The organism is Neorhizobium tomejilense (genome assembly GCF_964254135.1).
GTDB lineage: Bacteria > Pseudomonadota > Alphaproteobacteria > Rhizobiales > Rhizobiaceae > Neorhizobium > Neorhizobium tomejilense.
The window spans coordinates 2443369-2553985 of sequence record NZ_CAXUSO020000001.1 but is presented as its reverse complement, the minus strand read 5'-3'; the positions used below and the strand labels follow the sequence as shown (position 1 = coordinate 2553985).

The window sequence follows — 110617 nt, the reverse complement described above, 5'->3', positions numbered from 1 at the left end:
GCAGACGACCGTCAACCGGGTCTCGGCGTCGGCGTCGATCACGACATGGCCGGCGGGCCTGTCCGGCCAGGCCTCGATCAGCGCCTGCCGTTCCGCATCGATCTCCGGCCAGCGGGCGAGCGCCCGGTCGATCTCGTCGCGCTGCATCGGGTAAAGCTCGAACGAGGTGAAATGAAGCTTCGCGCCTGCGGGGCGGACAAGCTTCCACTGCCGCCAGGTCTCGCAGAAGTTCAGCCCGGTACCGAAGCCCAGTTCTCCGATCCGGAAAGTCCGGTGCCTTTCCCAGCGCTCCGGCAGGCCCCAGCGCTCCGGCAGGCCATTGCCGGCCAGAAACGTGTGGCCGCATTCCAGCCGACCGTCGGTGCGGCAATAAAAGTGATCGCCAAACTTTTGCGAATAGGGCATATCGCCGTCATGCCAGTCCAGGGGCTGGCTTTCGGTCACACGAATTTCAGGATCACGGTCGCTCATGGGACATGCGGATAATCCTGCCGGCTCCGGCGGTCAATCTCATGTCCTGCCGCCATCCGCCGATCTCGTCATCCTTGGCGGCGGCATCATGGGCCTCTGGGCGGCGGTCAAGGCGGAGCGGCTCGGTATCAATACCCTACTTGTCGATGCTGGCCCGCTGGGGCAGGGGGCGAGCGGCGGGCTGCTCGGCGCCCTGATGCCGCACATGCCGGACAAGTGGAACGACAAGAAACAGTTCCAGTTCGACGCGCTTCTGTCGCTGGAAGACGAGATCAGCGAGCTCGAAGCCGAGACCGGCGTCGTCTGCGGCTACCGCCGCTCCGGCCGACTGATCCCGCTGCCGAAGCCGCATTTACGGAAGATCGCGCTCGGGCACTCGGCCGATGCGGACGCCTGCTGGCGGCGCGGCGACCGTCGTTTCCATTGGCATGTGCTCGACCGTCCCCCGCAAAAAGGGTGGCCGGATGCCTCATTCGCGGCTGCCGGACTGGTGCATGACACGTTTGCCGCCCGGGTTTCGCCGCGTGGCCTCGTCTCGGCGCTCGTCGCTTATCTGCGGACGGCGGGCAACGTTCGGATCGTCGAAGGCCTGGAGGCGGAGGCGATCGACGCCGCAGGGAATAGGATTATATTCCGTAGTAGCGAAACCGTCGCCTTCGGCCACTGTATCGTCTCGGCAGGCCATGGATCTTTTTCGCTACTCCATGGCATTTCAGCGCCGCTGAAGCGCCCGATCGGCCAGGCGGTCAAGGGGCAGGCAGCGCTCCTCAAGGCCGATATCGACCCCGCCTTGCCGGTGATCTTCCTGAACGGCCTTTATGTGGTCGCCCATGAGGGCGGTCACGTCGCGGTCGGCAGCACCAGCGAGGATGTATTCGGCGACCCGTCCTCGACCGATTCCCAGCTGGACGAGCTGATCGCGCGCGCCCGGGCGCTGGTGCCGGCCTTGGCCCAGGCCCCGGTCGTTGAACGCTGGGCGGGATTGCGGCCGAAGGCGATCGACCGCGATCCAATGGTCGGCGCGCATCCCGATCACGCCCGAGTGATCGCGCTCACAGGTGGCTTCAAGGTGAGCTTCGGTATCGCGCACAGGTTGGCCGATGCTGCCCTCAACGCCCTGAACGGCCGGGAAATGCGGCTTCCGGCGTCGTTCACGCTCGCCAATCACCTTGCCGTCGCTTCGCGTTAAACGCGAACTTTCGCTCCTTCGCGTCGTTATTCTGTCACGCAAATCACTTAACCCCCACGGCAGGGATTGTTGAGCAATGCGTAAAACACGGGGTTGCTGAAAAGGACGTTCAGAAGGTGACGCATGCGCTATGCCATTCATTTCACGCCTCCGGCGCATGATCCGCTGACGCTTGCCGCGGCTCAGTGGCTCGGTCGCAATGCCTTTTCGGGCGAGGCGATGGAGCCGCCGGCCATCCGCGGCATCGGCATCCACGACATTGCCTTCAATACCGCGCTGCCGCGTCGCTACGGTTTCCATGCGACGCTGAAGGCGCCGTTCCGGCTGGCGCCCGACGTCACCGAACCGATGCTGCTGCGCCACCTGATGCGTTTTGCCGGTACCCACAGCCCGTTCGAACTGCCGAAGCTCGAAGTCGTCCGGCTCGGCAATTTCTTCGGCCTTGCGCCGGTCGTCCCGTGCGATACCGCCCGGTTCCTGGCCGCTTCCGTCGTCCAGGAGTTTGACAATTTCCGCACGCCGCTGTCGGAAGCCGAGCTGGAGCGCAGCGATTCAGGCGATCTCTCGGCGCCGCAATTCGCCAACCTGTATCGCTGGGGCCATCCTTACGTGATGGACGAGTTTCGTTTCCACATGACGCTGACCGGCCCGCTGTCGCCGGTCGAGATGCCGCGTTTCGAAGCTGCGCTGCGCGATTATTTCGAGCCCTATCTGAAAAAGCCGGTCGAGATCGCCAACCTGGCGCTGTTCATCGAGGAGGAGCCGGGCGCGCCTTTCCTAGTGCATTCGCTGCACCCGATGGGACGAGTGGCGGCGCGCAAGATCGCCTGAGATTTTGGGTGCCGGCGGCGCACTTTTGTTCAAGAGCAACCGCGCTGTCATCTGCTATATTCTCCCCATGGAGAATATCTCGCAGGAACAGGCCACCGACCACATGCCGCTGATGCCGGCAGAGGTGACCCGTTTCTGGCGCGACGATCGCTTTGGCGGCATGGAATGCCTGCGCGCGACGTTTCTCACCCACGAATTTGCGCCGCATGCGCATGATACGTTCAGCATCGGTGCGATCGAGCAGGGCATGCAGGTCTGCACCATCAAGGGCAGCCGCGAAAGCGCCGGGCCGGGCGGGCTCTACCTGATCAATCCGGGCGAGACACATGACGGTGCGCCGCGGGGCGGCGGTTATCGCTACCGGATGATCTATCCGGATGTCGCACTGCTGCGCGAGATACTCGAAGACGTCACCGGCAAACCCTTCCGGGGCACGCCCGCCTTCGGCATCCAGCTCCTCCACGACCAGGCGCTCGCCGACGCTTTCCACGAGGCGCACCGGACGCTGGAGGAGGGCTCCGGCGCGCTCGAAGCCAGCCAGGCGATGTTCCTGGTGCTCGACGCAATGTTCCGTCGCCACGGCAGCTCGATCATCGTGCCGGCCGATTCGACCGAGCGCACCGCCGTGCGCCAGGCCCGCGACTACCTCACCGAGCATTTTGCGTCCGACGTCGGGCTGGAGGAACTCGCGACCGTCGCAGGTCTTAGCCGCGCCCACCTCATCCGCGCGTTCCGCAAGGAATTCCACATCACCCCGCATTCCTTCCTTACCGATATCCGCATCCGTGCGGCCCGCAAGCGGTTGAGGGAAGGCGGCCAGCCGGCCGAGATCGCGCTCGAATGCGGTTTTGCCGACCAGGCCCATTTCACCCGCCACTTCAAGGCTCGCACCGGACTGACGCCGGGGCAATACCGGGCTCGCTGATCACTTTCGTTCAAGACGGTAGATGCTGCGCGCTCTAAGCCTCCCCCTCATCCGCCTGCCGGCACCTTCTCCCCGAGGGGAGAAGAGACCGGCCGGGCCTTTGCTATTCCCTCCTCTCCCCTCGGGGAGAGGGTGGCCGAGCGAAACGGAGGCCGGGTGAGGGAGCGACGTGCTCTGACGTCAGATCAAGGTTATTGGATGAACAACGATACGAAACTGCAAGACTTCCTCAGCGGCATGCGGGCGATCTCGCCGCTGATCGCCGCGGTCATCCCGATCGGCCTTGTTTTCGGGGCGGTGGCGGCGACAAAAGGCCTGTCGCCGGCCGAGGCGGGGCTGATGAGCGCGCTCGTCTTTGCGGGCGGCTCGCAATTCGTGGCGATGGATATCTGGACCCATCCCGCTTCCTGGACAGGCGTCGGTTTTGCAGCCCTTCTGGTCAACATTCGTCACGTGCTGATGAGCGCCTCGCTCGGCACAAGGATGGAGGCTTTCAGCCAGCCGGCGCGCTATCTCTCGATGCTGTTCCTCGCCGACGAAATCTGGGCCATGGCGGAGTTCCGGGCCAAGGTGGCGCGGCTGACGCCCGCCTGGTTCGCCGGCCTCGTCGCGCCGTTCTATCTCGCCTGGGTGTTTTCAGGCCTTGCGGGTGCAACCCTCGGTGCCTTTCTCGGCGACCCGGTGGTGCTCGGGCTCGACTTTGCCTTCCCGGCCGTCTTCATCGTGCTGGTCATGGGCTTCTGGAAGGGACCGGAAACCGGGGCCGTGCTGCTGGCGAGCGGGGCTGCTGCCGTTGCCACCCAACATTTCGTGCCGGGCGTCTGGTATATCGCCGCCGGCGCCGTCGCCGGCCTTGCCGCCGCCCTGGTAACCGGCAAAACCCGGGACGTCGAGGTGACGCCATGACTGTCGATGTCGCCACGCTTATCGCCATCCTCGCCATGGCGGCTGCGACAGCGCTCACCCGGTTGAGCGGCCTCGTGCTCATCCGCCACATTTCCCTTGAAGGCAGCCGCCGCAAGGCGATCGAATCGATTCCGCCCGCCGTGCTGATGGCGGTCGTCGCGCCGACTGCGTTTGCTACCGGCATTGCTGAAACCTTGGCCTGTGCGGTGACTGCTTTTGCGGCACTTCGCCTGCCGATGCTCGTTTCCGTGGCACTCGGGGTCGCCTCGGTCGCGATCCTTCGGGCGCTCGGCCTCTAAGCGTCGTTTCCATCTCGACATGGCCGGAAGGGGTGCGCTACCGTCAGGCCTCATTCGTCGAAGGTGACCCATGCAGGCAAAAGACTATCCGCGCGAGCTCGTCGGCTATGGCCGTTCCACCCCAGATCCGAAATGGCCGGGCGGCGCCCATGTCGCCGTGCAGTTCGTGATCAATTACGAGGAGGGCGGCGAGAGCTCGATCATGGACGGCGATCCGGCCTCGGAGAACCTGCTGTCGGAAATCGTCGGCGCCGCGCCTTGGCCGGGCCAGCGCAACCTCAACATGGAATCGATCTACGAATACGGCTCGCGCGCCGGCTTCTGGCGGCTCTTTCGGATGTTTACCGAACTCAACGTCCAGACCACCGTCTACGGCGTGACGCTCGCCATGGCTCGCAATCCGGAAGCCGTCGCCGCCATGAAGGAAGCCGGTTGGGAAATCGCCAGCCACGGCTACCGCTGGCTGGAATACAAGGATTTCCCGGAGGCAAAGGAGCGCGAACACATCCTAGAAGCCGTGCGCCTGCATACCGAACTCGTCGGCGAGCGGCCCTACGGCATGTACCAGGGCAAGCCCTCCGACAACACGCTGAAACTGGTCATGGAAGAGGGCGGTTTTCTCTATTCTTCCGACAGCTACGCGGACGATCTACCCTATTGGGTACCCGGCCTCGACCGGCAACCGTTCCTGATCATCCCCTATACGCTGGAGACCAACGACATGCGGTTTGCGACACCGCAGGGGTTCAATACCGGCGACCAGTTCTTCACCTACCTCAAGGATGCCTTCGACGTGCTTTACCAGGAGGGCAGGGAAGGCACGCCGAAGATGATGTCGGTCGGCCTCCACTGCCGCCTCGTCGGCCGCCCCGGCCGCGCCGCCGCCTTGAAGCGTTTCATCGAATATGTGCTTAGCCACGACAAGGTCTGGATCCCGCAGCGCATCGAGATCGCCAGACACTGGCACGCGCACCACAAGCCGGTGGTCGCACTATGACCGCCCGCGGCGACTTCATCGAGATGTTCGGCGGCGTGTTCGAACATTCTCCCTTCATCGCCGAGCGCGCCTACGACGCCGGCCTGATGCTGGTTCCGCTGACGTCCAAGAGCGTGCATGACGCGCTCACCTCGATCTTCCGCCGGGCAAGCCGCGAGGAACGCCTCGGCGTGCTGCGCGCCCATCCCGACCTTGCGGGCAAGCTGGCGATCGCCGGCGAACTGACCGAGGACAGCAAAAAGGAGCAGGCCGGCGCCGGGCTCGATCGGTTGAGCGCAGCGGAACACGCCCGCTTTACCGAGCTCAACGCCGCCTACGTGGAAAAATTCGGTTTCCCCTTCATCATCGCGGTCAAGGGTCTCACCAAGGATGACATCCTGGCCGCCTTCGAGAAACGCATCCACAACTCGGCGGACGAGGAGCTCGACACCGCCACCGCCCAGGTGGAAAAGATCGCGCTCCTGCGTCTGCAATCGCTGCTTCCGGGACATTGAGGTCTCGGGCGCTGCTTTCCTCCGCCCCTTCCGTCGCATATATTGGCGATATCAGGAGTGACGCCGCCATGAGACCGTCGGAAGTGCTGGAGAAGAACCGGGATATCATCCGGGAGATCGTTGCCCGCCGGCAGGTCTCCAATCCTCGCGTCTATGGTTCAGTGCTGCGCGGCGAAGACCGGCCCGACAGCGATCTCGATATCCTGGTCGATCCGTCGCCGACCACGTCGCTGTTCACGCTCGGCGGGCTTCAGGGAGATCTCGAAGAAGCGCTGGGCGTCCCGGTGGATGTCAAGGTCCCCGGGGATTTCCCGCCCAAGATCCGCGAACGCATCGTCGCGGAAGCGTTGGCGATATGAGTGCAGAGCGTCTCGAAGCCTATCTCGACCGGATGATCGTCACGGGAGGCAAGGCCGCCCGATATGTCTCGGGCCTGGATCGTGAGGCGTTTCGGCTTGATGAGATCAAGCAGGATGCGGTAATCGCCAACATCATGGCGATCGGCGAATGCGCGACCAAGATCATGGAGCGTTTTCCGGATTTCGTCGTCGAGCACCCGGAGATTCCCTGGAAAGACATCCGCGACATGCGCAACCGTATTGCGCATCAATATTTTCACCTGGATATCGATACGGTCTGGCTGACCGTCGATCGGATGATCCCGGAACTTCTGTCCCAACTCGATTCCCTGCGCAACTGGCGTGCCCAGGGCGAATGACGAAGCCGAATGATCGAAGGCGAATAAATTGACCGAATATCTTGAAATCCTGCCCCTCACGAAGGAAGCCTTCGCGCGCTTTGGCGATGTCATCGAGGCCGATCCGGCGACCATGCGGCTGATCAACGGCGGCACGACCGAGCGTTATCATGCGCTCGCCGAGCCGGTGGTGATCGGCGAGCCGGAGCGGCTGATCTTCAGCATCTTCCGCAGCAAGCCGCGGCAGTTCCCCTACGCGATCACCATGATGGAGCGGCATCCTTTCGCCAGCCAGAGCTTTTCGCCGATCTCCGGCCAGCCTTTCCTGATCGCCGTTTCGGATGACGAAGGCGGACGGCCGGGCAAACCGCAGGTCTTCCTCGTGCAGCCGCATCAGGGCGTCAATTATTTCCCCAATTCGTGGCACCATCCGCTGATGGCGATCGGGGTCGTCAGCGATTTCCTGGTCGTCGATCGCGACAACACATCCGCAAATTACGAGGAAGCCTTTTTTGAGACCCCGTATCTCATTGCGGAGCCAAGCCTATGACGGGCCTCACCACCCATGTCCTCGACACCGCCAGCGGTACGCCTGCGGAGGGGCTTTCGATCGACCTCTACCGGCTGAACGGTGAGACCCGCGAAAAACTCAAGACCATCGTCACCAACAGCGACGGCCGCGTCGATGGCGGGCCGATCCTGATTGGCGAGACCTTTCTTGCCGGCGAATACGAGCTGGTTTTCCACGCCGGCGCCTACCTTCGAGCCCGCGGCGTCGCACTTGCCGAGCCGGCCTTTCTCGACGTGATCCCGATCCGGTTCGGCATTTCCGACACGACGGCGCACTATCATGTGCCGCTGCTGCTCTCGCCCTACGGTTATTCCACCTATCGGGGGAGCTGATGCGTTTTGCCGCGATCGCCGACATCCACGGGAATTGCGCAGCGCTCGAAGCGGTGCTCGCCGATATCCATGCACAGGGCATCACCGAAATCGTCAATCTTGGCGATTGCCTGAGCGGACCGCTTGAAGCCGGGCGCACCGCCGACCTGCTGCTCCTTCTCGATACGATGGCGACGCTGACGGTGCGCGGCAATCACGATCGGTACCTGATCGAAAATCCGGCGGACGCCATGCCCTCCTGGGAAGTGCACGCCTTTTCGCAGCTGGCACCGCGACATCTGCAATGGCTGCGCAAGCTGCCGTTCAGCGCCGTTTATCGGGACGAGGCCTATTTTTGCCACGCCACACCGCAGTCGGACAACGTTTACTGGCTGGAGCAGGTATCGAGCGAAGGCCATGTCTTCCTGAAGCCGCTGGAGGAGATCGAGGCGCTGGCGGACGGCATCGAACAGCCGCTGATCCTCTGCGGCCACAGCCATATTCCGCGGGCGGTGCAACTGTCCGACGGCCGGCTGATCGTCAATCCCGGCAGCGTCGGCTGCCCCGCCTATGACGACGACACGCCGCATTTCCACAAGGTGGAAACCGGCCACGCCAAGGCGTCCTACGCGATCCTCGAAAAGACCTCCTCCGGCTGGACACCGCAATTCCGCAACGTGACCTACGATCACCTGGCGATGTCGCGGCTCGCCGCCGAAAATGGCCGCGCCGACTGGGCGGTGGCGCTGGCGACCGGCCGGGCGGGTTAGTTCAAATTGACTTCGGTTGGTACTTGTACTATTTATTGTACAAGTAATTGAGGAGCCATTCATGCGCACCGTCATGTTTTCCCAAGCCCGACAAGAACTGGCCAGCCTCCTCGACGAGGTCTCGAACGACCGCGCGCCGATCGAGATCATGCGCCGCGACAAGCCATCGGCCATTCTGATCGACAAGGATGAATACGAGGGTATGCTGGAGACGCTGCATCTGATGTCGACGCCCGCCAATGCGACGCGGCTGATGGAGGCGATCGCCAATGTCAACGACGGCTCCAAGCTGATAGCGCACGACCTTATCGAGTCTGAAGACTATATCCCCAATAAGAAAGCGGATTGATGCCTCCGGCGAAAGCCTTCCTGCTTGTCTGGGAGCCGGAGGCTTGGCGGGAGTATATTTTCTGGCAGGAGACCGATCCCAAAATGGTCGGTCGGATCAACGAGCTGATCAAGGACACATTGCGTCATCCGTTCGAGGGCATCGGCAAGCCCGAGCCTTTGCGCAATCAGCTCAAAGGGCATTGGTCACGCCGGATAACTCAGGAACACCGGCTTGTTTACCGAGTGGAGAGCAGTACTGACCAGCCGCGGCTGATCATCCTCCAATGCCGTTTCCACTACTGACCGGTGCTCCTGAAACCTTTCGGCAATCCTTCCCCCCGATACTTCTTTCCGATTCGACAGGAGAGATGGTCATGGCTCAAACGCGCGGCAAATCCGGTTCTCGGCGCAAGAGTTCGCCGAGGCGGTCGTCGGGCTCCGGTTCGTCGCTCTGGCCCTGGCTCGGGGCGCTGGCGCTGGTGGCGGGCGGTATCGCACTTTATGAGAATTCCGCGGAGGCCCGGCGTTTCGTCAAAGGCCTGACGTCCGGCAACCAGGTTCAGGTTGCCGCAAAACCGGTGCCTGCGAAGCCTGTACAGGCAAGTTCCGGGCCGTCGCACCGCCCTGTGGCACCGAAGCCGGCAACCGCTCCAGATCAGAGCCACACCGCCGCGATCATCCCGCCTGCGCCTGTCGGCAAGCCTGTGATCGAGGAAATGCAGAAGGCCGCCGAGCAGCCAAAGAGCAGCGAGAGCCTCGCCGGCGCCTATCAGGCGAAATTCTATCTGTGCGGTTCGGCCAAGCAGGACGACTGCGTCGTGGCTGCGGACCGTTTCGTGTTCCACGGCCAGAAGATCCGGCTGGTCGGCATCGAGGTGCCCGACATCAAGAAGCCGCGCTGCGAGGCGGAGCGGATCAAGGCAAGCGATGCGGAGTTGCGGGTGCGCGCCTTCCTGGATTCCGGTCCGTTCGAACTCGTCACCTGGCAGGGCAACGAGGACGAGGTCGAAGGCCACAAGCTGCGCGAAGTGACGCGCAACGGCCGCTCGCTCGCCGATGTCCTCGTCAACGAAGGCCTGGCCAGACGGCCGGGCGCCGGCAAGGGCGGCTGGTGCTGATCGCAGCACCGACCGCTCGCGGCGACCGTCGTCAGAACGGCATGTTGGCAAGGATGTTGCGGTCGATATGCTGGATATCGCGCTTTCCGCAGAGCGCCATGGTGATGTCGAGTTCCTTGCGGATGATCTCGAGTGTCGTGGTGACGCCTTCCTTGCCCATGGCGCCGAGGCCGTAGAGGAAGGGCCGGCCGATATAGGTGCCGCGGGCGCCGAGCGCCACCGCCTTCAGCACGTCCTGGCCGGAGCGGATGCCGCCGTCCAGATGCACTTCGATCCGGTCGCCGACCGCCTCGACGATTTTCGGCAGCATGCTGATCGATGAGGGGGCACCGTCGAGCTGGCGGCCGCCGTGGTTGGAGACGATGATCGCATCTGCGCCGGTGTCGGCAGCGGCGCGCGCATCCTCTTCGTCGAGAATGCCCTTGATGATCATCTTGCCGCCCCAGAGGTCCTTGATCCAGCGGATATCATCCCAGGAAAGCCGTGGATCGAACTGTTCCGCCGTCCAGGCGCCGAGCGAGGAGAGGTCCGAAACATTGCTCGCATGGCCGACGATATTGCCGAAACCGCGGCGCTTCGTCCCGAGCATTTCCAGGCACCATCTCGGGCGCGTCACGAGCTGCAGGGCGGCGTTGAGCGTCGGCTTCGGCGGAGCTGCAAGGCCGTTGCGCAGATCTTTGTGCCGCTGGCCGAGGATCTGCAGATCGGCGGTGACGACGAGCGCCGAGCATTTCGCCGCCTTGGCGCGGCCGATCAGCCGTTCGACGAAACCGCGGTCCTTCATCACGTAGAGCTGGAACCAGAAGGGTTTGGTGGTCACCGAGGCGACGTCCTCGATCGAGCAGATGCTCATGGTCGACAGCGTGAAAGGCACGCCGAATTCTTCCGCCGCCTTGGCGGCCAGCATTTCACCGTCGGCATGCTGCATGCCGGCCATGCCGGTCGGTGCCAGCGCCACCGGCATCGCCGCTTTTTCGCCGATCATCGTGGTTTCGAGCGTGCGGTTGGTCATGTCGACCAGGACGCGCTGGCGCAGCTTGATCCTCGAATAGTCTTCCTCGTTCGCCCGATAAGTTCCCTCGGTCCAGGCGCCGCTGTCGGCATAGTCGAAGAACATTTTTGGCACTCGACGGCGGGCAAGTTTTTTGAGGTCTGCGATGGTCAGCGGTTTGGACATCGGTCGAATTGCTTTCGAAGGCGGGGAGACAAGACGGTCAAGGAACTAGCATAAATTCTCGGCGCTGGTCACCGAAAATGATCAGGTTTCCCGCGGTCTACGCGGCCATTCGTCGGGCAGCGGCCGGCGACATATGGAGGGCGGCACAGCTGTGTTCCATGCAGCAGGCTTTTAGGCCGCCTGTTCGACGATCTTCGAGTGAGAAGCGCTCTCTTGGAGCAGCCTGATGGCATTGATCGCATCGGATTTCGTATCGAACGTCTCCGAATGAAGGATAATTTTGCCCTCTCCCGCCAAAAGGCGAAATGCAAAGCGGCCCGCTTTATCTTTGAATACCTGAAAGACAAGCTGATTTTCGAGCGACGCTGCCAAAGCTTCTTGCTGCTCCTTTTCGAAAGCTGCCAGTGCTTCGGGACCGGGAGCATCCATCGGAAAATGCTCCTTTTCATACGCGTCAATCAACGTCGCGAGAATATCGAGCTGGTCGCCCTCCGGCGTTCCGCTGGCTGCTCCCCAGAGCTGGGAGAGGGTTCGCAGAGCGCCTTCATAGTCCTCTTCCGAACGGATGGGCCGAATCTCAATCATATTCCACCTTTGCCGCGTCGATGTGATCGTATTCCCTGTGTGTGCCGATCCATTTTATCCAGATAATCGACTTATCGAAATCGATAGCGACTACCAGTCTATAGTCGTTTCCCTTGATATTGAAAACGATGCGCTCGGCATTGACGATGCTCGCCGTGGCGAAAGTTTGCCGAACGTCGGCAGAATTCCTCCATTGAGCCTTGCTGGCACGATCATGCCAGACGTCAATCGCGTCCTTGACAGCAGGATGATCCCGCCGACCTGCAAGGCTCTCCACAAATCTAGTTAGAGTCCGGCGGGCAATGATCCTCACGGCAGAGACGGTTTCATATCACACCTGCCAGCTCGCCCTTCATCGCCTTGCCCGCCACATAGGTCTCAACCACGGCGCGGTCGTCGCCCATGGTCTGCAGCAGGAAGAGTTCTTCGGCCAGCGTCTTCACCGTTTCCATCCGCAGCCGCATGGCCGGCGTCGAGGCGCCGTTCAGCACCACGAGGTCGGCATCGGTGCCGGGCTCCAGCGTGCCGATATGTGCCGCCATCGAAAGCGCCTCGGCATTGCCCCTTGTCATCAGGTAAAAACTTTCGAGCGGGTTCAGGCGCTCGCCGAGGAGCTGCTGGATCTTGTAGGCCTCGTCCATGGTGCGCAGCATCGAATAGCTCGAACCGCCGCCGATGTCGGTTGCGACCGCCACCCTGACCGGCTTTTGCCGCCGCATCAGCGATTTCATCGGGAACAGGCCGGAGCCGAGGAAGAGGTTGGAGGTCGGGCAGTGGACGGCGACGGCGCCGGTCTCGGACAACACGTCGGCTTCGCGGTCGGATAGATGGATCGCGTGGCCGAGCAGGGTCTTGGGTCCGAGAAGGCCGTAATGGGCGTAGATGTCGGTATAGTCCCTGGCGTCCGGATAGAGCTCGCCCGTGTAGCGGATCTCCTCGTGGTTTTCGGAGAGATGCGTCTGGATATGCAGGTCGGGAAATTCCAGCGCCAGCGCCTGCGCGGCCTTCATCTGGGCGGGCGTCGAGGTGATCGCGAAGCGCGGCGTGATTGCGACGTGGCAGCGGCCCTTGCCGTGCCAGTCGGCGATCACGGCTCTCGTTTCGTCATAACCCATCTGCGGCGTGTCGAGCAGGCCCTGCGGCGCGTTGCGGTCCATCATCACCTTGCCGCCGACCATGCACATGCCGCGCTTCAAGGCTTCCGCAAAGAAGGCGTCGGCCGAGGTCTTGTGAACGGAGCAATAAGCGACCGCCGTCGTGGTGCCGTGGCGCAGCAACTCGTCATAGAAATGTGTGGCGATGCGCGCCGCGTGCTCGCTCTCGACGAACCGGCATTCCTCCGGAAAGGTGTAGGTGTTCAGCCACTCGAGCAGGTTGGCGGCATAGGAGGCGATCACCTGCATCTGCGGAAAATGCAGGTGCATGTCGATGAAGCCGGGCAGGATCAGATGCGGCCGGTGGTCGATCTCCTCGATGCCCTCGGGCGCGATCGCCTTCACCGTTCCGTAGCTGCCGGCAACCGAGATCTTGTCCCCGTCGATCAGCAGCGCGCCGTCGCTCTCATAGGCGTAACTGTCCGTGTCGGTCAGGGAGTGCGGAGCGCGCTTGAAGGAAAGCAGCCGTCCGCGGATCAGCATCTGGGTCATCGGGATATCGTGCTTTCGTACCAGGCCACCAGCAGCCGGCGTTCTTCCGGCGAGATGGCGGTGACATTGCCAGGCGGCATCGCGTGACTGCGGCCCGCCTGGATATAGATCTCCCGCGCGTGGGCGGCAATCTCCGCGTCCGTCTCCAGCTTGACAGATTTAGGGGTGAAACTGACACCCTCGTAAACAGGTTCCGCCGCATGGCACATGGAACAGCGCGCCTGCACGACGTCCCTCGCTGCACCGAAATGGGCGTTGGCGGCGAATTGCTGGGCGGCGGGGGTCATCGAGGTCTCGGTCTCGCCGGTCAGCACCTTCGGAACGGTCGAGAGCCACATGATGACGATGAAGAGCAGCACCGTCACCAGCCAGGTCCAGGTCGGTTTGCCCTTGCGGGCATGGGTGGTGTTGAACCAGTGCCTGATCGTCACGCCCATCAGGAAGACCAGGGCGGCGATCACCCAGTTGAAATGGGTCGCGAACGCCAGCGGATAGTGGTTCGACAGCATGAAGAAGATGACGGGCAGCGTCAGGTAGTTATTGTGCAGCGAGCGCTGCTTGGCGATGGCGCCGTATTTCGGGTCCGGGGTGCGCCCCGCGATCAAGTCGGCGACGACGATCTTCTGGTTGGGAATGATGATGAAGAAGACGTTGGCCGACATGATCGTCGCGGTAAACGCACCGAGATGCAGGAAGGCGGCGCGGCCGGAGAATACCTGCGTATACCCCCAGGCCATGACGATCAGCACCAGGAAGAGCAGGCTCATCAGCCCCCAGGTATTTTTCCCCAGCGGCGACTTGCAGAGCAGGTCGTAGATGATCCAGCCGACAGACAGCGATGCGAGCGACAGGCCGATCGCCTGCCAGGGCGCGAGATCCATCACGGTGCGGTCGATCAGGAACAGGTCGGCGCCGCCGTAATAGACGATGCAGAGCATCAGGAAGCCGGAAATCCAGGTGAAATAGCTCTCGTATTTGAACCAGGTCAGGTGCTCGGGCATCTGTGCCGGCGCCACCAGGTATTTCTGGACGTGGTAGAAGCCGCCGCCATGCACCTGCCATTCCTCGCCATAGACGCCGGCGGGCATGTTCGGGCGCTTCGTCAGCCCCAGATCAAGCGCGATGAAATAGAACGACGAGCCGATCCAGGCGATCGCCGTGATGACGTGGAACCAGCGGGCGGCGAAACTCAGCCATTCCCAGGCGACGGCATATTCATACATTCAGACTTCCCCTTTTTGCCCCCCGACTCGTCACTTTGGGGAAAAAACCCGGCCAAGGGAAGGGGGCGCTGCCGGGAACACTTTTTGTTCCGCAACGGAACCGGGGCTGGCAGCTTCGAGTTCCTTTCGCGCGATCCCCATGATTGGCAATAGTAGAGTGTTCTTAATTGTGCATCGCGATAAGTAAGGGTTAATTGGTCAGATCGACTCACGTATTGTGACAGTTGCAAGTCAGCCGGCGAAAGCTTGGTAATGCGTGCGGTTCGAGCCGGTGATGGGGGCATTCATCAACGGAGACTAAGCTCATGCGTGGTATTCTGACAGGTGTGATGATTGCGTACGCGTCCTGCATCCAGATCGGTTCGGCCAGTGCCCACGAGGCACACAGCGCGACCGGCGTGACCTGGAAATATGACGGCTTCTGTTGCAATGGCGACAACCATACCGGCGATTGCCAGATGATCTCGACCAAGAACGTCAAGATCATCGACGGCGGCTACGAGATCATTTTGGGTCCGGGCGATCATCGGCTGATCACCCGCCCGCATGATTTCAAGCTGCCGCAGAGCCAGGCGAGGAGAAGCCAGGACGAGGAATATCATCTCTGCCTCTATCCGACCGAAGATACGCTGCGCTGCTTCTACGCGCCGGATATGAGCTATTAGAGGCCGTCAGCGGCCAGAAGTAACATGTCCAGCCGGTTTTCCGTCCAGCAAAGCGGCGGATAGAAAACCGACTGCAGGGTCCCGACCCTAGTCCCGGAATGTCGGCATGGTTTTTCGCATGAAGTCGCGGAAGGCACGGATTTTCTTGGAGTTCCTGCGGGCTTCCGGGTAGACGAGCCAATAGTCGCTGCCGTCATAGCCGAGAATATCGAAAGGCTGGATCAGCCGTCCGAGTGCGATATCGTCGGCATAAAATTCCGGCTGCAGGATCCCGACCCCCTGGCCGGCGATCGCGGCGGCGGCCTCGAAGGCCTGCGCCCCGTACCTGCTCACCGGCCGGCCGGTGAGATCGACATCCGGCAGGCCGGCTGCGGCAAACCAGGAAGGCCACCATGGATCGCCCGGATCGATGATCCTGAGCTTCAGGATGTCTTCCGGCGTCTTCACACCCCCGATCGTGGCGGCGAAATCCGGGCTCAGCATCGGCGTGAAATGATTGCGCATCAGAAAATGCCCGCGCAGGCCCGGCCATTCACCCTTGCCGCTGCGGATTGCGATATCCGCCTGCGCCCGCGAAAAATCGATCATCTCCTGCGATGTCTCCAGCCTGACGGCAATGCCCGGATTTTCGAGCTGGAATGTGCCCAGATGGCGCGCCAGCCAGCGCGAGGCGAAGGTCGCCGTCGAATGGATGATCAGCGTGCCCTCCGATGCGTCGTGCAGGGTGGAGAGCGCATCGCCCATGATCGCGAAAGCCTCGGTGATCCTCGGCGCCAGCCGCTCCCCTGCTTCCGTCAGCGAGACCTGCCGCGGCCGGCGCAGGAAAAGCTGCTCGCCGAGCGTGTCCTCCAGAAGCTTGATCTGGTAGCTCACCGCCGTCTGGGTGAGCCCGAGTTCCTCGCCGGCCCGGGTGAAACTCATCAAGCGGGCGGCAGCTTCGAACACCCGAAGCGCATTCAGCGGAAACTGTTTCGACATCTTCATAGATAAGGTGTCTTGATCCATGCAGACGGTAATTCGATTGGATTACCGAGATTCTCCGGCGCAAATTACCTCCATATCGATCAAATGAAAACGGGGTATCCCCGTTGGAGGCAAGAGATGTTTTCCATCCTCAACCGGCCGTTCGAGCAGTTTCTCCCGAAGCTCGGCATTGCCGCCGCGATAGGCCGCCGTCTGGCTGTCCGCCGCAACACCCTCGATCTGGAAGAAATGCCGCAATCCTGGCAACGGGACCTCGGCCTGCTCAATGGCCGCGACAAGCGCGACCCCCGGGACGAAGGCGCCTTCCGTGCAGCGAGGCTTCTCTATTCGCATCGGAACCTTTGAAGTGCGCAGCGGATGGCGGGCAGGTCTGCTCGACGATCAGCCTGCCCGGCCTTTAAGCGACCGTCCCGATCCGGTTTTTGCCTATGGCCGCGAGGTCATCGGCAAGGGCCGACTGAATCCACGCCGTGAATGCCTTGATCTTGGCGGTGTTCCGCCGCGCCGGCTGATAACCGAGCCAGTAGGCCTTGCCGTCGCCGAGGCAGAGGTCGAAGGGCTGGACCAGCCGCCCCGATGCAAGGTCGTCCCGGAAGAAAAACGGGCTCAGCATCGCCACACCGTCGCCGGCAATCGCGGCCTTGGCTTCCAGGTCGAGCGCGCCAAGTGCGTTGAGACCCGTGTGCCGGATCGTGCCCGGGTCGACGCCGGCGGCGTCGAACCATTCGCGCCACCAACCCCTCGTATCGGAAATCCAGGGCAGCTTCAGAAGGTCCGTCAGCTGTCTGATGCCGCCGACGGTCTCGGCAAGATGCGGCGCCAGCATCGGCGAATAATCCAGTCGCAGAAGCGGGTGGCAGACCAGCCCCTCCAGCGGTTCCGCGCCGATGTGGATGGTGATGTCGGGCCATGCGCGCTGCTGGCCGCCGACATCCATCTGGCGCAACAGGCGCACCGCGATCTGCGGATATTCGGCCTGGAAGGTCCCGAGGCGCGGCGAGAGCCATTGGGCCGCGAAGGTGGGCGGCGAATGGATCTCCAGCGTTTCCTCGACACCGTGCCGCGTCGATTGAACAGCCTCGGTCAGCAGGGTGAAAGCCTCCGCCACCTTCGGAAGCAGCTTTTCACCCGTTCCGGTGAGTTTCAGCGCCCGTGGGCGGCGCAGGAAAATGGTGTCGCCGAGAAAATCTTCCAAGAGCTTGATCTGGTAGGTCACCGCCGTCTGGGTCATGCCGAGTTCTTCCGCGGCACGGGTGAAGTTTTCCAGGCGCGCGACGGCCTCGAAGACCCGAAGTGCATTCAGCGGAAACCGGCGTGATAATTTCATCGATAAGTTCTCTTGATCGCGACCGACTGTATTTGAATTGGAATTCTCCGGCAATCGGCTCCATTGATGGTTGCAACCAAATAATCCTTTCCTGTCGATGTGGAGCAACCATGCTGTCCGCGGACGCCTATCCGTTGCCTTTGAAATCCTCCCGCCCGGTGTCCGCCTGGCGGCAGCTCGGCCGGTTTTTCCGCAGGCTCCTGCAGCCCGCGGGTCCAAGCATCCCGGCATTGCCGGACGAGCTGCGCGGCGATGTCGCGCTCCCGGAAGCCGGGCCGCAAAGCCGCGAGGCGGCATTCTGGGACGGGAAACGGCGCTCAGGTGGTCGGGATCTGCCGCTTTGAGGTCTGCGCCTGCCGCGCGGCGTAGGTTTCCAGCAGCTCGGCGGCGACAAGTGCTGCGATCACGGCCGGCCGCTTGTCCCTGACCGCCATGCCCCCGATCGGCAGCACGAGACGGGAGAGCGTTTCATAGCCTCCGCCTTCGCGCTTCAGCCAGTTGGCGAAGGTGGCGCGTTTGGTCCGCGAGCCGATCATGCCGACATAGGCAAGGTCGGTGCGTGCCAGTGCCTTTTGGGCAATCAGGAAATCCAGCGCATGGTCGTGGGTGAGGATGATCGCGGCGCCGCCGGCGGGGATCTTTTCGACAAAGGCTTCCGGCATCGCGGTCAGGTGTTTTTCCGTTTCGGCCGGCAGGTCGTCCAGCGCTTCGGCGCGGGTCTCTATGACGGTCACCGCAAAGGGCAGGGGGACCAGCGCCCTTGCGAGTGCCTGGCCGACATGACCCGATCCGAACAGGGTCACCGCCGGCCGGTCGTCCTCCTCGTCGCGCAGGCGCTTTTCCAGCGTCTCCGCCAGCTCCGGCGTCAACGGCTGGAAGGCAAGCCGGGTATGGCCGCCGCAGCACTGGCCGATCTCCGGCCCGAGCGGAATGTCCATCACCGCCTCGCCGCCGCCCGCCAGCATCGCCCGGGCATTGTCGATCGCCATATATTCGAACTGCCCCCCGCCGATCGTCCCCCAGATCGCGGTCTCCGCGACCAGCATGAACGTGCCGGCTTCGCGGGGCGTGGAGCCCTTTGCTTGGGTGATTTCGACGAGGATAGCGTGCGGATGGGTGGTGATGAAGGAGGGGAAGGAGAGGTCGCGCACTAGGCACCCCCCTCTGTCCTGCCGGACATCTCCCCCTCAAGGGGGGAGATCGGCAAGACGTGGTGTCTTGCCCGGTCCTCAGCCTCATCTGTGACGTGAGCCCGCCTCACCGAGAGGGAGTGGGGCCTCGCCACATCCGATCTCCCCCCTTGAGGGGGAGATGCCCGGCAGGGCAGAGGGGGGTAGCAACATCTACTCAAAGCGGTCGATCCCGATAATTCGCAGGAGGTGCATGCACACGTCGTCGATATGGCCGTGCACCTCGTCATTGGTGAACCTTACCACCTGCCAGCCAAGCGAGGCCAGTTGCTGATCTCTCGTTAAATCCCGCCTGATGTTCTGGTCGTAGGAATGGCTCACACCGTCAATTTCGATGATCAATTTATGCTCCGGGCAGGCAAAATCCACGATGTAGCCGGCGATCGGCATCTGCCGCCGGAAGCCAATTCCCATGAGGCGATGAGCGCGGACCGCGTTCCAGAATTTCAGCTCCGCTTCGGTCAGCGCCCGGCGCATGTTCCTGGCGTTTTTCCGATTGGCGTCGCGGACATGGAAATGCGGCATGCGCGCTCCATCACATCGCCTTCAGCCGTTCCACCGCCATCAGCACGCGTTCCGGCGTCGCCGGCGCGTCGAGCCTCGGGCAGGCGGAGTAATCCGCCACGCTTGCCACTGCCATCGACAGCGCTTCGAGCACCGAGATTGCCAGCATGAAGGGCGGCTCGCCGACGGCCTTGGAGCGGCCGATGGTGGGCTCGGCGTTTTCGGCCCATTCGGCGAGTTGCACGTTGAAGATTTTCGGCCGGTCGGAGGCGAGGGGGATCTTATAGGTCGAGGGCGCGTGGGTGCGCAGCCGCCCCTTGTCGTCCCACCACAGTTCCTCGGTGGTCAGCCAGCCCATCCCTTGAACGAACGCGCCCTCAACCTGGCCGATATCGATCGCCGGATTGAGCGACTTGCCGACGTCGTGGAGGATGTCGGTGCGCTCCACCATGTATTCGCCGGTCAGAGTGTCGATCGAGACTTCCGAAACCGCTGCGCCGTAAGCGAAGTAGTAGAACGGCCGGCCGCGGCCCGCCTTGCGGTCCCAGTGGATGCGCGGCGTCTTGTAGAAGCCGGCGGCCGACAGCTGCACGCGGTCGTAATAGGCGGCCCGGATGAACGTGTCGAAGGGCACGATCTCGCCGCCGATCCGCAACCGGTTCGGCAGGAACTCGATCTTGTCGCGGCCGACCTTCCATTGCCGCATGGCGAAATCGATCAGCCGTTCCTTGATCTGGCGGGCGGCGTCATAGGCGGCCATGCCGTTGAGGTCGGTGCCGGAAGAGGCGGCGGTGGCGGAGGTGTTGGGCACCTTGCCGGTCGTCGTCGCTGTGATCTTCACCCGGTCGATATCGACCTGGAACGTATCGGCCACCACCTGCGCCACCTTGGTATAGAGGCCCTGGCCCATCTCGGTGCCGCCGTGGTTCAGGTGGATCGAACCGTCATTGTAGATATGCACCAGCGCGCCCGCCTGGTTGTAGGCGGTCATCGTAAACGAGATGCCGAATTTCACCGGCGTCAGGGCGATGCCCTTGCGGATCACCGGGCTGTGCGAGTTGAACTCGAGGATCGCCTGCCGGCGGGCCTGGTATTCGGACGAGGTTTCCAGCTCGTCGACAACCCTCGCGATGATGTTGTCCTCGACGTCCTGGTGGTAGGGCGTCATCGTCCGGTCCGAACCGCGCTGGCCATAGAAGTTCAGCTTGCGGATTTCGAGCGGATCCTTGCCGACCGCATAGGCGATCTCCTCGATGATCCGCTCACCGCCGAGCATGCCCTGCGGCCCGCCGAAACCGCGGAACGCGGTGTTGGAGACGGTATGGGTCTTCAGCGGCTGCGAGGTCAGGCGCACATGCGGGTAGAAATAGCTGGAATCGGCATGGAAGAGGGCGCGGTCGGTAACCGGGCCGGAAAGGTCGGCAGAAAAACCGCAGCGCGCCGCATAGATCGCATCGACCGCGTGGATGCGGCCTTCCTCGTCGAAGGCGACGTCGTAGTCGACGCGGAAATCGTGCCGCTTGCCGGTGATCGACATATCCTCGTCGCGGTCGGGGCGGAACTTTACCGCCCGCTTGAGCTTCTTGGCAGCAATTGCCGCGAGCGCCGCGAACTGGTTGCCCTGCGTTTCCTTGCCGCCGAAACCGCCGCCCATGCGGCGGGTCTGGACCGTTACCGCATTGTTGGCGACGCCCAGCACATGCGCCACCATGTGCTGCACCTCGCTCGGATGCTGGGTGGAGGACCAGACAATCACCTCGTCATCCTCGCCGGGGACGGCGAGCGCGATATGGCTTTCCAGGTAAAAATGCTCCTGGCCGCCGATATACATGTGGTTCTGGACCCGCAGGGGCGCGTTTTCGATCTCCGTTTCCGGCTCGCCGCGCTTCAGCGTCATCGGTTCGATCACGTAAGGCGCGTCGTTTTCGCGGGCGCTGTCGATATCGGTCCAGTGCGGCAGGTCGCGGTATTCGATCCTTGCGAGCTTTGCTGCCCTGCGGGCCTGGTCGCGGGTCTCGGCAATGACGGCGAAGATGATCTGTCCATGGAACTGGACGTTGGTGGTGGCAAGCAGCGGCTCGTCGTGCTGCCCGGTCGAGGCGACGTCGTTGAAGCCCGGAATGTCCTCCGCGGTGATCACCCAGACGACGCCGGGTGCGCTCTTCACAGCCGAAAGATCGACCGAGACGATTTCCGCATGCGCCCGGTCGGCAAGCCCGAGGCCGCCGTGCAGGGTACCCGAGGGTTCCGGAATATCGTCGATATATTCGGCGGTTCCGGTGACGTGCTTATGTGCTGAATCATGTTTCAGCGACACGTGCATGCGGCCGTTGATGATCGGTTTGGTATCGAACGTGGTCTTGTCCATCACGCCTCCTCCAGCTCGAACCGGCGGAGTTCCGCCGGCGCTCCGGCGGTTTCGAGGAAAAAGCGGGTGAGCAGGTTGCGGGCGGTGAGGCTGCGGTATTCCGCGCTCGCCCGCCAGTCGGTGAGGGGCTGGTAGTCCTGCTCGAACGCGTCGCGCACGGCCGAGACGGCACCCCAGCTCCAGACCTCGCCGAGGAGCGCGTTCTCGACGTGTTTCGCCCGTTTCGGGGTTGCCGCCATGCCGCCGAAGGCGATGCGGATGGTCTCGACCTTGCCGTCGGCATCGAGCACGAGATGGAAGGCGCCGCAGAGCGCCGAGATATCCTCGTCGCGGCGCTTGGAGATCTTGTAGACCGCAAAATGGCTGCCCTCTGCCGGGCGCGGCACGAAAACCTTCTCGACGAATTCGGTCGGCAGCCGGTCCTGCTTGCCGTAGCTCAGGAAATAGTCCTCGAGGGCGATGGTGCGGCGGCCGGAATGGGAGCGCAGCGTCAGTTCGGCGCCGAGCACGATCAAAGGCGGCGGAGTGTCGCCGATCGGGGAACCGTTGGCGATATTGCCGCCGATCGTCCCCATGTTGCGCACTTGGCAACCGCCGATCCGGTCGATCAGCCGGCCGAAGGCGGGGATCTCGTCGGAGAGCACGTCGAAGGCCTGGGTATAGCTGACGCCGGCGCCGATGGTGATGCCGGTCTCGTCCGATGTGATCGACTGCAGCTCGGTCAGGTGGTTGATGAAGATCACCGGATTGAGGAGCCGCATCTGCTTCGTCACCCACAGGCCGACATCGGTCGCCCCGGCGACGATCGTCGCCTCGGGTTCGTCGGCAAGGATATCGGCAAAGGCGGCGACGGATGCCGGCACGATCGAGCGGGCGCCATCCTTGGTGATGATGGTCGTGTCGTTACCAGAATGGATGCCCCAGAGTTTCGCCATGATCTGGATGCGGTCGCGCTCCAGCGGATCGAAGAGCGAGCTCGGCCGGTTGACGGAGATATGCTCGGCCGCCTTGACGATCGGCTCATAGCCGGTGCAGCGACAGAGATTGCCCTGCAGCGCGCTTTCGATATCGGCGCGCGTCGGCGTGCCGTTCGAAAGCCACAGGCCATAAAGCGACATCACGAAGCCGGGGGTGCAGAAACCGCATTGCGAGCCGTGGAAATCGACCATCGCCTGCTGCACCGGATGCAGCGCGCCGTCGCGGCCGGCCAGGTGCTCGACGGTCACCACATGGGTGCCGTGCAGGGAGCCCAAGAACCGGATGCAGGCGTTGACGCTTTCGTAGCGCAGGCCGTGTTCCGTCAACCGCCCGATCAGCACCGTGCAGGCGCCGCAGTCGCCTTCCGCACAGCCTTCCTTGGTACCCGTCAGCCGCCGCCTCAGGCGAAGATAATCGAGAAGGGTTTCCGTCGGACCGAAATCTCCAAGGGTGACCTCTTCTCCATTCACGATGAAGCGGATGGCTTCGCTCATTTCTCTCCTTCGTCCGCCGTTGCCGGCTTTTGTGTTCCGTTACTGGCCCATCCCGTCATTGGCCAGTTACTGTTCAATTACTGGGCGGTCCAGCCGCCGTCGATCGAGATATGCGTGCCGGTAATGCTCCTCGCCGCATCGCTTGCGAGATAGATTGCGGCCTGCGCGACCTCGTCGATCGCCACGAATTCCTTGGTCGCCTGCAGCTTCAGCATTACCTCGGTCTTCACCTGTTCCTCGGTGATGCCGCGCTCGCGGGCGGTATCGGGGATCTGCTTCTCGACCAGCGGGGTCAGCACGTAGCCCGGGCATATCGCATTCACGGTAATCCCGAATTCCGCAAGTTCCAAGGCCGCCGTTTTGGTTAGTCCTAAAATACCATGTTTGGCAGCCACATAGGCGGATTTGAACGGCGAGGCGACCAGTGCATGGGCGGACGCCACGTTGATGATGCGGCCTTTCCCCGTCGCCTTCATCAGCGGGATCGTATGGCGCATGGTGTGGAAGGCCGATGTCAGCAGGATGGCGATCAGCTGATCCCATTTTTCCGGCGGGAATTCCTCGATCTTCGCCACGTGCTGAATGCCGGCATTGTTGACCAGCACGTCGACCTTGCCGAAGGTCTTCGCGGCGGTCGCGATGAGGTCCTCGATCTCGGCGGGCCTGGTCATGTCGGCGCCATGATAAAGCACCGTGCCGGTCCCAAGCGCATCGAGTTCGCGGCGGGCCGCCTCGATCGCATCGGCCGGCCCGAAACCGTTGATGACGACATTGGCGCCCTCGGCGGCGAACGCTTTCGCAACACCGAGCCCGATGCCGCTCGTGGAGCCGGTGACGACGACGGTTCTGCTCATGCCCAAATCTCCCTGCGATCCAGCCTTCCTGGGCGGCGTTCTTTTGCGCCGCAACGATCACGGCAGGTTATGCGCAAATTCCGCGGGATGGCAATTCCTCTCTTTCTTGCCTTTTATTGAGATTGTGCATATATATGCACGTCATGAGGGGCGCCGAATGGAAACCAATACTGCCAAAATAAAGCGCCGCCTTGAAAAGGATGGCTGGTGTCTGGACCGGCATGGCGCCGGCCATGATATCTACCGACACCCGAAGATCGAGGGCATCATCACGGTGCCGCGCCATACCCAAGTGTCGCCGATGGTCGCGCGCTCGATCGTAAGAAGGGCCGGATGGCGGATTGATGTGAAAGGAAATCCTATGGACCGCTACCCCGCCCTGATCGATGGAGAAGCTGGCGCCTATGGTGTCACGTTTCCGGATATCGATGGCATCGTGGCCATGGGTGAGACCTTAGACGAGGCGATGCTCAATGCCGAGGAGGCGCTGCGCGACTACGCAATCGAGACCGAAAAGGACAAGGTTGCCTTGGTCCAACCAAGCGCGCTGGAAGAAGTCGAGGTTCCGGAAGGATGCACGCTGATCAGCGTGCCCTTGATACGGCTCAGTGGCCGCGCGGTGCGCGCGAACATGATGCTGGACGAGGATGTTCTCGCTTTTATCGACCAGGAGGCGCGCCGCCGCTCGATGACGCGCACATCCTATGTCGCCTGGATGACCCGACGTATCGCCCAGATGGGGGGGTGACTCTCCATTTCCGTTTGACACTCCTTCGTTCCTTCTGCTCAAACCGTCCGGGCGCATTGCATGGACTGGGAGGAGCGGCATGGCGGGTTATGTTCTGGCGATCGATCAAGGGACGACTTCGACGCGGGCGATCGTGTTCGACGGCGACATGCGGATCGCCGGCATCGGCCAGAAGGAGTTCACCCAGATCTTCCCGAAATCCGGCTGGGTCGAGCATGATCCGGAAGAGATCTGGGAGACCGTGCTCTGGGCGATCAAGCAGGCTCTGAAGGAGGCCAAGCTCGAGGCGTCCGAGATTGCCGCGATCGGCATCACCAATCAGCGCGAGACGGTCGTCGTCTGGGAACGCGAGAGCGGCAAGCCGATCCACAACGCCATAGTCTGGCAGGACCGCCGCACCGCCAGCTATTGCGAGAAGCTGAAACGGCAGGACCTCGAAAAACTGTTTACCCGCCGCACCGGGCTTTTGCTCGATCCGTATTTTTCCGGCACCAAGCTTTCCTGGATGCTCGCCAACGTGAAGGGTGCGCGGGCGAGGGCGGCCAAGGGCGAGCTCTGCTTCGGCACGATCGACACCTTCCTGATCTGGCGCCTGACCGGCGGAAAAAGCTTCGTCACCGATGCGACCAATGCCTCGCGCACCCTCATCTACAACATCGCCGATAACCGCTGGGACGAGGACCTTCTCGAAATCCTGCGCATCCCCGCCGCCATGCTGCCGGAGGTCAAGGATTGCGCCGACGAATTCGGCATCACCGACGAAAGCCTGTTCGGTGCGGCGATCCCGATCCTCGGCGTTGCCGGCGACCAGCAGGCGGCGGTGATCGGCCAGGCGTGTTTCGAACCGGGCATGATGAAATCCACCTACGGCACCGGCTGCTTCGCGGTGCTCAATACCGGCGCCGACATGGTCCGCTCCAAGAACCGGCTGCTTACCACCATCGCCTACCGCCTGAACGGCGAGACGACCTATGCGCTGGAAGGCTCCATCTTCATCGCCGGCGCCGCCGTGCAATGGCTGCGCGACGGGCTTGGCATCATCGAAAGGGCTTCCCAAACCGGCGAGTTGGCGGAGGAAGCCGATCCTCAGCAGGAGGTCTACCTGGTCCCCGCTTTCACAGGGCTTGGGGCACCCTACTGGGATGCGGAGGCACGCGGTGCCATGTTCGGCCTGACGCGTGCGACCGGGCCTGCGGAAATCTCCCGCGCCGCGCTGGAGGCCGTCTGCTACCAGACCCGCGACCTCTACGACGCGATGCAGAAGGACTGGCGCAATGCCAACGGCAGCACGGTGCTGCGTGTCGATGGCGGCATGGTCGCCTCCGACTGGACGATGCAGCGGCTCTCGGATCTGATCGACGCTCCTGTCGACCGGCCAACCATCCTCGAGACGACGGCGCTCGGGGCGGCCTGGCTCGCCGGCTCGAAGGCGGGCGTCTGGCCCGACCAGAAGGCGTTCGCGAAAAGCTGGGCGCGGCAGCGGCGATTCGAGCCGCAGATGGACGAAAAGACCCGTGCCTCCAAGATTCGCGGCTGGAAGGATGCTGTCAGGAGGACGCTGACAAATGCCTAAGTCCTTATTTTCAATTAACCATCTTGTTAAAATTAGATTTAAATCTGCAATGCGTCATTTTCGCACCATGTTCGTTGCCATATGTTCGCCGGCGACTTAGAGAGGGCGGGCATGTTTCGAATTCAGCAGATTTTGGCTTTCCTTTTGGTGCTTGGCGCCTCTCTGGCGGTCAGCCGTACGGCCGAGGCCGGCTACGCCCATTTCATCTATGATGTGAAGAGCGGCAAGGTTCTCGCGTCGGAAAACGCCGACGAGATCAACCATCCTGCGTCGCTGACCAAGATGATGACCCTCTACATGACCTTCGAGGCGCTGCGCGAGGGTCGCCTCAAATGGGATCAGGACATCCCCTTGACGCCAAATGCCGCGTCCAAGATCCCCTCCAAGCTCGGTGTGCCCGCCGGCCGGACAATTACCGTGCGAGAGGCCGTCAACGGCATGATCGTGCGCTCGGCCAACGACGCGGCTGCGACGATGGGCGATTATCTCGGCGGCTCGGAAGACCGTTTCGGGGAGATGATGACCAGGAAGGCCCGCGCGCTCGGCATGAGTCGCACCGTGTTCCGCAATGCGTCAGGCCTGCCGGACGACTCCCAGGTGACCACTGCACGGGACATGGCCCAGCTGGCTCTCGCGCTCATTCGCGACTTTCCCAGGGAATACCAGCTGTTTTCAGCCAGGAACATGGAGTTCCGCGGCAAGCGCCTGCGCGGCCACAACAACCTCATGTACCGCTATCCCGGCATGGATGGCGTCAAGACCGGCTTTACCAACGCTTCCGGTTACAATATCGCCAGCGCCGTCACCATCGACGGCCGGCGGGTGATCGGCGTGGTGATGGGCGGCAAGAGCGCCCGCAAGCGCGACGACCAGATGGCGGCGCTTCTCGACCGGTACGTGCCCGGCAACAATGCGGCGTCCGGCGGCCTGGTGGCATTCGAGACCCAGAAACGGCCGGCCCAAGACACGCTGCCGCTCGCCTTTGCGACGCCTTCGCCACGCAAGGAGATCACGCTCGGCGTAACGCCCAAGACCGCGATCGCCAACCTTTACGCAACGCCCCGGGCCACTGTTCCGAACGCTGCATCATCCCCGACCGCGTCGTCTCAGGCAACGACGTCCCCGCAGCCGGTGGGCTCGGCCTGGCGCATCCAGATCGCCGCAGCCGCCAGCCGAGATCAGGCATCCGCGCTGCTCGAAAAGGCAGTGCCGCTGCTCGCCCAGGGGTATGGCCGTGTCACGCCGAGCGTCGAAAGTTCTGCCGACGGCGGCAAGCAGATCTACCGCGCCCGTTTCGTCGGTTTTGCGGATGGCGATTCAGCCACGCGGGCCTGTTCGGTCCTGCAGGCAAAGGCGATCAGCTGCTTCGTAGTGCGATAGGCCGATAGAACCCGCCGCCGGATCACCGGCGGCGTGCCGATTTTCGTGGAAGAGGTCAGCCCTTCACCGGCGCGTTCATCGCCCAGGCGACGCCGAAGGGGTCGCGGACCTGGCCGTAGCGGTCGCCCCAGAACATCACCTGCAACTCCGTTTCCACCGTCATGCCGGCATCGACGGCGCGTTTCCACCAGAAATCGATGTCGTCGACCGGCAGCATCATGGTGAAGGCCTGCGGTTTTTCGAGGGGGTGGCCGTAGTCCGGATAGGGATCGCAGAGCATCACCGAGCTGCCGTTGATATAGAGATGGATGTGCATCGTGCGGCCCTGGTCATCCACCGGATGAAAGGACTCGATCTCGGCGCCGAGGGCCTTTTTGTAATACTCGGCAGCCTTCATCGCGCCGTCGAGCTGAAGATAGGCGACCACGCCGCCGCGGACAGGCGATTGCGCCTGCTTGTCGTTCGTCTGGGCATTCGTATCCATGATTTTCCCTCCTTGTTCGGATCGTTCTCGTCCATGCCGGACAATACAAGGACGAACGGGAGAAGGAGATGCCGACAGTCGGGTAGGGAAAAATCAATCCCGTCCTGCAAATTCCTTCGCCAGGCCCTCATAGGCTTCCATCGGCGGAAAGGTCTCGTAGGAATGCACGGCCGGCGTCGTCGCCCAGGGCAGTTTTTCGGACGTATATGTCTCGATGAAGGGCGCGAACCATTGCGCGTCGTCGAGCATGGTCGGACGCAGGTTGACGAACCAGTCCATGCCGACCGGCCTGGTGAACATCCAGCTCTTGCAGCGCGGGCAGTGGTAGTGGTGGGCGTCGCTGCCATGCAGGCCGCCGATCACCGGCTCGCCTTGCGTCACCTCGAACCCTTCAGAGGGGATCGCGGCGGAGAGCGAGAAGGCGCTGGCGCTCATCTTCTGGCAGCCGGTGCAGTGGCAGGCCATGGTCAGGATCGGCGGGGCGCTGATTTTTAGCCGCACCTGTCCGCAGCGGCATCCGCCTTCCATGGGAAGAGTGGGTTTGGGCATGTTCTTACCTCCATCCGCCGATCAACCAGGACCGCTGCGGCGTTCGATCAGGCCGGACGTTTCGGGATATCCAGGCCCCGTTGGACGGCAGGCCTTGCCAGCGCGCGCTCCAGCCATTCCGGCACGCGCTTCAGCCGGTCGTATTCGACGAATTCGCCGGCGCCGTAGAAGCCGATCAGGTTGCGCACCCAGCCGAGCATGGAAATGTCGGCGATCGAATATTCGTTGCCCATGATCCAGTCGCGGCCTTCGAGCCGGGTTTCGATGACGCGGATGATGCGGTGCGATTCCTTGGCGTAGCGGTCGCGCGGGCGCTTGTCCTCGATGTCCTTGCCGGCAAACTTGTGGAAGAAGCCGAGCTGGCCGAACATCGGCCCGACGCCCGCCATCTGGAACATGACCCACTGGATCGTCTCATAGCGACTGGCCGGATCCGCAGACATCAGCTTGCCGGTCTTTTCCGCCAGGTAGACGAGGATTGCGCCACTCTCGAACAGCGCCAACGGCTTGTCCCCGGGACCGTGCGGATCGAGGATCGCCGGGATCTTGCCGTTCGGGTTGAGCGACAGATATTCCGGACCCCAGGTCTCGTCGGCGCCGATATTGATGAAATGCGGCTCGTAGGGCAGGCCGATTTCCTCCAGCATGATCGAAACCTTGACGCCGTTCGGCGTCGGTGTCGAATAGAGCTGCAGAACGTCCGGGTTCTGGGCGGGCCATCTGGAGGTGATCGGGAAGGCGGATAGGTCGGCCATATCGGGGTTCCTTGGGAGGCAGAGTTTTTGTTCCCGCGGAATATAGCCACCGGCGCGCGATGCGCCAGTGGCGATCTCATCGAAGTCAGCGGGCGCTGGCCGGGAAAGCCGGCAGCTTGCCGACGTCGTCTGCGTCGTGCTGGATGATCAGCTTTGCGTTCAGCTGCTTGGCGATCCCGTTCATGCGTTCCATCGAGGCCAGGCTTTCGGCCCGGTCGATGTTGAAGGGCGGCACGCCGTTATTGGCGATCTGCTCTTCGAAATGCACGACGTCGCCGGAGAGCAGAACCGGCCCGCTCTGCGGCAGTTTGACGAGCAGTGCGGTCTCGCCCTTGGTGTGGCCGGGCATGGACAGCATCATCACCGAACCGTCGCCGAACACGTCGCGGTCGCCCGAGACCGGGTCGACCTTCGCCTTGCCGTCCATCCAGGGCTGGACGAGCGCCGGCATGACCCCGAAGGGCAGGGGATTTTCGTGCAGGCTTTCCCAGTCGGCGGCGCCGATCATCAGCGTTGCCTTCGCAAACGTCGAGGCCTGGCCCATATGGTCGAAGTGGTTGTGGCTGATGCCGACGATGCCGATCTGGTCCGGCTTGATGCCGATCTTTGCGAGTTGGGTCGGGATGTCGACGCTCAGCGACGGAGCGAGCGGCTGCGAGAGGTCCGGCGTCTTGCCGATCAGGGCGGCCGGCAGACCGGTATCCCAGAGCAGGTAATCGGCGCCGTGACGGATGAGGTAGCAGCTGTCGGTCAGGGTGCGGCTTTCGCCTCTATAAGCGAACGTATCGGAAAAGCTCGACAGGTCCTTGACCACGACCGAGCCGCAATCGAGCCGCCACAGTTCGAGATCGGCTGCGGCCTGGGCGGAGCCGGACAGGGCGAGGAGGCCGACGCCTGCGGCCAGAATGGAAGCGCCAAGGGTGGAAAGAGTGGCTAAGGTCTTCATCAAAAGTCTCCTGCGTTGAAGCCGCCGCCTTCTGCCTGCTTTCGACATCCCGTCAGGGCCGGATTTTTGCTGACTTGAGCCCGAAACGCTCGGCTGAGGTATTTTTCGACGGGTATCCTCCGCTATAGTGCGGCGATGAACCTGATCGTCACCCAGCGCCTGCCCGATCTTTCCCGCCGCCTGCTCGACCGCCTGCGCCCGATGGTGGCGGGGCGGCTGAAGCCCGGCATGAACGCCTATGCGGAGCAGCTGTTCATCTATTGCTGTTTCGACCGGGAAAAGGTGAAGGCGCTCGAGCTCGAAGATCCGATGATCGGCATCGTGCTCTACGGCCAGAAGGAAATCTGGCTCGGCGACCGGACGCATGTCTTCCCGCCGGGCTCCGTCTTCGTGCTGCCGGGCAAGGTGCCGATGGATGTCGTCAACGTTCCCGACGAGACGACCGGGTTCTACGTCGCGCTGCGCCTCGACGTTCCCTCGCTGCCGGAGGGGATTGCTCCGCTTTCGGCAACGGAGCGACTGGAAGGCGGCGAGGCGGGTTCGTTCGGCATCCCGCTCGGCGAAGATCTCGTGGAAGCGCTCTGCCATGCGGCGGCGGCGGTCACCGACGGGGCCGTAAGCGAAACGATCAAGCGCCTGAGGCTGACCGAGGTCCTGGCGCTGCTCAGGCCTCTGCCGGAGGCGCGGGCGCTGTTTCGCCAGAGCCTTTCGGAAGAGGTCGCATGGCTGATCGCCACCGCACCCTCGGAGCCCTGGAGCGTGTCTGACATGGCGGGAGAGCTCGGTATCGGCGCCTCGACGCTGCGCCGTCATCTCACGGCGGAAGGCACGTCCTTTCGCGCCATCCTGCGCCGCGAGCGCCTTAAGGCGGCCCACAGTGCAATTGCCTCGGGCGCGTCCAGCATCGCGGCGGCGGAGGCGGCGGGTTACGCCTCGCGGTCGCATTTCTCCCGCCGTTTCCGCGAGTCGTTCGGCACCAGTCCGACCGGACGGCGCTGATCCAACAAAAAATTGCTGCGCACTGTCGGCACCCGCGCTAATCCTTCGTCTTCATTAGGAGAAGGAGCTACGCATGCTTTACGCCATCCTTTGCTACGCCCATGAGGAAACCGTCTTCGCCTGGTCCAAGGAAGAAGAGGATGCCGTCATGGCGAAGCTCATCGAGGTGCAGACGCCCTACGCACAGGCCGGCAAGCTCGGTCCGGTCGGACGGCTGATGCCGACGACAGCCGCCACCACCGTGCGAAAAGGCAAGGAGGAGCCGCTGGTGCTCGACGGGCCGTTTGCGGAAACCAAGGAAGTGCTGCTCGGTTTCTACACGCTCGAGGTCGAGACGCTGGAAGAAGCGGTTGCCTTCTCGAAGGAGCTTTCGGCCGTCAATCCCGGCTCCAGCTCCTATGAAATCCGGCCCTTCTACGTCTTCCATCCCGGCGAGATCAAAAATAGCGAGACCAAGACATGACAGATATTGCATGGATCGATCTTGCGCTGACGGCGGCCCGGCCGCAGGCGCTCGGCGCGCTCCTTCGTTACTTCCGCGATCTCGATACCGCGGAAGAAGCCTTCCAGGAGGCGTGCCTGCGCGCCATCAAGACCTGGCCGGACAAGGGGCCGCCGCGCGATCCTACTGCCTGGCTGATCTTCGTCGGCCGCAACAGCGGCATCGACGTCGTCCGCAAGCGCTCCAAGAACGATCCATTGCCGGAGGAGGAAGCCTTCTCCGATCTGTCCGATGCCGAGGGCGACATGGCCGACCGGCTCGACAATTCCCATTACCGCGACGATATCCTGCGGCTGATGTTCATCTGCTGTCATCCGGACCTGCCGGCGACCCAGCAGATCGCGCTGGCGCTCAGGATCGTCTCGGGCCTCAGCGTTGCGCAGATCTCCCGGGCCTTCCTCGTCGGCGACAGCGCCATGGAACAGCGCATCACCCGCGCCAAGGCGCGCGTCGCCAAGGCCGGCGTGCCGTTCGAGACGCCGGGGCCTTCGGAACGGGCAGAACGGCTCGGCATCGTCTCATCGATGATCTATCTGGTCTTCAACGAGGGGTATTCCGCCGGCATCACCAATCCCGACAGCGCTGCATTCTGCGACGAGGCGATCCGGCTTGCCCGACTGCTGCTGCGGATCTTTCCCGCCGAGCCGGAGATCATGGGCCTGTTGGCGCTGATGCTGCTGCAACACTCGCGTGCCAGAACGCGCATCGACAAGGACGGCCAGATCGTGCTGCTCGAGGACCAGGACCGCGGCCGCTGGGACAGCAAGCTGATCAACGAGGCCCTGGCGCTGCTCGACAAGGCGATCCGGCACCGCAAGCCCGGCCCCTACCAGGTGCAGGCGGCGATCTCGGCGCTACATGCCCGCGCCGCGACGCCCAAGGATACGGACTGGAAGGAGATCACCATGCTTTACGGCCTGCTGGAACGGATCCAGCCATCGCCGGTGGTGACGCTCAACAAGGCCGTCGCGGTCTCGAAGCTCGAAGGGCCGGAGGCGGCGCTCGACATGATCGCACCGCTTGCCGACAAGCTCGACGGCTATTTCTATTTCCACGGGGTCAAGGGCGGGCTGATGATGCAGGCCGGCCAACGGCGTGAAGCCCGCGAGGCCTTCGACCGGGCGATCGCGCTTGCCAACTCCGCCGCCGAATGCGCCCACATCCGCCAGCAGATCGACAAGCTCGGCGCGGTGACGCCGCTAGCGGAGTAGGGCGGGCAATCGCAGGCAGGGCTGCCCCTCATCCGGCTGCCGCCACCTTCTCCCCGCGCGCGGGGAGAAGGACGCAAGACGCGCCGGCCTGCCTCGATCATCGGCGACGAATGGGGCAAGTCCCCTCTCCCCGTTTTTACGGGGAGAGGGTTAGGGTGAGGGGCAACCGCAGATACAATGCCCCCGCTACCGCCTCGGCTGCCGTAGCGTCATCTCCACGGCAATCGTGTCGCCTGCGGTAATTCCGGTCTTTTTCCGCACCGCGTCCTTCAATGGCAGCAGATAGGTTTCGTCCTTCGGGAAGAGCGACGTGTAGAAGGAGACGCCGCTGATCTTGGCGTCGACCGGGATCACGCCCCAGCCGTAGCTCACGAGCTTCGACAGCCGCCTGATCTCCTCGGCATGGTTCATCGGGAGCGGCGCGAAAAAGAAGGGGGACGGGCCGCGCCAGTGGATGACCGTCGCCTCGAATGTGAACTGGACCACCGATCCCCTCCTACCGCCTGTCATTTAGTTCCGAAGATATTTGCCGCATGGCTTGAAAAAATTCCATGACACTTGTCGGATATCGTGCTCGTCAAACGTCCTAAGTCCAGCATCGGATGAGATGTTTTGTAAAACTCAAGGGAGACAGACAATGACCGCCAATACCGCCAAGCACGCCCTGCAGATCGTCCGCGAAATGAACGTTCCGGCCGACAAGCTCTACAAGGCCTGGACCACGCCCGAACGGATGGGCGAATGGTTCTGCCCGCAGCCGTGGAAGGTGACGGAGGCCCGGGTGGACGTCCGTGCCGGCGGCTCGAGCTTCATCCTGATGGAAGGGCCGAACGGCGAAAAGATTCCCAATTACGGGATCTACCTGGAAGTCGTGCCGAACAAGAAGCTGGTCTTCACCGACGCCTATACGAGCGCCTGGGTGCCGTCGGAAAAGCCGTTCATGACCGCGGTCGTCGAATTCGAAGATCTCGGCAACGGCCGCACGAAATACACGGCAACTGCTTTTCACTGGACCGAGGAAGACAAGCAGGTCCACGAACAGATGGGTTTCACGGTCGGCTGGGGCATCGTCGCCGACCAGCTCGAACAGGTCGCCAAGACCTTCTGAAACAGGGAGCTGCCGCCCGGGCCCAAGCTCGGGCGGCTTTACCTCAAGGCGCCTTCGAGATCGATTCAAAAGGCTGCCGTAAGTCTTTGAAAATGGATTCGAACTTCGTTTGGCAAGTCACCGGGTGCCGGGGCGCCGGGTCACTCGGGTACGGGGTTCTTCCGGTTCCTGCGGCTGGGGGATCAGCGCTTCCGGTATCGTCAGGCTCGAATAGACGCGGTTGCGGCCGTTCTTTTTCGCCATGTAGAGAAGCTGGTCGGCGGCGTTGAGCTGGTTTCCGAAGGTCTCGCGCTCCTCCATTTCCATGACGCCGATGGAGATGGTCACCGATATGTCCTTGTCCTGCACCGGGATGCTGGTGGCCTGGACGCGCGTGCGTACCTGCTCGCAGAAGGAATGGGCCTGGAAGGCGTTGGTATCCTTCATGTAGATTGCGAACTCTTCGCCGCCGAGGCGGGCGGCGAGGTATCGCTTGTCGATGGTCATCTCCCTGAGGGTGCTGGCAAGACGCTTGAGCACCTGGTCCCCGGCCTCGTGGCCGTAGGTGTCGTTGACCGATTTGAAATGGTCGATGTCGAGAATGGCAACCGCGTCGTTTGCCGGTGCAGGCTCCAGGGGCGGGTTCTTTTCGAAGAAGAAGCGGCGGTTTGCGAGGCCCGTCAGATGATCTCGCTCCGCCAGGTAACGCAGCCGCTTCAGCTGGGTCAGTGTTTCGACATTGTTGTCGATGCGGCATTGCAGCTCTTCCGGGACGAAGGGACGGTAGATGAAATCCGACGCGCCGGCCTTCAGGAAGCTTGCGGAAAGGCCGCGGTCGGACGAGGACGAAACGCCGATGATGCGCAGTTCGTCCGAAGGCCGGGTTGCGCGAATGCGCCTCGTCAGCTCGTGTCCGTCCATGTCGGGCATGTTGTAGTCGGTGATGACCAGTTCGATCGATGGGTTGTCGGCAAGCATGTCCAGGGCCTCCTTGCCGGAAAGGGCTTCGAGGACACGGAAGTTCTGCCGCTGCATGATCTCGACCAGACCGGAGCGGGCCCATCTCGCGTCATCGACGACGAGAACGGAAAAGGCGCCGTTGGTCAGGATGCGGTTCACCGTCTTGACGACTGTATCCACAGTCGTGTTGTCGCTCTTGACGATGTAGTCGATGATTTTCCGCTCGGTGTAGCGGACCGTGGTTTCCGTCTCGGAGGTTGCCGTGAAGACGATTGTCGGAACCGCGTATTCGGCAAGCAGAGCAAGGATCTCGCCGTTGGGCGCGTCAGGCAGGTTGAGGCCGGTCAGGGCCAGGGTGAATTTCTGCCCCGCCAGCAGCATGCGGGCTTGCTCAAGGCTCGCACAGCAAAAGGTTCTGCCGGCAGTCTCCCGCTCGAGCCGATGCCGCAGCAAGGCCGAAAGGGCGGCGGAATCCTCGACGATAAGAATATCATTCGATGATTGCAGGTTCGGAACGTCTAAGTCTGGCCGATTTTCGGTGCCGTCATCCATTCGACTTGCCCAAACTATTGTTCCTGTTGGCCGGGAAGAATATGCCGGATGGGTTACCATTTTCTTAGAATCTGAACCTATATTTGTGTCGAATATCTCGTAGTCGCGTGCAGGTTGCCAAGTCGGGGCGCAGGCGACGACCGTCGCACCCGCACCCATCCATTCCATCGAACATTCCCTTCGAAAGAATAGCATTTGCGCCAAACGCGCCCGATAACTATCTGACGGCATCAACGAATGGATTTTTGCAAGATGGAACTCGGGCTTCATACTTTTGGCGATGTCGATGCCGCGGCGCTGGACAAGGGCGCGGAAGGCGCAAGGCGGATCAAGGATCTGCTGGAGGAGATCGCGCTTGCCGATCAGGTGGGGCTCGACGTGTTCGGGCTCGGCGAACACCACCGCCCCGACTATGTGGTCTCGTCGCCCTCCACCGTGCTTGCCGCGGCTGCCGCGATCACCAAAAACATCCGGCTGACCAGCGCCGTCTCGGTGCTCTCGTCCGACGATCCGGTGCGGGTTTTCCAGCAGTTCTCGACCGTCGATCTCATTTCGAATGGGAGAGCGGAGATCATGGCAGGCCGCGGTTCGTTCATCGAATCCTATCCGCTGTTCGGCTACGACCTCGGCGACTACGACGAACTGTTCACCGAAAAGCTCGACCTGCTGCTCGCCATCCGCGACGAGGAGATCGTTACCTGGCAGGGCCAGAAGCGCGCGCCGATCAATGGCCGCGGCGTCTATCCGCGCCCGCTGCAGAGGCAACTGCCGATCTGGATCGCCGTCGGCGGCACGCCGCAATCGGTGGCACGGGCAGGGGCCATGGGCCTGCCGCTCGCGGTCGCCATCATCGGCGGCGAATATCCGCGCTTCGCCCCCTTCTTCAACCTCTACCGCGAGGCCGCCCGCCGCGCCGGCCAGGATCCGGCCAAGCTGAAGACCAGCATCAACGTGCATGGTTTCATCGCCGATACGACGCAGGCGGCAGCCGACCAGTTCTACGGCCCGCAGGCGGAGGTGATGAACCGCATCGGCCGCGAGCGCGGCTGGGGCCCGACCAACCGGGCGCATTTCGACGAGGCGCGGTCGGCGCTCGGCAATCTCTTCCTCGGCGAGCCGGAACTGGTGGCCGAAAAGATCATCGCCGCGCACAAGGTGTTCGGCATGGACCGGTTCCTGCTGCAGATGGCGATCGGCCCGATGCCCCACGCCCAGGTCATGCGCGGCATCGAGCTCTACGGCACGAAAGTCGCGCCGCTGGTCAGAAAAGAACTGGGGTCGTCAGAAAAGAATTGACGGGCTCGGCCGATGGCGCGAAACCGGCGCCTGATCGAGACAGGACGCGTTAGGACGTTAGGCAGACCATGGTTATCTCCACCGAAGACGAACTGGCCAAGCTGAAGGAGATCGGCAGGCTTTGCGCGCAGGCGATGGAGACCATGGCAAAGGCACTGGAACCGGGGATCACCACCCGCGAGCTCGACGCGATCGGCCGCAAGTTCCTGGAGGACAACGGCGCCCAATCGGCACCGGAGACCTGCTACCAGTTTCCGGGCGCCACCTGCATCAGCGTCAACGAGGAAGTCGCCCACGGCATTCCGGGCGACCGGGTGATCCAGGCGGGCGATCTCGTCAACATCGACGTGTCGGCGGTCAAGGACGGTTTCTTCGGCGATACGGGCTCCTCCTACGCCGTGCCGCCGGTGAAGCGCGAGATCGAAAAACTCTGCCGCGACGGCCGCCGCGCACTCTGGACCGGTCTGCAGCAGGTCAAGGCCGGCAAGCCGCTTTCCGGCATCGGCAATGCGATCGGGACCTTCGCCAAGAAGAACCGCTATACGCTGATCACCAATCTTTCGAGCCACGGCATCGGCCTGACACTGCATGACGAGCCGAAGGAAATCCCGACCTGGCCGGACCGCCATGAGACGCGTTCGATGGAAGACGGGCTGGTCTTCACCGTCGAGCCGTTCCTGTCGCTCGGCGCCAACTGGGCCGAGGACGGCGGTAATGGCGATCCCTGGACGCTCTACAGCGATCCCAAGGCACCTACCGTGCAATACGAGCACACGATCGTCGCGACCCGCAACGGGCCGCTGATCCTGACCCTCGCCGATTGAGCAAGACTTCTGCCGTTACGGAAAAATGCTGCCGTTACGGCAGATCGGTCAGTTGTGTTTGTTGCCGGCAGACACGGCATCGACACGACGATAGAAGGCGTCGGTACGCTCTGTCTGAAGGTTTCCAAGCATCTGGCGCGTATGGACGCGGGCGGCGCTCTGCAGCAATTGTGCAAAAGCGGCGTAACCGACGGAGTCGGCCTGGCGAAGCTGGGTGATCAACGGATCGACGAGTACTTCGGATAGGGTCAGGTCATGTTCCATGCGCATGCCTCCGCGCCCCGATGGCGATGGGTGAGAGATTGGCTGGCTTTCATGTCAGCAGCAAGACGATTTCCGTCATGCACTGCACCAAATCGTCGCGGCACATGCACGATCGCTTGTATACCGATCCATCATTCCGGTGCATCGCTGCAATGAAAATTCCTTATTTGCCGCGGCCGGGCGCGGCTGCGATAACCGTTCCATGCTGCAGATCAATACGAGTTATTCGCACCGCCCCCTGCTGATCGGCTTTGCCGGCTCGATCGCCATGGCGGCGGCGATGGGTTTCGGGCGCTTCTTCTACACGCCGATCCTGCCCGGGATGATGACGGGCATCCCGCTTTCGGCGGCCGACGCGGGGTATATCGCCGCGGGTAATTTCGCCGGCTACCTCGCCGGCGCCATCCTGTCGGCCTATGGCTGGGCGGCCGGGCGCGAGCGCAAGGTGGCGCTCGGCGGGCTTCTGGCGACCGCGATCCTGCTTGCTGCCATGGCTGCGACGAACTCCGTCGTCGCCTTCACCGTCATCCGGTTTCTGGCAGGGCTTGCGAGCGCGCTTGCGATGATCTTCACCTCGTCGATCGTGCTGCCCTATGCGGTCGGCCGCGACAATGTGAACGTGCTTCATTTCGGCGGCGTCGGGCTTGGCATCGCGCTCTCCTCGGCGCTGGTCTTCGTCGTCAACGCGATGGCCGGCGATGGCGCACATGGATGGCGCATGAACTGGCTTGCCGGTGCGGCAATCGTGCTCGTCGTGCTCGCCGCAGTCGCCTGGATCCTGCCGAAACAGGCGATCGGCACCGGCTCAGTGGTCGAGCCGCCGCTTGAATGGCGCAGGCCGCTGGTGCTGCTCACCGCCTCCTACGGCCTGTTCGGCTTCGGCTACGTGATCACCGCGACCTTCCTCGTCACCATCGCGCGGATCGGCAATGCAGGTCCGATCGTCGAATTCCTGGCCTGGTTCCTGACCGGTTCGGCCGCCGCCGTCTCGCTGATCCTGTGGCGGCCGGTGCTCAATCGCTTCGGGCTCGCCAAGGCCTATACCGCAGCACTCGGGCTGCAGATGGTCGGGGTGCTCGGTTCGGTCATGCTGCCGCCGACCGTCGGGGCGCTCGTCGGAGGGCTGTTGCTCGGCGTCACCTTCATGGTGATCACCGCCTATGGGCTGCAGATCGGCCGGAAACTCTCGCCGGAAAGCCCGCGCCGGGCGCTCGCCTCCGCCACTGCCGCCTTCGGCACTGGCCAGATCATCGGCCCGCTTGTGGCCGGCTGGATCGCTGAAGCAAGCGGCGGCAGTTTTGTCGCCCCGACGCTGATTGCGGCGGCGGCGCTTGTCGTCTGCGTCCTGCTCGCACTCCCGGTTGCGCGCAGCGCCTCCGAATAATCCCACGGTTACAATTACGTAACCACGGAACGCGGCCATTGCCGCTCCCTTGGAACTGCCTTAGTTTCCGGCTCAATAGTCGTTCCGACATCCCGTCGACTCGAACTCAGGAAAGCCCAAGCTCCGTGTTCCACTCATTCTTTCCCCGACCTAAACTGTTCTTTACGTCCGGCGCGATCTGGGCTGCGATCTGCATTATTGTCTGGTATTCGGTCGGACCGCAGATGGGAGCGGCTGTCGGCTTGCCGCCGCTTGCCGAAGGAGAAAAACCGCCGATCGGCCTCGGTTACTTCTTCACGCCGGACAATCTCTGGTTCTATCTCTACTTCACGATCTTCGTGGGGATCTTCGGCGGCGTCTGGAAGGTGATCGCCAGGGACCATCCCTGGGCCAACTGGTCGATCTGGGGGTCGGCCTTCATCATCTTCATCGCCTATTTCGCGGTGCAGGCGTCCGTCGCGATCAACAACTGGCGCGGCCCGTTCTTCGACCTTCTGCAGGCAGCGCTTGCCAAGCAGCCTGGGATCACCGCCTGGCAGTTCTACGAGCTGCAGATCCACTTTCTGGAAATCGGTTTCGTCGGCGTCGCGCTGAATGTCATCACCGCCTTCTTCACCAACCACTACGTTTTCCGCTGGCGCACCGCGATGAACGACTACTACATGTCGAAATGGGACAAGCTGCGGCATATCGAAGGCGCCTCGCAGCGTGTCCAGGAAGATACGATGCGGTTCGCCAACATCCTGGAGGGCCTCGGCGTTACCCTGATCAACTCGGTGATGACGCTGGTGGTGTTCCTGCCGCTGCTGTTCGCCATGTCGGTCCATGTCGACGATCTGCCGATCATCGGCGCGATCCCGCACGCGCTCTTCTGGCTGGCGATCGTCTGGTCGCTGTTCGGCACGGCGCTTCTGGCGTTCGCCGGCATCAAGCTGCCGGGCCTCAACTTCCGCAACCAGCGCGTCGAGGCCGCCTACCGCAAGGAGCTGGTCTATGGCGAGGATCACATGGACCGCGCCCAGCCGGTGACCGTCACGGAGCTTTATGCCAATGTGCGCCGGAATTATTTCCGGATGTACTGGCACTACCTCTATTTCAACGTCGCGCGTTATTCCTACGGCCAGCTCGACGCGATCTTCCTGAACTTCATCCTCATTCCGACCTTCGTGACGGGCAAGATCACCCTTGGCATCTGGCAGCAGATCGCCACCGCCTTCGGTGAAGTCAGCAATTCCTTCCAGTATCTCGTCAACTACTGGTCGACGATCATCGAACTCCTGTCCATCCATAAACGTCTGGTTGCTTTCGAAGCGGCCATCGACGACCAGCCGCTGCCGGAAATCGACCAGCATTACCTGGAGCGGGAAGCCGAAGCCGGCGAGATCGCGGCCGACCGACCCTATTGATCGCCAATTGAACGCAAGCATTTTTGGCCGCGCCGGACGTCTTGTCCGGCGCGGTTTTGGTTTGGGAATGGGGCAGGCGGTGTCGAGTATTGTATGAGGTAGGTGGTTTTGCCTGCCCCGACCGGTTCCTGCAGCTTTTCGGGAGTTGTCAGTTCCCGTTCCACCACGTTCGACGGCCATCACCGGAAACCGGGTCCGAAAACCCTTGGAGGAGAATGCCGGTTCGCGAACCCGGTTTCCCATCCGATGGCGGGGGTGATTATGGGGCGGGTTTCGGGAAGCGGGGACGGACGGGGACGTGAATGCGGGTAAGGGGTTGATGCCGTTGGGCTGGTTTTTGTGGGCAGGGAAAATCGTCCCCGGCAAAGACCCCTCCCGGCCTGCCGGCCACCCTCCCCACAAGGGGGAGGGACATATGCCGTGCGCTCACCGTTCTCCATCGTGGGCATGGATGTTTCCGAAGATGACGAGGTCATATCTTCGATCGCGAGAGTGCCCAGAGGCCGATGTTCGAGGTTGATAGTTTGGCGCCGGCATAGCGGCTTGGTCTCCCTCCCCCTTGTGGGGAGGGTGGCCGGCAGGCCGGGAGGGGTCTTTTACTCCCAAACTCTCAGGCCTATCGAAATCCTACAGCCCCGACGCCACTCGCGGTTTCTCCCGCTCGCGGATCAGCCTGATCGCCTCCGAATAACTCACGCAGGCGACATCCTCTCGCGCGCAGACTTCGGTCACCAGCCGTTCCATCGCCCGCCAATAGGCGCCGCCGTTCATTTCGACGAAATGGAGGCCGATCTGGAGGGGAATGCGGTCGCCGTCATACTCCTTCTCGAAGGCGGCCTTGAAGGCGGAATAGGCGCGTTCCTCGAATTCGGCGGAACTGCTCGGATTGTCGATGCCGCCGGAATGGCGGATGAAGAGGTTGTAGTCCATGGCGATGATCGGCCGACCCGCCGGGCCTTCCGGGATAAGCGGCAGCCCGAAGCGGATGAGGCCGCCCTTTTCCTCCGGCATCATCGGTCCCTTGGTGACGAGGCTGGCGTCATAGCGGATGCCGGCTCGTCTTTCGGCTTCGACCAGGCCGGGACCGATGGAAAAATAGGGAGCGCGGAAACCGGTGATCCCGGTCGCGACGAAATTCTTCCAGCCGGCAGGTTCCTCCGATCCGGCGCCGACGGTCTTCCAGGCATCGGTCATCACGTCGTGAAAGGAGCTGAACTCGGCGGTCCAATCGGCCGCCGTCCAGTCCTTGCCATCGAAATGGCCGCAGGTATGGCTGGAAATATCGTGGCCTTCGAGATGCGCCTGCCAGACGTGGCCTAATCTTTCGCGGGCCTCGGCAGCCGTCTGGGCAAAGCCAATATTCGATTTGCCGGGTTTCTCGTTCGGCCCCTGATAGCTTTTGGCATTGGCGCGCTCGATGACCAGCGTGCAGGAGAGGAAATAGCTGAAGTGGGCATTGGTGCGCCGGGCGAGATCGCGGCTGCGCTGCCAGAGATTGTTGGCGCCGGCGCCGTCGAAGGAGACCATCACCAGCTGTTTCGGCTTGCCGGAGGTATTGTCCGCTGCATTGGCTGCGAGGGGCGCGGCGAGAAGACAGAGGGCGAGGGGAAGGGCAAGCGGACGCATCGGGCACCTGAATCATGGCGGAGGGCAGCCGGCTTTGTGGCCGCTGAATAAGGCAAAGCTTTGAGCGGTTGGGTTTAAGTGCGGATTCCTGCCGAAAGGCGCCAACGGGCGCTCCCGGGCGGGTGTTTTTCGCTTTGCGCTTGCCGCCTTGGCAAAACCGGCGCCCACTTTTGCGCGACAGGCGTTAAGGGGGGCCTTACATCTCCGGGAAAATAGGCTAGAAGGCGCTTTTCCGCATGATGGGCCGGTTGGGCCGGAGACTTTGATGGCGCAGGACGACGACAGTTTTATTCGCGAAGTGAACGAGGAACTTCGCTCCGATCAGTTCAGGGGTGCATGGCAGCGTTACGGCAGGGTCGTGATCGGTGTGGCCGTGCTGATCGTCGTCGGTACGGCGGGCTATCGCGGTTACGAATACTGGGACACGCATAATTCCTCGCAGTCCGGCGACCGTTTCCTGGCAGCCTTGAAGCTTGCTTCGGAAAACAAGAACGACGAGGCGCTGGCCGCCTTCGAAGCACTGGAAAAGGACGGCACCGGTGCCTATCCCGTGCTCGCCAAGCTGCGCGCCGGTTCGGTGCAGCAGTCCAAGGGTGATGCAGCCGGGGCGATCGCCACTTTCTCGGCCATCGGCAAGGACAATGCAGCGCCACAGGCGATGCGCGACCTTGCCAGGATGCGCGCCGCATGGCTCCTGATCGACAACGGTACCTATGAACAGGTGGCCGCCGAAGTGCAGCCGATGGCGGTGCCCGCCAACCCGCTTGCCAATTCCGCCCGCGAGGCGCTTGGTCTTGCCGCCTACAAGGCCGGCAACTTTGCGCAAGCCAAGGAATGGTTCCAGCAGATTGCCAATGATGCCTCTGCGCCGCGCAACGTCGCCAACCGCGCGCAGATCATGCTCGACAACATCGCCTCTTCAGGCAAGGCGCCCTGACGGTTTTCGCCCAGGGCTTTAAGGATACAGAATGAGCTTCACCGTCGCCATCGTCGGACGCCCGAATGTCGGCAAGTCCACGCTTTTCAATCGCCTGGTTGGAAAGAAGCTGGCGCTTGTCGACGACACGCCGGGCGTCACCCGCGATCGCCGTCCGGGCGACGCGAAGCTCATCGACCTGAGATTCACGATCATCGATACCGCCGGTCTCGAAGAGGCGGGACCCGAGACGCTCGAAGGCCGGATGCGCGCCCAGACCGAGGCCGCGGTCGACGATGCCGACCTGACGCTGTTCGTGGTCGACGCGAAGTCGGGCCTGACGCCGCTCGACAAGACCTTCGGCGAGCTTCTGCGCCGCAGCGGCAAGCCGGTCGTGCTGGTCGCCAACAAGTCGGAAGCGCGCGGTTCCGACGCCGGGTTCTACGATGCCTATACGCTGGGTCTCGGCGAGCCCGTGCCGATCTCGGCGGAACACGGCCAGGGCATGATCGACCTGCGCGACGCGATCGTCGAGGCGCTCGGCGAGGAGCGGGCGTTTCCGGAAGACGATGACGAGGCGGAGACCAATATCGACGTCCGCGATTCCGATTTTGCGGACGATGCCGAGGACGAGGCCGAGCCGGAATACGACGAGACCAAGCCGCTGCGCGTCGCCATCATCGGCCGTCCGAATGCCGGCAAGTCGACGCTGATCAACCGCTTCCTCGGCGAGGACCGGCTGTTGACCGGACCGGAAGCGGGCATCACCCGCGACAGTATCTCGGTCGAATGGGAATGGCGCGACCGCACCATCAAGATGTTCGACACCGCCGGCATGCGCAAGAAGGCGCGCGTCCAGGAGAAGCTCGAGAAGCTCTCGGTTGCCGATGCGCTGCGCTCGATCCGGTTCGCCGAGACGGTGGTGATCGTTTTCGACGCCACCATTCCCTTCGAAAAGCAGGACCTGCAGCTCGTCGACCTGGTGTTGCGCGAAGGCCGGGCCGCCGTGCTTGCCTTCAACAAGTGGGATCTCGTCGAGGATACGCAGGCGGTGCTCGCGGATCTGCGCGAAAAGACCGAGCGGCTGCTGCCGCAGGCGCGGGGGCTTCGCGCCGTGCCGATTTCCGGCCAGACCGGCTACGGGCTCGACAAGCTGATGCAGAGCATCATCGACACCGACAAGGTGTGGAACAAGCGCATATCGACCGCCAGGCTCAACCGCTGGCTCGACGGCGTGCAGACCCAGCATCCGCCACCGGCCGTCTCCGGCCGCCGCCTGAAGCTCAAGTACATGACCCAGGTCAAGGCCCGCCCGCCGGCCTTCATGGTGTCCTGCACCAGGCCCGACGCGCTGCCGGAAAGCTATATCCGCTACCTGATCAACGGGTTGCGCGCCGATTTCGATATTCCGGGCGTGCCGATCCGCATGCATTTCAAAGCGGGTGAAAACCCGTTCGAGGGACGCAAGAAGAAGCGGTAAGGGCTTGATTGCCCCTCATCCGGCTGCCGCCACCTTCTCCCCGTTCTGACGGGGAGAAGGACGCAAGGCGCAAGCGCTCAGTTCCCGACCTTTTGGGAGAGCAGGGACGCCTCTTGCAGCGGTGAGGTTGGCGGAAACGGTGCGGCATAGTTTCCTTCTCCCCGTCAAAACGGGGAGAAGGTGCCCGGCAGGGCGGATGAGGGGCAGCCCAGAGGCGAGAGCCGCGTGAGGGGCTGCGACTACACCGCCGAAGGTCGAATTCCGCCGCGTGGGGCCGGCAGTTTCGGCAGCCCTTGGGCGATCAGCACATTGTTCAGGAACTGTTTCGAAGCCGCTTCCCAGGTGAACTTGCGGGCGAGCTGCCTTGCGTTTTCGCGCGAGCAGTCGAGCGCCGCAAGGCAGGCCTCGCGCAGGTCTTCGCTGAGCGCCCCGGCGCCCGAACCTTCCTCGATGATGTCGATCGGGCCGGTAACCGGGTAGGCGGCGACCGGCACGCCGCTGGCCAGCGCCTCAAGGATCGTGTTGCCGAACGTGTCGGTCTTCGAGGGGAAGACGAAGACGTCGGCCTGCGCATAGGCGCAGGCGAGATCCTCGCCGGTCTTCATGCCGGTGAACAGCACGTTCGGATAACGTTTCTGCAAGTCGGCGCGGGCCGGGCCGTCGCCGACCACGACCTTGGAGCCGGGCAGGTCGAGATCGAGGAAGGCGGGCAGGTTCTTCTCCACCGCGACGCGGCCGACGGTCATGAAGATCGGGCGCGGCAGGTCGAAAGGACGCTCATCGAGATCCATCGGATGGAACATGGTCTGGTCGATGCCGCGGCTCCAGCGCAGCAGGTTTTTGAGGCCGAGCTTGGCGAGTTCGCGCTCGAGGCTTGCGGTCGCCACCATGCAGCCATTGCCGGCATTGTGGAACCAGCGCACGAAGCCATGCAGCCAGCGGACCGGGATGGGGAAGCGCGCCGACACGTATTCCGGAAAACGGGTGTGGTAGCTGGTCGAGAAGGGGATGTTGTTCTTGAGGCACCAGCGGCGGGCGAGCAATCCGAGCGGACCTTCGGTAGCGATATGAACGGCGGTCGGCATCGACGCCTGGATGGCACTGGCGATCTGCCAGTAGGTGGCGACCGAGAGACGGATTTCCGGATAGGTGGGGCAGGGAACGCTGGTAAAGTCCTGGGGCGTCACCATGGTCACGTCGACGCCCATCTGGGCGAGTTCGCGGTTGGTATTCTCGATCGAACGGACGACACCGTTTACCTGAGGGTACCAGGCATCCGTCACGATGGTTATTCTTGTCATGGAAGGCCGAGCCCGGTTGCCGATCCGTCGACGACTCGCGCCAACGGACACGTTTTCAGCCTTCTATCGGAAAAGTTTGTTACAGGCTGATGAAGGGGGCGTGTGGGCAAAGGTTGAACGAATTTCAGATAGGTAGCATCATCAGATCAGCTGAGGAGTATTGCCCATGATTACGTCGACCGTCGAGCTTCGCAACGTGGCCGGAACCGAGGCGGCTTTGGGCTGGGCCGGCAGCCATACGATCGTTGTCGACCGGCCGGAGGGCAAGGCCGGCGGGCGTAATCTCGGGTTCAATGGTGCGCAGCTTCTGGCGCTGGCGATCGGCGGGTGTTTCTGCAACGACCTCCGTTACGCGGCGCACGAGATGAACATCGATATCGAGGATATCGCCGTCAGCGTCACCCTTCAGCTCGAGGGCGCGCCATTGATCGCCGTCGGCGCCGAGCTCGACGTCATCTGCACCTCGGGCGACGGTAGCGACACCCAGGCCCTGATCGAACGCGCCAAAAGCGTCTGCACGGTCGCCAATTCGGTGATGCGCGGGTTTCCGGTGTCATTCCGGGTTGCCGGCTGACCCTCGAGCGAGGGCCGCCGACGCCGGGGCGGTTAGTTGGCGGCGATGGTGAATTCCTGGTCGAAAGTCGAGGTCTGGCCGCCGCTCATGTCGTGGATCGTGTAGGTCAGGGTATATTTGCCAGCCGGAGCGCCCGTCAGTGTCAGGGTGAAATCCATGGAGAATTCCATGTTGGCGTTGTGGCTCTGCAGGACATTGGTGGAGAAGGCCTTCTGGTCGAGCATGACCTCGCCGTTCGCCGCCTTGATCTTCAGGTCCGACACGAAGTTGAGTTCGTACATGTCGTGGGGAAGCTCTTTCCACCCAAATCCGATCGGCTCGACATAGGTGATGACCTTTTCACCCGGCTTGAAAATGCTGGACTGCTTTTCCTGGTAGATGCCGTAGCCGGTGGAGGGCGCGGTGACGAAGGTCACCAGCCGTTCCGTCAGGCCGAGCTTCCCCCATGCCTCGTAGGTCTTCGTTTCGGCCTTGGTCAGGGCGTCGATCGGAGCGGAGTGTGCAGCCGGGGAGAGGGCCAGGATGGTCAGGAAGGCAAGAGCGATACGCATTTTCTGTTCCTCGTTGGGAGCGATCGTTTCATCGATCCCAACCCTGTCACATAATGACTGAGAATTGATTTATGACGCAGCGAGGAAATCAGCCGGACAATTTTCGCCGGTTTCGGCCTCTGTCGCTGGTCGCTGCTGGCTGTGTCCGTCGGTGTTTAGCCCGGCAGCAGCGCCGGGCTGATCAGCGCCCCGTGGTGGCCGATGACGACTGACGCGACCGAGGCGCCGTAGGCCGCGGCCTGTGCCGGCGGGGTGCCGCGGACGAGGCGTGACAGGAAGGCGCCGTTAAAGCTGTCGCCGGCGCTGGTGGTGTCGACGAGCTCAGCGGTCCTGACCGAAGGGACGTGGACGGGAGCGGTGCCGGCGAAGCTCAGCGTTGCGCCATCCGCGCCGTTCTTGACCACGACGTCTCCGACGCCGAGCGCATGGTAGCGGGCGATGGTGTCGGCCACCGTCGCATCGCCGAAATGGGTGGTCTCGTCGTCGAAGCTCGGCAGGACCAGCGAGGCCGCCCGAGCGCCTGCCTCGATCGTCTTCAGCATATAGTCCCTGCTCGGCCAGAGGCGGGGGCGGATATTGGGGTCGAAGGCGACCATCTTGCCGGAAGCCTTGGCGCGACGCAGTTCGGACAGCAGCGTCTCGACCGCTTCGGGGCTAAGGATGCCCAGCGTGATGCCGGAGAAATAGAGTATGTCGGCGGCTTCGATTGCCGCTCGCAGATGGTCGGCGTCGTCGGCGAGCTTCTTTGCGGCGGCGGTGTCGCGCCAGTAGCTGAAGGTGCGTTCGCCGTTCTTGAGCGTGATCAGGTAGAGGCCTGGCGTCTTGCCTTCGATGCGGCGGACGAAGCTCGTGCCGATGCCGGCATCCCTCATCATCGACAGCATTTCGGTCGACAGCGGATCGTCGCCGACCGCGGTGAAATAATCCACCGACCATTCGGCCGGCAGGCAGGCCCGCGCGTACCAGGCGGTGTTGAACGTGTCGCCGGCAAAGCCCTTGCGCAACAGGCCTTCGCCCGCCTGCGACAGCTCCACCATGCATTCGCCGATCGAAAGAAGCCGTCCGCCCATTGCATCTCTCCCGTGTTTTGAAATTCGCATAGGCCGAAGTTTCAGCCGTGGCAAGGGAGCAGTCTCGGAACTTGGCAGAGCCTTGCTTTTGCGTTGTCTTTTAAGCCGGGGGCACTAGGTTGGCCTGGAACATTTGACGGAAGGAGAGTCCAAAGATGGCGACGCAGGCGGTGAAGGCGGTCGATGCAAACTGGTGGCGCGGCGCGGTGATCTACCAGATCTATCCGCGCTCCTTTCAGGACACGACCGGCGACGGGATCGGCGACATCAAGGGCATCACCGAGCGCCTGCCGCATGTCGCCTCGCTTGGCGTCGATGCGATCTGGCTTTCGCCCTTCTTCACCTCGCCGATGGCCGACATGGGCTACGACGTCTCGGACTACTGCAATGTCGATCCGATGTTCGGCACGCTCGCCGATTTCGACGAGATGATGGCGGAGGCCGATCGCCTGGGGCTGAAGGTGATCATCGACCAGGTGATTTCCCACACCTCCGACCGGCATCCGTGGTTCGTCGAAAGCCGCTCAAGCCGCACCAATCCGAAGGCGGACTGGTATGTCTGGGCCGACCCCAAGCCGGACGGTACGGCGCCCAACAACTGGCTGTCGATCTTCGGCGGGCCGGGCTGGGAATGGGACGGCGTGCGCAAGCAATATTACATGCACAACTTCCTGATCGCCCAGCCGGATCTCAACTTCCACAATCCCGATGTCCAGAACGCCATGCTGGACACGGTGCGTTTCTGGCTCGACCGCGGCGTGCACGGGTTCCGGCTCGATACCGTCAACTACTATTTTCATGACAAGCAGCTGCGCAACAACCCGCCGATGGTCTACGACACGGACGGCGCCGGCATGGAGACGGATACCAATCCCTATTCCATGCAGAACCACCTCTACGACAAGAGCCAGCCGGAGAATATCGACTTCCTGAAGCGGCTTCGGGCGCTGCTCGACACCTACGAGGGACGCGCGACGGTCGGCGAGGTGGGCGACGGCCCGCGCTCGCTGACGACGCTTGCGATCTATACCAGCGGCAACGACAAGCTGCATATGTGCTACACGTTCGACCTGCTTGGCCCGGCCTTCAACGCCGCCTATATCCGCAAGGTGATGACGACCGTGCAGGACACGGTGACCAACGGCTGGGTGTGCTGGGCCTTTTCCAACCACGACGTGATGCGGCACGTGACCCGCTTTATCGAGGCTCCGGAAGAGCAGGATCGCGTCGCCAAATTGTCGATCACACTGATCTCGGTTCTGCGTGGCTCGATCTGCCTCTATCAGGGCGAGGAGCTGGGGCTGACCGAGGCGGAGCTTTCCTACGAGGACCTGCGCGACCCCTACGGCATCCGCTTCTGGCCGGCCTTCAAGGGGCGCGACGGATGCCGCACGCCGATGGTGTGGGAGGCAAGCGAACCGCATGCTGGCTTCACCACGGGTTCGAAGACCTGGCTGCCGGTTCCGGGCGATCATGCGGCGCGAGCCGTCGATGCGCAGGAGGGGCTTTCGGAGTCCGTGCTGCACCATTACCGGGCGGCACTGGCCTTCCGCAAGGCGCATCCGCCGCTCGTCGACGGCGACATGACCTTCCTCGATACCAATCAGGACCTGCTCGCCTTCGTGCGCGAAAAGGGCGGCGAAAAGCTGCTGTTCATCTTCAACCTGACCCGCAGGGCCCAGGATTTCACCCTGCCGAAACGGCTGAGCGAAATCCTGCCAGTCAACCTGCCGGGCTTCATGTCGCGGCTCGACAAGGGCGTGGTGCAGCTCGACGCCCTCGACGTGTTCTGCGCCCGGGTGTGAAGGCTTTTTAAGTCGGCGGCATATTCTCGAATTTCGGCAGGGCCGGATCGAGATGGTCCCAGGCGTGGCCGGCGGCGTGCCAGGTCACGAATTGCGGCTTGTACCGGCTCGGATCGTCGAGGCTGCCGGCGCGGATGACAAAGTAGTCCGGCATGGCGGGGAACGTCATGTAGACCGGCGAACCGCAGGTGGGGCAGAAGGCCCGCCTCTTGACGGTTCCGCCGTCGCCGGTCGCTTCCCAGTGGGTCGCCTTGCCCTCGACCTTGACGGCAGCGCTTGGGAAGGTGAGGTGGGAGGCGTGACCGGTGCCGCTTTCGCGCTGGCACTGGCGGCACTGGCAATCGACCATGACCGCCGGCTCGGCAGAGATTTCATAACGAAGTGCGCCACAGGCGCATCCGCCCGTAAAAGGGGTGCTCATTTCTTGTCTCCATGGGATGGCGCCAACCGCGGACGGAAGGGTTCGGCTAAGACCTCCGCCCGGGTCCGAGGCGTCCTCGAAACCATGGAGCGGAGGCGACAACGATGCTTCAGGCCGGGATGCGGCGGTCGTATTCTTCCTTGAGGCGGCTCCAGCCTTCCCAGAACGGTTCCGGCTTGGCGCCGGTCGCCCGGGCGACCAGGATGTCGAGGTGCATGTGCCAGCCGGCGCCGACCATGACCATGTTGCGGCGATCGGAGATCCGCCGGTGCGTGACGGTAAGCAGGATTTCGCTGCCGGCCGGCTGTAGTTCAAAGCTGACCTCGCCGCGTGGCGGCCATGAGAAGACGAGCCGATGCGGAGGCTCGAAGGCGATCACCTCGCTCTGCATGCTGTGTTCGGCGGGAAAACCCTCAGGCTTGCCTTCCGACGAGTCGGACAGTTCGTCGTTGCGCCAGGTGAGTTCGAAGGAACTGCCTGCCTGCGCCGGTATGATGCCCGATGCGAGCCACTGGCGGCGCAGATCGCTGTCGGTGAGGTAACCCCAGATCCTCTCGATGGGGCCAGGCAGCCGGCGCTGGATGCTGAAGGCGAAAGGTTCGGCTACAGCGCCGTATTTGTTCAATGATGTCATGTCGTTCATTGGTCTTCTCCCGTTTCAGGTTCAGTTTCAGAATTCCGTGGGGCAGGGGATTTCAGCGGGCTCTTCCGGATCTCATCCTGGGCGCTCGTTTGAGCATCCTCCTCCCTGAGAAGGCGCTCCAGGATATCGAGCCTGCTGGTCCAGAAGCGCTCATAGAAGGTGAGCCACTCATGGGCGGTCGCAAGCGGGCCGGGTTCCAGGCGGCAGAGATGGGTGCGGCCATGGATCTCGCGGCGGATCAGCCCGGCGCCTTCCAGCACCTTGATGTGTTTCGATGCCGCCGCGAGCGACATGTCGTACGGCTCGGCCAGCTGGCTGACCGTGCGCTCGCCCTGTGCCAGCTCGCGGAGCATGCGGCGGCGCGTGCCGTCGCTGAGGGCGTGAAAGACCGTATCGATCGGATGTGTTTGTAATTCAACCATGTGGTTGAATATGCGCGCGCAGGATTTTATTGTCAACCGATCGGTTGAATAATTTTCTGGAAGAGAGGTTAGGCCGGTTCAGGCCTCGGCGTAGCGGGCAGGTTCGCTTCGGAGCCGGGTGATATCCTGGATCGGCGGGGCGCCGAACAGGCGGCGGTATTCGCGGCTGAACTGCGAAGGGCTGTCATAGCCGACCTGATGGGCGGCGGTAGCGGCATCCATGGCATTGCCGAGGATGAGGCGGCGGGCCTCCTGCAGGCGCAGTTGCTTCTGGTATTGCAGCGGGCTCATCGCCGTCACCTCGCGAAAATGCTGGTGCAGAGAGGACGTGCTCATGCGCGCTTCGATCGCCACCTGCTCGATCGAAAAGGGAGCGGAAAAGTTCTGGCGAATCCAGGAAATAGCCCGGTTGACCTGCTGCAGCCGGTTTTCAGGGGCGAGGATCTGACGGATCATCTCGGCCTGATCGCCACGCAGCAGCCGGAACATCAGTTCTCGCTCGATCAGCGGCGCGAGATAGGCGATCTCGTCGGGCTTCTCGAGAAGCTGGGCGAGGCGGAGTGCGGCATCCAGGAATTCCGGCGTGGTGTGACTGAGGCCGATGCATTTCTTGCGCATGGCCGGGACACCTGCTGCTGCCGGCATGTCCACCAGCATCTCGCTCAGCAGCTTCAGGTCGAGATCGAGGCGCAGGCAGAGATAGGGCTCTTCCTGATTAGCCTCAATGACCTGGCCGGTGACCGGCATGTCGACCGAGACGACCAGATACTGGCCGGGGCTATAGCGAAAGATCTCGTCGGCCAGCATGACCTGTTTCGCCCCTTGGGCGATGATGCACACAGCCGGCTGATGGATGGCGTGCAGCGGTTCGGTCGGCTTCGACATCCGGATCACCGACAGGCGCGGGATCACTGTCTCGAACACGCCGTCGCCATCGGTGTTTTGTGCAATCAGCCGGGCAAGTTGATCGAGTTTTTCCATCTTAGGCCTCGTGCGGAGGTGTGAATGTCCCGGAATACGGCATTCCTGCGGTTTGGTGTGGACATCATATGGTGGCGCTGCCGGCGATTTCAAATGAGCTTCGGAGGATCGTGCAATCATGCCGGAGGACTGGTCTACCGCTCGCCCGCTGCCTTGCACCATATTCGGCTGGTCCGATCAAACCAGCCCGGACGCAAATGGAGATGGTGATGAGCAATTTTCAGCGCTTACTTGAAAGCCCCTTCCATTGGGCCGCCGATTTTGCCGGCGGCTTCCTCAAACGCTCCCGCGGCACGGAAAGACGCCGCCGCGAACGGATGCTCAGGAGGGAATATCTCAATGGCTGAACGATATTTTCGCGCGCCCTCGGGCTTCCGAGCCCCGCTGGCGTTTGCCGCCGCCTTCACCTTGGTCGCGACGTTTACGGCGCTTGCACACGACATCAGGCAAGAGGAGAAAACCATGACCGAACATCCCTATGCCGGAATGTGGGTGACCGAGGACAACCACATCCGCCACAAACTGCTGCCGAACGGCCGCTATGTGGAAGCACGCGGCACCCGCGAAAAGGCCTATGAGGGCCGCTACTGGGTGACCGGCGGCCATATCGACTACAAGGACGACACCGGCTTCACCGCCGACGGCGATTTCCGCGACGGGGTGCTTTATCATGCGGGGATGGTGCTGCGGCGGCGGTGAGCGGAGGCGGCGCCTGGATATTGAAACATCCCATGGGATGTATTATTGTCGGAGACGATGAAACGCGTGGTGCTCGATACCAATGTTCTGGCTGCCGGTTACCGAAGCCGTGGTGGAGCGTCCTATGCTATTTTGCAGTCCATAGGGTCGCGGCAGATCCGACCCCTTGTCACCGTGGCTCTGTTTCTCGAATATGAAGCGGTTCTCAAAAGAGCAGAACACATGAACGTGCATGGAATGGCATGGGCCGACATCGACCGGGCTCTTGCGGGTTTTCTGACATTGGCTGAGTCAGTTGATGTTCACTACCAATGGCGACCGCAGCTTTCAGACGCAAAAGACGAAATGGTGCTCGATGCAGCGCTTAACGGACGTGCGGACGCATTGATAACGCACAATGTTCGAGATTTCGAGCAGGCAAGGAAGCCATTTGGACTCCGAATATTAAAGCCCAGCGAACTGTTGGAGGAACTGAGGACATGAGTACAAATACATATCCGTTGAAACTCCCAGCGTCGATCAAGGCGGCCGCTGCACGACTGGCCAAAGAGGATGGCGTGTCTCTGAACCAGTGGATCGCGTCGGCGGTCGCTCAGAAAGTTGGAGTAGTAGAGACGGCGGCGGAATTTCTCAAGAAACGTGCTGGAAACGCGACGCCAGAGGATTTTCTCAAGTCGCTTGAAAACGTCCCCGACAATCCACCCATGGAAGGCGACGAGCTTCCCGAGGGTTGGATGAAGGCCAAAGGCTATCAGAAATAGTCACCCGATCAGCGCAAACCTGTCCACATCGACCATGCCCTTATCCGAAATCTTCAGGTGGGGAATGACGGGCAACGGCAGGAAGGCGACCTGAAGGAAGGGTTCCTGGAGCGTCGTGCCGAGCGCGTAGGCGGCCTGGCGGAGGTGGTGGAGGGTATCGCGCACCACTTCATAGGGTTCGAGGCTCATCAGGCCCGCGATGGGCAGGGCGATTTCCCCGGTGACCTTGCCGTCCTCGACCACCACGAAGCCGCCGTGGATTTCGCCGAGCCGGTTGGCGGCCATTGCCATGTCGTCCTCGCTGACGCCGACGACGCAGATGTTGTGGCTGTCATGCCCGACGGTCGAGGCGATCGCCCCTTTCTTCAATCCGAACCCCTGAACGAAACCATTGGCATGGTTGCCGTTCTTGCCATGCCGCTCGATGACCGCGACCTTGATGATGTCGCGGTCGAGATCGACGCCGGTCTGGTTGCCGTTTGCGGGCAGGCGGTAGCGGCGATGTTCGGTGATGATCTTGCCCGGCATCACGCCGATGACGGGCGTTTCGCCCTCAGTGAAGGGCACGCCGAAATGCATCGCCTGCACCGGGCGTGCCTTGACGCTGTCGAGGCCGACCGGGGCGACGGGTCTGCGGGTGGCGAAAAGTTCGTCGGTGACCTTGCGGCCGGCGGAGAACACCATCTCGGCCTTGCAGTTTTCGAGGCTGTCGACGACGACGAGATCGGCTCGCCAGCCGGGGGCGACAAGGCCGCGGTCGCGCAGGCCGAACGCCTTGGCGGCGGAAATCGAGGCGGCGCGGTAGACGGCGAGCGGCTCGACGCCATGGGCGATCGCGGTGCGGATCATGTAGTCGAGGTGGCCCTGTTCGGCGATGTCGAGCGGGTTGCGGTCGTCGGTGCAGAGCGCGAGATAGGGTGACAGCCGCTCGGTGAGGAGCGGCATCAGGGCGTGGAGGTCTTTCGACACTGAGCCTTCGCGCACCAGGATATGCATGCCTTTGCGGATCTTTTCGAGCGCTTCCTCGGCGGTCGTGCATTCGTGCTCGGTGCGAATGCCGGCGGAGAGGTAGCCGTTCAGGTCGTTGCCCCGCAGCAGCGGCGCGTGGCCGTCGATATGGTCGCCGTAGAAGGCCTCGAGCTTGGCGAGGCAGATCGGGTCCTTGTAAATGACGCCCGGGAAATTCATGAATTCGGCAAGGCCGATGACCTTGGGGTGATCGCGGAAGGGCAGCAGCTTTTCGATCGGCAGGTCCGCGCCGGCCGTCTCCAGATGGGTGGCCGGCACGCAGGAGGAGAGCTGGACGCGGATGTCCATGATCGTTTCCAGCGAGGAATCCAGGAAAAATTGAATGCCCTCGGTGCCGAGCACGTTGGCGATCTCGTGGGGATCGCAGATCGCCGTCGTCACCCCATAGGGCAGGACACAGCGGTCGAACTCGTGCGGCGTCACCAGCGAGCTCTCGATGTGGAGATGGGTGTCGATGAAGCCCGGGACGACGATCTTGCCGGAAATGTCGATTTCAATCTTGCCGGCGTAGTCGCCGCAGGTGCCGACGATACGGTCACCGCAGATGGCGATGTCGGAGGCAACGAGTTCGCCGGTGACGAGATCGAAGAATTTGCCGCCCTTCAGCACGATATCGGCGGGTTCGCGGCCGGTGCCCTGGTCGATGAGGGTTTCGAGACGGGTGGTCATGGCGGGTTCCTCGCGCTGAATCGGTCGCCTAATCTAACCGTTCCATGAGGAAGCGGGGAGGGGCGATCGATGCAGGCGAGACGTCATGTGATATCCGTGCGGACATTGCCGCCGCAGAGGATGGTGGCGACTGTTCGGCCTTTGAGGTTCGCGCCGTTTTCCAAGAGGCCGGCAATGCCGGCGGCGCCGGCTTCCTCGACGACGAGGCCGTAGTGGATGCGGCAGAAATCCCGCGCCTGGCGGATGGCCGCTTCGCTGGCTTCCCAAACCTCATCGACAGTCGTCCTCATGCAGTCCAGTGCGTAAGGGACGCATTCCCGAACCGCGATGCCATCCGCTGCGGTTGCTGCGGTCTCCGTGGAGACGAGCCGGCCGGTTTCATGAGATTGTTTCATGGCGGGCGCATTGGCGGCGACCACACCGATGACCTTGCAGTTAGGGGCCTTGGCGCGGATCCAGGTGCCGATCCCGGTCAGAAGCGCGCCATTGCCGAGCGGCACGAGGATGGCGTCGAGTTCGACGGCTTGCTGGGAGAGGCGCTCGGTGATTTCCAGCGCGATCGTGCCTGCACCTTCGGCGATGGTCCGCAGTGCGCCGTCTTCGACAAAGGGGCAGCCATTCGCTTGCGCATAGGCACGCGCGGCGGCTTTGGCGGCGTCGAAATCGCTGCCTTCCAGCCGCACCTCGGCGCCGAGCCGGCGCATGGCTTCGACCTTACCGGGATTTGCCGTGGTGGCGGAAAAGATCACCACCCTGCGTGCGCGCGCCCGCCCGGCATAGGCGAGCCCCTGGCCGAAATTGCCGGCGGAGGCGGAGACGACGGGGTGGTCGCCGGCCGGCTCGTTCTGCATCCACCAGTCGGTGCCGCGTCCCTTGAAGGAGCGGATCGGATTGAGCGTCTCCACTTTTGCCAGCAGGCGAAGGCCGAGAGCCGTATTGGCCGTCTGCTGCTCGATCAGCGGGCTGTTGGTGAAGACGGGATCGATACTCTTCGAAGCAGCGAGGATGCCGTCGGCGGAAGGGTGTGGCTGGTTCTGCGTCATGGCGTTAAGATGCCAACGAAAAGCCGGCAGGATTCCTGAAGTCATGCTCATGATCAGGAATATTTCCCGGAATTTGTTTGGAAGCCGGGAAATCCTCTCATGGCACTGACGAAAGCCGATCGTGAAATCCTCAAGCTCATGCAGCGGGATGCGACCATCACCTTGAACGAGCTTGCCGAGCGCGTGGGTCTGTCGCCGTCCTCGGCACAGCGGCGGCTGCAGAAGCTTCGAGAGGACAAGGTGATCCTGCGGGACGTTTCGATCGTCGATCCGAAAAAGGTGGGCATGGCCGTTTCCATGCTGGTCGAGGTGGAACTGGAGCGCGACCGGCCGGAGCTCATGCCGCCTTTGCTGCGATGGCTGGCGGATACGCCGGAGGTACAGGAGGCCTGGGGAACGTCCGGCCGGGGCGATTTCACGCTGGTGATCCTCGTCCAGTCCGTCGAGCATTTCGACGTGCTGGCGGACCGGATGATGGAGATGAACCCGAATATCCGCAAATTCACAACGAGCGTCGTGCTGAAGACGTTGAAGCGGACGCTGGCGGTGCATGTCGAGTGAGGCGGCTCAAAAGCAAACGGGCGCCCGAAGGCGCCCGCCGGTCATGCGATTTGAAAGATGTCACTCGGCGGCGACGATCTTGCCGTCTTCCCATTTGAACAGGGAGAAGCTCTGCGAGGTGAGGTCGCCCGTCTTGCCGTAGGTGAGCTTGCCGATGGCGGTGGCGATCGGTTCGCCGGACTTGATGGCCGCGGCCACCGCTTCCGTATCCTCGGCGCTCTTTGCCTTTTCGATGCCGGCCTTGATCACTTCGACGGCGGCATAGGCGTTCAACGTAAAGGCTTCGGCGGGGATCTTGCGGGCGGCGAGAGCTTCGGCGGCAGCCTTGGAATCCGGGCTCTTGGTCGCATCCGACGCGTTGGTGAACACCGTGCCGGCCGCAGCCTTGGTGCCGATGTTCCAGAACTCGCTGTTCGACAGGCCGTCGCCGCCGATGATCGTCGCCTTGACGCCGAGATCGGCGAGCTGGCGGGCGAGCAGGCCGCCTTCCGGATGGTAACCGCCGAAATAGATCACGTCGACATTCTGCGACTTCAGGCGGGTCGTCAGTGCGCTGAAATCCTTGTCGCCGGGGGTGACTGCGTCGTCGAGCACTTCCTTGACGCCGCCGGCGTTCAGGGCTGCCTTGAAGGCGTCGGCGAGGCCTTTGCCATAGGCGCCCTTGTCGTTGATGATCGCGACTTTCTTGTCCTTGAAGGCCTTCAGGACGTAATTGGCGGCGACCACGGCCTGCTGGTCGTCGCGGCCGCAGGTGCGGAACACATTGGTGAGGCCGCGGCTGGTGAGGGCCGGAGTGGTCGCGGTCGGGGTGACCATCAGCACGCCGTTTTCGGCAAGCGCATCGGAAGCCGGCATGGCAACGCCTGACGTCACCGGACCGACCACAAAACGGATGCCTTCGCCGACCAGCTGGTTGGCGGCGGAAACGCCCTGCTTGGGTTCCGCAGCGTCGTCGGCCGCCTTCAGGACGACCTTTTCGCCGAGAATGCCGCCCTTCTTGTTGATTTCCGCAATGGCGGTTTCGGCGCCGTTCTTGACCTGGTCGCCATAGGCTGCGACCGGGCCGGTGAGCGGGGCGATCAGGCCGATGACGATGTCGGCCTGGGCAAGCGGAGCGAAAGTCAGGGAGGCGAGTGCCGTTGCCCCCAGAAGCATCTTGAGGTTCATCTTGGTCTCCTTGGATGGGGGCTTCAACCCCGCGGTGAACGCCACACCCCTACCTTCCGTCTTCGATATTGCGCCGGGCGCGGTCGTGCCAAGGACGGAAAGCGATGCGGTCGATACCGTGCCGAGCCATTTTTGGCTTTCGGCGGTCGGCAGCCAATTCTGTATGAATTTCGCCGGGATTCCGCAAGAAGATAACAAAACGGGATGGATTTTTGTGATTTTCACGAAGGAATGCGCGAAAATTCCGGATCTCGCCCAGATTCAGCGACATCTGCGAAACTAGGCCTTGCTCTCCAGAGCGGCGAGGAAGGTGCGGACCTGACGGTTGAAGGCCTGGAATTCCTTCGGCGGCATGCCGGACCGTTCGATCAGCGTTTCGCCGAGACATGTGCTCTTCGCGATCAGGGCGCGGCCGACATCGCTCAACCAGACATGCACCTGGCGCTCGTCGGACTTGCTACGGCGGCGCTCCAGCAGCCCGGCCTGTTCGAGCCGCTTGACGGGCGGAGTGATGGTGCTCGATTCCAGGCCCAGCCTTTCCGCGATCGTGCCGATCGTCGAGCCGTCCTGTTCGCCGAGCACGTTCAGGACGAGGTATTGCGGATAGGTGATGCCCATGTCGTCGAGCATCGGCTTATAGGCGCGATTGATGGCGATATGGGCCGCATAGAGCGAAAAGCAGAGCTGCTCGTCGAGCGGCGGAAGGGGGGAGGCGGGCATGCTTGCTCCGGTGCTGTTCCAGGTTCCTCGCGACGTATAGCATAATTTATTATCGCGATAAATATTTTTGTAGACACGATCGAAGAATGCCGCTACTCATATATTTATCGCGATAACAAATATCGAGGTATGGAGACCGCGATAATCCGAAGGGGGTGGTTCAAAGGAACGACACGCAACGGTACTATGAATGTCTGGTCGGCCATTTTTATTGCCGCGCCCGCCATTCATGTCGCAGTCATTGAAAAATCAGTTTCGAAAGGACACGAGAACCATGACCAGCAATTTCATCACCACCAAGGACGGCACGCAGATATTTTACAAGGACTGGGGTTCGAAGGACGCCCAGCCGGTCGTCTTCCATCACGGTTGGCCGCTCTCGGCCGACGATTGGGACGCCCAGATGCTGTTTTTCCTGCACCAGGGTTTTCGTGTCATCGCCCATGACCGCCGCGGCCACGGTCGTTCGACCCAGACCGAAACCGGCAACGAAATGAATACCTATGCTGCCGATGTTGCCGAGCTCGCCGCCCATCTCGACCTGAAAAACGCCATCCATGTCGGCCATTCGACCGGCGGCGGCGAAGTTGCCCGCTACGTTGCCCAGTATGGCGGCGGCGGCCGGGTGGCCAAGGCGGTTCTGATGGGCGCCGTGCCGCCGATCATGCTGAAGACGGACAACAATCCGGGCGGCCTGCCTCTCGAAGTCTTCGACGGTTTTCGCGCAGCACTCGCCGCCAACCGCGCCCAGTTCTTCCGCGACGTTCCGGCCGGCCCGTTCTACGGCTTCAACCGGGATGGCGCGACCGTTTCGGAAGGCGTCATCGCCAATTGGTGGCGGCAGGGCATGATGGGCGGTACCAAGGCTCACTACGACTGCATCAAGGCATTTTCGGAAACCGACTTCACCGAGGACCTGAAGGCGATCGACGTGCCGGTTCTCGTCATGCATGGCGACGACGACCAGATCGTCCCGATCGCCGACTCGGCCCTGCTCGCGGTCAAGCTTCTCAAGAACGGCACGCTGAAGGTCTATGAAGGTTTTCCCCACGGCATGGCGACCACGCATGCCGACGTGATCAATGCGGATCTTCTGACTTTCTTCAAGGGCTGAGGTAGCGGTAAGGGTCGTGACTCATATGAGAGAACAGAAGAGGCGGTCGTAAAGGCCGCCTCTTCTTTTGGAAAGGTCGTTCGCTCGGCGATGCCCCTCATCCGGCTGCCGCCACCTTCTCCCCGTTCTGACGGGGAGAAGAGATATGCCGCACCGGTCTGCCCCAATCGCAGCGGCCTAGAACGGGCACGTCCCCTCGCCCCGCGCGCGGGGAGAGGGTTAGGGTGAGGGGCAGCTTTGACCTCGCCTCAGATATTGCTCGTCAGGATCTCGCGCAACTTCCCAAAAATCTCGTCGATATGGTGCTTTTCGACGATCAGCGGCGGAGACATGGCGATCGTGTCGCCGGTGGTGCGGATCAGCAGGCCGTCTTCGTAGGCCTTCAGGAAGGCCGTGAAGGCGCGCTTGGTGGGTTCGCCGGCAATCGGATCGAGTTCGATCGCGCCGATCAGGCCGAGGTTTCTGATGTCGATGACATTCGGCAGATCCTTCAGCGAATGCAGGCCCGCTTCCCAATAGGGGGCGATGTCGCGGGCGCGGTCGAACAGGCCTTCTTCCTTGTAGGTTTCGAGTGTCGCAAGGCCGGCGGCTGAGGCGATCGGGTTGCCGGAATAGGTATAGCCGTGCATGAACTCGATCATGTGCTCCGGACCGGTCATGAAGGCGTCGTGGATCTCGGAGGTGACGAAGACGGCACCCATCGGGATCACGCCGTTGGTGAGACCCTTGGCGGTGGTGATGATGTCCGGCTTGACGTCGAAATACTGGGCCGCGAACGGCGCGCCGAGGCGGCCGAAACCGGTGATGACTTCGTCGAAGATCAACAGGATGCCGTGCTTGGTGCAGATCTCGCGCAGCTTCTGCAGGTAGCCCTTCGGCGGGATCAGCACGCCGGTGGAGCCGGCGACCGGCTCGACGATGACGGCTGCGACGGTCGAGGCGTCATGCAGGGTGACGATGCGCTCAAGCTCGGTGGCGAGATCACCGCCATGCTCCGGCTCGCCCTTGGTGAACGCGTTCTTGCCCGGCAGGTGGGTGTGCGGCAGGTGGTCGACGCCGGTCAGAAGCGTGCCGAACATCTTTCGGTTGGAGACGATGCCGCCGACCGAGATGCCGCCGAAATTGACGCCGTGATAACCGCGCTCGCGGCCGATCAGGCGGAAGCGCGAGCCGTTGCCCTTCACGCGGTGGTAGGCGAGCGCCACCTTCAGCGCCGTCTCGACCGATTCCGAGCCGGAATTGGTGTAGAGAACGTGGTTCATGCCCTCGGGCGCGATATCGACCAGACGGTTGGCGAGTTCGAAAGCCTTGGGGTGGCCCAGCTGGAAGGCGGGCGCATAATCCAGCTCGCCGGCCTGCTCGCGGATCGCCTCGGTGATCTTCGGGCGGCAGTGGCCGGCATTGACGCACCAGAGGCCGGCGGTGGCATCGAGCACCTGACGGCCGTCATGGGTCGTGTAGTGCATATCCTTGGCGGCGACGAAGAGGCGGGGTTCCTGTTTGAACTGGCGGTTTGCCGTAAACGGCATCCAGAACGCCCGAAGATCGTTGGGCGTGGTATTCAGGCGGTTGGACATGACATTCTCCATGGCCATTCGGTTTCTTCGGGTGGCCATTTCCCGGTCGGCGTCATTGCACCAAGTTTTGACTGCATGGTCAAATTATCAGGGGGATCGGAGGCGTCAACCGCCTTCGAACAAAGGGCCGTTGCGAATTCCCGCGTCGGAGCGAAATCGGTTCGGACTGGCGTTGCTGGGTGGGGCGATCGGTACGGATTTCGATAAAGGCTCAAGATTTCAAGGCGGTTTCCACCGGTCGTGAAATTTGATTGCGTCTCTCTGGTCTTTTGGCGAAAGCTGCCAATATCGCCTGAAACTTCAATTCCGAGACCCTCATTGGCCGATCCCGATCCGAACGAACAAATCCATCTTGAGCGGCTGGAAGCGCTCGATGCCTATAACATCATGGACACCGAGCCGGAGCCGGAGTTCGACGATATCGTGCTTGTCGCGTCCACGCTCTGCGGCACGCCGGTGGCGCTCGTCAGCCTGGTCGAGAGGGACCGGCAATGGTTCAAGGCGCGCGTCGGTTTCGAGGCATGCGATACGCCGATCGAGCAGTCGGTCTGCGCCCACGCGCTCGGCAGTTCCGATGTGCTGGTCATCCCCGACCTGCAGCTCGACCCGCGCACCCGCGCCAATACGCTCGTCACCGGCGAGCCGCATATCCGCTTCTACGCCGGCGCGCCGCTGATCACGCCGGACGAGGTGGTGATCGGCACTCTTTGCGTCATCGACATCCAGCCTCGGCCGCAGGGGCTCGACGAGGGGCAGAAGGCGGCGCTGCAGGCGCTTGCCCGGCAGGTCGTAGCACTTCTCGAAATGCGCCGCATCTCGCAGCGCAAGGACGACCTGTTCCGGCGCCAGAAGACCATCAGCGCCAATATCCGCTCCAGCGTCAATGCGAGCCTGGCGGCCCAGGAGGCGGGAAGGATCGGCACATTCGAAATCGATATCGCCACCTCGATGACGCGGGTCTCACGGGAGTTCTGCCGGATCTTCCACGTGCCCATCGCCGAGACCTATCCGACGCGGGTCTTCGAGGACATGGTGCTGCCGCAGGACAAGGGCCTGCAGTCCGACGATACGTCCCGGCAGCAGGGGGATGCGCCGCTCGACGTCGAATATCGCATTCGCGTGCCGGGATACGGCGTGCGCTGGATCGCCCGCAATGCCAGCTTTCGCCATGACGAGGCCGGCCGGCCGGTCAAGATGATCGGCACGGTCAGGGACGTGACCGCTGCCAAACGGGAAGCCGCCCGGGTGCAGGCCCTGCTCGATGTCGGCGACAGGCTGCGCGACCTCAGCGACATGGAATCGATGGCGATCGCTGCCGGAGACCTGATGGCCAGGGCGCTCGATGCGACGCGTGCCGGTTTCGGCATCGTCAACGCGGCGGACGAGACTGTGTCGGTGCCGCCCGAATGGTGCGCGCCCGGCGTCAAGAGCCTTGCCGGGCTGCACCATTTCCGGGACTACGGGTCTTTTGTCGACGACCTGAAGCGCGGCGAGGCCGTTGTCATCGCCGACGTTGCCACCGACCCGCGCACCCGCGACCACGCGCCGGCGCTTCTTGCGCTTGGCATCCGCGTGCTCGTCAACGTGCCGATCTTCGAACTCGGGCGCTTCAGGCTCGTCGCCTTCATCCATCACGACCAGCCTTATCCCTGGATGGAGGAAGAGATTTCCTTCGTCCGCAGCTTCGGCAATCGCATCCAGATCGCGATGTCGCGGGTTCAGGCCGAGCTGGAGCAGCAGATGCTCAACAGGGAAATGAGCCATCGGCTGAAGAATACGCTGTCGATGGTGCAGGCGATCGCCACCCAGACGCTCCGGCCGGTGACCGAGCGCGACCATGTGGAGGCTTTTGAGAAGCGGCTGCATGCGCTGAGCACTGCCCATGACATCCTGTTCGAGCAGAACTGGACGAGCGCCTCGGTCTATGCCGTCGTCGACCGGACGATGAACGGGATCGGCATGCGGGATCGGATCGACGCGCAGGGTCCCAACGTGCGGTTCGGGCCGAAAGGCTCGCTTTCGCTTTCCCTGCTCCTGCACGAGTTGACGACCAATGCGGTGAAATACGGGGCGCTCTCGAACGATACGGGGCGGGTGGCGATCGACTGGCGCATCGAAGGCACCGGCGACGGCGCGACCTTCTACCTCTCCTGGCGGGAAACCGGCGGGCCGCCTCCGCGCGAGCCGGAGCGCAAGGGTTTCGGCTCCAAGCTTATTCGCATGGGTTTGATCGGAACCGGCGGTGTTCTCGTTAGTTATGGTCAACCGGGGTTCAGCGCTGAGATGACAGCTGTGCTCCTTCAGCTAGCACAGGCAGACTGACCGGATGGTACAATCCACACCGCCGAAAAAACAGGCTGTCCTCGTGGTCGAGGACGAGCCGCTTCTGCGCATGATGGCAATGGACCTTGTGGAGGACGCGGGGTTCCGGGCGATCGAGGCAGCCGATGCCGACGAGGCGGTGACGATCCTTGAAACACGCACCGATATCCGCATCGTCTTTACCGATATCGACATGCCCGGCAGTATGAACGGCATGAAGCTGGCGGCTGCCGTGCGCGATCGCTGGCCGCCGATCGAGATCATCATCGTGTCGGGGCAGGTCCGTCTGAGCGAGGCCGATCTGCCCGAGCGCAGCGTGTTCTTTTCCAAACCCTACGACTGGCAGAAAGTGACCGCCACGCTGCATCGCATGGCCAGGCACTGACACGTGAATGCGCGGACCTTGTGCCTGCAGGCTCGATACCCGGTCGGCCGGCCCGGCATGGAAATGCCCCAGCCCCCGGCCGTCATGGCGGGGGCTGGGGCAGGGCAGCGTGACGTCATGTCAGCGCTGTCATTCTCACGCGGCTGCTGATTTCTTCTGTACCGGAGCGCAGTAGATTTCTTCCAAGGTCTCGAGGACCTTGATCACCGATTCCGACGAGCTGGAGTAATAGATGGTCTGCGCATCGCGGCGGGTCTTCACCAGCTTCTGGGCCCGCAGCTTGGAAAGGTGCTGGGACAGTGCTGATTGGCTGAGGCCGACTTGCGACGCAAGCGCACCCACAGCGACTTCGCCCTTGACCAAGCAGCACAGGATCATCAACCGTTTCGGGTTGGCCATGGCAGACAGCAGGCCTGCGGCTGCGTTGGAATGCTCAGAAAGTGCCATCGTATCCATATGTCTTAAATTCCCCTCGTATTCCAAAGCGGCCCCCCGCTCAAAAATTCGGCCATCGTCCTATGGGTGAAAATTAGCAAGGAGCAAAAGGGATTGTATATCCCTAAATTTCAGGTAACCAGTTATCGTATGTTAGCGATCTCAAAAACATAATCAAGAACGGCCTGGGGAGACTCCGCAAGAAAGTCGAATTCGTGCCTGAGTTGAAAATCTCCCGCGATAAGGTCGATTCCAGCTCGGTCAACTCCTCCGAAGCGCCAGTTTTTCCCGTTTTCCGTGCCGAGACGAGCGGCAACTCTTTGCGCTTGCTCCGGAATATTTTTTAACTTTTCTTGCAGGTCCAGCCATTCCGCTGTCGTCCCCGGCTCGGGAATCACCAAGTCTGATCCGGTCAGCATGTATGCACGACCGAATCCTCCATTCAAGGAGGCTGCCTGCGGGGTGATTCGGAAAAACCGGAAATCACCGAAATCTGCATACAATGCAGCCTTGGGATGGCGATCCAGAAAACGCTGGCGCACGCGCGCATGTTCGGGCGTATCGCGCACGACGCCCTCGGCGAGGCACTGGACGGTGATCCGGGGATGGGCGAGCGGATCGCCCTTGCCCGGTTCGCCGGCCAGAAGCGAGCAGCGCGGATCGGCGACCAGGCCTTTCGTGTGGCCGGAGAGGCCTGAGACGAGGATGACCGGCACGCCGTCGACGTCTGTGCCGGTGAGCGCGCGGCTGGCGGAGGGGAAGCCGGTCTCCGGATCGAGGACCGCCAGCGCCATGTAACGCGCGCCGCGCACCAGCGTGCGGGCAAGCCGGCGGGCGTCGTCATCCGTATCGCGCAGCACCTGCGGTTTGTCGGTCTGCTGTTCGTCGGCCAATTCGTCGATCTCCTGTTCGTCCGCCGCGAGGCGGCCGCATTCGGCGTCGGCATAGCATCCGGCGCGGCGAAACGAAAGGTGACCTGACGGCTCCGCTTATGGGGCGTCGCGGCGGCGATGGCGGGTCAGGCCGGCGATCACGTCATCGGAGGAAATGCTGCCGATGATCGTGCCGTTGTCGACCACCCCGATGGCGCCCGGCTGACGCGACAGCGCATCCAGGATATCGACGAGCGGCGTCGTCGGCAGCGCGGTGGCGGAGACGGCCGTGGCGCCTGCCACAGGGCTTACCCCGGTCCGCATCACGTCGCCAGCGGTCAGCATGCTGATCGGGTTGAGGTGCTGCACGAAATCGGCGACGTACTGGTCGGCGGGCGCACGGACGATCTCCTGCGGCGTGCCGCACTGGATGATGTGTCCGCCCTCCATGATGGCGATTCGGTTGCCGATCCGGAACGCTTCGTCGAGATCGTGGCTGACGAAGAGGATGGTCTTCTTCAACCGCCGCTGGAATTCGAGAAGCTCGTCCTGCAGCCGGGTTCTGATCAACGGATCGAGCGCCGAGAAGGGCTCGTCCATCAACAGGATCGGAGCGCCGGTGGCAAAGGCGCGGGCAAGGCCGACGCGCTGCTGCATGCCGCCGGACAGCTCGCCGACCTTGCGGCCGGCCCATTTGGTCAGGTTGACCAGTTCGAGCTGTTCGTTGACCTGCTTGGCACGCTCGGCATCCGGAACGCCGGCAAGCTCCAGTCCAAAGCCGACATTTTCCGCGACCGTGCGCCAGGGGAGAAGGCCGAACTGCTGGAAGACCATCGAGACCGTGTGCATGCGCAGGTCGCGCAGCACTTTCGGGTTCGACTTGTAGGGATCGACCGGACCTGAGGGGGTCGCGACGCTGACATTGCCGCGCACGACGGGGGCGAGCCCGTTGACGGCGCGCAGCAGCGTCGACTTGCCTGAGCCGGACAGGCCCATCAGCACGAGGATCTCGCCCTCGTGGATGGTGAGCGAGGCGTTGGCGACACCCATGACGATGCCGGTCGCGGCGCTGATCTCGTCGCGGGTCTTGCCCTGGTCGACCATGGCCAGCGCCCGTTCCGGCTTGTCGCCGAAGACGATGTCGACATTGTCGAAGACGACGCAATCGGTTGTCTGGGCTGTCATTGGCCGTCTCCCGTCGATGTGCGGAACATGCGGTCGAGGATGATCGCCAGGATGACGATGCAGAGACCGGAATCGAAGCCGCGGGCAACGTTCACGGTATTCAGCGCCCGGAGCACCGGCACGCCGAGGCCGTTGGCGCCGACCAGCGCCGCGATGACGACCATCGACAGCGACAGCATGATCGTCTGGGTGAGGCCGGCCATGATCTGCGGCATGGCAAAGGGCAGTTCCACCTTGCGCAGGATCTGCGACGGAGTGGCGCCGAAGGCGACGGCCGCTTCCCTAAGCGAACTCGGGGTCGAGACGATGCCGAGGCGCGTGAGGCGGATCGGTGCCGGGATCGCAAAGATGACGGTGGCGATCAGGCCCGGAACCATGCCGAGGCCGAAGAGGATCAGCGCCGGGATGAGGTAGACGAAGCTCGGCAGCGTCTGCATCAGGTCGAGGACCGGCCGCATGGCTTCGTAAAACCATTGGCGGCGGGCAGCGGCAATGCCGAGCGGCACCCCGACCACCATGCTGACGGCCGTCGAGGCGAGCACCAGCGCCAGGGTTTCGGTGGTTTCCTTCCAGTAGCCTTGGTTGAATATCAGGAGCAGGCCGAGGAAGGTGAAGGCCACCAGTACGAGGGAACGGCGCAGCCACCAGGAAAGCCCTGCCATGGCGGCCATGACGAACAGCGGATGCGGTGTCGCAAGACACCACAAAAGGCCGTTGATCACTCCTAGGAGAACGGAAGAAAGCCAGTCGAAGAACCAGTCGGCATTCGCCGTCAACCAGTCAACGACCGCCTTCGCCCAGGAACCTATAGGTATTCGATGATCTGCGATCCAATCCACGAGAAAACTGCCGTCCATAGGGAGAGAAAGGGCGGGCTCCGGGGCAGGCGATCCGCCGCCCCGGAAACATTTTCAGGACTGTTAGAGACCGAGTGCCTTCTTGACAGCGGCGAGGCCATCCTTGCCGTCATAGGTGGTGACGCCGGCAACCCAGGGCTCGATGACCTTCGGATTGGCCTTCAGCCAAACCTTGGCAGCGTCGTCGGCGTCCTCACCGTCGTTGAGGATCTTGCCCATGATGGTGTTTTCCATGTCGAGCGAGAACTTCACGTTCTTGAGGAGTTTTCCGACGTTCGGGCATTGGGCGGCGTAACCGCCGCGCGCCACGGTATAGACCGTCGCGCCGCCGTAGTTCGGACCGAAGACGGTGGCGTCGCCGCCGGCGAGATAGGTGATCTGATGGGCAACGTTCATCGGATGCGGCGCCCAGGCGAGGAAGACGATCGGCTTGCCTTCCTTGTCCGCGCGGGTGACCTGGGTCAGCATGCCCTGTTCGGAGGATTCGACGACCTCGAAGCCCTTGAGGCCGAAGGTGTTGGCTTCGATCAGCGACACGATCATGCCGTTGCCTTCGTTGCCGGGCTCGATGCCGTAAACCTTGCCGTCGAGTTCCTTCTTATGGGTGGCGACGTCCTTGAAGTCCTTGATGCCGAGCTTGGCGCCGGCGGCATTGGTGCCGAGCGTGTACTTGGCGCCTTCGAGGTTGACGGCGATGCTCTCGATCGACTTGTCGTCGAGATAAGGCTGGATGGCACCCTGCTGGGCCGGCATCCAGTTGCCGAGGAAGATGTCGATATCCTTGTTCTTCATGGAAGAATAGGTGACCGGAACACCAAGCGTCTTGACGTCGGCCTTGTAGCCGAGCGCTTCGAGAACCTGGATAAAGGATGCGTTGGTCGAGGCGAGGTCCGTCCAGCCCACATCCGAGATCCGGACGGTCTTGCAGGCTTCCGGTTCGGCGGCGGATGCGGTGCCGACGATCGCGAGGATCGATACGGCGGCGGCGAGCGTGGTCTTCAATGAGGTAGTCATGCGCATGGGCTGCTCCCGTTTTTATGGTTCCCGCCATTATCAATATATGCTGCGCCGAGGCAAGCGCGCGCATTCGCGGCGGAGAAGGGGGGGCATTTGCGACATTTATGACTTTCTCCCCCAGCATTGCGCAGTCTACAGTTTCCTGTGGTTTTCGGCAAAGACGGCTTTTCCCGAATCCCGATCGCGATCAGAAGGCAGATATGGCCAAGCTCTATTTCCATTACGCCACCATGAATGCCGGCAAGTCGACGATGCTTCTTCAGGCATCCTATAACTACCGCGAGCGCGGCATGCGCACCGCGATCTTCACCGCATCGCTGGACGACCGGGCCGGCCAGGGCCGGGTCGCCTCCCGGATCGGGCTCTCCTCGGACGCCATTCCCTTCGGGCCGTCCGACGACCTCTTTTCGGACATCGAGGCGATGCATGCGGAGGAGCTGGTCGCCTGCGTGTTCGTCGACGAGGCGCAGTTCCTGTCGCCCGAGCAGGTCTGGCAGCTCGCACGGATTTCCGACCGGGTCGGCATCCCGGTGATGACCTACGGCTTGAGGACGGATTTCCAGGGCAAGCTGTTTCCCGGCTCGCTGGAACTGCTGGCGATCGCCGACGAACTGCGCGAGGTGCGCACCATCTGCCATTGCGGGCGCAAGGCGACCATGGTGGTGAGGTTGGACGAGGAGGGCGAGCTGGTGCGCGAAGGCGCCCAGGTGGATGTCGGTGGTAATGAGAAATACGTCTCGCTCTGCCGGCGGCACTGGGAAGATCAGATGCGTTGCGAGTGATGCCCGGATTTTAAGCCGCCGTTCACCGTACGGAGCGGAAACCGGCGGCGACGCGGCGAAATTGATTCTGGTCAAAGTCTGCTGCTGGAAAACATGTCTAGGTATCACATCCGAAACGTCCCGGCCCGACCGGGCGGTGGTTCCCAGCAGGAGTTCGCCGCATGCGCAAGACCACCAAGACCTTTAGCCTGGCCACCAGCCTCGCCCTGTTCGCCCTGCCGGCGTTCAGCGCCGAAATCGAGGTGAAGATGCTCAACAAGGGCAGAGATGGCGAGGCCATGGTGTTCGATCCGGCGGCCGTGAAGGCGCAGCCGGGCGATACGATCAGGTTCATGCCGGTCGACAAGGGGCACGACGTCGTTTCGATGCCCGGCCTGGTGCCGGAAGGCGCCGCCGAAATCAAAGGCAAGATCAGCCAGGAAATTTCCTTTACGGCCGACAAGCCGGGCGCCTACGTCTTCAAATGCACGCCGCATTTCGGCATGGGCATGGTCGCGGTGATCGTCGTCGGCGACGCCCCGGCCAATCTCGACGCGGTGAAGGGCGCCAAGATGCCGAAAAAGGCGAAGGACCGCCTTGATGCGGAAATCGCCAAGCTCGGGCTTTGATTTCTACCAGCTTTTCTGGCGTATCATTTGTGGCAACTTTCACCTCGAACCGGACGTCACCGATCTGTCACTGTTGGTTTGTATTTCCGCGTCAGCAAACGAGGACTGCGGAATTGATAATTTTTGAGACTGAAAGGCTGCGATTGGAGACTTGGGGCGAGAACGCCGTTTCCGAGCTAATGAAATTGCACGGTAGCCTGGACGTGGTCCGCTTCCTGGATGCTACGGGTACTTTCTATGACCGCCCCAAAGCGGAAAAAAGGCTCGCTGAGTGGGATCAGGAGTATCACCAGCATGGTATTGGGAAGCAACGTCTAGTGCGCAGGCACGACAGCGCTTTTCTAGGACGGGCGGGCTTTTCTCTTTTTAAGCCAGACATTCCCGAGATTGGATATTCTTTATTACCGGAGCATTGGGGCAATGGATACGCGACCGAAATCGCCGAAGGCTTGCGTGATTGGTTGGCGGCGTCCGCGAAATGGAACGGGTTTATTGGCTTCGCCCATGTTGATAACGTGGCGTCCAACCGGGTCCTCGAGAGAATTGGTATGACGCCGACTCATCAAGATGTCATCTCTGACCTTCCGATGTAGTTCTATGCCATGAATTTCGGCATCGGCGACAACGCATAACCACCTGTGCCTCGTTCCGGCCGAAGCAATTTTTCCCGGCAATCGAGGCGGGACGGCGTGGCATAATTTTGCGGGGGCGTTATCTTCTCCTCCGATGGCGGGAGTATGTGCGTGGCGGCTTTCAAGAATTTCGACGGCGAGATCGAGCGGATCAGCGGCCTTTTGGTGGCGATGCGCGACGCGCTCCGCCCGGTTTCGTCCCTACTTGCCGAAATCGCGCAGGATCTCGCCCTGCCGGATGAGGAGAAGCTGGCTGCGGAAGCCGAGCGGCTGAGGGCCGAGATACCCGAGCGGCAGGCGGTCGAGGCGGCAACTGCCCGGTTGGTCGCGAGGCTGGCGGCCGAGATCGGCATCTGCGCCCAGGAATTCGACGATCGGGAGATGCCGACCCGCTTCGAAACGCTGATCGGCTACGTTTCCGGGGCAGCCAGACACCGCCGCCAGCAGGCGCGCTGGCGCAGTCCCGTACCGCTCAACCGCCTGGCGGAACTTCTGCGGCGTGCCGATCTGCTGGCCGGTCTGGTGCGCGAGGAGCGCGACTTCCTGAGCGGGCAGCGCAAGGAGAGCGAGGGCGATCTGGTGACGCTCATCGACCACCGACCGGAGATCATCGAAAAGCTGCGCGGCGAGGACGGTGTCGCGATGACCGGCCTGGACGTGATCGGCCGCACCGAACCTGCGATCAAGGTCCTCCAGGATTTCGTCGCCGGGCTCAACGCCCGGATAGGCACCTGCAACATCCTTCTGCACAAGCTGATCACCGATACGGAAAACCTTCTGATCCTCTACCGGATTGTCGCCGATGCCAGCGGGCGTGGCGATGCCGGCCTGAAGCCCGACCTTTTTCCGCATCTGGCCCCCGAGGTCGAGCGCTTCTCAAGCGGGCTGCTGACATTGCACGGCCTCGACCGCCGGCGGCATCGCGCCGATCAGGCATTTGCCGAGCGATTTGCCGCGGAGGCGGCGGGGGAGGCGGCCGAAGCTGACGGCGGAACGGGCGGCTTTCGACTGCCGACCGTTTTCGGCTTCAAGCTCATCCGGTCCCAATAGGGTTGCCGAGGGTCGGCTACGCGGCCGTTTCCAGCGGTTGCGGCGAAACGTTGCGCCCCCGTTGTGCTTGTGACGCCGAGCACATATGTGTGAGCCACGCCAAATCGGATGCACCCCGCCTCACAAGGAGACAGCGATGCTCGACCGGATTACCGCCTTCTTTCAAGGGATCGGCCAGGCCGTCGGGCGAGGCATAGGGCTGTTGATCGCCTGGATCGTCTGGCCGTTCATGGCCGCACACGGCTGGTATCGCCAGCGGCACTGGATGGTGAAGGGCCCCATCCTCGCCTTCCTGGTGCTGATGTTCGGGCTCTACGGCTATTTCTTCTGGCAGACGCAGGTCTGGACCAATTTCAATCCGAATTTCGTCGACAGCTATCGCTGGTCGGAGCGCAACGTGCCGGCAGGCCAGGAATTGCCGGCAACTGCTCCTGCAAGCGCCAATGCGACCGCTCCGGCGACTGGGGCGAGGCAATGCCAGTCGTCGGCGATCGTCGATGCGGCCGCCGATCTCACCGACATGAACGTCAACCAGAATGCCTGGATTTCCTCGATGCTGCTCTATCGGCTCGGGTTCTTCGGTATCGACTGGGATCACACGCCGTTCCTCGACAACAAGGCCTCGTTCCAGCGCGGCGTCAATCAGGCGGTGCGGCGCACATCGACGGAACTCGTCGATTCGCTCGGGCGCGTGCGCGGCACGTCGAGCATCAACAACAATCTCCAGGATGCCCGCGGCAACCTGCAGTTCGACGAATATTCCTGGTATTTCGGGCTCAGCCCCTTCGGGCCAAAGACCCCGACCCCGAGCTATTATCGCGCCGCGATCAGCAAGCTGAGGGCCTTCAATACCGATCTGACCACCTGCAACGCGACCTTCGACAGCCGCGCCGACAACCTGATCCAGTTCATCGACCGGATCGCCAACGATCTCGGCGGCACGTCGGCGATCCTGCGCGAGCGTTCGGAGAACTACAATGCCGGCTGGTTCGATACGCGTGCCGACGACCGTTTCTGGTTCGCCTACGGCCAGCTCTACGGCTATTATGCGGTGCTTTCGGCGGCGGGCGCGGATTTCTCCCAGGTGATCCGCGAGCGCAATATCGGGCCGCTCTGGACCGACACGCTGTCGCAGTTCAAGTCGGCGCTGCGCATCCAGCCGGCGATCATCTCCAACGGCCGCGAAGACGGCTGGATCATGCCGAGCCATCTGGCGGTGATGGGCTTCTACACTCTCCGGGTCCGCTCGAACCTGGTGGAATTGCGCTCGGTGCTGGACCGGTAAGCCGGCCGGCACCGGTTGGGTTTTTAAGGAGTCAGGTTTTCGGGAGATCGGGCTCGTCGAGGAAGAACGTCACGCCGGGACGTTCGGCAAAGAACTCGTAGGTCATGCCAACGACCTCGCCGCTCGTGCCCGGCTTGTCGCGGAACTTGCCGACGCTGCGAACGTATTTGTAACGCTCGGCATCGGCCTTGACGCGATAGATGTTGTGATAGGTCAGGCGTTCGCCGCTGGCGCGCTCGAAGGTTTCCATCAGTTGCGGCATATCGTCGGGATGGATCCGCGCGATGATGGCGACCATGTTCAGGGGACCGTCCTTCGGCTCCAGGCCGAGGATGCGACAGACATCCTCCGTCGCGAAGAAGTGGCCGGTGTCCAGATCGATTCGCCAATAACCGTAGAAACGAAAGGCCGAGGCGAGTTCAATCACCTCGTCTGCAGAGAGTCCCATTTCCCGGTATTGAGTATTGACGCGTTTTTCGGTGTGTTCGACCCAAAACGTCAATCTTTTTCTCCCATAGGCCGGGAGATAACGCCCCAACCTTACACTATGAGTCTCAATCTCAATGCCTTAGCTACCAACTGGGTGCGGTTGACGCAATCCAGTTTCTTTATGGCATTGGTCATATATGCGTTAACGGTATGATCCGAGAGGGAAAGAATCCGGCCGATTTCCGAGGATGTCTTGCCCTGCGCCGTCCAGCGGACGACCTCCAGCTCGCGGGTGGTGAGGGGTCCTGCGGTACCGGTCCTGGCACTGCGGCGGATTTTGTCGAAGACATCGAACGCATGCAGCACGATCATGCCGATCTCGTTGAGCTCCACCTGGCTCAGCCGATGCCGGACACCGTCGAAGCGCAGCATGAAACGACCGCCATCGATCGAATGTAACGCCATCGCGACGCTGGTGATGATGTCGTAGCGGCGTTGCAATTCGTCCATCTCGACCGGAACCGGGAAACCGCGCACGCTTTCGGGATCGTCGATCGACCAACAGTAGGGAAGGGCGGATTTCGAGATGATCGGCGCAACCGGACAAAGCTTCAAAAGGCGGCGACGGTCAAATTCCTGGACATAGCTTGGGGGCAGCGTCGTCTCGACGATCATCCTCGACAAAAGCGTCTCATCCGCTCTGGTGGCGGCGAAAAGCGTGATGTGGCGAAACCCGAACTCGTGGGCAACGCGCTTCAGAGCAGCAAATATTTCCACCCGCGAATCCGCTGCGGAAATCTCGCTGTTCAGAATCGATTGCCGTTCCAAAGTGATCATGCGGGCGAGCAGACAGGTGAGTTATGTGATCGTTAACAAATATACAAATCGATTTGAATAGCCAGCGAAATTTCCTGCGCTGCAGCAGAAATTGGCACATTTTCCGATACAGGCTCACTTTATTTCCATGAATTCATGGAGTTACCGGCTCAAGATTTATACGGGGATATATCCGGTTCCCTTAATTTCCTCCATGACGGCATAGGTGTGGGTTTCCCTGACCCCTGGAAGCGGGAGAATCACCTCCGAGAGGAACTGCCGGTAGGCCTCCATTCCGGCGACCCGCGCCTTCACCAGATAATCGAATCCGCCTGCCACCATGTGGCATTCCATCACGTCGTCGCTGCGCTTCACCGCGGCGGCGAAGGCATCGAAAACATCGGGAGTGGTGCGGTCGAGCTTGACCTGCACGAAGACGAGCAGGTTGCGCCCGAGCTTTTCCGGCGACAGCAAAGCGCTATAACCGGTGATGTATCCTTCGCGGGTCAGCCGCTTGACCCGTTCGGCGGTCGCCGTGGGTGAAAGCGAGACGCGATCGGCGAGTTCGAGATTGCTCAGGCGCCCCTCTTTCTGGAGCGCGCGGAGGATTTTTCGGTCGAGACGGTCGATGTCCTTCATGTTTCGCTACGTTTCGTAGAAATTACCGTGAGATGTCTCGTCAATACCATAAAAATCCGCCGAAATCACCAGGAAATTCCCGCTATGGAGAGAATGAAACGGAGATGCGTATGAGCCAGATTCTGACCGAGCCCTTTATTCCCTTCAATGCGCCCTATGCCGGTGACGACGACCGGCTGATCCGGCAGTTTGCCGCCCGCACCAGCTTCACGTCGGCGCAGGACGCGGCGATCGACCAGCGGGCGCGTCGGATGGTCAACGCCATCCGCGACGGGGCCGGCAAGGTCGGCGGCGTCGAGGACTTCTTGCGCGAATATGGGCTTTCGACCCGGGAAGGGCTGGCGCTGATGGTGCTTGCCGAGGCGCTGCTCCGCGTGCCCGATGCCCTGACCCAGGACCGGCTGATCGAGGACAAGCTGCGCGAAGGCGGCTGGAGCACCCATGAGGCCTCCGGCGAAAGCTGGTTCGTGTCGGCATCCGCCTGGGCGCTCGCGGTTTCGGCGCGCGTCATCGGCCCGGGCGAGACGCCCGAGGGAATCCTGCGCGGCCTCGTCAAGCGCGTCGGCCTGCCAACCGTGCGCACGGCCACCAAGCAGGCGATGCGTTTCCTCGGCCACCATTTCGTGCTCGGCGAGACGATGAAGGATGCGCTTGTCCGTGCCGCGAAGAGCGAGGAGAAAGGGTACCGCCACTCCTTCGACATGCTGGGCGAGGGCGCCCGCACGGCTGAAGATGCCAAGCGTTATTTCCGCTCCTATGCCGATGCGATCCAGTCGATCGGCGCGCATATGAAAAAGCATGGCAAGGGCAGGCAGCTTCCCGACCGGATGGGCATTTCTGTCAAACTCTCGGCGCTGCATCCGCGCTATCTCGCCACGCACCATGACCGGGTGATGGCCGAACTGGTGCCCGACCTTCTCGACCTTGCGCGGATGGCGAAGGAACACCAGCTCAACTTCACCGTCGATGCGGAAGAAGCCGACCGGCTGGAATTGTCGCTCGACGTGATTGCCGCTACCTTCTCCGATCCGTCGCTTGCCGGCTGGGACGGCTTTGGCCTGGCGATCCAGGCCTATCAGAAGCGGGCGCCTGTAGTGATCGACTACATCGACCAGCTCTGCACGACCCATGGCCGGCGGATGATGGTGCGGCTCGTCAAGGGCGCCTATTGGGACACCGAGGTGAAGCGGGCGCAGGAGCGGGGGATCGAGGACTATCCGGTCTGGACCCGCAAGCCGGCGACGGATCTTGCCTATCTCGCCTGCGCTCAACAGCTTCTCGCCAAGCGGGCGCGGATCTTTCCGCAGTTTGCGACCCATAACGCGCTGACCGTCTCGACCATTCTGGAGCTCGCCGGCCCCGACCGCACCGGCTTCGAATTCCAGCGGCTGCACGGAATGGGAGAGGCGCTCTACGACGACCTGCTCGAAAGCAACGACCGGATCGCCTGCCGCATCTATGCGCCGGTCGGCGGTTATCGCGACCTGCTCGCCTATCTTGTCCGCCGGCTTCTCGAAAACGGCGCCAACTCCTCCTTCGTGGCGGTTGCGGGCGACAAACAGGTGCCGGTCGAAAAGTTGCTGGAACGGCCATCGGCGCGGCTCGGCCTCGACGACGGCATCAGCGCCCGGCACAAGCAGATTCCGCTGCCCTCCGACATCTACGGCCGCCGCAAGAACAGCGCCGGTTTCGAATTCGGCCACCGGGTCGAGCTCGAAAGGCTGATGGCCAGCGTTTCCAAGCCCTGGGGAGAGGTGAAGGCGGGACCGCTGGTGGCGGGCGTCGCCTCCAACACGGAAGAAAAGCCGGTGCGGTCTCCTTCCGACCGGTCGAAAATCGTCGGCACCGTGCGTGACGCGACGCCGGCCGATGTGGATGCGGCTTTTGCGGCCGCGGCCAAGGCGTTCCGGGCCTGGTCGCGCCAGCCAGTGGAAATCCGCGCCGCCTGCCTGGAGCGGGCCGCAGGGCTGATGGAGGAAAACCGCGACCGGCTGCTGGCGCTGCTTGCCGCCGAGGCCGGCAAGACGCTGGATGACGGGATCGCCGAAATCCGCGAGGCGGTGGATTTCTGCCGCTACTACGCCGACAAGGGCCGCGAGCTGTTTGCCATGCCGAGCCTGATGCCGGGACCGACCGGCGAGGACAACCGCCATTTTTGGCGCGGCCGCGGCGTGTTCGGCTGTATTTCGCCGTGGAACTTCCCGCTGGCGATTTTCCTCGGGCAGATTTCGGCGGCGCTGGTGGCCGGCAATACGGTCGTCGCAAAGCCGGCGCCACAAACGCCGCTGATCGCCCATGAGGCGATCAAGCTGTTCCACCAGGCAGGGGTTCCGGCCGAGGTGCTGGCGCTGGTGCCGGGCGGCCCGGATGTCGGCTCGGCGATCACCGCGCATCGCAAGCTCGCCGGCATCGCCTTCACGGGCTCTACGAAGACGGCGCATGCGATCAACCGGGCGCTGGCCGCCAAGGACGGGCCGATCGTGCCCTTTATCGCCGAGACTGGCGGCATCAACGCGATGATCGTCGATGCGACGGCGCTTTCGGAACAGGTGGCGGACGACGTGGTTGTTTCTGCCTTCCGCTCCGCCGGTCAGCGCTGCTCGGCGCTGCGCATCCTTTTTCTGCAGGAGGATATCGCCGACGGCATGCTGAAGATGATTGAGGGGGCGGCGGCCGAACTCAATCTCGACGACCCGGCAAAACAGAATACCGATGTCGGGCCGATCATCGACGAGAATCAGAAAAAAACGCTGGCCGACCACATTTCGGACATGCGGGCCAGAAAACAGAAGATACGTTATGCCGGAGGCGCGCCGGCGACCGGCAATTTCTTCGCTCCCCACATCATCGAACTGGACAGCGCCGCGGTGCTGACCAAGGAAGTGTTCGGGCCGGTCCTGCATGTGGTGCGCTGGAAGGCAAAGGAGTTCGACAAGGTGCTTTCGGCGATCGACGCCACCGGCTACGGCCTGACGCTCGGTATCCACAGCCGCATCGAGGCGACGATCCGCAAGGTGACGGAGGCGCTCGATACCGGCAATGTCTATGTCAACCGCAACATGATCGGCGCCGTGGTCGGCACCCAACCCTTCGGCGGCTCCGGCCTTTCCGGGACCGGCTTCAAGGCTGGCGGCCCGGCCTATCTGATGCGGTTTGCCGAAGAGCAGGTGATCTCCGTCAACACCGCCGCCGCCGGCGGCAACGCCAGCCTGATCGCAATCGGGGAGGGGTGAGGAACGGTCCGGCGCAGCCGGAGCAATCGATCCAGTGAATCGATTGCAGTGACGAACGCGCCGAGCGAAAGCGAGGCGCCGGGGCCAACTTTCAGGGCCGGACGCAGCAAGGGATTTCTAGACTAACCCCGAGGACGGCACGACTACCCAGAACCAAAAGGCTCGGAGCGATCCGGGCCTTCTTGCATTCCGCCTGTTGTATTTTTGCCATCGGATCAGGCTCGCTTAAATATGATGATTAGAGTCATGTTTTAATAATTGACAATAACACTCATGTTTTCTAATGGCATGAATAAGGCATTTCCTGCCTCCCGCCACATTCTTGCCAGAATTGAAAAAGGGCCGCCGCCTTTCCGGTGCGTTCGCGCGCGCCGACGGTTTCGTGTGCCCTGTTGAAAGGACAGTCATGGTCACGCGACGTCTGCGATCCACCCTTGCCACCTGCACCGCGCTCGCGGTGCTTTCCCTCGCCTCCGGCGCGGCCGCCCAGCAGGCCACCCAGCCCCAGACGGACACGACGCTGAAGCCGATCGTGCTCAAGGGGAAACGGGTGAAGGCGGGCGATCCCGAGAGCACGCCGCTCGCCACGCAAACCACCGAAGCGCAGATCGAGAACAAGCAGATCCGCAGCATCGAGGATCTGGGCCGCACGATCGATCCGGGCGTGAACTTCAGCCGTGCGACGAACTCGTTGAACATCCGCGGTCTGGAAGGCAGCCGTGTCACGACACTCGTCGACGGTATTCCGTTGACCTACCTGCGTGACAACGCGCGCAGCAATAACGGCGGCGCCGACGCCGTTGATTTCTTTGCGCTGACGACAGTCAATGTCGTGAAGGGCGGGGATTCGAGCCGCCTAGGCGACGGGGCGCTCGGGGGCGCGCTTCTGGTTCGCACCCTGGAGCCGGAAGACCTCATCGGCGAAGGCAAGGATTGGGGCGGCAAGGTCGGCACTGGCTATGACAGCATGGACAAGAGCTGGTACGGAGGCGCCGCGGTGGCCAGGAAGATCGAGAACACCTCGATCATGTTTCTGGGTACCTACAAGAAGGGTCATGAGCGCCAGAACCACGGTTCGGTCGGGGGCTTCGGCCCGACACGCACGGCGACCAATCCGGCCGACTACGATCAGAGCAACCTGCTGTTCAAGCTGCGTCAGGATACCGAATCCGGTCATCGGTTCGGCTTCACCGCTGAGCGTTTCTCGACCGAGAAGGATATCGATCTGCGCCAGGCGCAGACGCTGACCGGCACCTATCGTCCCGGAAACCACGAATCCGGCGAAGAAAACCGCCGCACACGCGTTTCGCTCGACTACGAATACGACGCGCCGAGCACTGACGGACTGATCGACGCTGCCCAGGCGACGCTTTACTGGCAGCGTCAGGAGCGGGCGCTTACCCAGGATTCGTTCCGCTTTACGACAGTTCCCGGCGTCTACACGCGCGACAACCAGATAGAAGAAGCCGGCGTCGGCTTTACCGGGTTCCTGGACAACAACTTCCGGACGGGAACGGTCGACCACGTCTTTACGCTCGGCACGAACCTCTTCCTGTCGAGGGCAGAGCAATATTCCGCGGGCGTCGACTCATGCCCGGCCGCGCCGCCCTATGTCGGTGTCTTCGCGGGGTGCGCCATGCTGCACACCAATCAAGCGGATATGCCGGATGTGGACAGCACCAAGATCGGCATCTACGCCCAAGACCGCATGACGTTTGGCGACAGCGGCTTCTCGTTGACGCCAGGCCTGCGTTTCGACTGGTATGATCATTCGCCGAGGAACACCCCCTCGTTCACGAATAATGCATCCAACCCTTCCATGCCGGGCGGTTCGCAGGATAGCGCATTTTCACCCAAGTTGCTGGCCGAATACCAGCTTAATGATGACGTCACGCTTTTCGCCCAGTGGGCGATGGGCTTCCGTTCGCCCACGGCGACCGAGCTTTATCTGAGCTATGGAAGCGTCGGCAGCTACGCGTCGATCGGCAATCCCGATCTGGAGCCGGAGACCAGCAGCGGGTTCGAAGTGGGCTCACGCCTGGGCGACGACAATTTCGGTGGTTCGGTGAACTTCTTCTATACCCGCTATAAGAACTTCATCGAGGGGCGGAACCTGACGGCTGCGGAAATCATCGCTCGTGGTCTCAACCCGCTCGATTACCAATTCTTCCAGCAGCAGATCAACCTGTCCAAGGTCGAGATCTTCGGGGCAGAATTCTCGGCTCACAAGCGCTTCGACAGCGGCTTCAACGTCCGCGCCGGGCTGGCATTCACACGCGGTATCGATCTCGTCAACCACACCCACCTCGCTTCCGTCGCACCGGTCAAGGCAATCGTCGGCGCGGGGTACGAGGCCGAGACCTGGGGTGTCGACGTGCTGTGGACAGGTGTTGGCAACGTCTCCTACAAGTCCAGCGCCACCTACAAGGCAGCGGGTTACGGGCTTGTCGACCTGACGGCATGGTGGGAGCCCGAGCAAGTCAAAGGCCTGCGCATCAATGCCGGCATCTACAACCTGTTCGACAAGAAATATTGGGACGCACTCAACAACAAGAGCACGACGGTACCGGCGGCCACCGCAGACTACTACTCCGAGCCAGGCCGCACCTTCAAACTCTCGCTGACCCAGCGGTTCTGATCCAGACAAAGGGGCGGGGGCGCCTGAGAAGGGTGGTGCGAGCGATCGCGCCGCCCTTTTCCTTGTGTACGCTCCCGGCACCTATCCGGTTGCGGCTATTCACATTGCCTTTCCTTCGCTAACCATAACCGCAAGGACATGTTTGATCCGAAAGCACTTGGGGGAGCGAAGCTATGGCAGAGGTCAGATCCGACATCGAAATCGCACGCGCCGCGAAAAAGAAGCCGATCACGGAGATCGGCGCGAAGCTTGGCATCCCCGTCGAAGCGCTCGCTCCCTATGGCCACGACAAGGCGAAGGTCGGGGCGGAGTTCATCGCGTCGCTTTCGGGAAAGAAGGACGGCAAGCTGATCCTCGTGACCGCGATCAACCCGACGCCGGCGGGCGAGGGGAAGACCACCACGACCGTGGGCCTCGGCGACGGCCTGAACCGGATCGGAAAGAGGGCGGTGATCTGCGTGCGCGAGCCGTCGCTCGGGCCGTGCTTCGGGGTCAAGGGCGGGGCGGCCGGCGGCGGGTATGCGCAGGTCATTCCGATGGAAGACATCAACCTGCATTTCACCGGCGATTTCCACGCCATCACGTCCGCCCATAACCTGCTGTCGACGATGATCGACAACCATATCTACTGGGGCAATGCCGAGAACATGGATACCCGGCGGATCAGCTGGCGGCGGGTGATGGACATGAACGACCGGGCGTTGCGCCAGACGGTCGTATCGCTCGGCGGCGTCGCTAACGGTTTTCCACGCGAGAGCGGCTTCGATATCACCGTCGCCTCGGAAGTGATGGCGATCCTGTGCCTGGCGGCCGACCTCAAGGACCTCGAAAGGCGGCTCGGCGACATCGTCATCGGCTATCGGTTCGATCGCTCGCCGGTGTTTGCCCGCGACCTCAAGGCCGACAAGGCGATGACGGTGCTGCTGAAAGACGCGATGCAGCCGAACCTGGTGCAGACGCTCGAAAACAATCCGGCTTTCGTGCATGGCGGGCCGTTCGCCAATATCGCCCATGGCTGCAATTCGGTGATTGCCACGCGCACGGCGCTGAAGCTCGGCGACTATGTGGTGACTGAAGCGGGTTTCGGGGCCGATCTCGGCGCTGAAAAATTCTTCGACATCAAGTGCCGCAAGGCCGGACTGAAGCCCGATGCGGCCGTTATCGTCGCCACCGTGCGGGCATTGAAGATGAACGGCGGTGTGAGAAAAGAGGATCTGGGCCAGGAAAATGTCGAGGCGCTGAAGCGGGGTGCTGCCAATCTCGGCCGCCATATCGCCAATGTGCGGAAGTTCGGCGTGCCGGTGGTCGTCGCCATCAACCATTTCACTTCGGATACGGAGGATGAGATCGCCGCCGTCAAGGACTACGCGGCGCGGCACGGCGCGGACGGCATCGTCTGCCGGCACTGGGCGGAAGGGTCTGCCGGCATCGAGGAGCTTGCCCTCAAGGTGGTCGAGCTTGCCGAGGGCGGCCAGGCGAAATTCCAGCCGCTCTATCCCGATCACCTGCCGCTCCTCGAAAAGATCGAGATCATCGCCTCGAAGATCTATCACGCCGGCGAAGTCACCACCGACCGGGGCGTGCGCGACCAGCTGAAGGCCTGGGAGGAGCAGGGTTACGGCGACCTGCCGATCTGCATCGCCAAGACGCAATATTCCTTCTCGACGGATCCCGCCCAGCGTGGCGCGCCGGAGGGCCACATCGTGCATGTGCGCGAAGTGCGGCTTTCGGCCGGCGCCGGTTTCGTCGTCGCGATCACCGGCGAGATCATGACCATGCCCGGCCTGCCGCGCGTGCCGTCTGCGGAACGCATCTTTCTGAACGAGGATGGTTTCGTGGAGGGGTTGTTCTGAGGGCTTGAGCGCCCGAGCCGCCTTGTGTTAAAGCTCATTCGTCGAAAAAGGCAGGGCCGGATATGGTAAGCACGGCCCCTTCCGCAAGGAAGCTCTGATCCTTCGGTCCACCGTTGAGAACCCGCGACGAGAAACGGCACATCCCGTGCCGCTCTCGGCGGATTCTCGTGGCTTTTTTAGCGTCGCGTTCCGCCGGGGTAACCTTGCGAGAAAACGATGCGTATGAACCATATCGATATCCACGTGCCCGACGTTGCGGTAACCAGCGCCTTCCTCGTCCGGCATTTCGGCCTGACTCTGCGTGAGACGCGCGGTGGGAACGGCCTTGCCATCCTCAACGACGATGCCGGCCTCGAAATCGTCGTCAGCCACCCGGTCGAAAAATTCGGCGGGGCCGAGCAGCAGGCGCTCGGGGTCGTCACCTACCATCTCGGCTTCATCCAGCCGGAGAGAGCCGAGGTCGACAGGCTTTATCGGGAACTGAAGGATGGCGATGCCGAACTGGTGGGGGAGCCACGCGAGATGCGTGGCGGCTACCTGTTCTATTGCCTGGCGCCCGGCCGGGTGATGATCGAGGTAGGGTGGCGGGGGTAGAGGTTTCGCTTGTTCCTCGGCCGCATCAGGGTGGCATTGCGAGGAACGGAGACGGTACGGCATATGTCCTTCTCCCCGCTTGCGGGGAGAAGGTGCCGGCAGGCGGATGAGGGGCCGCTATCCCTCGGCTGCCGGCATGAATTTCAGATCCGGCGCATCCTCAGGTTCATTCAATCTGCCCTCCAGAATCGCGACAATGGTCTCCAACACAGATTCCATTTCAGCCAGCACCGCCACATTCCAGAACCGGGCGACCGACCATCCGTCGGCATTCATGAAGCTATCCCGCTGCCTGTCGTAGTCGCTATTGGCGTGTTGGCTTCCGTCTATCTCGATGACAAGCTTTCGGTCCCGGCAAGCAAAATCCGCAAAGTAGCGACCGATCGGAAGCTGCCGGACGAACTTGAATCCGTTCAGTCGCCGGGCGCGCAACTCTTCCCAAAGCTTTGCCTCCGAAACATTGTCGGAACGGCGCAACGAGCGGGCACGAGTAGTCGTGTTTGTTTTTGGTCCCCGCATCGCAAGTTGCCCCTCATCCGCCTGCCGGCACCTTCTCCCCGTTGAAACGGGGAGAAGGAAGTATGCCGCGCCGTCGTCTCAATCTCAATGTCTGCGTGGCCGGGATGCTCGCTATGCGTGAGTTGCGGCGGGCGGCATGCCGTCTACCTGCAATACCGATACCCGTCCTTCCGCTCCAGTACGTCGAGATGCAGATGATTCTGGTGGGCGGCGTCGCTGCCCGGTGACAGGACGGTGGTGAAGTGGAGGCAGGCGCCTGCTGTCGCGGTGCGCTGGAAGGCGCCTTCCATGGTCGAGTCCTCGGCCCGAGGCTTCATCTCCAACTTCTCGCCGTTGTCGAGCTTGAACGCGGCGACGTCGAAGGCGTTGCCGCGGGCGTGTTCGGAAATCTTGCCCGTCGAGGCGCTGTTGCGCAGGCGGCAGGCGTAGGTGGAGCCGGGCACCAGCCCGGTGATCCTGCGGCCCGGCATGGCGATGTTGAGTGCCGGCTGAACCGTGTCCTTTAGCCAATGCGCCAGGCTGACCGCCGTCTTGCAGCGCATCGTCGCGCCGCCGACCTCGACCCCCGGCAGGACTGCGGCGACGTCGATCGGGCTTTCGATGCCGCAGCCATTGCCTTCGTCGATCGGATCGGTCGGTTCGAATTTCGCGCCGAGCGAGGTGAGTTCGGCAAGGCAGGCCTTCAGCTCTTCGGGGTCCTCCTTGACAAGCGGAGGCGGTGGTGGCGGTGGCGGAGCTTCGGCCTTCTGCTCGTCCGGTTGCTTGTCGTCTTCCGTGGTCTCCCCAGGCTTCGCTGCATCCGCGCCAGGGGTGGCCGCCTGGTCGGGTTTGTCGGCCGTCTGCGCGTCGGCAGCCGCGGTATCCGGTTTCGGCAGCGGCGTTGGAACCTCCGCCTCATGTGCCGGTTCGGAGGCGGTGCCGGGCTGCTCGACGACAGGCGGAGTGGGAGGCGGGCTTTGCGGATTTTCGCTCGGCCGGTTTTGTGCCACGGGCGGCTGGGCTTCGGGGACGACAGGCTTGTCGGCTGGGCGCTCCGCCGGCTGAGGTGCCTCGGTTGTCTTCCCCACTTCTCCCCCAGGTTTCGGGATCGGCAGGGGAACGTCTGCCAGTGCCGGCGGTCGGGGTATCGCGCCGCGCCCCTGCTGTCGCGAGGGCGCACGTCGGCGAGGTGCGCGGTCACGCGATCCGCCGTCCTGCAGAATGCGGGTCAGGAAATTCACCTCCACGACGCCCGCCGGAACGCCGGAATGCTGCGCCTGCGGTATCGGTCTTTCAGGCGGCACACCCGCCCCGACCATCAGGGGCAGGCCTGCCAGAATTGCGATCCACGAATGCTGCATGCCGTATCCTTCCCGGATGCGTTTCTTCGGTCCTTGAGGGACTATAAACGCCGATCGCCGGTTTTGGTCGCATAGGACGCCAGAATTCCGTTTCCCGGTCATGGAAATTCGCTTGCGCGGCTCGAAAACCCAAGCTAACAATTCGGCCCATGATGAATTCGATGAACATCGCTAACTGGTGGCCGGCACGCTCAACGCGGCCTTGACCAGTCATGTCCATCGACAAGACCACAAGCCGCCCGGAACCCGAGGCGGCTTTTTTGTTATCCGCCGCAGGCACCCGGGCAAAGACATTGGAGAGGCAGGACAATGGTAACGATCATTCGGGATGACGGTTCGGAAGTCTACGAGACGAGGGGCGGGATTGCGGTCAGCAGGCAGCGGCGCGCAGCCCCTTATGCGGATGCGATCTCCTCCTATGTCGACAGGCTCGACGAACGGCGCGGCGCGGTGTTTTCTTCCAACTACGAATATCCGGGCCGCTACACCCGCTGGGATACCGCGATCGCCGATCCGCCGCTCGGGATCTCCTCGAATGGCCGCAGGGTGTGGATCGAAGCCTTCAACGGCCGCGGCGAGGTGCTGCTCGGTTTCGTCGAGGACAAGCTGAAGACGGTAACCGAACTGACGCTCGGGGAGCGGACGGCCCGGCGCCTCGATCTCACCGTCAACGAGCCGACGCGCGTGTTCACCGAGGAAGAGCGCTCGAAGATGCCGACGGTGTTTTCCGTGCTGCGGGCAATCGTCGACCTGTTCCATTCGGAAGCGGATTCGGCGATCGGCCTGTTCGGCGCCTTCGGTTACGACATCGCCTTCCAGTTCGACGCGATCAAGCTTTCGATGCAGCGGCCGGAAGACCAGCGCGACATGGTTCTGTTCCTGCCCGATGAAATTCTCGTCGTCGACCATCATGCGGCCAAGGCCTGGATCGACCGCTACGACTTTTCCAAGGACGGCGTGACGACGGAAGGCAAGGATCAGGAGATCGCGCCCGACCCGTTCCAGCGCAACGATACCATACCGCCGAAGGGCGACCACCGGCCGGGCGAATATGCGGCCCTCGTCACCAAGGCGAAGGAAAGTTTCCGCCGCGGCGACCTGTTCGAAGTGGTGCCGGGACAGAAGTTCATGGAGCGCTGCGACTCGAAGCCTTCGGAAATCTCCAACCGGCTGAAGGCGATCAATCCGTCGCCCTATTCCTTCTTCATCAATCTCGGCCATCAGGAATATCTGGTCGGCGCCTCGCCGGAAATGTTCGTGCGGGTGTCGGGCCGGCGTATCGAGACCTGCCCGATTTCGGGCACGATCAAGCGCGGCGAAGACCCGATCGCCGACAGCGAGCAGATCCTGAAGCTTCTGAATTCCAAGAAGGACGAATCCGAACTCACCATGTGCTCGGATGTCGATCGAAACGACAAATCCCGCGTCTGCGAGCCGGGGTCCGTGAAGGTTATCGGCCGCCGGCAGATCGAGATGTATTCTCGGCTCATCCACACCGTCGACCATATCGAAGGACGGCTGCGGCCCGACATGGACGCGTTCGACGGTTTTCTCAGCCACGCCTGGGCCGTCACCGTCACCGGTGCGCCAAAGCTGTGGGCGATGCGGTTCATCGAGAACCATGAAAAGAGCCCGCGCGCCTGGTATGGCGGCGCGATCGGCATGGTCGGCTTCAACGGTGACATGAATACCGGGCTTACGCTGCGCACCATCCGCATCAAGGACGGCATTGCCGAGGTGCGCGCCGGCGCGACGCTGCTCAACGACAGCGATCCGAACGAGGAAGAAGCCGAAACCGAATTGAAGGCCTCCGCGATGCTGACAGCGATCCGTGATGCAAAGGCCGGCAATGCGGCGAAGGCCGGCCGCGACGTGGCGCGGGTGGGGCAGGGGGTCAAGATCCTGCTCGTCGACCACGAGGACAGTTTTGTCCATACGCTCGCCAATTACTTCCGCCAGACGGGGGCGACGGTATCGACCGTGCGTACGCCGGTGCCGGAGGAAGTGTTCGACCGCTTCGATCCGGATCTCGTCGTGCTCTCGCCCGGACCTGGCAATCCGAAGGATTTCGACTGCAAGGCGACCATCAAGATGGCGCGGTCGAAGGGCCTGCCGATCTTCGGCGTCTGCCTCGGCCTGCAGGCGCTGGCCGAAGCCTATGGCGGCGAATTGAGGCACCTGGCGCTGCCGATGCACGGCAAGCCGTCGCGCATCCGGGTGCTGGAGCCGGGCATCGTCTTCTCCGGTCTTGCCAAGGAAGTGACGGTCGGGCGCTACCATTCGATCTTCGCCGATCCGACGACGCTGCATCCGGATTTCATGATCACCGCCGAAAGCGAGGACGGCACGATCATGGGTATCGAACACGTCAAGGAACCGGTGGCGGCGGTGCAGTTCCACCCGGAATCGATCATGACGCTCGGCGGCGATGCCGGCATGCGGATGATCGAAAACGTCGTGGCGCACCTGTCGCGACGTGCAAAGACCAAGGCGGCGTAAGGTGTTGTCCGAAGCCATCCTGATCGAATCCATCCGCGAAGACCATATCGAGAGCTTTCACACGGCGCTCGATATGGTTTCGCGCGAGCGGAAATATTTGAGCTTCCTGGAGGCGCCGCCGCTTGAAAGCGTGCGGTCCTTCGTGCGCGACAATATCGACAACGGCCATCCGCAGGTCGTCGCCGTCGTCGATGGAGAAGTAGTCGGCTGGTGCGACATCCGCCGGCATCCCCGCCCGACCGCCGCCCATTGCGGCACGCTCGGCATGGGCATCATCCCGGGTTACCGCGACAAGGGGCTCGGCACGCGGCTGATCCGCACTGCGGTCGGGCAGGCCCGCGAACGCGGCTTCCACCGCGTCGAGCTGCATGTGCATGCCGACAACGTGCGCGCCATCGCGCTCTACGAAAAGGTCGGCTTCGTGCGGGAAGGCGTGGCGCGGGATGCGGTGAGGATCGACGGGCGGTTTGTCGACAGTATCAGCATGGCGGTGGTTTTCGGGTAAACCGAACCTAAGAGGACCGGCAGGCGCAAGCTGGCGGGATCAAGAGGCTGAAACTCTGCCGATTTCCGTTGGTATCTCTCCGTGATAGCTTTGAGAAGTTCAGCTACGGCACACAGGAGACCGATATGAGTGTCAGCAACCTTCCGCCGATCCATCCCGGCGAGATCCTGCGTGATCTCTATCTGGAGCCGCTGGAGATGACGCCCTATGCGCTGGCCAAGAAACTCAATGTCCCACGCACCCGCGTCGAGCGGATCGTCGCGCAGAAGACCGGCATCACCTCGGATACAGCGTTGCGGTTGGCCAAGTTCTTCAAGACCTCTCCCGAATTCTGGATGAATCTGCAGAACAGTTTCGATCTCAAGATTGAGGCCGAGAACCTCAAGGACGAACTTGAGCATATTCCGGAATACGAAGCGGCCGCATAGTGGCCTTTGGCATTCGCAGACCGTGCCGGTTTCGCTAACTCGGCATTATTCAGCGGCGCCCGCGAGCAACGAAGCTTCCGGCGCCGCCGGCAACCTTTCGCATGTTTCCGCAAACAGTTTCTCGCTCAAAAAATCGACCAGCACCCGGACTTTCGGCGACAGATGCCGGCTGGAGGGCCAGAGGAGGTGGAACTGGCCGGGGGCGTCGAGGTGTTCGTCGAGGATGGTCCGCAACCGGCCGTCCGCGACCGGTTCCCTTGCCAGGAAATCCGGCATGCAGCCGATGCCGAGGCCGGCGATGACGGTGCTGCGCAGCGCCTCCATGTTGTTGCAGGTGAGCGCCGTGCGCAGGTGCGGCTCGGCGCCTTCGGGCGGCAGGGTGATCGGCCAGTCCTGCAGCTTGCGGCTGTTCGGATAACGAAAGAGGATCGCCAGATGGCCGTCGAGTTCTCGCGGGCATTGCGGGATGCCGTGGCGGTCGAGATAGGTCGGGGCGGCACAGAGGAGCATCCGGAACGGCCTGAGCGTCCGCGACATCAGCCGCGAATCCGGCAGGTTGCCGCTGCGGATCGCCACGTCCACCTCCTCGTCGATCAGGTCGACGATCCGGTCGTTGAAATCGAGATCGAGTTCGATCTCAGGATAACGCTCGACGAATTCCGGCAGCACCGGCAGCAGAAGATGATAGGTGACGATCGGGGCGCTGACGCGGAGCTTTCCGCGCGGCACGGCGACGGCACTCGCGAGCGACGCTTCCGCATCGTTCAGGTCGTCGAGCACGCGGCGGCACCGTTCGTGGAAAAGCCGTCCTTCTTCCGTCAACCGCAGGCTGCGGGTCGAGCGCTGGAAAAGCCGGACGCCGAGTTCCTTTTCGAGATTGGTGACGGCCTTGCCGACCGCCGAAGCCGACAGGCCGAGCACCCGGCCGGCAGCGACGAAACTGCCGAGATCGGCGGTGCGCACGAAGGCCGTCAGTCCACCCAGACGATCCAATCGCGTCTCCCATTCGAGCGTTTTCTTCCGCCATATAAGGAACGGACCAGGGATTTTCCAAGCATTGCATCGGATTTATCTTGTGTTGGTGACATAAAGCCCTCCGGCCGGGTGGGTTCAAGGCGGTGGCTTCTCCCAAGGGCCGCCCGCCTTCCCCATTGCTCCAACACAGCGGAATCTCGGATATGAGAGACAACACACATGCTGTAACGGCAGCCGGACGGCTGTTCGTTCTGATCGCAGTCTGCTGCGCGGCGGTTGCCATGCCGCTGACCTTTACCGGCACGGCCGTCGGCCTTCCCGCCATCAGCCGGGCACTGGGCGGCAGCCCGATCGCCCTCAACTGGGCCACCAATGCCTTCATGCTTTCCTTCGGCAGCACGCTGATGGCTGCCGGCGCGCTCGCCGATAGTTACGGGCGCAAGCGGATTTTCCTGAGCGGCCTCGGCATTTTCGCGCTGTTCTCGACGGGTCTCGCCTTCGCGGGCGATATCGTCTGGTTCGATGTGCTGCGGGCGCTGCAGGGCATCGGCGCGGCAGCCGCTTTTTCCGGCGGCATGGCGTCGCTCGCCCAGGAATTCGACGGCGCGGCGCGGCTCAGGGCATTCAGCATCGTCGGCGCGAGTTTCGGCATCGGGCTCGCCTTCGGGCCGATCGCGTCAGGCTGGATGATCGCCATGTTCGGGTGGCCAGCGATTTTCGTATTGGTGGTCGCCCTTGCGGTGATCGCCTTCATCCTCGGCGCCGCCTTCATGCAGGAATCACGCGATCCCGACGCGTCCGGCCTCGATTGGAAGGGCGCTCTCAGCTTCACTGCGGCGCTGACCGCTCTGACCTTCGGCGTGCTGCAGGCGCCGGAAAGCGGCTGGGGCGACCCGCTCGTCATCGTCATGCTGCTGGCGGCAGTCCTGCTTTTCCTGGTCTTCGGCCTGATCGAACGGAGTGTGGCGCGGCCGATGCTCGATCTCACGCTGTTCCGTTATCCGCGGTTCGTCGGCGTACAATTGCTGGCGGCGGCGCCGGCCTATGCCTTCGTGGTGCTGCTCATCCTCCTGCCGGTGCGGTTCATCGGCATCGAGGGCATGGACGAGATTGCCGGCGGGCGGATGATGATCGCGCTCTCCGGGCCGCTCCTCATCCTGCCGATCGCCGCCGGGCTGCTGACGCGCTGGTTCGCGCCGGCGACGATCTGCGGCGCCGGCCTGGCGATCTCGGCGGCTGGCTTGTTCTGGCTCAGCCGGTTCCCGGTCGGCTCGGAGCCGATACTGCTGATTGCGCCGCTCCTGACGATCGGGATCGGCATCAGCCTGCCCTGGGGCCTGATGGACGGTCTTGCCGTCAGCGTCGTGCCGAAGGAAAGAGCGGGCATGGCGACCGGCATCTTCAGCACCACGCGCGTGGCCGGCGAAGGGGTTGCGCTTGCGGTGGTGACGGCGGTGCTTTCGGCGCTCACCAGCGCGAATCTCGGCAGCGATACCGGCGACCAGGCGGGCGCGATCGCGCAGCGGTTGGTGACCGGCGACCTGCAGGATGCGTCGGAGCTTCTGCCGTCGATCGGCCAGGCGGCCTTGCTGCAGGGGTATGGCGACGGGTTTTCGTCGCTCCTGTGGCTGCTGACCGCGATCACGGCGCTGACGGCAGTGGTGGTGTTCCTCTTCCTCGGACGGGGAAGCGAGAGGGTGGAGGACCTCGAGGAGGAGGCGGAAGTGGCCACCGCGATGCAATCCGACAAGGCGCGATTAGGCCAGCCGGCCCTTTGACAAACCCGCTCATCTGAGCGATATGCAGGCTATTCGAAACCGCCGGAGCGAAATCATCTCGCTCCGGCGGTTTCGCCGTTTTGGACCTCCGGTCCTGCAAATCATTCGCACGCGCAAAAAGGAAGACATCGTGCCGAGGGAAGTCAAAATCGTCGAGCGGCTGGCCTTCTGGGGCATGCCGCTGTCGCTCGGCGTCATGTCCTTGAAGATGCTGGCATGGTGGGTGACGGGTTCCGTCGCGCTGCTGTCGGACGGGCTGGAATCCTTCGTCAACGTGGTTGCCGCCTTCATCGCCTATTTCGTCATCCGCTATGCGCAGCGGCCTGCCGACCACGACCATCAGTTCGGCCATCACAAGGCGGAATATATGTCGGCGGTGGTCGAAGGCGGGCTGATCATCGTCGCGGCATTCCTGATCATCAGCGAGGCCTGGGACGGGCTTTTCGCGCCGAGACTTCCGGATGCGCCGGTGCTCGGCCTTGCGATCAACGGGCTTGCGGCGGTCATCAATGCATTCTGGGCAACAACCCTGATCCGGGTCGGCACCGCCCATTATTCGCCGGCGATGGCGGCCGATGGCCAGCATATCATGTCCGACGTGGTCACCTCGGCCGGGGTGTTCGCCGGCCTCATCCTGGCCATTGCAACAGGTTATGCGATCCTCGACCCGGTGCTCGCCATCCTGGTCGCGATCAACATCCTCTGGCAGGGCTACAAGGTGATCGCCCATTCGATCGGGGGGCTGATGGACCGGGCGCTGGAGCCGGACGAGGAGGCGGCAGTGCGCGAGGCGATCGCCACCCATTCCGGCGGCGCGCTCGGCGTCCATGACCTCAAGTCACGCCGGGCCGGGGCCGCGGCCTTCATCGATTTTCATCTGGTCGTACCGGCCGACATGACCGTCGAAGAGGCGCATGTGATCTGCGACCGCTTGGAAGATGCGATCAAAGCGAGTATTGCCGGCGCCACATTGGCAATCCATGTGGAGCCCGAAGGCGAGCGCGCCCATGGACAGAAAGTAGACGTTGAAGGAACAGGCAAATGACGATGACCGATGTCACCGGGCTCTCGCAGCTCGGATCCCAGGTTGAGGCTCCGCAGAGCCCGGAAACCGCGGTGCTGGAAAAGGTGCCGAACGGCAACCAGGGCACCGATTACGTGGTGCGCTTCACGGCGCCGGAATTCACCTCGCTCTGCCCGATGACCGGCCAACCGGACTTCGCCCATATCGTCATCGACTATATTCCGGACGGGTTCCTGGTGGAGTCGAAGTCGCTGAAGCTGTTCCTGCATTCCTTCCGGAACCACGGCGCGTTTCATGAGGATTGCTCGATCTATATCGCCAAGCGGATCGTCGACCTGCTCGCCCCGAAGTGGCTCAGGATCGGCGCCTACTGGTATCCGCGCGGCGGTATCCCGATCGACGTGTTCTGGCAGACGGGCGAGGCCCCGGCCGGCGTGTGGCTGCCGGAGCAGGGGGTTGCGACGTATCGCGGACGTGGGTGAGGAACAGTCCGGCGAAGCCGGAGCAATCGATCCAGTGAATCGATTGCAGTGACGAACGCGCTGAGCCAAAGCGAAGCGCCGGAATGGCGCGGCGCGCTCCCTCACACGTCCATCGAATCGTCGCTGCCCAAATCGCTGTTGTCGAAATCGGCCTGGTCGTCGGAGAAGTCGTCATTGCCGTAACCGGCTTGCTGAAGGCCGGAATTGTCGGCTGCGTCATTGGTGTTGGCGGCGGTGCTTTTGTCATCCGAGGCCTGGCGGATCGCGTCATCGCCGAAATAGTTGTTGTTGATGACGGTTTCCTCGCCTGGGGCGTTGCTGCTGCCGAAGGGGTTGCTGCCGGCGAGAGGCGAGCCCCAGCCGAGCGAATTCATGTGGCTGCCGAAAATGCCCGACAGCGAATTGGCCAGCAGCATGCCGCCCGCGACGCCGGCTGCGGTTCCCAAAGCGCCGCGCAGGAAGCTGCCGCCGGCCGACGGGGCTGACATTTGGCCGCTCCAGGGGGCGGCTGACGGCGGGGGCGTACGATAACCGTCGTCATAATCGCTGCCGGTTCGGTAGCTCTGACGCGGGGCGGCGCCCCATGGGCCGGACTGGGGGCCTGCCTGAGTGCCGGGGCCGGTTCGAAGACCGGGCTGCGGGGCGGGGGAATGCTGGGCCTGGCCGGTGCCGAAGATCGAGCTCAGGAACCCGCCGCTCTGTTCGGCACGGTGATGATCGCTCGTCTCCGCTTCGAGCTGGCGGACGCGGTCTTCCAGTTCCTTGATATGGTTGGCCGCGGCTTCCAGGCCCTTTTCCTGGACGATCACGGCCTGGGCCAGATAGTAGGTGGCGTAGGGCTGTTCGCGGGTTGCCTGGTCTATCAAGGTCTCGGCATCTCCGTCGCGCGGCGTGGCGGCGGCGGTGCGGATGCGGTCGAAAAGGGCAGTCAGAAGCTGGCGTTCTTCCGGTGACATGTTTGCCTCCTTGCAGGCGTTTGCCGTGGACAAGAAGGTAGGCAGGGATTCCGGCATTTCAAAGCCGGAATCCCTTACATTTCGGTAATCTTGGCCAGTGATCGGGGGCTCAGGCGAAGGCCAGCGACAGGCCGAGAAGCGCGGTTCCGGCGCCGAGGATACGGGCGATGTAGGGGCTGAAGCGGGCGATGCCGAGGCCGAGCGCGATGCCGGCTGCATGCAGGAAGGCGGTGGCGATCATGAAGCCGATGCCGAACTGCAACGCGCCTGCCGCGCCGAGTTCGCCGCCATGGGCGTGGCCGTGGAACAAGGCGAAGACGCCGACCACTGCCGCTGCCGCCGAAACCGGCAGTTTCACCGCCGTTGCGACGAGCAGGCCAAGCCCGATCACCGAAGCGAGGATTGCCGGTTCGACGAAGGGGAGGCCGGCGCCGCCGAGGGCGAGCAGGAAGCCGGCGGCCATGGTGCCGACGAAGGCCAGGGGGATTATCCACAGCGCATTGCGGCTGCCGCCGCTCGCGATCTGTGCCGCCCACAGGCCGACGGCGACCATGACCAGGATATGGTCGGCGCCGAACAGCGGATGGGAAAACCCGGCGAGAAACGAGCCGTGCGCGGCCGGGTCGAGATGCGCGAAGGCGGGTGCGGTGGCGGCGGCAAGAATGGCAGCGGCGAGCGAAAGGCGTTTCAGCATTTGGGTCCCCTGGAAATTATGTGCATGCGGAATGACTGCGAAGATAGGCAAGCGCTTTGTGGCTGTCCATCGGCAATTGCCGCGGCAGGAGGCTCGGTACTACGTCATTCACCTTAGTCCGTGGAAGGTGCCGTCTTAGACTCTACGCTCCATTGTTTTACGGCGGCGAACACATTATGTCCGGTATATGAATCTGATGCAGGAGACTCTCAGCGTGCTCGACGACGAAGACGACAAGGACGACAAGACCAAGGAACTGCCGCTCGGCAAGGAAACGGAAGCGAATCTTTTCAAGTCGCGTTCGATCTTCATCTATGGAACGATTACCCAGGAACTGGCGCAGAAGGTCAACACGCAGCTCGTGGCGCTTGCCGCCGCCAGCGATGACGACATCCGCGTCTATGTGAGCTCGCCCGGCGGCCACGTGGAATCGGGCGATTCGATCCATGACATGATCAAGTTCATCAAGCCGAAGGTCTGGATGATCGGTACGGGCTGGGTCGCATCGGCCGGCGCGCTGATCTACGTGTCCGTTCCGAAGGAGCGCCGCATCTGCTTGCCGAACACCCGCTTCCTGCTTCATCAACCGTCCGGCGGTACCCGCGGCATGGCATCCGATATCGAGATCCAGGCCCGCGAAATCATCAAGATGAACGAGCGGCTGAACAGGATCATGGCCGAAGCCACCGGCCAGTCGGTCGAGAAGATCGCCGCCGACACGGACCGCGACTATTGGCTGTCAGCCGAAGAGGCCAAGGTCTACGGCCTGGTTTCGAGGATCGTGACGTCGCAGAGCGAAATCTGATCGCTCCCTGCCATCTGAATTGAAAAAGCCCCGCCGGTTGCCATCGGCGGGGCTTTTTGTTGTTTGCAGGCTCGCATTGCCCGCGGATGGGCCCATGCTGTTCAGGCGACCTGCGGACGCCAGGCGATGACGCCTTCCGTGCGGGCGCGGACGTCCGGAGCGGCAAGGCAGGTGGCGACGGCCTCGTAACCGGGTGCACCCGGAATGGGTGATACTCGGCTCGGCGGGCTGTGGTTGGCGGGGCAGAGGATGATCGCCTCGTCCGGTCCGACGGCGCCGAGATCGAGGATCGCCGAGGAGCGGGTCATGATGAAGAGCGGACGGGCGCCGGCACCGCGATTGCGCAGATAGGCGCAGACTGCTTCCTGCGACGGCTGGTCCAGACCCTGCTCGATCATGTCGATGACCGGGATGCCGTCCGCGTCGGCTTCGATGGCGACGAGGAGGGCGGTGAGGGCAGGCGTTGGCGTAGCACCCTCCTCGACAAGCCAGGCGAGCGATTGCTCGACGCGTAGCTTTAGCGCCGGATCGGTTTCCATCCGTGCCCGGGCGTCGGCGGCATCGTTGGCGGCGCGATCGAGATCGACGAAGACCGCGCCCGGAAGATGTTCGGCGATCGCCCTGGCCAACCGGGTCTTGCCGCTGCCGAGCGGGCCGATGATGTAGTTGAGCGGCCTTATGTCCCGGAGTTCGAAGCGTTCGCCGCCCCAAGGCCAGGGAAGGTCGAACGCTGCGATGATCTCGGCTGCCGGCCGCGCCAGCCGCGTCAACTCGTGCAGCCCCGGCGGTTCGCCGCCGGCAAGGCCCGCGCGCAGATTGCGGACTTTTTCGACCGTTTCGGCGATCCTTCGGGCCTCCGCTTCGAGCTTCGCCTGATGGGCGGCAAGTGCTGGAGCGAGTTCCTGTGCCTCGCCTTTCAGCACGCGCGCCACCTGCGCGAGGCTGAGGCCAAGGGCTCGCAATGCGGCGATCTCGCCGGCGCGGGCCATTTCGACAGGGCCGTAGGTCCGCCATCCGGCCGCGGTGCGCACCGGGGCGATCAGGCCGCGCTGCTCGTAGAGGCGCAGCGCCTTCGGGGAAATGCCGAGCCGTTCAGCGGCGTCGGACGGGTTCAGGTAGCGTGCGGAAGAACTCAAGGAATCACCTCGCCGGTTGTTGACCGCTCCTCCTATCGGGGCAGCCCCAGGGGCCGGGTCAACATCTGTTTTGCGAGGCTCGATTTTTTCCGAAGGCGGTTCGCAACGGAAAGAGGGTTTAGTCGGCGGACTTTTCCCTCGGCGTGTTCATTTAGGCGCGATGGTTCAGGGTTCTCTTGAAATTGAGCCGACGGGAGCAGCGGTACGATCAAGCCGAGCTCGATTGCCGGGTGGTCTCCACGACCTGCTGAGCGAGGTAGAATAACAGGAAGATGGCGGCATTGAATTCCAGTAGTTCCTCCACCGCCGAGAGCATGCGGGAAGTCGTGGCTACATCAACGACCTGCGCCATGCCGATCAGTCCTACGTGAAGGAAAATCAGAACGTGGTTCGAAAGCCACGGCCATCCTGCATCAATGCGCATGTTCCATACCACTCTCAGCGCAAAGACCAATGTGCCGAGGGAAATGGCAAGAATGAGTCCAATGAACGCCCAGCCAAGACCCGGGCTGAGCTCGTCCAGAAGCCGGTAGGCCAAGATCAGCAAATCATGGAATCCATCCAGTTCGCCTCCACCGTAGAGAGCTGGCGGTTGAAATCCAAGGATGCGAGCACCGAAGCTTGTCTCATCCATCAACTCAGCGAGCCCCAGCAGGCCGCCCAATGACAGAGCCGCACGCGGGCCAGATACGACAGTCGCTGCTCCCGCCAACAGCACTACGCCTGCCAGGCACACGGCGCCACCCGTTTCGATGATGCCGTCCTCCCCGAGAAGCACGGCTCGGGCACTTGGCACGAAAACGGCCGTCAAGGCACTGCCAGCGGTACAGAGGGCGACCACCGTCAACGGCCATATGAGCCATCGAAATTGGTTGGTCTGCGAAGGCAGATGGGGGAAATCCAAGTGCGTAGATGTGGCGCCGTCGTCAATGTCTTCAGCGCGAACTTTGAGGTTTTTCATCGCTCTACCGTGTCATCTGTTTGTCACAAACTTACCGGTTTGACGAATGGTTGACCAATAACATTAGCTTTCAGAAGGTTTCAAAGGCCGGTCTGGCGGTCGGGCCGGTCACTCTGTTTTGCGAGGTTCAATTTTTTTCCGGAGGCAGTTCGCTTAGTCGACCAGCGCTAGCGATGGCGCGAACCATGTATGGTTGCCTGCCCGCCAGTCCGTCGCGAAAGCGATGAACTCGTTGGCCGGCATCGGTTTTGCGAAGACGTATCCCTGCAGGGTCTGGCAGCCGAGGCTGCGCAGGATGTCCACATGCGCTGCCGTCTCCACCCCTTCGGCGACGATCTCGATGCCCTGGGAGCGGCCGATCTCGATGATCGAGGCGACCAGCCGGCGCTGCGAGCCGGCGGCTTCGAGCGGTGCAATCAGCTTGCGGTCGATCTTCAGCCGCTTGGGCCCGAGTTCGAGAAGGCTGACGATCGAGGCATGGCCGGTGCCGAAATCGTCGATTTCGATATCGATCCCGAGCGCCTTGAGGTCGAGAATGGCGGACCTCAGTTCCTTGTCCTGATCCTCGAAGGAGATCGATTCGAGAAGTTCGAACGAAAGGGTCCCAGGCGCGATCGGCAGTTCGGCCAGTCGTTTGAACAGCCTCTCGTCCTTCAGGCGCTGCGCCGAGATGTTGACGGAAAGATGCGGGATATCGAGGCCAAGCGCGCTCCATCTCACCGATTGGAAGAGCGCCTTTTCGAGAATGATCGCGTCGATATCGGCTGACCGGTGCAGGCTCTCGGCGATCGCCAGGAAACTGTCCGGCGCCAGCAGGCCGCGTTTGGGATGCTGCCAGCGGGCCAGCGCCTCGACGCCGACTATGTCGAGCGAATGCGCATCGAACTGGGGCTGGAAAAAGGGGATGATCTGGTCGCCTTCGAGCGCGCTCAGGAACTCGTCGGACATGCGCTTGCGCTGCACGACCGCCGAGCGCAGTTCCTTCGAGAAAACCTCGACGCGGTTGCGGCCGCGCTTCTTGGCTTCATAGAGCGCGATATCGGCGTTGATCAGCAGCTGGCTCAGTTCCTCGCCGGCCATAGACTGGCAGGCGATACCGGCGCTGCAGCCGATGCGACATTCATGCGCGCCGATATCGATGGGGCGGGCAAGGGTGTTGACGATCGACTGGGCGAGGTATTCCGCCCGTCGCTGCGGCTCCGTCCCGCCGGTCACGACGACAAATTCGTCACCGCCGATACGCGAGGCGAACTCGTCGTGGTCGATCAGTTCGAGTAGGCGGGACGTGGCCACTTTCAGGACCGCGTCGCCCGCCGCATGGCCGAGCGTGTCGTTGACTTCCTTGAAGCGGTCGAGATCGATGTGGATGAATGCCAGCCGGTGACCCGCAGCCTGGTTTTCTCCGGCGGTCATGAACTGGTCGAGGAAGCGCCGGTTCGGCAGGCCCGTCAGGGCGTCGTGCAGCGACTGGTGTTCGAGCGTGCGCCTTGCCGAACGCAATTCGTCGTTCTGCAATTCGGCCTTCGTCTGCGCCAGCCGCAGTTCGGAATGCAGCGTGACGTCCCTGGTGACGTCCCAGTTGGCGCCGACCACCCGCTTGACGCCTCCCGCGGTCCGGTAGGTGGCTCCGTGCGCACGGATGTGGCGGATCTCGCCGCTGTGGGAGACGACACGGAACTCGGTACGGTAACTCGTTTCATCCTTGAGCGCCTTGCGGAAGTAGGCTTCGGCGGCTTCCAGGTCGTCGGGATGCAACGCATCGCGCCAGTCCGTGTATTCGAGGACATCGCTGTCCGGCGGCGCGTCGTAGAGCTCGCGCATGCGCTGGTCCCAGATCAGCGTGTCGGTCGAAGGTTCATATTCCCAAACGCCGACGCCCGAGGCCTGAAGTGCCAGTTCGAGGCGCTGTGACAGCGTTTCCAGCTGTTCCTCGCGCTGCTGCAGAGTGAGGATGTTGCCGTGGCGCTGTTTCATCAACAGTCCGGCCCAGAAAAGCGGGGCGGCGATGCAGAAGGCGATCAGAAGGGCGGTGATCCGGAAGCTGAACATGTCCGGCGGCGAGCTCTGCCATCCGCCTTTCGGGACTGCGGCGAGATACCATGTGTCGTAGCCGAGCTCGATTCTCGACTTGACGGGGTCCTGCGAAAATATGGCGCCCTTTCCAAGGAAAATGTCGCGCTCGGCGGGGATGGGCCGCTGCGAGATTGTAATGTCCAGTGCTTGACGCTGGGTATTGACGTTGCTGTCCGCGTAGAGCCTGTCGAGGTCGATGACCGCCGAAACGACACCCCAGAACCGGCCGTTGGCAAGCGAGAAGACCGGATAGCGGGCAATCAGCCCTTGGCCGCCCTGCACCAGATTGACCGGCCCCGTAATGACGAGCGTCCGCCGCTCGACGGCTCTCATCACGGCATCCCGCTGGAGCTCGTTGGTGCGGTAGTCGAGGCCGAGGGCCTTCTTGTTCGCCTCTTCGGGGTAGACCAGGCCGACGACCAGATCCTTGGCGGCGACGACGTTGCGCAGCTGCGACGGAACGTCGAAAATCCGCTCCGAAAGCGCCGTGAATTGCGGCTGGTTGATATTCGGGTTGGCGGCAATGGCGGCCACCAGCCCGTAGATAAGGTTGACGTTGCCGTGGATGTTGGTCTCAAGGCTTGCAGCGACCCGGGCCAGTTGCTCGGCTGCCTTGACCTGCTGCGCCACGTGGTATTGTTCGCGTTTCTCGACATCGGCGCGGACGACACCGACCAGCAGGCCGGCGACAGCAAGGATGGCCGGGAAAAAATAGCCGAGGCCGAAGAACTGAAGACCAGACGATTTCGATTTCGAGATGAAGGGCAGCGAGGTCATTGGGATTTCCGATGGTGTCCCCCACTGTGGCCGACAAAATTTAAGATTGTCTAATTTATCCTCGCGTCAGTTAGATTTGGCGCGGATAGCTCCGATCCAAAGACCGACAGGGTGGGAAAAAGGCTTGCCGCATCGGCGTATGATAGTTCTATACCGGCGTGTGCTCCGGCGCGCCCGGCCGGCGCCCGTAGACGGCGACGGAATCGTATTTCTTCTCGTCGGAGGCAAAGGCCGTCGAAAGTAGAAGCTGAATCGACCGCAGCACCGTATGTCGCCGGCCTGAAGGGTGGGCGGTATATTCGCGGGTCCGGTCGTAGATCGAGGCCTCCCATTGCCGCCAGCTCGCATGGTGGTGGCGGGTATAACCCATGTATTGGAAGCTGGAGAAGGTGAAGCCGCCGAGGCCGATCACCTTGCGAAGACAGGCGGGCGTGAAGAAGTAGAGATGACGCGGCGCGTCGAACATGGCCGAGCAGACGCCGAGGCTTTTGAAATGGGTGGCCGCGCAGTTGGGCACTTCGCAGAACAGTATCCCACCCGGACGCGTCAGGAAGAATGCCTTCTGGAGTGCCAGGATCGGGTCGCGGCAATGTTCCAGCACATGGCGCATGATCACGAGATCGCAGCTCTGTCCTTTGAGATCAGCCGGAAGCTCCTCGCAGGTGCCCGCAAGCACCGTGATGCCAGCCTTGGCCGCCTCGGCTCTTGCCGCTGCATCCGGCTCGACGCCGAGGACGTTGAAGCCGAGCGCCTTGAAACGGCTGAGGAGATCACCGCCGCCGCAGCCGAGGTCGCAGATCGAGGCGCCCGGCGGCAGATCCTTGGCGATGCGCTCGGGATCGAGCGACTGGCCCTTGTCGAGGCGCCAGGCGGCGTGGAGCAGCGCCCTGTCGAGGAGGGTCTGATTGACCTCCACGAGATGACCCTGCCCGTGGGTGTAATACCGGGCGGTATCATAAAAAGACGGAATTTCTTCCGAGCTGGGCATGGGGCTGACGGCACCGAGCCCGCATTCCGTGCAGACCACGAAGTCTTTATGGGTGTTTTCGGCGCCCTTTAACGGGTCGAGCGGCATATACGTCCACGGGGCAGTCTGCCCACCGCAGGAAAAGCAGGTCATCTCATGCTCCGCCAAAGATGGTCGCAATTTGCCGAGAATACCGATCTTCAACAACATGCCTAAAGTGATGATCTACCGATGGAGTATGTGGTGATAATTGGGAATGGCGCTTGCCGATCCGCGCGTGTCGCCGAAGCACGGTATTCTGCTTTGTATCGGAGGGGATTTCGGCCGTGCCTATGCGGGGCTGATAAGGTTCCGGCCGGCACGCTTGGAACGGTAGAGGCCGTCGTCGGCGCGTTTCAAAATGTCCTCGGAGGAAGCATCGGCTAACAGAAATTCGCTCAAGCCGCCGCTGATCGTGGCGTGGTGGCCAAGCGCCTCCCGGACCTCGGTGGCGACGCGCTGGCGCAGCCGGTTGGCGATGACGATGCCGTGCTCCTGCCGGGTGGCGGGCATCACCACGACGAACTCGTCGCCGCCGAGGCGGGCGAGAAAATCGGTCTTGCGCAATTCCAGGCGACAGACGCCGGCAATCGCTTTCAGAACCGCATCGCCCATCGCATGTCCAAGCTCGTCGTTGACGGTCTTGAAGTGGTCGATGTCGAACATGAAGACGGATGTCGGGATGTGCTCGTCGCGAAAAAGCTCGAACTTCAGGGCGAGCACGTCCATCAGCTTTCGGCGATTGAAGAAGCCGGTCAGCGCATCAGTTTCGCTTTGGTGGCGCAGCTGGTTCTCGACGGCATTCTTTTCCGTGATGTTGCTGGCGACCCAGACGATCGCATCCTCGCCGTCGACCTGGAAATCGAGCGCCTGCAAGCGTCCCTCGAACCAGATCGGGTGGGCGGGACCATCGTTCTGCAGCCCCTTCACGTCGCTGCCGGAGAGGCTGTATTCGATGATATGCAGGGCACGCGAGGCGAGCGCCTTTTCGATCTCCCGCACAAAACGTTGCGCCTTCTCGACGATGAGGACGTCGTAGAGGCTCTTGCCGACGAGATAGCTGCCCTCGTGATAATAGCGGGTGTCCTTGCCGCCGAAGAGCGCGGCATAACGGCCGCTGCGGGTCAGGACGAAGCAGGGGTCCGGGAGCGCCGACAGAATGAAATAAAGCTGATCGCGGGAAAAGGCGGTTTCCTGTCCGATCTGGATCTCTGGCGCAAGGTGAGCTGCCGTCATTGCGTTTCCCGGGGCGTTGATGCAATCCGGGCTGCATGGCCGGACCGACCGGAAGCAACGGGCGCACGGTCCGGAGACTACCGCCAAACTCCTTCCAAATTATCAACAGATGCGAATATTCGCAGGAACGAATAAAGGCGGGGCGGCAGCCGGCAAAGGCAAATGGCTGGCTGCAGCCATGGCTTTCCATCGCGGCCGTACCCTTTTGCGGCAAACGCACCTTGCCTTTGGCGGCGGGCCTATGTTCGATTGCGGACTTTCAAATTCATGAGTCCCCGCCGGTATGTTCAAGGATTTTTCCGTTTCGGCCCTGATGATGGGGCTGCTCACTGCCTTTGTCGGGTTCATCAGCTCGTTTGCGGTCATCATGCAGGGGTTGCAGGCGATGGGTGCGACCGCGCCGGAAATCGCCTCGGCTCTCTTGGCGCAATCGATTTCGATGGGTTTGCTGGCGATCGTGTTCTCGAGCATGTACCGGATGCCGATCAGCATCGCCTGGTCGACGCCGGGGGCGGCGCTTCTGTCCGGCATCAGCATAATCGAGGGCGGGTTTCCGGCCGTGGTCGGCGCTTTCGTGGTCTGTGGCGTGCTGATCATTCTCTCCGGCCTGTTCCGGCCGCTCAGCCGGGCGATCCGGCTGATCCCGGCACCGCTCGCCAATGCCATGCTGGCCGGTATTCTGCTCAGTCTTTGCCTCGCGCCGGTGAAGGCTGTCGCCTTCAATGCGGCGCTCGGCCTGCCGATCGTGCTGACCTGGATGGTCGTGGTTTCCAGGTGGCGGCTCTGGGCGGTGCCGGCGTCGCTCGGGGCGCTGATCCTGGTGCTGGTCTTCGGCGTCGACCTTGCCCCGGACGCGATGGCGCAGATCGGCGCGGCGATCCATCCGGGCCTCACCTTCGTCACGCCGGTCTTTACCCTGCACGGGATGATCTCGGTGGCGCTGCCGCTGTTCATCGTCACCATGGCCTCGCAGAACATACCCGGCATGGCGATCCTGAAGGTGCACCACTACGAGCCGCCGGCGGGTGTGATGTTTGTCGGCACCGGCATCTTCTCGATTCTCGGAGGGCTGGTCGGCGGCGTGCCGGTCAACATGGCGGCGATCACGGCGGCGATGTGCGCCAGCGAGGACGCCCACCCCGATCCCGCCAAACGCTACTGGGCGGCGATCGTCGCCGGCTTCGGTTACATCGTGTTCGGCCTGATCGCCGGCGGCATCATCGCCTTCGTATCGCTGGCGCCGCCGATCCTGCTGCAGGCGGTGGCGGGCCTCGGACTGATCGGCGCCTTTGCCAACGCAGCCTTTGCGGCCTATCGCGACCCGGAAACGCGCGAAGCCGCGGCGATCACCTTCCTCGTGACGGCGTCGGGTCTTTCGTTTGCGGGGATTTCAGGGCCTTTCTGGGGGCTCGTCGCCGGCGGGGTGATGATGGGATTGCAGAGCCTCGTCAGGCGTGCTTGAATGTCTGGAAATGGTATAATTTCTATATTATATTGGTCATGAAGTTCGAATTTGATCCTGACAAGAGCGCCACGAACAGGGACAAACACGGAATCGATTTCGTGGAGGCGCAGGCGTTGTGGGCAGATGAGAGGCGGACCGTCGCTCCGGTCCTGTCGGATACGGAGTCGCGATATATCCTTACGGGAAAGATTGCGGAGAAACATTGGACCGCGGTCTATACATGGCGAGGAGACTGGCTGCGAATTATATCGGTCAGGCGCGCACGTGACAAAGAGAAGCAGACCTATGAAGACAGTAACCGCTGAAGAGTTTGACAAGAAATTCGACGATGGCGAGGACATCAGCGAATATGTGGACTGGTCTAAGGTCACACGCCCGGGTCTCGAACCCAAGCGCGTCAATATCGATTTTCCGACCTGGGTCGTGAACGGGCTGGATCAGGAGGCGCAGCGTCTCGGTGTTACGCGGCAGTCGCTGGTGAAACTCTGGATCGCCGAACGGCTTGAGGCAAGACGCCAAGGCAAGTGAAAGCCCACTTGCCTCTCTTCCACTCTGAGGTTATACACTTCGCCCATGACCATGACAGGCGCAATCATGTCCGACCGTTCGTCTACCCGCCGCATCGCGGCCGGGACGATGGTATTTGCGCTTTCCTCGCTTCTTAGCCTCGACCTTACGCGCGGTTGCCGGGTCCGTTGAGGAGCGCCCGGCGGCCGAAGGCCCGCCCGGCATAAGAGCTCCTCTCACGAACATTCAAGACCGAGCCACCAAAGACCGCTAAAGGTCCGCATCGACGACGGCCAATTCCCCAGACGGATGCCGAGCGACGCGTGAAGCGAGAAGAGACGACGACAATGGACGCCAACACCCATTCCCCGAAATCCGGCCATAAATCCGGGATGCCCGACGCGGCTGTGAAATACCGCGCTTACCCGCCCATCAACATTCCCGACCGCACCTGGCCCACGAAAACCATCACCAAGGCACCGATCTGGTGTTCGGTCGACCTGCGCGACGGCAACCAGTCTCTGGTCAACCCGATGGGCCATGACCGCAAGGCCCGCATGTTCCGCATGCTGCTCGACATGGGCTTCAAGGAAATCGAGATCGGTTTCCCGTCCGCCTCGCAAACCGATTTCGACTTCGCCCGCTGGTGCGTGGAAGAGGGCGGCGTGCCGGAAGACGTGTCCATGCAGGTCCTGGTCCAGTGCCGGCCGGAGCTGATCACCCGCACCTTCGAATCTCTGGAGGGCGCCCACAAGCCGATCATCCACTTCTACAACTCGACCTCCGAGCTGCAGCGCCGCGTGGTGTTCGCCAAGGACGTCGCCGGTATCAAGCAGATCGCGGTCGACGCGGCCAAGATGATCACCGACATGGCAGCCAAGGCTGCCAATGGTGCAAATGGGGGTTTTCGTTTCCAGTATTCGCCGGAAAGTTTTACCGGCACCGAACTGGAAGTGGCGCTGGAAATCTGCAATGCCGTCACCGAGGTGATCAGGCCGACCGCCGAGGACAAGCTGATCCTCAACCTGCCCTCGACGGTGGAGATGGCGACCCCGAACGTCTATGCGGACCAGATCGAATGGATGTGCCGCAATCTCGACAACCGCGAAAATATCATCATCTCGCTGCATCCGCATAACGACCGCGGCACCGGTATCGCTGCGACCGAGCTCGGCCTGATGGCGGGTGCCGACCGTGTCGAAGGCACGCTGTTCGGCAATGGCGAGCGCACCGGCAATGTCGACGTGGTGACGCTCGCCTTGAACATGTACACGCAGGGCGTCGATCCGGAACTGGATTGCTCCGATATCGAGCGGATCAAGGCGGTCTACGAATATTCCAACCAGATGGTCATTCCCGAACGGCATCCTTATGTCGGCGAACTGGTCTATACGGCCTTTTCCGGCTCGCACCAGGATGCGATCAACAAGGGCATGAAGGCGATCAAGGTTGCCAATCACCCGGTCTGGGAAGTGCCATACCTGCCGATCGACCCGCGCGATGTCGGCCGTTCCTACGAGGCGATCATCCGCATCAACTCGCAGTCGGGCAAGGGCGGCATCGCCTATATCCTCTCCGAGGATTACGGCCTGAACCTGCCGCGTAACCTGCAGGTGGAGTTCCGCGAGGAGATCCAGCGGATCACCGACGAAGAGGGCGTGGAGCTTCCTGCCAAGCGCATCTATGAGAGCTTCATCGAGCGCTATGTCGAGCAGCCCGGCGGACGGCTGAAATTCGTCGATCACCACACCTTTCCGGCCGGGGTCGATCACAAGGGCGTTCGCGTCGTCGCAGCGGAGATCACCGATGGCGGCGAGACGAAGCGGATCGAAGGCACGGGCACGGGACCGATCGACGGCTTCATCAACGCGCTGTCGACCTATCTCGGCATAGAACTTTCGGTCGCCGACTATTCCGAACATTCGCTGCAGCACGGCTCGAACGCGTCTGCCATCGCCTATGTGGAGATGGAGCACCCGAACGGAAAACTGTTCGGCGCCGGCATCAACAAGAACATCGTCGCAGCCTCGCTCGAAGCGATCGTCTCGGCGGCGAATAGGGTGCTGGCGGCGAAGAGGTGATCGGCGAGCCTTTTACCGCATAACGATAGCAAATAAGCCGCCTGAATCTTCGGGCGGCTTCTTGATTCATAGGTGGCAGGTTTATTTGCTCGACGTCGCGCTGGCGAAGGCAAGGGCGGCCGCAAAGACGACAAATGCACCTACGATGAAGCTGACGACGACGATGGTTTCGGTTGGCATGATGACCTCCAATGGTTTGAATGGAGGCTATGCCGGACCATGGATCGGGTGTTTGAGCTAGGTCAACCTGCGGCGTCAGATCAGCCCCGCCGCCTTGGCCGCGATATCATCCAGATCGGCCGCAGACGACGGGCCGACGATCATGTAGGTGGCCAGCGGCGTGACCCAGGAGACGAGGCCGGTGTCGTTGCGGATTTCCTCGATCGAGCGGTTGCCCTCGGGTCGGGTCTTGGTGAAGGAAATGGCGATCACGTCGCCGTCTCCTTCACCGTCGGTCCGGCGGTAGATAAGCTGGCCGACCGGCCCGCCGCCGGCGGCAAACAGGCGGGCGCCCTGGAAGGTCAGGCCGCTGTCGCTGAGATCGGGGATCCGAAAGCCGACGCCGGTATTGGTGGTCAGCCATTCGAGGATATCGGCAGGCCTGTCGGCCGGGATTTCAGCAAGGTGATTGGTCTGGCGCGCATAGAGCCGGTAATGGGCGATGATATCGTCCAGCCAGTCGCGGCTGCTGGTGCCGGGCATGGAAATCATCGAAAACTGCGGCACCGCGGGGTTGCCGCCGATCATATAGCCGATGCCGCCGCCGAGCACGAAAAACAGGGCGCAGGCGGCCACTGCCTGTAGGCCGGACGGCTTGAAGGAAAGCGTCGGGCGCGGCCCCTGCGGCAGGCGTACGGCCCGGCGCGGCAGCGGCGCATTCTTGATGGTGCGCACCAGATCGAGCGGCACCGGCTCCTTCAGCATGTCGTCAAATGCGCGCCTTCCGAGATCGGCGCCGCGCTTCAGCGCGTCGTGCAGGGACCGGGCCTGCGGGTCGTTGACCAGCAGTTCCTCGACGTCATGCCTGTCGTCGTCGCTGGCCCGGCCATCGATATAGGCGGAAAGCCGCAGTTCGAGCGGCGAGGGCTGGGGGATGTTCATCCTCACGCTCTCCGCTCGCTCGTTTCGGCGGCGGCCGCCGCCAGGCTGAGACGTGCGGTGCAAAGGCGGGCGGCAAAGAGATCCGGCTGGATGCCGAGAATGGCGGCCGCCTCCGCATAGGCGAAATCTTCCACATCAGCGAGCAGGAAAACGCTCGCCAGCCCGTCCGGCAGACAGGCGAGGGCGTCCTTCTTCGACGGGCGGGAACTTCCGGCCGTGGAAGCGTCGTCGGCGGCATTGCCCTCGGCGCGACGGCGTTTCTTGGCTTCGTCCAGGAATGTGCTGCGGATCATGCTGAAAAGCCAGCTTTCCAGCCGGCCTTCGCCCTTCCAGTGATGGCTTTTCTGGATCGCCCGGCCGGCCGCTCCACGCACCAGATCATCGGCCTCGGCGGCGTTTCCCGTCAGCGTCAGCGCGAAACGGCGCAGGCGCGGCAGGAGCGCTACGAGATCGCGCCGGATGTCGGTCGATGGGCTCGGCTGGGTCATGTATAGGAGCGGCTTACCTGTGATCTACTTCAATAACCGGAACGAACTCATAGCTATGACGGGATTGTGGCGATTCCGCAACAATCGCGCCATTGATTCTACAACATTCTCGCGACTTGCGGAATCGACATCGTCGCTGGCTCCTCACCGTAGAGAAGCCGGCTGTTGTCGAGCGCAACGCCGTCGCCCCGTTCCGTGAGGCCATAACGGTCGCAAAGAAGGTTCCAGGCACCGGGCTCGCCGGAGAGCGTGAAGAGGTTGTAGGCGGCGCGCGGCTTGTGTCCGCCAGGTCCCTGGGAGGCCGACGCGATGCCGACCACCGGCACGTTGCCGGTATGGCTTCGCAGCCAGTAGAGCGTGTTGAGATGCGTGTGCCCGTGCAGCACCAGTTCCGCGCCACCGGTGGAGATCGCCGCTGCGAACCGGCGGATGCCGAGCATGCGCTTGTGCGAGGAGGCGGCACCGCGGATTGGCGGATGGTGGATCAGCACCACCCGGAAGAGGCCTTCGTCTCCCGCCTTCTTCAACAGGTTGACCGTCTCGCGGGCTTGGCGCGAGCCGAAATATCCCGACGCAGAAAAGGGCAGGGTGGCATTGGAGGTCGAGCAGCCGATGATGGCGATCGGACCCCGACAGCGCAGGGTCGGAAAGATATGGTCGTCTTCGGGCCATTCGGCGGGGTCGTCGTCGCTCTTGATGAACGGATACCATTCGTTGACCGACTTGTCGTGCGCGCCCGGCACATAGGCGTCGTGGTTGCCGGGCACGAAAGTCGTATCATAGGGGTCGCCGATGGTGCGCAGCCACTCGCCGGCAAGCCGCGTCTCGATCTTGGTCGCCAGGTTGACGAGATCGCCGGTGATGACGAGCTGGTCCGGTTCCCGCGTCTTCAAATCGCTCAAAAGCAGGTCGAGCGTGTTGACGAAAAGGTGCTTGCGCCGATTGCGGTGCCAGTTCACAAACCCGGTGATCCGCTTCGAGAAAAGCTCGCGAAGCGTCAGGTTTGGAAGCGGCCCCAGATGGATGTCGGAAATATGCGCGAATTTGAACATGGCGCACACATAACGCATGAGTGCAGAAATCGTTATCGATTTTCTGGGCGCTCCCGGAGTTATGAATGAGTGGCGAAGGGGTGCCGGAAATCCGAAACGGGCGCACCCGGATCGTCGTCTGGCTGCTGCACCGGGTCTTCATGCTGACGCGCGGCATGACGCTCGGGGTACGCGCCGCCTGCTTCGACGCACAAGGCCGCATCTTCCTCGTGCGTCATACCTATGTGCCCGGCTGGTACATGCCGGGCGGCGGCGTCGAGCGCGGGGAGACGTCGCTTGAGGCGCTGCGCAAGGAGTTGCGCGAGGAGGGCAATCTGGAGATTGTCGGGGAGGTCGCGCTTTTCCACGCCTACTACAATCGCAATGCCAGCAAACGCGACCACGTGCTGTTCTATCGGGTGACGGTGGAGCAGACGAAGCCGCGTGCGCCGGACCGGGAGATTGCCGAGAGCGGGTTCTTTGCGCTGGATGCGCTGCCAGAGGAGACGACCGCCGCGACGCTGCGGCGGTTGCGGGAGTTGAAGGGCGAGGTTGAGCGGGCGGATTACTGGTGAGGGATCCCAGTTTGCCCCTCATCCGCCCTGCCGGGCACCTTCTCCCCGTTCTGACGGGGAGAAGGACAGATGCCGCACCGTCTCACCCTATCGACAACGCTTTGGTTTGAAGGGGACCGGGAGCTTGCCGCTTGCGTCCTTCGCCCCGCTTGCGGGGAGAAGGTGCCGGCAGGCGGATGAGGGGCAGATGCGTCTCGATCAAGCCACCCGTTTCACCTTCTCCCGCCCATGCGGCGCGTCGAGGTTCACTACCGGGCCGACGGGGACGATGCCGGTCGGGTTGATGGTCTTGTGGCTCCCATAATAGTGGTGCTTGATGTGGAACAGGTTGCAGGTCTCGGCGATGCCGGGTTGCTGATAGAGATCAGCGAGATAGCCGGAAAGGTTCGGGTAGTCCGCTATGCGGCGGATGTTGCACTTGAAGTGGCCGACATAGACCGGATCGAAACGCAGCAGCGTGGTGAACAGGCGCCAGTCCGCCTCGGTCGTGGTGTCGCCGAACAGGTAGCGGCTGCCTGACAGGCGCTTTTCCAGAATGTCGAGGGTTTCGAACAGGCGGGTGACGGCGCCCTCATAGGCGTCCTGGACG

The 110617-nt window shown here is 62.6% G+C and carries 118 protein-coding genes (2 of these 118 running past the window's edge); 63 read left to right on the top strand and 55 right to left on the bottom strand.

Going from position 1 to position 110617, the window contains the following annotated elements:
* A protein-coding gene (mnmC2, locus tag ACSQ3G_RS13025) for a tRNA (5-methylaminomethyl-2-thiouridine)(34)-methyltransferase MnmC2 (protein ID WP_436110336.1) crosses the window boundary here: on the bottom strand, window positions 1-471 show its 5' portion. The gene continues 270 nt to the left of window position 1, outside the view; the window shows 471 of its 741 coding nt (coding positions 1-471); its start codon is at window positions 469-471; its stop codon lies beyond the left edge, outside the window.
* On the opposite strand from mnmC2, the gene ACSQ3G_RS13020 reads away from it, so the two are divergent.
* The 15 genes from ACSQ3G_RS13020 (at window position 470) to ACSQ3G_RS12950 (ending at window position 9909) form a co-directional block, all read left to right on the top strand.
* Window positions 470-1660: an NAD(P)/FAD-dependent oxidoreductase gene (locus ACSQ3G_RS13020; protein ID WP_436110335.1), complete on the top strand. Its 1191-nt coding sequence runs from the start codon at window positions 470-472 to the stop codon at window positions 1658-1660. The genes mnmC2 and ACSQ3G_RS13020 overlap by 2 nt on opposite strands.
* Before the next feature lie 123 nt (window positions 1661-1783).
* Complete coding sequence (locus tag ACSQ3G_RS13015) at window positions 1784-2491, top strand: DUF1045 domain-containing protein (protein ID WP_436110334.1); 708 nt, start codon at window positions 1784-1786, stop codon at window positions 2489-2491.
* Window positions 2492-2558: 67 nt separating this feature from the next.
* Window positions 2559-3416: an AraC family transcriptional regulator gene (locus ACSQ3G_RS13010; RefSeq protein WP_105416541.1), complete on the top strand. Its 858-nt coding sequence runs from the start codon at window positions 2559-2561 to the stop codon at window positions 3414-3416.
* 198 nt (window positions 3417-3614) lie between these two features.
* Window positions 3615-4322 (top strand): AzlC family ABC transporter permease, encoded by a 708-nt coding sequence (locus tag ACSQ3G_RS13005; protein WP_436110333.1) that lies wholly within the window; start codon window positions 3615-3617, stop codon window positions 4320-4322.
* Window positions 4319-4621, top strand: coding sequence for an AzlD family protein (locus tag ACSQ3G_RS13000; RefSeq protein ID WP_105400390.1), 303 nt, complete (start codon window positions 4319-4321; stop codon window positions 4619-4621). The genes ACSQ3G_RS13005 and ACSQ3G_RS13000 overlap by 4 nt, the downstream gene beginning before the upstream one ends.
* A 70-nt stretch (window positions 4622-4691) precedes the next feature.
* Window positions 4692-5618 carry an allantoinase PuuE gene (gene puuE / locus ACSQ3G_RS12995; protein WP_436110332.1) on the top strand — a complete coding sequence of 309 codons (927 nt, stop codon included), beginning with the start codon at window positions 4692-4694 and terminating at the stop codon, window positions 5616-5618.
* Complete coding sequence (uraD, locus tag ACSQ3G_RS12990; protein WP_436110331.1) at window positions 5615-6112, top strand: 2-oxo-4-hydroxy-4-carboxy-5-ureidoimidazoline decarboxylase; 498 nt, start codon at window positions 5615-5617, stop codon at window positions 6110-6112. The genes puuE and uraD overlap by 4 nt, the downstream gene beginning before the upstream one ends.
* A 68-nt stretch (window positions 6113-6180) precedes the next feature.
* Window positions 6181-6471, top strand: coding sequence for a nucleotidyltransferase family protein (locus ACSQ3G_RS12985; protein WP_046666640.1), 291 nt, complete (start codon window positions 6181-6183; stop codon window positions 6469-6471).
* Window positions 6468-6830: a HepT-like ribonuclease domain-containing protein gene (locus tag ACSQ3G_RS12980; RefSeq protein ID WP_105437843.1), complete on the top strand. Its 363-nt coding sequence runs from the start codon at window positions 6468-6470 to the stop codon at window positions 6828-6830. Before ACSQ3G_RS12985 ends, ACSQ3G_RS12980 begins: the two co-directional genes overlap by 4 nt.
* A gap of 28 nt (window positions 6831-6858) precedes the next feature.
* Entirely contained in the window at window positions 6859-7359 is a 501-nt protein-coding gene (locus tag ACSQ3G_RS12975; protein WP_436110330.1) for an ureidoglycolate lyase, read from the top strand.
* Window positions 7356-7712 carry a hydroxyisourate hydrolase gene (uraH, locus tag ACSQ3G_RS12970; RefSeq protein ID WP_037076601.1) on the top strand — a complete coding sequence of 119 codons (357 nt, stop codon included), beginning with the start codon at window positions 7356-7358 and terminating at the stop codon, window positions 7710-7712. Before ACSQ3G_RS12975 ends, uraH begins: the two co-directional genes overlap by 4 nt.
* The gene (locus ACSQ3G_RS12965) at window positions 7712-8461 is read left to right on the top strand and encodes a metallophosphoesterase family protein (RefSeq protein WP_436110329.1); all 750 of its coding nucleotides are present in this window, start codon (window positions 7712-7714) and stop codon (window positions 8459-8461) included. Before uraH ends, ACSQ3G_RS12965 begins: the two co-directional genes overlap by 1 nt.
* 61 nt (window positions 8462-8522) lie before the next feature.
* Window positions 8523-8810 carry a type II toxin-antitoxin system Phd/YefM family antitoxin gene (locus tag ACSQ3G_RS12960; protein WP_436110328.1) on the top strand — a complete coding sequence of 96 codons (288 nt, stop codon included), beginning with the start codon at window positions 8523-8525 and terminating at the stop codon, window positions 8808-8810.
* A complete protein-coding gene (locus tag ACSQ3G_RS12955; RefSeq protein WP_436110327.1) occupies window positions 8810-9094 on the top strand; it encodes a Txe/YoeB family addiction module toxin in 285 nt (94 codons plus the stop codon). The genes ACSQ3G_RS12960 and ACSQ3G_RS12955 overlap by 1 nt, the downstream gene beginning before the upstream one ends.
* Before the next feature lie 71 nt (window positions 9095-9165).
* Window positions 9166-9909 carry a hypothetical protein gene (locus tag ACSQ3G_RS12950; RefSeq protein WP_436110326.1) on the top strand — a complete coding sequence of 248 codons (744 nt, stop codon included), beginning with the start codon at window positions 9166-9168 and terminating at the stop codon, window positions 9907-9909.
* Between the two features lie 31 nt (window positions 9910-9940).
* Here the strand turns inward: ACSQ3G_RS12950 and ACSQ3G_RS12945 are convergent, their stop codons facing one another.
* From ACSQ3G_RS12945 to puuD, 5 genes are all read right to left on the bottom strand, one after another.
* Window positions 9941-11086 carry an alpha-hydroxy acid oxidase gene (locus ACSQ3G_RS12945; RefSeq protein WP_436110325.1) on the bottom strand — a complete coding sequence of 382 codons (1146 nt, stop codon included), beginning with the start codon at window positions 11084-11086 and terminating at the stop codon, window positions 9941-9943.
* A 171-nt stretch (window positions 11087-11257) separates the two neighbouring features.
* Entirely contained in the window at window positions 11258-11671 is a 414-nt protein-coding gene (locus ACSQ3G_RS12940; protein WP_436110324.1) for a DUF1508 domain-containing protein, read from the bottom strand.
* Entirely contained in the window at window positions 11664-11984 is a 321-nt protein-coding gene (locus ACSQ3G_RS12935) for a type II toxin-antitoxin system HigB family toxin (RefSeq protein WP_436110323.1), read from the bottom strand. The genes ACSQ3G_RS12940 and ACSQ3G_RS12935 overlap by 8 nt, the downstream gene beginning before the upstream one ends.
* Before the next feature lie 13 nt (window positions 11985-11997).
* Window positions 11998-13317 (bottom strand): guanine deaminase, encoded by a 1320-nt coding sequence (gene guaD / locus ACSQ3G_RS12930; protein WP_436110322.1) that lies wholly within the window; start codon window positions 13315-13317, stop codon window positions 11998-12000.
* Entirely contained in the window at window positions 13314-14540 is a 1227-nt protein-coding gene (gene puuD, locus ACSQ3G_RS12925; protein WP_436110321.1) for a urate hydroxylase PuuD, read from the bottom strand. The genes guaD and puuD overlap by 4 nt, the downstream gene beginning before the upstream one ends.
* 305 nt (window positions 14541-14845) lie before the next feature.
* Here puuD and ACSQ3G_RS12920 point away from each other — a divergent pair, with 305 nt between their 5' ends.
* Window positions 14846-15205, top strand: a complete 360-nt coding sequence (locus ACSQ3G_RS12920; RefSeq protein ID WP_105400404.1) for a hypothetical protein — start codon at window positions 14846-14848, stop codon at window positions 15203-15205.
* Window positions 15206-15292: 87 nt separating this feature from the next.
* On the opposite strand, the gene ACSQ3G_RS12915 is transcribed toward ACSQ3G_RS12920, so the two are convergent.
* The gene (locus ACSQ3G_RS12915) at window positions 15293-16210 is read right to left on the bottom strand and encodes a LysR substrate-binding domain-containing protein (RefSeq protein WP_436110320.1); all 918 of its coding nucleotides are present in this window, start codon (window positions 16208-16210) and stop codon (window positions 15293-15295) included.
* A gap of 96 nt (window positions 16211-16306) precedes the next feature.
* Here ACSQ3G_RS12915 and ACSQ3G_RS12910 point away from each other — a divergent pair, with 96 nt between their 5' ends.
* A complete protein-coding gene (locus ACSQ3G_RS12910; RefSeq protein ID WP_436110319.1) occupies window positions 16307-16534 on the top strand; it encodes a hypothetical protein in 228 nt (75 codons plus the stop codon).
* Window positions 16535-16586: 52 nt separating this feature from the next.
* Here the strand turns inward: ACSQ3G_RS12910 and ACSQ3G_RS12905 are convergent, their stop codons facing one another.
* Window positions 16587-17516 carry a LysR substrate-binding domain-containing protein gene (locus ACSQ3G_RS12905; RefSeq protein ID WP_436110318.1) on the bottom strand — a complete coding sequence of 310 codons (930 nt, stop codon included), beginning with the start codon at window positions 17514-17516 and terminating at the stop codon, window positions 16587-16589.
* A 110-nt stretch (window positions 17517-17626) separates the two neighbouring features.
* Between ACSQ3G_RS12905 and ACSQ3G_RS12900 the strand changes: the two genes are divergently transcribed.
* Window positions 17627-17860 (top strand): hypothetical protein, encoded by a 234-nt coding sequence (locus ACSQ3G_RS12900; protein WP_046635430.1) that lies wholly within the window; start codon window positions 17627-17629, stop codon window positions 17858-17860.
* Here ACSQ3G_RS12900 and xdhC read toward each other — a convergent pair.
* From xdhC to ACSQ3G_RS12875, 5 genes are all read right to left on the bottom strand, one after another.
* Window positions 17834-18667 carry a xanthine dehydrogenase accessory protein XdhC gene (gene xdhC, locus ACSQ3G_RS12895; protein ID WP_436110317.1) on the bottom strand — a complete coding sequence of 278 codons (834 nt, stop codon included), beginning with the start codon at window positions 18665-18667 and terminating at the stop codon, window positions 17834-17836. The two genes, ACSQ3G_RS12900 and xdhC, sit on opposite strands and share 27 nt — an antisense overlap.
* 192 nt (window positions 18668-18859) lie before the next feature.
* Entirely contained in the window at window positions 18860-19231 is a 372-nt protein-coding gene (locus tag ACSQ3G_RS12890) for an endonuclease domain-containing protein (protein ID WP_038544417.1), read from the bottom strand.
* Window positions 19232-19241: 10 nt separating this feature from the next.
* Entirely contained in the window at window positions 19242-21578 is a 2337-nt protein-coding gene (gene xdhB / locus ACSQ3G_RS12885; protein ID WP_436110316.1) for a xanthine dehydrogenase molybdopterin binding subunit, read from the bottom strand.
* Complete coding sequence (xdhA, locus tag ACSQ3G_RS12880; RefSeq protein ID WP_436110315.1) at window positions 21578-23050, bottom strand: xanthine dehydrogenase small subunit; 1473 nt, start codon at window positions 23048-23050, stop codon at window positions 21578-21580. Before xdhA ends, xdhB begins: the two co-directional genes overlap by 1 nt.
* 77 nt (window positions 23051-23127) lie before the next feature.
* The gene (locus ACSQ3G_RS12875) at window positions 23128-23904 is read right to left on the bottom strand and encodes a 3-hydroxybutyrate dehydrogenase (protein WP_436110314.1); all 777 of its coding nucleotides are present in this window, start codon (window positions 23902-23904) and stop codon (window positions 23128-23130) included.
* A gap of 157 nt (window positions 23905-24061) precedes the next feature.
* Here ACSQ3G_RS12875 and ACSQ3G_RS12870 point away from each other — a divergent pair, with 157 nt between their 5' ends.
* The 3 genes from ACSQ3G_RS12870 to ACSQ3G_RS12860 all read left to right on the top strand — a co-directional run bounded on the left by ACSQ3G_RS12870 (window position 24062) and on the right by ACSQ3G_RS12860 (window position 27605).
* Entirely contained in the window at window positions 24062-24652 is a 591-nt protein-coding gene (locus ACSQ3G_RS12870; RefSeq protein WP_436110313.1) for a type II toxin-antitoxin system HicB family antitoxin, read from the top strand.
* A gap of 79 nt (window positions 24653-24731) precedes the next feature.
* Window positions 24732-26225, top strand: a complete 1494-nt coding sequence (gene glpK / locus ACSQ3G_RS12865) for a glycerol kinase GlpK (protein WP_105414940.1) — start codon at window positions 24732-24734, stop codon at window positions 26223-26225.
* Window positions 26226-26345: 120 nt separating this feature from the next.
* The gene (locus tag ACSQ3G_RS12860) at window positions 26346-27605 is read left to right on the top strand and encodes a serine hydrolase (RefSeq protein WP_436111711.1); all 1260 of its coding nucleotides are present in this window, start codon (window positions 26346-26348) and stop codon (window positions 27603-27605) included.
* A gap of 55 nt (window positions 27606-27660) precedes the next feature.
* Here ACSQ3G_RS12860 and ACSQ3G_RS12855 read toward each other — a convergent pair whose 3' ends face one another.
* The 4 genes from ACSQ3G_RS12855 to ACSQ3G_RS12840 form a co-directional block, all read right to left on the bottom strand.
* A complete protein-coding gene (locus ACSQ3G_RS12855) occupies window positions 27661-28089 on the bottom strand; it encodes a VOC family protein (RefSeq protein WP_046635474.1) in 429 nt (142 codons plus the stop codon).
* 93 nt (window positions 28090-28182) lie between these two features.
* Complete coding sequence (locus tag ACSQ3G_RS12850) at window positions 28183-28638, bottom strand: GFA family protein (RefSeq protein WP_436110312.1); 456 nt, start codon at window positions 28636-28638, stop codon at window positions 28183-28185.
* A 47-nt stretch (window positions 28639-28685) separates the two neighbouring features.
* A complete protein-coding gene (locus tag ACSQ3G_RS12845; protein ID WP_436110311.1) occupies window positions 28686-29393 on the bottom strand; it encodes a glutathione S-transferase N-terminal domain-containing protein in 708 nt (235 codons plus the stop codon).
* A gap of 85 nt (window positions 29394-29478) precedes the next feature.
* Complete coding sequence (locus ACSQ3G_RS12840) at window positions 29479-30339, bottom strand: N-acyl homoserine lactonase family protein (RefSeq protein WP_436110310.1); 861 nt, start codon at window positions 30337-30339, stop codon at window positions 29479-29481.
* 135 nt (window positions 30340-30474) lie between these two features.
* Here ACSQ3G_RS12840 and ACSQ3G_RS12835 point away from each other — a divergent pair, with 135 nt between their 5' ends.
* The 3 genes from ACSQ3G_RS12835 (at window position 30475) to ACSQ3G_RS12825 (ending at window position 33051) form a co-directional block, all read left to right on the top strand.
* Window positions 30475-31338: a helix-turn-helix domain-containing protein gene (locus ACSQ3G_RS12835; protein WP_436110309.1), complete on the top strand. Its 864-nt coding sequence runs from the start codon at window positions 30475-30477 to the stop codon at window positions 31336-31338.
* Between the two features lie 73 nt (window positions 31339-31411).
* A complete protein-coding gene (locus ACSQ3G_RS12830; protein ID WP_046635484.1) occupies window positions 31412-31801 on the top strand; it encodes a YciI family protein in 390 nt (129 codons plus the stop codon).
* Window positions 31798-33051, top strand: a complete 1254-nt coding sequence (locus tag ACSQ3G_RS12825; protein WP_436110308.1) for an RNA polymerase sigma factor — start codon at window positions 31798-31800, stop codon at window positions 33049-33051. The genes ACSQ3G_RS12830 and ACSQ3G_RS12825 overlap by 4 nt, the downstream gene beginning before the upstream one ends.
* 186 nt (window positions 33052-33237) lie before the next feature.
* Here the strand turns inward: ACSQ3G_RS12825 and ACSQ3G_RS12820 are convergent, their stop codons facing one another.
* Window positions 33238-33537 (bottom strand): DUF1905 domain-containing protein, encoded by a 300-nt coding sequence (locus tag ACSQ3G_RS12820; RefSeq protein ID WP_436110307.1) that lies wholly within the window; start codon window positions 33535-33537, stop codon window positions 33238-33240.
* 151 nt (window positions 33538-33688) lie between these two features.
* Here ACSQ3G_RS12820 and ACSQ3G_RS12815 point away from each other — a divergent pair, with 151 nt between their 5' ends.
* Complete coding sequence (locus ACSQ3G_RS12815; protein ID WP_436110306.1) at window positions 33689-34159, top strand: SRPBCC family protein; 471 nt, start codon at window positions 33689-33691, stop codon at window positions 34157-34159.
* A 117-nt stretch (window positions 34160-34276) separates the two neighbouring features.
* Here ACSQ3G_RS12815 and ACSQ3G_RS12810 read toward each other — a convergent pair whose 3' ends face one another.
* Complete coding sequence (locus ACSQ3G_RS12810; RefSeq protein WP_436110305.1) at window positions 34277-35650, bottom strand: GGDEF domain-containing response regulator; 1374 nt, start codon at window positions 35648-35650, stop codon at window positions 34277-34279.
* 252 nt (window positions 35651-35902) lie between these two features.
* Between ACSQ3G_RS12810 and ACSQ3G_RS12805 the strand changes: the two genes are divergently transcribed.
* Together ACSQ3G_RS12805 and map are read left to right on the top strand one after the other, a co-directional pair.
* Complete coding sequence (locus ACSQ3G_RS12805) at window positions 35903-36946, top strand: LLM class flavin-dependent oxidoreductase (protein WP_436110304.1); 1044 nt, start codon at window positions 35903-35905, stop codon at window positions 36944-36946.
* Between the two features lie 68 nt (window positions 36947-37014).
* Window positions 37015-37770: a type I methionyl aminopeptidase gene (gene map / locus ACSQ3G_RS12800; RefSeq protein ID WP_105414967.1), complete on the top strand. Its 756-nt coding sequence runs from the start codon at window positions 37015-37017 to the stop codon at window positions 37768-37770.
* A 48-nt stretch (window positions 37771-37818) separates the two neighbouring features.
* Here map and ACSQ3G_RS12795 read toward each other — a convergent pair whose 3' ends face one another.
* Window positions 37819-38034, bottom strand: a complete 216-nt coding sequence (locus ACSQ3G_RS12795) for a hypothetical protein (protein WP_046632826.1) — start codon at window positions 38032-38034, stop codon at window positions 37819-37821.
* Window positions 38035-38236: 202 nt separating this feature from the next.
* On the opposite strand from ACSQ3G_RS12795, the gene ACSQ3G_RS12790 reads away from it, so the two are divergent.
* Window positions 38237-39418, top strand: a complete 1182-nt coding sequence (locus tag ACSQ3G_RS12790) for a YbfB/YjiJ family MFS transporter (protein ID WP_436110303.1) — start codon at window positions 38237-38239, stop codon at window positions 39416-39418.
* Between the two features lie 125 nt (window positions 39419-39543).
* Window positions 39544-40824 (top strand): peptide antibiotic transporter SbmA, encoded by a 1281-nt coding sequence (sbmA, locus tag ACSQ3G_RS12785; RefSeq protein WP_105437811.1) that lies wholly within the window; start codon window positions 39544-39546, stop codon window positions 40822-40824.
* Between the two features lie 627 nt (window positions 40825-41451).
* Here the strand turns inward: sbmA and ACSQ3G_RS12780 are convergent.
* On the bottom strand, window positions 41452-42450 hold the full coding sequence (locus ACSQ3G_RS12780) for a polysaccharide deacetylase family protein (RefSeq protein ID WP_436110302.1): 999 nt from the start codon (window positions 42448-42450) through the stop codon (window positions 41452-41454).
* A 265-nt stretch (window positions 42451-42715) separates the two neighbouring features.
* Between ACSQ3G_RS12780 and ACSQ3G_RS12775 the strand changes: the two genes are divergently transcribed.
* Complete coding sequence (locus ACSQ3G_RS12775; RefSeq protein WP_436110301.1) at window positions 42716-43387, top strand: tetratricopeptide repeat protein; 672 nt, start codon at window positions 42716-42718, stop codon at window positions 43385-43387.
* A 31-nt stretch (window positions 43388-43418) separates the two neighbouring features.
* Complete coding sequence (gene der / locus ACSQ3G_RS12770) at window positions 43419-44846, top strand: ribosome biogenesis GTPase Der (protein WP_046632835.1); 1428 nt, start codon at window positions 43419-43421, stop codon at window positions 44844-44846.
* A gap of 239 nt (window positions 44847-45085) precedes the next feature.
* Here the strand turns inward: der and ACSQ3G_RS12765 are convergent, their stop codons facing one another.
* Window positions 45086-46147, bottom strand: a complete 1062-nt coding sequence (locus tag ACSQ3G_RS12765) for a glycosyltransferase family 4 protein (RefSeq protein WP_436110300.1) — start codon at window positions 46145-46147, stop codon at window positions 45086-45088.
* A 166-nt stretch (window positions 46148-46313) separates the two neighbouring features.
* Between ACSQ3G_RS12765 and ACSQ3G_RS12760 the strand changes: the two genes are divergently transcribed.
* On the top strand, window positions 46314-46721 hold the full coding sequence (locus tag ACSQ3G_RS12760; protein WP_436110299.1) for an OsmC family protein: 408 nt from the start codon (window positions 46314-46316) through the stop codon (window positions 46719-46721).
* A gap of 32 nt (window positions 46722-46753) precedes the next feature.
* On the opposite strand, the gene ACSQ3G_RS12755 is transcribed toward ACSQ3G_RS12760, so the two are convergent.
* Window positions 46754-47272: a hypothetical protein gene (locus ACSQ3G_RS12755; protein ID WP_436110298.1), complete on the bottom strand. Its 519-nt coding sequence runs from the start codon at window positions 47270-47272 to the stop codon at window positions 46754-46756.
* Between the two features lie 155 nt (window positions 47273-47427).
* Window positions 47428-48342: a sugar kinase gene (locus ACSQ3G_RS12750; RefSeq protein ID WP_436110297.1), complete on the bottom strand. Its 915-nt coding sequence runs from the start codon at window positions 48340-48342 to the stop codon at window positions 47428-47430.
* 155 nt (window positions 48343-48497) lie between these two features.
* On the opposite strand from ACSQ3G_RS12750, the gene bglA reads away from it, so the two are divergent.
* Entirely contained in the window at window positions 48498-50147 is a 1650-nt protein-coding gene (gene bglA, locus ACSQ3G_RS12745) for a beta-galactosidase BglA (RefSeq protein ID WP_436110296.1), read from the top strand.
* Between the two features lie 7 nt (window positions 50148-50154).
* Here bglA and ACSQ3G_RS12740 read toward each other — a convergent pair whose 3' ends face one another.
* The 4 genes from ACSQ3G_RS12740 to ACSQ3G_RS12725 form a co-directional block, all read right to left on the bottom strand.
* Complete coding sequence (locus ACSQ3G_RS12740) at window positions 50155-50568, bottom strand: GFA family protein (protein WP_046632847.1); 414 nt, start codon at window positions 50566-50568, stop codon at window positions 50155-50157.
* Between the two features lie 109 nt (window positions 50569-50677).
* On the bottom strand, window positions 50678-51211 hold the full coding sequence (locus ACSQ3G_RS12735) for an SRPBCC family protein (protein ID WP_436110295.1): 534 nt from the start codon (window positions 51209-51211) through the stop codon (window positions 50678-50680).
* Entirely contained in the window at window positions 51208-51633 is a 426-nt protein-coding gene (locus tag ACSQ3G_RS12730; RefSeq protein WP_436110294.1) for an ArsR/SmtB family transcription factor, read from the bottom strand. Before ACSQ3G_RS12730 ends, ACSQ3G_RS12735 begins: the two co-directional genes overlap by 4 nt.
* A 78-nt stretch (window positions 51634-51711) precedes the next feature.
* Window positions 51712-52614, bottom strand: a complete 903-nt coding sequence (locus ACSQ3G_RS12725; RefSeq protein ID WP_105427705.1) for an AraC family transcriptional regulator — start codon at window positions 52612-52614, stop codon at window positions 51712-51714.
* A 209-nt stretch (window positions 52615-52823) separates the two neighbouring features.
* Between ACSQ3G_RS12725 and ACSQ3G_RS12720 the strand changes: the two genes are divergently transcribed.
* Genes ACSQ3G_RS12720 through ACSQ3G_RS12705 form a run of 4 tightly spaced genes read left to right on the top strand, consistent with a single transcriptional unit; the run spans window position 52824 to window position 54074 of the window.
* A complete protein-coding gene (locus ACSQ3G_RS12720; protein ID WP_172723807.1) occupies window positions 52824-52961 on the top strand; it encodes a hypothetical protein in 138 nt (45 codons plus the stop codon).
* On the top strand, window positions 52954-53313 hold the full coding sequence (locus ACSQ3G_RS12715) for an Atu4866 domain-containing protein (RefSeq protein WP_436110293.1): 360 nt from the start codon (window positions 52954-52956) through the stop codon (window positions 53311-53313). The genes ACSQ3G_RS12720 and ACSQ3G_RS12715 overlap by 8 nt, the downstream gene beginning before the upstream one ends.
* A gap of 57 nt (window positions 53314-53370) precedes the next feature.
* A complete protein-coding gene (locus ACSQ3G_RS12710) occupies window positions 53371-53796 on the top strand; it encodes a putative toxin-antitoxin system toxin component, PIN family (RefSeq protein WP_105437796.1) in 426 nt (141 codons plus the stop codon).
* Window positions 53793-54074: a toxin-antitoxin system HicB family antitoxin gene (locus tag ACSQ3G_RS12705; RefSeq protein WP_105400441.1), complete on the top strand. Its 282-nt coding sequence runs from the start codon at window positions 53793-53795 to the stop codon at window positions 54072-54074. The genes ACSQ3G_RS12710 and ACSQ3G_RS12705 overlap by 4 nt, the downstream gene beginning before the upstream one ends.
* Here the strand turns inward: ACSQ3G_RS12705 and ade are convergent, their stop codons facing one another.
* Both ade and ACSQ3G_RS12695 read right to left on the bottom strand, forming a co-directional pair.
* Window positions 54075-55772 carry an adenine deaminase gene (gene ade / locus ACSQ3G_RS12700; protein WP_436110292.1) on the bottom strand — a complete coding sequence of 566 codons (1698 nt, stop codon included), beginning with the start codon at window positions 55770-55772 and terminating at the stop codon, window positions 54075-54077. It abuts the gene before it with no gap.
* Window positions 55773-55855: 83 nt separating this feature from the next.
* Entirely contained in the window at window positions 55856-56866 is a 1011-nt protein-coding gene (locus tag ACSQ3G_RS12695; RefSeq protein WP_436110291.1) for a threonine ammonia-lyase, read from the bottom strand.
* Between the two features lie 48 nt (window positions 56867-56914).
* Between ACSQ3G_RS12695 and ACSQ3G_RS12690 the strand changes: the two genes are divergently transcribed.
* On the top strand, window positions 56915-57376 hold the full coding sequence (locus ACSQ3G_RS12690; RefSeq protein ID WP_436110290.1) for an Lrp/AsnC family transcriptional regulator: 462 nt from the start codon (window positions 56915-56917) through the stop codon (window positions 57374-57376).
* Between the two features lie 60 nt (window positions 57377-57436).
* Here ACSQ3G_RS12690 and ACSQ3G_RS12685 read toward each other — a convergent pair whose 3' ends face one another.
* The gene (locus ACSQ3G_RS12685; protein ID WP_436110289.1) at window positions 57437-58543 is read right to left on the bottom strand and encodes a branched-chain amino acid ABC transporter substrate-binding protein; all 1107 of its coding nucleotides are present in this window, start codon (window positions 58541-58543) and stop codon (window positions 57437-57439) included.
* A gap of 1 nt (window position 58544) precedes the next feature.
* Here ACSQ3G_RS12685 and ACSQ3G_RS12680 point away from each other — a divergent pair, with 1 nt between their 5' ends.
* Window positions 58545-58826 carry a hypothetical protein gene (locus ACSQ3G_RS12680; protein WP_436110288.1) on the top strand — a complete coding sequence of 94 codons (282 nt, stop codon included), beginning with the start codon at window positions 58545-58547 and terminating at the stop codon, window positions 58824-58826.
* Here ACSQ3G_RS12680 and ACSQ3G_RS12675 read toward each other — a convergent pair.
* The gene (locus ACSQ3G_RS12675) at window positions 58823-59263 is read right to left on the bottom strand and encodes a MarR family winged helix-turn-helix transcriptional regulator (protein WP_436110287.1); all 441 of its coding nucleotides are present in this window, start codon (window positions 59261-59263) and stop codon (window positions 58823-58825) included. The two genes, ACSQ3G_RS12680 and ACSQ3G_RS12675, sit on opposite strands and share 4 nt — an antisense overlap.
* 274 nt (window positions 59264-59537) lie before the next feature.
* On the opposite strand from ACSQ3G_RS12675, the gene ACSQ3G_RS12670 reads away from it, so the two are divergent.
* A complete protein-coding gene (locus ACSQ3G_RS12670; RefSeq protein WP_436110286.1) occupies window positions 59538-60377 on the top strand; it encodes an alpha/beta fold hydrolase in 840 nt (279 codons plus the stop codon).
* A gap of 248 nt (window positions 60378-60625) precedes the next feature.
* Here the strand turns inward: ACSQ3G_RS12670 and aptA are convergent, their stop codons facing one another.
* Window positions 60626-61954 carry an omega-aminotransferase AptA gene (gene aptA / locus ACSQ3G_RS12665; protein ID WP_436110285.1) on the bottom strand — a complete coding sequence of 443 codons (1329 nt, stop codon included), beginning with the start codon at window positions 61952-61954 and terminating at the stop codon, window positions 60626-60628.
* Between the two features lie 318 nt (window positions 61955-62272).
* Between aptA and ACSQ3G_RS12660 the strand changes: the two genes are divergently transcribed.
* Entirely contained in the window at window positions 62273-64276 is a 2004-nt protein-coding gene (locus ACSQ3G_RS12660; protein ID WP_436110284.1) for a GAF domain-containing protein, read from the top strand.
* Between the two features lie 4 nt (window positions 64277-64280).
* Window positions 64281-64661 (top strand): response regulator, encoded by a 381-nt coding sequence (locus ACSQ3G_RS12655; protein ID WP_105427694.1) that lies wholly within the window; start codon window positions 64281-64283, stop codon window positions 64659-64661.
* Window positions 64662-64796: 135 nt separating this feature from the next.
* On the opposite strand, the gene ACSQ3G_RS12650 is transcribed toward ACSQ3G_RS12655, so the two are convergent.
* From ACSQ3G_RS12650 to ACSQ3G_RS12630, 5 genes are all read right to left on the bottom strand, one after another.
* On the bottom strand, window positions 64797-65117 hold the full coding sequence (locus ACSQ3G_RS12650; RefSeq protein ID WP_037076453.1) for an ArsR/SmtB family transcription factor: 321 nt from the start codon (window positions 65115-65117) through the stop codon (window positions 64797-64799).
* Between the two features lie 122 nt (window positions 65118-65239).
* Complete coding sequence (locus ACSQ3G_RS12645) at window positions 65240-65989, bottom strand: HugZ family pyridoxamine 5'-phosphate oxidase (protein ID WP_436110283.1); 750 nt, start codon at window positions 65987-65989, stop codon at window positions 65240-65242.
* Between the two features lie 96 nt (window positions 65990-66085).
* Window positions 66086-67153, bottom strand: coding sequence for a choline ABC transporter ATP-binding protein (gene choV / locus ACSQ3G_RS12640; RefSeq protein ID WP_436110282.1), 1068 nt, complete (start codon window positions 67151-67153; stop codon window positions 66086-66088).
* Window positions 67150-67992 carry a choline ABC transporter permease subunit gene (gene choW / locus ACSQ3G_RS12635; RefSeq protein WP_105400922.1) on the bottom strand — a complete coding sequence of 281 codons (843 nt, stop codon included), beginning with the start codon at window positions 67990-67992 and terminating at the stop codon, window positions 67150-67152. The genes choV and choW overlap by 4 nt, the downstream gene beginning before the upstream one ends.
* A gap of 81 nt (window positions 67993-68073) precedes the next feature.
* Window positions 68074-69030 (bottom strand): choline ABC transporter substrate-binding protein, encoded by a 957-nt coding sequence (locus ACSQ3G_RS12630; RefSeq protein ID WP_105437783.1) that lies wholly within the window; start codon window positions 69028-69030, stop codon window positions 68074-68076.
* 197 nt (window positions 69031-69227) lie between these two features.
* On the opposite strand from ACSQ3G_RS12630, the gene ACSQ3G_RS12625 reads away from it, so the two are divergent.
* The 5 genes from ACSQ3G_RS12625 to ACSQ3G_RS12605 all read left to right on the top strand — a co-directional run bounded on the left by ACSQ3G_RS12625 (window position 69228) and on the right by ACSQ3G_RS12605 (window position 73384).
* Window positions 69228-69809 carry a thymidine kinase gene (locus tag ACSQ3G_RS12625; RefSeq protein ID WP_436110281.1) on the top strand — a complete coding sequence of 194 codons (582 nt, stop codon included), beginning with the start codon at window positions 69228-69230 and terminating at the stop codon, window positions 69807-69809.
* Between the two features lie 161 nt (window positions 69810-69970).
* Window positions 69971-70417, top strand: a complete 447-nt coding sequence (locus ACSQ3G_RS12620; RefSeq protein ID WP_436110280.1) for a pseudoazurin — start codon at window positions 69971-69973, stop codon at window positions 70415-70417.
* Between the two features lie 113 nt (window positions 70418-70530).
* Entirely contained in the window at window positions 70531-71010 is a 480-nt protein-coding gene (locus tag ACSQ3G_RS12615) for a GNAT family N-acetyltransferase (RefSeq protein WP_436110279.1), read from the top strand.
* Between the two features lie 150 nt (window positions 71011-71160).
* Window positions 71161-72099, top strand: coding sequence for a hypothetical protein (locus ACSQ3G_RS12610; protein ID WP_436110278.1), 939 nt, complete (start codon window positions 71161-71163; stop codon window positions 72097-72099).
* Window positions 72100-72235: 136 nt separating this feature from the next.
* Window positions 72236-73384: a DUF2333 family protein gene (locus tag ACSQ3G_RS12605; RefSeq protein ID WP_436110277.1), complete on the top strand. Its 1149-nt coding sequence runs from the start codon at window positions 72236-72238 to the stop codon at window positions 73382-73384.
* Between the two features lie 31 nt (window positions 73385-73415).
* Here ACSQ3G_RS12605 and ACSQ3G_RS12600 read toward each other — a convergent pair whose 3' ends face one another.
* The 3 genes from ACSQ3G_RS12600 to ACSQ3G_RS12590 form a co-directional block, all read right to left on the bottom strand.
* A complete protein-coding gene (locus tag ACSQ3G_RS12600) occupies window positions 73416-73886 on the bottom strand; it encodes a PAS domain-containing protein (RefSeq protein ID WP_105437779.1) in 471 nt (156 codons plus the stop codon).
* 38 nt (window positions 73887-73924) lie between these two features.
* Window positions 73925-74650: a helix-turn-helix transcriptional regulator gene (locus tag ACSQ3G_RS12595; RefSeq protein WP_436110276.1), complete on the bottom strand. Its 726-nt coding sequence runs from the start codon at window positions 74648-74650 to the stop codon at window positions 73925-73927.
* 156 nt (window positions 74651-74806) lie between these two features.
* Entirely contained in the window at window positions 74807-75268 is a 462-nt protein-coding gene (locus ACSQ3G_RS12590) for an Lrp/AsnC ligand binding domain-containing protein (RefSeq protein WP_038544317.1), read from the bottom strand.
* A 110-nt stretch (window positions 75269-75378) separates the two neighbouring features.
* Here ACSQ3G_RS12590 and putA point away from each other — a divergent pair, with 110 nt between their 5' ends.
* From putA to ACSQ3G_RS12570, 4 genes are all read left to right on the top strand, one after another.
* Entirely contained in the window at window positions 75379-78501 is a 3123-nt protein-coding gene (putA, locus tag ACSQ3G_RS12585) for a bifunctional proline dehydrogenase/L-glutamate gamma-semialdehyde dehydrogenase PutA (protein ID WP_436110275.1), read from the top strand.
* Window positions 78502-78907: 406 nt separating this feature from the next.
* A complete protein-coding gene (locus ACSQ3G_RS12580) occupies window positions 78908-81139 on the top strand; it encodes a TonB-dependent hemoglobin/transferrin/lactoferrin family receptor (protein WP_436110274.1) in 2232 nt (743 codons plus the stop codon).
* A gap of 173 nt (window positions 81140-81312) precedes the next feature.
* Entirely contained in the window at window positions 81313-82992 is a 1680-nt protein-coding gene (locus ACSQ3G_RS12575) for a formate--tetrahydrofolate ligase (protein WP_105400463.1), read from the top strand.
* A 216-nt stretch (window positions 82993-83208) separates the two neighbouring features.
* Window positions 83209-83586, top strand: a complete 378-nt coding sequence (locus tag ACSQ3G_RS12570; RefSeq protein WP_436110273.1) for a VOC family protein — start codon at window positions 83209-83211, stop codon at window positions 83584-83586.
* A gap of 117 nt (window positions 83587-83703) precedes the next feature.
* On the opposite strand, the gene ACSQ3G_RS12565 is transcribed toward ACSQ3G_RS12570, so the two are convergent.
* Window positions 83704-84105, bottom strand: coding sequence for an endonuclease domain-containing protein (locus ACSQ3G_RS12565; protein ID WP_436110272.1), 402 nt, complete (start codon window positions 84103-84105; stop codon window positions 83704-83706).
* Between the two features lie 143 nt (window positions 84106-84248).
* Window positions 84249-85445, bottom strand: a complete 1197-nt coding sequence (locus tag ACSQ3G_RS12560) for an extensin-like domain-containing protein (protein ID WP_436110271.1) — start codon at window positions 85443-85445, stop codon at window positions 84249-84251.
* Between the two features lie 309 nt (window positions 85446-85754).
* Between ACSQ3G_RS12560 and ACSQ3G_RS12555 the strand changes: the two genes are divergently transcribed.
* The 3 genes from ACSQ3G_RS12555 (at window position 85755) to ACSQ3G_RS12545 (ending at window position 88877) form a co-directional block, all read left to right on the top strand.
* The gene (locus tag ACSQ3G_RS12555) at window positions 85755-87944 is read left to right on the top strand and encodes an anthranilate synthase (protein WP_436110270.1); all 2190 of its coding nucleotides are present in this window, start codon (window positions 85755-85757) and stop codon (window positions 87942-87944) included.
* Window position 87945: 1 nt separating this feature from the next.
* Window positions 87946-88449 carry a GNAT family N-acetyltransferase gene (locus tag ACSQ3G_RS12550; RefSeq protein WP_436110269.1) on the top strand — a complete coding sequence of 168 codons (504 nt, stop codon included), beginning with the start codon at window positions 87946-87948 and terminating at the stop codon, window positions 88447-88449.
* A 125-nt stretch (window positions 88450-88574) separates the two neighbouring features.
* Window positions 88575-88877 (top strand): HigA family addiction module antitoxin, encoded by a 303-nt coding sequence (locus ACSQ3G_RS12545; RefSeq protein ID WP_436110268.1) that lies wholly within the window; start codon window positions 88575-88577, stop codon window positions 88875-88877.
* Between the two features lie 45 nt (window positions 88878-88922).
* On the opposite strand, the gene ACSQ3G_RS12540 is transcribed toward ACSQ3G_RS12545, so the two are convergent.
* The gene (locus ACSQ3G_RS12540) at window positions 88923-89870 is read right to left on the bottom strand and encodes a LysR family transcriptional regulator (RefSeq protein WP_105437769.1); all 948 of its coding nucleotides are present in this window, start codon (window positions 89868-89870) and stop codon (window positions 88923-88925) included.
* Window positions 89871-90055: 185 nt separating this feature from the next.
* Here ACSQ3G_RS12540 and ACSQ3G_RS12535 point away from each other — a divergent pair, with 185 nt between their 5' ends.
* The 3 genes from ACSQ3G_RS12535 (at window position 90056) to queF (ending at window position 93136) form a co-directional block, all read left to right on the top strand.
* The gene (locus ACSQ3G_RS12535; protein WP_436110267.1) at window positions 90056-91630 is read left to right on the top strand and encodes an MFS transporter; all 1575 of its coding nucleotides are present in this window, start codon (window positions 90056-90058) and stop codon (window positions 91628-91630) included.
* A 130-nt stretch (window positions 91631-91760) separates the two neighbouring features.
* Window positions 91761-92675: a cation diffusion facilitator family transporter gene (locus tag ACSQ3G_RS12530; RefSeq protein WP_498072569.1), complete on the top strand. Its 915-nt coding sequence runs from the start codon at window positions 91761-91763 to the stop codon at window positions 92673-92675.
* Complete coding sequence (gene queF / locus ACSQ3G_RS12525) at window positions 92672-93136, top strand: preQ(1) synthase (protein ID WP_105400469.1); 465 nt, start codon at window positions 92672-92674, stop codon at window positions 93134-93136. Before ACSQ3G_RS12530 ends, queF begins: the two co-directional genes overlap by 4 nt.
* Before the next feature lie 101 nt (window positions 93137-93237).
* Here the strand turns inward: queF and ACSQ3G_RS12520 are convergent, their stop codons facing one another.
* Both ACSQ3G_RS12520 and ACSQ3G_RS12515 read right to left on the bottom strand, forming a co-directional pair.
* On the bottom strand, window positions 93238-94092 hold the full coding sequence (locus ACSQ3G_RS12520; RefSeq protein ID WP_436110265.1) for a DUF2076 domain-containing protein: 855 nt from the start codon (window positions 94090-94092) through the stop codon (window positions 93238-93240).
* A gap of 109 nt (window positions 94093-94201) precedes the next feature.
* Window positions 94202-94786 (bottom strand): HupE/UreJ family protein, encoded by a 585-nt coding sequence (locus ACSQ3G_RS12515; protein ID WP_436110264.1) that lies wholly within the window; start codon window positions 94784-94786, stop codon window positions 94202-94204.
* Window positions 94787-95000: 214 nt separating this feature from the next.
* On the opposite strand from ACSQ3G_RS12515, the gene ACSQ3G_RS12510 reads away from it, so the two are divergent.
* Entirely contained in the window at window positions 95001-95591 is a 591-nt protein-coding gene (locus ACSQ3G_RS12510; RefSeq protein WP_436110263.1) for an ATP-dependent Clp protease proteolytic subunit, read from the top strand.
* Between the two features lie 101 nt (window positions 95592-95692).
* On the opposite strand, the gene ACSQ3G_RS12505 is transcribed toward ACSQ3G_RS12510, so the two are convergent.
* From ACSQ3G_RS12505 to ACSQ3G_RS12485, 5 genes are all read right to left on the bottom strand, one after another.
* Window positions 95693-96727, bottom strand: coding sequence for a MerR family transcriptional regulator (locus ACSQ3G_RS12505; protein WP_436110262.1), 1035 nt, complete (start codon window positions 96725-96727; stop codon window positions 95693-95695).
* Window positions 96728-96935: 208 nt separating this feature from the next.
* Window positions 96936-97688 carry a hypothetical protein gene (locus ACSQ3G_RS12500; protein WP_436110261.1) on the bottom strand — a complete coding sequence of 251 codons (753 nt, stop codon included), beginning with the start codon at window positions 97686-97688 and terminating at the stop codon, window positions 96936-96938.
* Between the two features lie 153 nt (window positions 97689-97841).
* Entirely contained in the window at window positions 97842-100538 is a 2697-nt protein-coding gene (locus ACSQ3G_RS12495; protein ID WP_436110260.1) for a bifunctional diguanylate cyclase/phosphodiesterase, read from the bottom strand.
* 148 nt (window positions 100539-100686) lie between these two features.
* A complete protein-coding gene (locus tag ACSQ3G_RS12490; protein WP_172746561.1) occupies window positions 100687-101658 on the bottom strand; it encodes a class I SAM-dependent methyltransferase in 972 nt (323 codons plus the stop codon).
* A 177-nt stretch (window positions 101659-101835) separates the two neighbouring features.
* On the bottom strand, window positions 101836-102780 hold the full coding sequence (locus ACSQ3G_RS12485) for a sensor domain-containing diguanylate cyclase (RefSeq protein WP_436110259.1): 945 nt from the start codon (window positions 102778-102780) through the stop codon (window positions 101836-101838).
* Window positions 102781-103063: 283 nt separating this feature from the next.
* Here ACSQ3G_RS12485 and ACSQ3G_RS12480 point away from each other — a divergent pair, with 283 nt between their 5' ends.
* The 4 genes from ACSQ3G_RS12480 to leuA all read left to right on the top strand — a co-directional run bounded on the left by ACSQ3G_RS12480 (window position 103064) and on the right by leuA (window position 106833).
* The gene (locus ACSQ3G_RS12480; protein ID WP_436110258.1) at window positions 103064-104242 is read left to right on the top strand and encodes a benzoate/H(+) symporter BenE family transporter; all 1179 of its coding nucleotides are present in this window, start codon (window positions 103064-103066) and stop codon (window positions 104240-104242) included.
* Window positions 104243-104280: 38 nt separating this feature from the next.
* Window positions 104281-104550, top strand: coding sequence for a BrnT family toxin (locus tag ACSQ3G_RS12475; RefSeq protein ID WP_436110257.1), 270 nt, complete (start codon window positions 104281-104283; stop codon window positions 104548-104550).
* Complete coding sequence (gene brnA, locus ACSQ3G_RS12470; RefSeq protein ID WP_436110256.1) at window positions 104531-104773, top strand: type II toxin-antitoxin system BrnA family antitoxin; 243 nt, start codon at window positions 104531-104533, stop codon at window positions 104771-104773. The genes ACSQ3G_RS12475 and brnA overlap by 20 nt, the downstream gene beginning before the upstream one ends.
* A gap of 326 nt (window positions 104774-105099) precedes the next feature.
* Complete coding sequence (leuA, locus tag ACSQ3G_RS12465; protein WP_436110255.1) at window positions 105100-106833, top strand: 2-isopropylmalate synthase; 1734 nt, start codon at window positions 105100-105102, stop codon at window positions 106831-106833.
* Between the two features lie 255 nt (window positions 106834-107088).
* On the opposite strand, the gene ACSQ3G_RS12460 is transcribed toward leuA, so the two are convergent.
* The 3 genes from ACSQ3G_RS12460 to ACSQ3G_RS12450 form a co-directional block, all read right to left on the bottom strand.
* A complete protein-coding gene (locus tag ACSQ3G_RS12460) occupies window positions 107089-107934 on the bottom strand; it encodes an anti-sigma factor family protein (RefSeq protein WP_436110254.1) in 846 nt (281 codons plus the stop codon).
* A 2-nt stretch (window positions 107935-107936) separates the two neighbouring features.
* Window positions 107937-108422 (bottom strand): RNA polymerase sigma factor, encoded by a 486-nt coding sequence (locus ACSQ3G_RS12455; RefSeq protein ID WP_436110253.1) that lies wholly within the window; start codon window positions 108420-108422, stop codon window positions 107937-107939.
* Between the two features lie 98 nt (window positions 108423-108520).
* Complete coding sequence (locus tag ACSQ3G_RS12450) at window positions 108521-109474, bottom strand: metallophosphoesterase family protein (RefSeq protein ID WP_105415078.1); 954 nt, start codon at window positions 109472-109474, stop codon at window positions 108521-108523.
* Between the two features lie 65 nt (window positions 109475-109539).
* On the opposite strand from ACSQ3G_RS12450, the gene ACSQ3G_RS12445 reads away from it, so the two are divergent.
* A complete protein-coding gene (locus ACSQ3G_RS12445) occupies window positions 109540-110028 on the top strand; it encodes an NUDIX domain-containing protein (RefSeq protein WP_436110252.1) in 489 nt (162 codons plus the stop codon).
* 198 nt (window positions 110029-110226) lie between these two features.
* Here ACSQ3G_RS12445 and ACSQ3G_RS12440 read toward each other — a convergent pair whose 3' ends face one another.
* A protein-coding gene (locus ACSQ3G_RS12440) for a glutathione S-transferase family protein (RefSeq protein ID WP_436110251.1) crosses the window boundary here: on the bottom strand, window positions 110227-110617 show its end. 599 nt of this gene lie beyond the right edge of the window; the window shows 391 of its 990 coding nt (coding positions 600-990); its start codon lies off the right edge, out of view — the gene reads right to left on this strand; the stop codon is at window positions 110227-110229.

Bases quoted from the DNA above. Each gene is read 5' to 3' on its own strand.
- ACSQ3G_RS13020 (WP_436110335.1), top strand. From the start codon at position 470: ATGGGACATGCGGATAATCCTGCCGGCTCCGGCGGTCAATCTCATGTC.
- ACSQ3G_RS13015 (WP_436110334.1), top strand. From the start codon at position 1,784: ATGCGCTATGCCATTCATTTCACGCCTCCGGCGCATGATCCGCTGACG.
- ACSQ3G_RS13010 (WP_105416541.1), top strand. From the start codon at position 2,559: ATGGAGAATATCTCGCAGGAACAGGCCACCGACCACATGCCGCTGATG.
- ACSQ3G_RS13005 (WP_436110333.1), top strand. From the start codon at position 3,615: ATGAACAACGATACGAAACTGCAAGACTTCCTCAGCGGCATGCGGGCG.
- ACSQ3G_RS13000 (WP_105400390.1), top strand. From the start codon at position 4,319: ATGACTGTCGATGTCGCCACGCTTATCGCCATCCTCGCCATGGCGGCT.
- puuE (WP_436110332.1), top strand. From the start codon at position 4,692: ATGCAGGCAAAAGACTATCCGCGCGAGCTCGTCGGCTATGGCCGTTCC.
- uraD (WP_436110331.1), top strand. From the start codon at position 5,615: ATGACCGCCCGCGGCGACTTCATCGAGATGTTCGGCGGCGTGTTCGAA.
- ACSQ3G_RS12985 (WP_046666640.1), top strand. From the start codon at position 6,181: ATGAGACCGTCGGAAGTGCTGGAGAAGAACCGGGATATCATCCGGGAG.
- ACSQ3G_RS12980 (WP_105437843.1), top strand. From the start codon at position 6,468: ATGAGTGCAGAGCGTCTCGAAGCCTATCTCGACCGGATGATCGTCACG.
- uraH (WP_037076601.1), top strand. From the start codon at position 7,356: ATGACGGGCCTCACCACCCATGTCCTCGACACCGCCAGCGGTACGCCT.
- ACSQ3G_RS12965 (WP_436110329.1), top strand. From the start codon at position 7,712: ATGCGTTTTGCCGCGATCGCCGACATCCACGGGAATTGCGCAGCGCTC.
- ACSQ3G_RS12960 (WP_436110328.1), top strand. From the start codon at position 8,523: ATGCGCACCGTCATGTTTTCCCAAGCCCGACAAGAACTGGCCAGCCTC.
- ACSQ3G_RS12955 (WP_436110327.1), top strand. From the start codon at position 8,810: ATGCCTCCGGCGAAAGCCTTCCTGCTTGTCTGGGAGCCGGAGGCTTGG.
- ACSQ3G_RS12950 (WP_436110326.1), top strand. From the start codon at position 9,166: ATGGCTCAAACGCGCGGCAAATCCGGTTCTCGGCGCAAGAGTTCGCCG.
- ACSQ3G_RS12945 (WP_436110325.1), bottom strand. From the start codon at position 11,086: ATGTCCAAACCGCTGACCATCGCAGACCTCAAAAAACTTGCCCGCCGT.
- ACSQ3G_RS12940 (WP_436110324.1), bottom strand. From the start codon at position 11,671: ATGATTGAGATTCGGCCCATCCGTTCGGAAGAGGACTATGAAGGCGCT.
- guaD (WP_436110322.1), bottom strand. From the start codon at position 13,317: ATGACCCAGATGCTGATCCGCGGACGGCTGCTTTCCTTCAAGCGCGCT.
- puuD (WP_436110321.1), bottom strand. From the start codon at position 14,540: ATGTATGAATATGCCGTCGCCTGGGAATGGCTGAGTTTCGCCGCCCGC.
- ACSQ3G_RS12920 (WP_105400404.1), top strand. From the start codon at position 14,846: ATGCGTGGTATTCTGACAGGTGTGATGATTGCGTACGCGTCCTGCATC.
- ACSQ3G_RS12915 (WP_436110320.1), bottom strand. From the start codon at position 16,210: ATGGATCAAGACACCTTATCTATGAAGATGTCGAAACAGTTTCCGCTG.
- ACSQ3G_RS12910 (WP_436110319.1), top strand. From the start codon at position 16,307: ATGTTTTCCATCCTCAACCGGCCGTTCGAGCAGTTTCTCCCGAAGCTC.
- ACSQ3G_RS12905 (WP_436110318.1), bottom strand. From the start codon at position 17,516: ATGAAATTATCACGCCGGTTTCCGCTGAATGCACTTCGGGTCTTCGAG.
- ACSQ3G_RS12900 (WP_046635430.1), top strand. From the start codon at position 17,627: ATGCTGTCCGCGGACGCCTATCCGTTGCCTTTGAAATCCTCCCGCCCG.
- ACSQ3G_RS12890 (WP_038544417.1), bottom strand. From the start codon at position 19,231: ATGCCGCATTTCCATGTCCGCGACGCCAATCGGAAAAACGCCAGGAAC.
- xdhB (WP_436110316.1), bottom strand. From the start codon at position 21,578: ATGGACAAGACCACGTTCGATACCAAACCGATCATCAACGGCCGCATG.
- xdhA (WP_436110315.1), bottom strand. From the start codon at position 23,050: ATGAGCGAAGCCATCCGCTTCATCGTGAATGGAGAAGAGGTCACCCTT.
- ACSQ3G_RS12875 (WP_436110314.1), bottom strand. From the start codon at position 23,904: ATGAGCAGAACCGTCGTCGTCACCGGCTCCACGAGCGGCATCGGGCTC.
- ACSQ3G_RS12870 (WP_436110313.1), top strand. From the start codon at position 24,062: ATGGAAACCAATACTGCCAAAATAAAGCGCCGCCTTGAAAAGGATGGC.
- glpK (WP_105414940.1), top strand. From the start codon at position 24,732: ATGGCGGGTTATGTTCTGGCGATCGATCAAGGGACGACTTCGACGCGG.
- ACSQ3G_RS12855 (WP_046635474.1), bottom strand. From the start codon at position 28,089: ATGGATACGAATGCCCAGACGAACGACAAGCAGGCGCAATCGCCTGTC.
- ACSQ3G_RS12850 (WP_436110312.1), bottom strand. From the start codon at position 28,638: ATGCCCAAACCCACTCTTCCCATGGAAGGCGGATGCCGCTGCGGACAG.
- ACSQ3G_RS12845 (WP_436110311.1), bottom strand. From the start codon at position 29,393: ATGGCCGACCTATCCGCCTTCCCGATCACCTCCAGATGGCCCGCCCAG.
- ACSQ3G_RS12840 (WP_436110310.1), bottom strand. From the start codon at position 30,339: ATGAAGACCTTAGCCACTCTTTCCACCCTTGGCGCTTCCATTCTGGCC.
- ACSQ3G_RS12835 (WP_436110309.1), top strand. From the start codon at position 30,475: ATGAACCTGATCGTCACCCAGCGCCTGCCCGATCTTTCCCGCCGCCTG.
- ACSQ3G_RS12830 (WP_046635484.1), top strand. From the start codon at position 31,412: ATGCTTTACGCCATCCTTTGCTACGCCCATGAGGAAACCGTCTTCGCC.
- ACSQ3G_RS12825 (WP_436110308.1), top strand. From the start codon at position 31,798: ATGACAGATATTGCATGGATCGATCTTGCGCTGACGGCGGCCCGGCCG.
- ACSQ3G_RS12815 (WP_436110306.1), top strand. From the start codon at position 33,689: ATGACCGCCAATACCGCCAAGCACGCCCTGCAGATCGTCCGCGAAATG.
- ACSQ3G_RS12810 (WP_436110305.1), bottom strand. From the start codon at position 35,650: ATGGATGACGGCACCGAAAATCGGCCAGACTTAGACGTTCCGAACCTG.
- ACSQ3G_RS12805 (WP_436110304.1), top strand. From the start codon at position 35,903: ATGGAACTCGGGCTTCATACTTTTGGCGATGTCGATGCCGCGGCGCTG.
- map (WP_105414967.1), top strand. From the start codon at position 37,015: ATGGTTATCTCCACCGAAGACGAACTGGCCAAGCTGAAGGAGATCGGC.
- ACSQ3G_RS12795 (WP_046632826.1), bottom strand. From the start codon at position 38,034: ATGGAACATGACCTGACCCTATCCGAAGTACTCGTCGATCCGTTGATC.
- ACSQ3G_RS12790 (WP_436110303.1), top strand. From the start codon at position 38,237: ATGCTGCAGATCAATACGAGTTATTCGCACCGCCCCCTGCTGATCGGC.
- ACSQ3G_RS12780 (WP_436110302.1), bottom strand. From the start codon at position 42,450: ATGCGTCCGCTTGCCCTTCCCCTCGCCCTCTGTCTTCTCGCCGCGCCC.
- ACSQ3G_RS12775 (WP_436110301.1), top strand. From the start codon at position 42,716: ATGGCGCAGGACGACGACAGTTTTATTCGCGAAGTGAACGAGGAACTT.
- der (WP_046632835.1), top strand. From the start codon at position 43,419: ATGAGCTTCACCGTCGCCATCGTCGGACGCCCGAATGTCGGCAAGTCC.
- ACSQ3G_RS12765 (WP_436110300.1), bottom strand. From the start codon at position 46,147: ATGACAAGAATAACCATCGTGACGGATGCCTGGTACCCTCAGGTAAAC.
- ACSQ3G_RS12760 (WP_436110299.1), top strand. From the start codon at position 46,314: ATGATTACGTCGACCGTCGAGCTTCGCAACGTGGCCGGAACCGAGGCG.
- ACSQ3G_RS12755 (WP_436110298.1), bottom strand. From the start codon at position 47,272: ATGCGTATCGCTCTTGCCTTCCTGACCATCCTGGCCCTCTCCCCGGCT.
- ACSQ3G_RS12750 (WP_436110297.1), bottom strand. From the start codon at position 48,342: ATGGGCGGACGGCTTCTTTCGATCGGCGAATGCATGGTGGAGCTGTCG.
- bglA (WP_436110296.1), top strand. From the start codon at position 48,498: ATGGCGACGCAGGCGGTGAAGGCGGTCGATGCAAACTGGTGGCGCGGC.
- ACSQ3G_RS12740 (WP_046632847.1), bottom strand. From the start codon at position 50,568: ATGAGCACCCCTTTTACGGGCGGATGCGCCTGTGGCGCACTTCGTTAT.
- ACSQ3G_RS12735 (WP_436110295.1), bottom strand. From the start codon at position 51,211: ATGAACGACATGACATCATTGAACAAATACGGCGCTGTAGCCGAACCT.
- ACSQ3G_RS12730 (WP_436110294.1), bottom strand. From the start codon at position 51,633: ATGGTTGAATTACAAACACATCCGATCGATACGGTCTTTCACGCCCTC.
- ACSQ3G_RS12725 (WP_105427705.1), bottom strand. From the start codon at position 52,614: ATGGAAAAACTCGATCAACTTGCCCGGCTGATTGCACAAAACACCGAT.
- ACSQ3G_RS12720 (WP_172723807.1), top strand. From the start codon at position 52,824: ATGAGCAATTTTCAGCGCTTACTTGAAAGCCCCTTCCATTGGGCCGCC.
- ACSQ3G_RS12715 (WP_436110293.1), top strand. From the start codon at position 52,954: ATGGCTGAACGATATTTTCGCGCGCCCTCGGGCTTCCGAGCCCCGCTG.
- ACSQ3G_RS12710 (WP_105437796.1), top strand. From the start codon at position 53,371: ATGAAACGCGTGGTGCTCGATACCAATGTTCTGGCTGCCGGTTACCGA.
- ACSQ3G_RS12705 (WP_105400441.1), top strand. From the start codon at position 53,793: ATGAGTACAAATACATATCCGTTGAAACTCCCAGCGTCGATCAAGGCG.
- ade (WP_436110292.1), bottom strand. From the start codon at position 55,772: ATGACCACCCGTCTCGAAACCCTCATCGACCAGGGCACCGGCCGCGAA.
- ACSQ3G_RS12695 (WP_436110291.1), bottom strand. From the start codon at position 56,866: ATGAGCATGACTTCAGGAATCCTGCCGGCTTTTCGTTGGCATCTTAAC.
- ACSQ3G_RS12690 (WP_436110290.1), top strand. From the start codon at position 56,915: ATGGCACTGACGAAAGCCGATCGTGAAATCCTCAAGCTCATGCAGCGG.
- ACSQ3G_RS12685 (WP_436110289.1), bottom strand. From the start codon at position 58,543: ATGAACCTCAAGATGCTTCTGGGGGCAACGGCACTCGCCTCCCTGACT.
- ACSQ3G_RS12675 (WP_436110287.1), bottom strand. From the start codon at position 59,263: ATGCCCGCCTCCCCCCTTCCGCCGCTCGACGAGCAGCTCTGCTTTTCG.
- ACSQ3G_RS12670 (WP_436110286.1), top strand. From the start codon at position 59,538: ATGACCAGCAATTTCATCACCACCAAGGACGGCACGCAGATATTTTAC.
- aptA (WP_436110285.1), bottom strand. From the start codon at position 61,954: ATGTCCAACCGCCTGAATACCACGCCCAACGATCTTCGGGCGTTCTGG.
- ACSQ3G_RS12655 (WP_105427694.1), top strand. From the start codon at position 64,281: ATGGTACAATCCACACCGCCGAAAAAACAGGCTGTCCTCGTGGTCGAG.
- ACSQ3G_RS12650 (WP_037076453.1), bottom strand. From the start codon at position 65,117: ATGGATACGATGGCACTTTCTGAGCATTCCAACGCAGCCGCAGGCCTG.
- choV (WP_436110282.1), bottom strand. From the start codon at position 67,153: ATGACAGCCCAGACAACCGATTGCGTCGTCTTCGACAATGTCGACATC.
- ACSQ3G_RS12630 (WP_105437783.1), bottom strand. From the start codon at position 69,030: ATGCGCATGACTACCTCATTGAAGACCACGCTCGCCGCCGCCGTATCG.
- ACSQ3G_RS12625 (WP_436110281.1), top strand. From the start codon at position 69,228: ATGGCCAAGCTCTATTTCCATTACGCCACCATGAATGCCGGCAAGTCG.
- ACSQ3G_RS12620 (WP_436110280.1), top strand. From the start codon at position 69,971: ATGCGCAAGACCACCAAGACCTTTAGCCTGGCCACCAGCCTCGCCCTG.
- ACSQ3G_RS12605 (WP_436110277.1), top strand. From the start codon at position 72,236: ATGCTCGACCGGATTACCGCCTTCTTTCAAGGGATCGGCCAGGCCGTC.
- ACSQ3G_RS12595 (WP_436110276.1), bottom strand. From the start codon at position 74,650: ATGATCACTTTGGAACGGCAATCGATTCTGAACAGCGAGATTTCCGCA.
- ACSQ3G_RS12590 (WP_038544317.1), bottom strand. From the start codon at position 75,268: ATGAAGGACATCGACCGTCTCGACCGAAAAATCCTCCGCGCGCTCCAG.
- putA (WP_436110275.1), top strand. From the start codon at position 75,379: ATGAGCCAGATTCTGACCGAGCCCTTTATTCCCTTCAATGCGCCCTAT.
- ACSQ3G_RS12580 (WP_436110274.1), top strand. From the start codon at position 78,908: ATGGTCACGCGACGTCTGCGATCCACCCTTGCCACCTGCACCGCGCTC.
- ACSQ3G_RS12575 (WP_105400463.1), top strand. From the start codon at position 81,313: ATGGCAGAGGTCAGATCCGACATCGAAATCGCACGCGCCGCGAAAAAG.
- ACSQ3G_RS12570 (WP_436110273.1), top strand. From the start codon at position 83,209: ATGCGTATGAACCATATCGATATCCACGTGCCCGACGTTGCGGTAACC.
- ACSQ3G_RS12565 (WP_436110272.1), bottom strand. From the start codon at position 84,105: ATGCGGGGACCAAAAACAAACACGACTACTCGTGCCCGCTCGTTGCGC.
- ACSQ3G_RS12560 (WP_436110271.1), bottom strand. From the start codon at position 85,445: ATGCAGCATTCGTGGATCGCAATTCTGGCAGGCCTGCCCCTGATGGTC.
- ACSQ3G_RS12555 (WP_436110270.1), top strand. From the start codon at position 85,755: ATGGTAACGATCATTCGGGATGACGGTTCGGAAGTCTACGAGACGAGG.
- ACSQ3G_RS12545 (WP_436110268.1), top strand. From the start codon at position 88,575: ATGAGTGTCAGCAACCTTCCGCCGATCCATCCCGGCGAGATCCTGCGT.
- ACSQ3G_RS12535 (WP_436110267.1), top strand. From the start codon at position 90,056: ATGAGAGACAACACACATGCTGTAACGGCAGCCGGACGGCTGTTCGTT.
- queF (WP_105400469.1), top strand. From the start codon at position 92,672: ATGACGATGACCGATGTCACCGGGCTCTCGCAGCTCGGATCCCAGGTT.
- ACSQ3G_RS12520 (WP_436110265.1), bottom strand. From the start codon at position 94,092: ATGTCACCGGAAGAACGCCAGCTTCTGACTGCCCTTTTCGACCGCATC.
- ACSQ3G_RS12515 (WP_436110264.1), bottom strand. From the start codon at position 94,786: ATGCTGAAACGCCTTTCGCTCGCCGCTGCCATTCTTGCCGCCGCCACC.
- ACSQ3G_RS12500 (WP_436110261.1), bottom strand. From the start codon at position 97,688: ATGAAAAACCTCAAAGTTCGCGCTGAAGACATTGACGACGGCGCCACA.
- ACSQ3G_RS12495 (WP_436110260.1), bottom strand. From the start codon at position 100,538: ATGACCTCGCTGCCCTTCATCTCGAAATCGAAATCGTCTGGTCTTCAG.
- ACSQ3G_RS12490 (WP_172746561.1), bottom strand. From the start codon at position 101,658: ATGACCTGCTTTTCCTGCGGTGGGCAGACTGCCCCGTGGACGTATATG.
- ACSQ3G_RS12485 (WP_436110259.1), bottom strand. From the start codon at position 102,780: ATGACGGCAGCTCACCTTGCGCCAGAGATCCAGATCGGACAGGAAACC.
- ACSQ3G_RS12480 (WP_436110258.1), top strand. From the start codon at position 103,064: ATGTTCAAGGATTTTTCCGTTTCGGCCCTGATGATGGGGCTGCTCACT.
- ACSQ3G_RS12475 (WP_436110257.1), top strand. From the start codon at position 104,281: ATGAAGTTCGAATTTGATCCTGACAAGAGCGCCACGAACAGGGACAAA.
- brnA (WP_436110256.1), top strand. From the start codon at position 104,531: ATGAAGACAGTAACCGCTGAAGAGTTTGACAAGAAATTCGACGATGGC.
- leuA (WP_436110255.1), top strand. From the start codon at position 105,100: ATGGACGCCAACACCCATTCCCCGAAATCCGGCCATAAATCCGGGATG.
- ACSQ3G_RS12460 (WP_436110254.1), bottom strand. From the start codon at position 107,934: ATGAACATCCCCCAGCCCTCGCCGCTCGAACTGCGGCTTTCCGCCTAT.
- ACSQ3G_RS12455 (WP_436110253.1), bottom strand. From the start codon at position 108,422: ATGACCCAGCCGAGCCCATCGACCGACATCCGGCGCGATCTCGTAGCG.
- ACSQ3G_RS12450 (WP_105415078.1), bottom strand. From the start codon at position 109,474: ATGTTCAAATTCGCGCATATTTCCGACATCCATCTGGGGCCGCTTCCA.
- ACSQ3G_RS12445 (WP_436110252.1), top strand. From the start codon at position 109,540: ATGAGTGGCGAAGGGGTGCCGGAAATCCGAAACGGGCGCACCCGGATC.